Genomic DNA, 114,748 nt, shown 5'->3' with positions numbered 1-114,748 from the left:
CCGGGGATGACCTCTCGGGGCGGGCTTGTTGTTTGCAGTGGCGAGGAACAGGGCCTGGCCGCTAGTGATGATGCTGATGATCCACGATATTGGCGCGGGGAGCGAGCCATGGCAGCAGGGCTGCCAGCCCGAACACCACCGTGATGATGCCGAACATCTCCAAGGTGGAGAGCAGCACGCTCTGATGATAGATCGTGTAGCTGAGGCTGCCGACTGCGGCCTCGTGGGACATGCCGCCCTGCACCATGTCGGCGATGACCCGGTCGGTATTGGGCATCATGTTAACCAGCTCGTTCTGCTTGACGCGGGCGGTGTTCTGCCATTGGGTCTGCACCAGCGAGGTGGCAAAGGCACCGGCGAGGGTCCGCATGAAGTTGGAAAGACCAGCGGCGTTGGCCTGTTCGTGCGGCTCCACGGTTGCCAGCGCCAGGCCTGTGACGGGGACGAAGAACATCACCATGAACGGGCCGGTAAACAGCGTTGGCCATGCCATTTGCAGGAAGGTGACATCGCCGTTGAAGGTCATGCGCCAGGCCATCATGGCCCCGAGGCCGAGAAGTCCGGTCGAGAGGATGATGCGGGCATCGACCACTTCGACAACCTTGCCGACAATGGGGGCCGAGACCATCGCCAGAACGCCCATGATGCCGGTGGCATAGCCAGCCCAGGTGGCTGTGTAGCCCATGTTCTGCTGCAGCCATAGAGGCAGGATCACCACCGAAGCGAAGAAGGCGGCAAAGCCCCCTGCAAAGGTGATGGAGGCCGCCGTAAAGCCCCTGTGGCGGAAGATGCGCAGATCGACAATCGGGTTTTCGTCGGTCAGTTCCCAGATCAGGAAAGCCAGAAAGCCGATCAGCGCAACCGCCCCCAGAATGCAGATTTCCGGTGAGGAGAACCAGTCCTTGTCGCGACCTTCCTCGAGCATCACTTCCAGCGCACCAACCCAGACAATCAACAGTCCCAGACCAACCGCGTCGATCTTGGCCTTGGCTTTCGGATCGGGTTGATGGCGCAGGAAGGCCCAGACCACCAGACCACCGATGATGGCCACTGGCACCTTGATGTGAAAGATCCACTGCCAGCCGTAGCTGTCGCAGATGATACCACCCAGAATCGGCCCGGCAATCGGTCCGATCAGCGTCGTCATGGCCCACAGCACCGAGGCGGCAGTTGCCTTCTCTTTCGGGAAGATCCGCATCAGTAGCATCTGGGATAGTGGCATGATAGGGCCGCCGACCAGACCGAGCAGCACACGCCCGAGAATGAGCGAGTTGAGCGAATTGGCCATGCCGCAGTAAAGGGAGACAAGCGCAAAGGCGAAAAAGCAGAAAATGAAGGTGCGTGCGGCGCCGAATTTCATCGCCAGCCAGCCGGTCAGGGGAACTGTGATGGCCTCGGCCACCGCATAGGAGGTGATGACCCATGTACCCTGTGACATGGACACACCCAACGATCCGGCGATGGTGGGCACCGACACATTCGCAATCGTGCTGTCGAGCACGACCAGAAAGTTGCCGGTGCCGATGGCCAGCGCAGCAATGAGCAGGCTGGCCCCCGTCAGGGGCCGGCTTTTGCTGTCGTCGTTCATCATCTTTTCGTGTCCTCTATGTCCGTCTATTCAGCAACGCGAATGTCGGCTTCCATGGACAGCCCCACTTCCAGCGGGTGGTCTTTCAGCTGTTCCGGGTCGAGAGCGACGCGGACCGGCAGGCGCTGGACGACCTTGATCCAGTTGCCGGTAGCGTTCTGGGCGGGTACCGCGGAGAAGGCCGCGCCTGTACCACCGGAAAAGCCGACAACGGTGCCGTGGAACTCGACGTCGTCGCCATAGAGGTCCGAATGCAGGATCACCGGCTGTCCGGCCTTGACTTTTTCAAGCTGCACTTCCTTGAAGTTGGCATCGACATAGACTTCATTGAGTGGCACGACGACCATCAGGCGCATGCCCGGCTGAACCCGTTCACCAACCTGAACCCGGCGCATGGAGACAACGCCGTCAACTGGTGAGCGGATGATGGTGCGGTCAAGATTGACCTGAGCCTGATCACGTTGGGCTTTGGCGACGAGTACCTGCGGGTTTTCTTCCACGGTGGCACCTTCGATCATGGCGGCGTTGGCCATCTGCTGGCCCTGAGCGGCTTCAAGTCCTGCGCGGGCGGCTGCCAGAGAGGCTTCTGCTGCACCGAGATTGGCTTCGGCATTCTTGAAGGCGGTTTCGGCCATGGTCAGTTCGTCGCCAGAGACGGAGCCGTTTTCAACCAGGGTCTGGCGCCGTTCAAGGTCGATCTTGGCCTTGGCAAAGTTTGCCTCAGCCATTGTGTATTGAGCCTCGGCACGCTGCTGGTCGGCCTTGCGACCCTCGATCTGGGCCAGAAGCGTCTTGTCGGTTGCATTGAGTGCCTTTACGGCACGCAGGGCTTGCTGGTAGCCGGCTTCGGCCTGCTTGAGATGCAGCGCGGCGTCAGTGTCGTCCAGCACCACGAGGACGTCGCCCTTGGCAACATGCTGGGTATCGCTGACGTGCACTTCAGTGACCGGAGCGGCGATCAATGGCGTGATGTTGGCTATGTCGGCGCCGACATAGGCGTTGTCGGTGACCACGTGCTTGGAGCCATAGAGCGTATCATAGGCATAATAGGCGCCGGACACCGCAGCAACGGCGACGAACAGGCCCAGAAACATCGGCCAGCGTTTGCTCTTCTTCGGGGGCACGCTGTTTGGCTCGTCGAAGATCTTCTCGACATTGCTGTCGCGCTTGCTCTCTGCAGAAACTTTACTCATATCGTTCACTTGGTTTTCTCCATTTCGCGGAAGCCTCCACCAAGAGCTCGGACCAACTGTACATCAAGCGCAAAACTCCGCGCTTGCAACGCTGCCGCGGCACCGCGGGCGCCAATCATGGCGTCTTCGGCGGCTAGGACTTCAAGATAGGTTGCAAGGCCGCCTTCATAGCGGTTCTTGACAATGTCGTAGGCATTCTGGGCCGCCTTGACGGCTTTCTGTGTGGCATCGAGGCGTATGGAAAGCTGGCGTTTGCTGACCACCGCGTCGGCCACATCCTTGAGGGCTCTGACGAGAGTCTGGTCATAGGTCGCAACAGCCATTTCCTGGCTGGCTTTCGAGCGGGCGTAACCAGCTCTCAGTCGTCCGCCGTCGAGGATTGGCAGCGACACGGCAGGTCCGATCGAGCCAAGGGTTGCATCCTGCTTCTGCAGCAGATCGAGGCCCAGCGCCTGTCTGCCGATCATCGCCGTCAGGTTGACGTTTGGATAGAAGGTGGCCTTGGCTTCCTCGATCCGCTTGATCGAGGCTTCCGCCCTCAGACGCGCAGCCACTATGTCGGGGCGCCTGCCGAGAAGATCGAGCGGCAATTCTTTCGGCAAGCCATAATAGTGGCCGCCTCTGATCCGCGGGCGCTCGATGGCAAGGCCACGATCCGGCCCTTTGCCGAGAAGGGCAGCCATCTGGTTCTTTGCAAGGGCAATCGCCTCGTCAATTTCCGCAAGACCGGCGATGGTGTTCTGCTGGTTGGACTTGGCCCGCTCCAATGCGCTCTCGTTTTCGAGCTGCTGGTTGTAGCGCGATTGCATCAGCTTCAGGCTGTCATTGCGCACTCGCAGGGCACTTGAAGCGGCATCACGGCTAGCATAAAGCGAGGCGAGCTGGGCATAGGCACCGGCTATGCCGGAGGAGACGGCCAGACGGGCGGCGGCGGCTTCCGCTTCGGCGGCATGTTGTTCACCCTTAGTGGCCGCAAGCGCGGCGCGGTTCTTGCCCCAGAAGTCGATTTCCCAGTTGAAGTTGAGTGTGGCGATGCCGCCGTCGTTCCAGCCTTGTGGCACAAAGGCTTCGTCCATCAGATAGTGATAGCTCTGGCGTTCCTGATCCGCAGAGGCGTGGGCGCCAAGGGTGGGGAACAGGCTCGATCGGGACATGCTGGTCGCGGCTTGGGCCAGCTTGAGGCGGGCTTCGGCCAACCGGATGTCATTGGCCTCGGCCAACCCTTCCTGCATCAACTGATCGAGCTGTCTGTCCCTGTAGACTTCCCACCAGTGATCGGAGGGCCACTGGGCGGTTGAGGCGTGAAAGGACTTTCCAGTCTGATAGGCGCTGACGGGCTTGAGTTCGGAAAGCGGGGTGTCTTTTGGGGGGATGGCGCAGCCAGCCAGCAGGCAAAGAATGCCAACGGCCATAGGCGTGGAGCGTCGTTTCTTCAGATGGAAAAGCGGCATGGTTGGGAGGTCCAGTCTAAGTGAGGCGGTAAACCGTACAGTTCGTTTTAGTTATATTCTTGTCTTGCAACAGTCAAGCTAAAACTGTACTGTGGTGTTCACTTAAGGAGTGTGTCGCATGCGGGTCAAAACGGATGAGAAAAGGCAGGAGATTCTGCGGGTAGCCGCCAAAATCTTCGGCCAGAACGGCTATCACGGTGCCAGTATGGCCGCCATTTCGGCTGAGCTGGGCGGATCGAAAGCTACACTTTATAGTTACTTTAGCTCTAAGGAAGAGCTGTTTGCTGCTGTCCTGATGCAGTCTCTCGATGAGAGGGGGCAGGAGGTGTTTCTGGTCCTCGAAGAAAATGCGGATGCGGAACTGACCGAACTTCTGCGAAACTTTGGCCGCAACTATCTGGAGTTCATCACCAACGAGGAAGTGTTTGCGCTGTTTCGTAGTGCCGTCTCAGAGGAATTCTCAGGCAAGCTGTCGCAGGAGATCTACAAGAACGGTCAGGTTAGAGGGTGGGCTGAGGTGGAGGCCTATCTTGCCGACAAGATAAATCGGGGGTTGCTTGCCGGGCCATCTGCCAAGATCCTCAGTCTGCATCTCAAGGGGCTTCTTGAGTGTGGCATCGCCGAGCCGATCATGTATCGCTGTCCACCCTATCTGGAGTTTGACGAGGCCGTTGATACGGCCGTGGCGGCCTTCATGCGGGCCTATGGATGCGAGCCACAGGCACAGATCTGAGGCTTCTTGTCATTGAGTGCGAAGCCGTCTGAGTCAATCGGCTCACCAATGAAAATATTTCATGGCAGGCATGGGGTCCTTGGAACTTCCGGGCCTTTGAACCGTTGGTTCCAAGACCCCACATAAAGATCAACAAACGGTTCATCGCCCGTTACGAGTCGAATGGGCGTCGCTTATTGAGACTTTTTGAATTTCAGGAGAGTGCCATGAAAGACCAATATGATATTGCAGTGATTGTCGGCAGCTTGAGAAAGGCTTCCATCAACCGCAAGGTTGCCAACGCCATCGTCAATCTTGCGCCGGACAATCTGTCCTTCCGTTTCGTCGAGGTTGGCAATCTGCCCTTCTACAACACGGACCTTGATGACGAGAATGCACCGGAAGAATGGAAAGCTTTCCGCGCTTCCATGGCGCCAGCTGATGGTGTGCTCTTTGTAACCCCAGAGTTTAACCGGTCTGTTCCTGCGCCGATCAAGAATGCGCTTGATGTGGGCTCGCGTCCTTATGGCCAAAACGTCTGGGCTGGCAAGTCTGCCGGTGTGGTTTCCGGCTCGCTGGGTGGGATCGGCGGCTTCGGTGCCAACCATCACCTGCGCCAGTCACTGACGTTCCTCGATATGCCCACCATGCAGCAGCCCGAAGCCTACATCGGGACCTTTGGGGATCTGTTTGATGAAAACGACCAGATCACCAAGGACGGAACGCGCGACTTCCTTGCCAAGTTCGCGTCTGCTTTCGCCGACTGGGTGGCCCTGCATTCGAAGGATTGAGGCTTCGCATCCCTTTCTTGCTGATGGCTCAACAAAAAAGCCTGCCCGGGTCGACCGGGCAGGCTTTTTCATGTCGGTTGCGGGCAGGGCGCCTAGGTGTTGAATTTGAACAGCATGACGTCGCCGTCCTGCACGACATATTCCTTGCCTTCGTCGCGGGCCTTTCCGGCTTCCTTGGCTGCAGTTTCGCCGCCGAGCGTGACATAGTCGTTGTAGGCAATCGTCTGGGCGCGAATGAAGCCGCGCTCGAAGTCGGTGTGGATGACACCGGCAGCCTGTGGGGCCTTGCAGCCGCGGGTCACGGTCCAGGCGCGGGTTTCTTTCGGGCCTGCAGTGAAATAGGTGATCAGGTGCAAGAGGTCGTAGCCTGCACGGATCATGCGATCAAGGCCTGGCTCTTCAAGGCTGAGGGTTTCGAGAAACTCTGCCTGCTCGTCGGCGTCAAGCTGGGAGATTTCAGCCTCGATGGCGGCCGAGATCACGACAGCGCCCGCACCCTGCTTCTCAGCCATTTCTTCAACAGCCTTCGAGAATTTGTTGCCGGTGGCTGCGCTTTCCTCGTCGACGTTGCAGATGTAGAGAACCGGCTTGGTCGTCAGCAGGTTGAGGCCGTTGACAGCCTTGCGCTCCTCATCATCGGCAACCTCGAGCATCCGGCCGGGCTTGCCATCGTGCAGCAACTCCAACAGGCGGTCCATCAGGGCTGCCTGTAGCTTGGCATCCTTGTCACCGGTCTGGCCGCGCTTGCGCAGGTTGGCGACTCGGCGCTCAAGGCTTTCCATATCCGAGATCATCAATTCGGTTTCAACGGTTTCTGCATCGGTCACCGGATCGATCTTGCCTTCGACATGGGTGATGTCATCATCTTCAAAGCAGCGCAGCACATGCACGATGGCGTCCACTTCGCGAATGTTGGCCAGAAACTGGTTGCCCAGACCCTCGCCCTTGGAGGCGCCGCGCACCAGACCGGCGATGTCGACAAAGGTCAGGCGCGTCGGGATCAGTTCCTTGGAGCCGGCAATCTTGGCAATGGCATCCATGCGCGGATCCGGCACGGCAACGTCACCGGTGTTCGGCTCGATGGTGCAGAAGGGATAGTTGGCAGCCTGCGCTGCCGCGGTTTTTGTCAAGGCATTGAAAAGAGTGGATTTGCCGACGTTTGGCAGCCCCACGATCCCGCATTTGAAGCCCATTGCTATTCATCCTTGTTTCTGGTGACCAGACGCTTGAGCGCCTCGGCCATCGCATTCTTGGGGGTCTCCGGTGTTTCTCCGGAGTGGGCGCTGCTGCTGCCCCTGTTGCTGCTGTCCGAGCTGCCGGACGCGGCTTTCTCCCCGGGGCGGGGCGGTTTGCCGTCGGCGCTTGCGGACTGTGGTTTCGATTTCTTGTGACCGTTCACCGGCGGAGCGACATGCTGATTGAAGTCTGTCATGAAGCGGCCGAGATCGTGGTCGAGCATGCTTGGCACGGTGCGGGCGATGGCATCCAGAACCGGCTCAAGCCACTCCCTGTCGGCCTTGGCAAAGTCGCCCAAAACCCACTGGGTCACGCGGTCCCGGCCCGGATGGCCGATGCCCAGCCTGACGCGGTGGAAGTTGTTGCCGATATGAGCGCCCGTGGACCTCAGGCCATTGTGTCCGGCAACACCGCCGCCCAGCTTTGCCTTGACCTTGCCGGGGTTGAGGTCGAGTTCATCGTGATAGACAAACACATCCTCAGGCGGGATCTTGTAGAAGCGGCAAGCTTCCGAGATCGCGCGACCGGATTCGTTCATATAGGTGGCTGGCTTGAGCAGGAGGACCTTGTGCGGGCCGATCTGGCCTTCGCTGATTTCGCCCTGAAACTTGCGGCGCCAGGGGCCGAACTTATGCTGACGGGCAATCTCGTCGATCACCATGAAACCGATATTGTGGCGGTTGCCAGCATATTGGGGTCCGGGATTGCCAAGTCCGACAAGCAGATACATGGTGAAACCTCCCGAACCCCGAATTTGTGGGTCTGAACAATCAGGACCGATTATTCAGCGTCTGCTTCTGCTTCGCCTTCAACTGGCTCGTTGAAGCCTGCCGGTGCGGCGATGGTAGCAATGGTGAAGTCGCGATCGGTGATCGTCGGGGTAACGCCAGCCGGCAGGGTGATTGCCGAGATGTGGATGGAGTCGCCGAGATCTGCGTCCTTCAGGTCGAATACGAAGGATTCCGGAATAGCGGTTGCCGGGCATTCGACTTCGACTTCGCGACGTACGATGTTGAGGGCGCCACCGCGTTTCAGACCCGGGCAGCCTTCTTCGTTGATGAATTCAACAGGAACACCAACGGTGATCATGGTACTGCTGGAAACGCGCAGGAAGTCGACATGAAGCGGGAAGTCACGAACAACGTCGAGCTGGTAGTCGCGCGGGATCACCTGAATCTTTTCGCCGTCAACGTCAACGGTGATGATGTGGGTCAGAAAGCCGCCTTTCTGGATCTGCAGGGTTGTTTCCTTGTAGGGAATTGCCACAGAGATCGGGTCTTTCTTGTCGCCATAGATGACTGCAGGGATCTTGCCTTCGCGACGCAGGGCACGAGCGGACCCCTTACCGGCTCGGTCACGGCGTTCTGCTTTGAACTCAAAGTTAGCCATTGGATATACTCCTGAAAATAGAAAAAAGGCCGATCATTCGGCCCCGGTGCTGCAACTCCTCCAAGGGTGTAGAGGCAGCTGGAGGGCTTATAAGACATCAATTGGCCATTGGCAAGCGGGGGCAAGGCAGAAATCTGCGATTTTTCGCGACAGGCGCGGGCTTCCTTTCCGCTTTGGTTCGTCTGGTCTGGATTCCACGCATAATTTAGGTGGATTCCAGACTACGGAGGGGCTGTGTTGCGTCGAGAATGCGCGAATGGCTCATGCGTTGAGCTAGGTGCTCGCTAGGAGGCCAACTGATCGCCGATACGCAAGACCTCGTCTACCAGCAGGTCAAGGTCTTCATATCTTGTTCGGTGGTTGCAAATGGCAATCCGCAGGCAATGATGTCCCTCGACAGTTGTGTCGGAAAACGCTGCGATGCCACTTTCCTGCATTTGCAGCATGATTTCCATATTCAATTCACGTAGTTCAGCCTCTGTCCCTGCCGGACGGACATAACGAAAGCACACGATATTGATCGTGGTGGGGGCCATCAGGTGCAGTTGGTCCGTGTTGCCGATCAATCGACTGAGATAATGCGCCTGTGCAATGTTCTGATCGATCAGCCGGCCGAATTTCTCAACACCCTGCTCCTTGATGGCGAGCCACACTTTCAAGGCGCGGAAGGCCCGCGAAGTTTGCAGATTGTAGTCATGGAGATATTCGGCTGCCGCGATCCCTCGGGGCTTGTTCTCAAGATATTCTGGATGCAAGGCGAAGGTGTTGCGATGGGTGTTGGCGTCGCGGATAAGGGCGCAGCCTGCTTCAAATGGCACATGCAGCCATTTGTGGGGATCAAGGGCGAGGGAATCCGCCTTTTCAATGCCATTGACGAGCTGGTGGTTCTTCGGTGCTATGGCAACAAGCGCACCGATACAACCATCGACGTGAAACCAGAGCTGTTCGTCCTTGCAAAGGGCTGCTATGGAGGGCAGGTCATCAATGGCACCCGTGTTGACAGTTCCTGCCGTTGCAATCACGCAGGCCGGAAGGTGTCCGGCGGACCGGTCTTCTGAGATCATTTTCTTGAGTGCGCTGATATTGATAGTGAAATCCGGATATGATGGAACGCGCCTCAGGGCATTGTTGCCCATTCCCAGAAGTTCGACAGCCTGCTGATGACAACTGTGGACCTGATCCGATGCGTAAAACCGCAGCTGTTTCGGTAGCGCGGTAATCCCCTCCGCCCTAACATCGATGCCTGCCATCGCATTGCGTGCCGTGGTTAGGCCGATGATGTTGGCCATGGAGCCACCACTGACGAGTGTACCGCTGGCGCTCTCTGGGAAACCCATCATCTGCTTGAGCCAATTGACGACCTGTCGATCAATGAGTGCCGCGGAGGTATTGCCCGCTCCCAAGTTGGACCCGTCAACGGAGGCCAGAAACTCGGCTAACGCGCCGGTAAAGCTGCCGGAGCCCATAAACCACATCCAGAAGCGGGGATGAATGTTGCCCATGGAGTAGGGTAGCAGGGTTTCTTTCAGCTCGGCATAAATGTCTGAAAGGGGTTTGGGCTGCAAAGGGGCTGGTTGGGTGAAGGATACTCGAACGTCCGCAGGCATTTCCTGCCAGACCGGTCTGGTTCGAACGTCTTTGATATGAGCAACGGCGTCGTCGACAATATGATGTGCCAGGTCTTGAAGTGCTTTCCAGTCAAGCGGATCGAGGGTTTCTTCAAGTGTATCCATCTTCTGATTACTCATCGTTGTCTCCCTATGGTCGTTGCATCACTCCGTATTGGTAAATTTACTTAATTTTGCCCAGTATATGCATTTTGTGCGCAATGTCGATAGATCTACGGACGGGCAAGGAGCGGGGGTGCAGGCCGAGACCACGTTTCATGGCCGCCGGCGAAAGGGCTCGTTATAGCGGCAAAAGAAAACAAAAGCCCGCAGCGTTGGGGAACGTTGCGGGCTTGTTTTGTTTCGGGCTGTCGGTGGGGTGCCGGGCAAACCACCTGTGGCCCTTTGACTTGAGCGTCTTGCCTCTTCCGCAGATCTTTGCGGGGCAAAGGCCTTAGTCGAACAGGGATGAGACCGACTGTTCGTTGGCCGTGCGGGAGATGGCTTCGCCGAGCAGGTTGGCGACGCTCAGAACGCGGATGTTGTGGGCGTTCAGAACCGCTTCGGTCGGCTCGATGGAATCGGTGATCACCAGTTCACGCAGTTTGGAGGAGGTGATGCGGGCAACTGCGCCACCGGACAGAACGCCGTGGGTGATGTAGGCGGTCACGGATGCCGCGCCCTTGTTGATCAGTGCTTCGGCCGCGTTGCACAGGGTGCCGCCGGAATCGATGATGTCATCGACCAGCACGCAGTTGCGGCCCGATACGTCGCCGATGATGTTCATCACTTCGGATTCGCCTGCGCGTTCACGGCGCTTGTCGACGATGGAGAGCGGGGCGCCGATGCGTTTTGCCAATGCGCGGGCACGGACCACGCCGCCGACGTCGGGAGAGACGACCATGACGTCTTCGACTTCGTTGCGTTCGAGAATGTCACGCGAGAAGACGGGAGCGGCATAGAGGTTGTCCGTCGGGATGTCGAAGAAGCCCTGAATCTGGGCTGCATGCAGGTCGAGCGTCAGAACGCGATCGGCTCCGGCGTTGGAGATCAGGTTGGCAACCAGCTTGGCCGAAATCGGCGTTCTGGGACCCGGTTTGCGGTCCTGACGCGCATAACCGAAATAGGGGACCACTGCAGTGATGCGACGAGCCGAAGCACGGCGCAGAGCGTCGATCAGGATCAGCAGTTCCATCAGATGGTCGTTTGCGGGGTAGGAGGTGGGCTGAACCACGAAGACATCCTGACCACGTACATTTTCGTGGACCTCGATGAAGATTTCCTGATCCGCAAATCGTCTTACGGAAACGTCGCTGATTTCAATGCCGAGATAATCGGCAATGCGTTTTGTGAGAGTCGGATTGGAATTGCCGGCGAGAAGTTTCATGAACCTTGTGCCCTGTCGCTTCGCAAGATTGGGGGAGCCGTTGGTCGGGGGGTTGGCTCCTATGCGCCCCTATTGATCAATCTTCTTTTCAACGATTGAAAGCTTCAACGGTTGAAAAACTGATCGATAGAAATTGAATGGAGTGGATGCCGCGTTCCTGGAGGATGCGAAATAGTCTACGGGCCTTGTAAACAAGGAACCCCCATATTGTAAAGTTTATGTGACGTGCATCCGTGCATTTTTTTCAGAAAAGTCGCTCAAAAAAACACCACCCGGCCCTGATGGCGCCGGGTGCTATAGAAAAGTCTTAAGCCTTTCTGTTCGGAAGGGCTCTATACCTTGAATTCCGCGACCGACTGCACGAGGCTCTGCGACACGGTCTTGAGCGATTTTGCCCGGTCTCTTGTCTGGCTGGCATTGGTTTCGCCGCTTCTGGCCCGTTCGTTGAGGATCAGGCTGGTCTCCGACAGGCCGGACGATGCGGAGGACATGTCGGTGGCCGCCATCGAGATCTCGCCAATGCCCGTCGACAGGCCGGTGATCCGCTGCGCCATGGTCTCGGCCATGCTGCTGATGTGCGACGTACTCTGGGCAATGTTGGAGGTCGAAAGGCTCTGCTGGTGAGTCGTCTCGCGGATGGTTTCCACGCCTTCCCGAATGGCCAGAATGATCTTGGAAACCTCGTCGATGCCAGTCTGGGCACTGTTCGAGCCATTCTGGATGCGCGTGACCTTGGCCTGAATTTCCTCGACTGCCTTGGACGTCTGGACCGCCAGCTGTTTGACTTCATCGGCGACGACGGCAAAGCCCTTGCCAGCATCTCCGGCGCGTGAGGCCTCGATGGTGGCGTTGAGGGCCAGCAGGTTGGTCTGATTGGCCACGCTCATGATGAACTGGACGACGACGTCGATCTCTCTGGAGGCAGCAACCAGCGCCTCCATCGTCCGGTTGGCGTTTTCCGACAGGTTCGCTGCCTTCAGCGAGATTTCCGAGGCATTGTCGGCGTTGGAGGCAATGGCCTGAACGGAATGGGCAAGGTCGCCAACTGTCGTAGATACCTCGCGGATCTCGTCCGACATGTTTCTGGCAGAAGTGACGATCTCCTCACCGTAACGTGCCATCTGGCCGGAGATGTCCTTGGTCGAGCCGATGCGGGTTTCCACGCCGGAGACCACATTGTGCATGCTGCTGGAATGGCTGGCCAGCATCTGCGAGTTGCTGGTGAATTCCTGCGAGATCTCGACCAGATTCTGTGAGGTCTCATCGACGGCCACCGCCTGCTTCGAGATTTCGGAGACGAGGTGATGGACCTTGTTGACGAAAGGGTTGATCACCTGGGCCAGTTCGCCCATTTCATCCCCCGAGGTTTCGTCGAAGCGGCTGGTCAGGTCGCAGGTGCCTTCTGTCATCTCGATGAGCTTGCGCTGCAATTCGCCGGTGCCAAGGGATGCGCCATGTTCGGCGATGTTGAGGCCCTGCAGTTCGTCTTCGACGCTGACGCGCAGACCGACAACCAGATCGATGAGCTTGAACATGACGAAAGCCATGGAAAAGGCCCAGCAGAAGCAGATGAGAACGGCTTGGCCCTGCACGAGGAACTGATCAAGGCGCGAGCCTGCGGCCAGCTTGCTGTCGATCGCAAAGGGAGCCACGAGCAGGGTGCCGAGGGCACCGCCCACGCCATGAACCGAAACGGCGCCGACAACATCGTCCAGTCTCAGCCTGTGGGCGATGAAATCCTCGGCGACGCAGACGCTGATGCCAGCGATGATGCCGATGGCGACGGCGCCGTGGGGATTGACAGCGTCGCAGCCAGCGGTGATGGCGACCAGCGCGCCGAGCATGCCGTTGATGGAGCGGCTCGGCTCAAAGACGTCGTCCACGACCCAGCCAAACAGGAAGCCGACAGTGCCGCCGAAGACGGCTGCGAGCAGCGTATTGGCAACGATGCGGGCGAAATCCGGAGTGCCGGCCGTGGTGGAGCCGCCGTTGAAACCGATCCAGCCAAACAGCAGGATGATGGCACCGGCCGAGGCCAGCACGATGGAATAGCCCTGAATCTTGTTGACCGAACCGTCCTTGTTGAACCGTCCAAGGCGCGGCCCGATGATGATGATGCCAGCCAGCGCAACCCATGCGCCGACAGAGTGGACCACAGTCGATCCGGCAAAATCGATGAAGCCCTTGTCGGCCAGCCAGGCGGTATTGTCGCCTTCAAGCAGGTTGCCCCAGGCCCAGTGGCCAAAGACCGGATAGATGATCATGGAAATGAGCACGGAGCTGGCCAGATAGCCGGTAAAGGTCATGCGCTCGGCAACGGCCCCCGAAACGATGGTGGCCGAGGTGCCGACGAACACGGCCTGAAAGACGAAGAATGTGTAATTCCAGTCCGGGAAGGAGTCCCAGGCAAACAGGCTGGTTTCCCAACCGACCCAGCCGCCCAGGCTGGCGCCGAACATCAGTCCAAAGCCGATGAGATAGAACAGGGAGACCGAAATCAGAAGATCGAGGATGTTTTTCTGGGCAACGTTGATGGAGTTCTTGGATCGCACCATGCCGCCTTCCAGCAGCAGGAAGCCGACCTGCATCAGCAGCACCAGAGCCGCTGCTGTCATGGTCCAGATATGGTTTGAGTTGATCTGCTGGGCTTCAATGCCACGGGCGATCTGGTTCTCCAACTCGGCTATGCGTGCTTCAAGGGCGGGATCGGCAAAAGCGGAATTTGCTGAGAATAAACAAGTAACAAATAATAGCGTTATACTACTTACGTGAACAAGATTTATTAGACTGCGTTTGAATAGGAAGAAGTATTTCATTATTCCAGTCCCCTAGGAAATTTATCTATTTTGGGGAATGGTATTTTTGTTGTTTTGAATTGTAGTTAATAATTTTTATATCGACAATAACGAGGCGTTTTGTCGCATATTGTGAAGATAAAAATGAAAAATAAATTTGAAAAATTCTAAATTGTTGGATTGTTGTTTAGGTATATATGGCAATGTTGCCTATATATTGTTCAGTTTGCTGAAAAAATATGCAGAACTTCTTGCGTTACTTGAAGGAAAAAGCCGTGCTCTGCTTGTTGAGCAGACCACGGCTTTCATGTTCTATCATCCGTCTTGAGGACTAGATGCTGGCGTGCCAGCTTTTGAGCTTGGCGGCGGTGTCGACGGCCACCTGATCGAGAACCGGGCCGGTTACACTCTCCCATGGGTCGCTTGAAACCATTTGCGTCTTCTGGGTGCCGGTGATGCGGTTCACCCGTTTACCCTTGGCATCAAAAATATCCCAGACATAGGAGACGACACAGTCCGAACCGGACTTGCTGGCCGAGAAATATCCCTTGACGCGATGGGTGACCTTGGGGTCGGACCGGGTGACGACCGGCAGTGCCTGTTGCGCGACCCTGAGGCCGAGCGCCTTGGACAGCTCACGGGCGACCGTATTTGGCGCTCCGACCATCGGTTCGAATGTCAGCATCGCCTTGGAGGCCGGAGCCTGATACTGGGTTATCTGGCCAGCCGCAGGGGTGCCCGGAATGCTCGAGGCCGGCGGCAGGCCCGTGGTGTCGGACGTCGGCGGGAAGGCCGGGTCGGTCTGATCCGTGGTGCCAATGTCGCCATCTGCTGGCGGCAGGCTTTCCAGAATGGAGGGCGGCGTATCGCCGATCCTTCCGGGAGGCGTCGGCGCGCCTCCGCCGGCACAAGCTGCCAGAAGCATCGCCAGAGAAGCCATCGCGGAAAATCTGCCAACCAAAGCCATGTGCTTGTCTTGCATGTTTCATCACTCCGCATTTTTGTGCTCTCGTTGCCGCTCACGCCAAATGCTTCATTGACGAAACGACAACAAGTTGCTTTCGCGGCTGTCACCAGACACGCGAAAAGCTTTCCTGTTGCGTTGTGTTCCTATAAAACAGGATTTGTTTTAACTCTTCTTTAAGAAGAATAAAATGTTACCGAACGATCAGCTCAATGGGCAGGCTGGAGAGTGATTCCGGCTCTGCTTCTGTCGTCAGATAGGTCTGACCAAGTGTCATGGCGACATTCTGCTCGCTGTCCATGATGATCATGTGGGCAAACAGCGTCATGTGCGGGCAGATGGCAAATTCATTGCCCCGATAGATCAGCGGCCAGTCCATCCAGTTGGGAGCAAAGCGGGCTCCGACGCTGTAGCCACAGGCATTGAGGCGATGGGAGTGGGCCCCCATTTCATCGATCACCCGGGCGTGTTCGTCAAAAATGTCGCCAATGACATAGCCCGGTCGCATGACCTTCTCTACTGCCAGCAAGGCTTCTCGGGCAATCTCGAACAGTTCCTGATGACGGGCAGAGGGCTGGCCGATGACGAGGGTACGCATGGCCGGAGCGTGATAGTGGCGGAACGCACCGGACCATTCCAGCGTCAGCTGGTCCTGGGCATCGAGCGTGCGCCGCCCGGTCTTGTAGCGGCACAGCAGGGCAGATTCGGCAGAGCCGATGGTGAAATGATTGGCCGGATAGTCGCCGCCGTGCTCCAGAATGACGCCCTGCATGGTGGCCAGAATCTTGCCTTCGTCCGCACCGGCCTTGATCAGCGGCAGGGCCTCGTTGAAGGCGAGGTCCGTAAGCTCGGCGGCCCTGCGCACATAGGCGATTTCGGCACCGGACTTGATGGCGCGCAACGGCGGTATGATGCGCGAGGCGTCTTCGGTGTCGGCAAAGGACTTGAGGGAATCGTCAAGGGTCTTGGCGTCCTTGCCGGTCAGCCCGTGGGCGTCATATTCGATGCCGATACGGCAGCCCAGCAGGTCCAGCTCATCCAGTAGCCCGCGCAACTGCACGGCGGGGGAGGCTTTCTTCTTCTTGCGGTCCGCCCAGATGTGAATTTCGTCGATGTTGGAGGTCAGCTTGGCCTGACGCACATCGGCCGAGCGCGTCAACAGGTCCGTGCTGCCATCCTTGCGCAGCACCAGACACTGGAACAGGTTGAAGCCCGTGGTGTCGTAGCCGGTCAACCAATACATGGTTTCCTGCGCGAAGATCAGCATGGCATCCAGCTTGCGGTCCGCCATTTTCGCCAGAAGTGCGGCCTTGCGGCTTTTGAATTCATCCGTTGAAAAGTGTAGCGCCATCAGAAGCTCCTCAGTTGGCTGATTTTGTGCCCGGCAGACGAAAAAGGTCAAGCAAGTGCTATGGCCGAAATCAGGCGGCCATAGTCGGGTTCATTGCGATGGGTGGTGCGGCGATAGCTGAAGAACATCTCCTCTTCGCCATAGGTGCAGCGGTCAAGATTGATCGCAGTGCCAACGCCCCCCTCCTGCAATCTGGATAGAATGAAGGCTGGCAGATCAAACTGCACATGTCCATCCCTTTTGCCTGCGCTGAAAAAGCGCTGCCAGTCGGGATCCCGCTCAGTGAAGCGATCCATGAAGCCCTGATCGACTTCGTAATTGTCCCGCGAGATGGTTGGGCCAAGCACCGCCGTGATGGCTTCTCGCCGTGCGCCAAGGCTGCACATTTGTTCAAGCGTCGCCTCGACGACCCCCTCAAAGGCCCCGCGCCAGCCAGCATGGGCTGCCGCAATGACACCAGCTTCCCTGTCGGCAAACAGGATCGGGCCACAATCGGCGGTGAGAATGGCAACGGCGAGATTCGGGGTGTTCGTAACGAGGGCGTCCACTTTCGGCGCTTCCCCTTCGGCAAAGGGCGCGTCGATGATCAGGGCGGTCGGGGAATGCACCTGATAGGCGGTGACCAGCCTTGGAGCCGCCACTCCCAGCCTTTCGGCCACCAGCGCCCGGTTGTTGCGCACCTGCTCGCGGTCATCGCCGGACCCGAAGCCGCAGTTGAGGCTGTGGTAGGTCTTTTCCGAGGTGCCACCCTTGCGCGTGAAGAACCCGTGCTCTATCCCGTCCAGTGTTTGAAGTGACGGATGTTGAATGCGCATGCTGTCTCTCGTTTCAATGCCGGTTCTGTGCCTTCGGCACAAAGTCTGACCAAAGACTCTTTGGCTTTGCCTTTGAAGTCAACAGGAAAAAGGGGCGGGTGAGTCACCCTGTCACATGAAAATGGGACAGGGCTTCATGCGGTTGCATGGGGCGGCAGAGGAAGGCCTGCGGGCATCAGAGCGAGACATTTGAACAGCTTGCCCATGTGATCTGGACCGGCGAGGCGTTCAACGGCATCCTGCAATTGCCCCTGCATTTCCGGGCTTTGTCCCGCACCCAGTTGCCCGGCGCGCTGCAACAGGCCCATGACAAGGAGAAAGTCACCCTGTGTCATGATGGCAGGTACGGTGAGGCCATGTGCGGGCCGTTCGGCCAGTTCCGCAAGGGCGGTGCGGCGCAAGGCGTCGAAATTGACGTGGGCCGTCAGATCCTGCCTACCCGGAGCGCGGAGCGGATCGGCGTGGGCGTGGTGGCTCATGGCCTGAAAGGTGTCGCCATAACCGGGCGCGGCATGGCCGTAATCAAAGAACAGCGCTGCGCCGCCATGAGCGCCAAGATGACCGGCGATGAAGGCCATGATGGCTTCGCTGGCGGGGGAGTGCTCAAGGATCGCCCCCGGTTCAGGAACTGGGCCGTTGGTGGTCCGGGTTTCTCTGCCTTGCGATGGAGCAGACAGGGCGCGGACTGGTCCGATGCCGAAGGTCAGGGCGCCGCGCTCGTCAAGGCCGATGACCCGTTCATGCCAGCGCCCTTCGGAAAAGACCCACTGATGGATGGGCAGGCAGTCGAAAAACTCGTTACCGATCATGAACAGCGGTGCGGAAGGCAGGCTGTCCAGTGTTTCATGCCAGCTCTTTGTCTGTTGGAACCCTGCGATGGTTGCCTCCTGCTCGGCTCTGAGCGTGGGGCTGATGTCGACCAGATGGATGTGCAGTGCAGCCGCCGCTTCCGGATCCTGACAGACCACCCGCAGCATGTCGTTCATCAGGGTGCCACGACCGGGGCCCAGTTCCACAAGGTGGAAGGGCGTGGGGCGCCCTGACATCTGCCAGGCGGCACGCATCCAGATGCCGATCAGTTCGCCAAACAGCTGGCTGATTTCCGGGGCCGTGATGAAATCACCCTTGGCCCCGATTGGCCGGTGGGCGGTGTAATAGCCGTCCTGCGGATCGGCAAGACAAAGGCTCATATAGTCGGCGAGGCTCATCGGGCCGGTCGCCGCAATCATCTGGCGGATGCGTTCCTCAAGAGAAGGGCGGGTTAGGTCAACCATCGGCCTTCTTCACCTGAGCGTGGATGATCATTGCAAGGCCAGCAAGAATCATCGGCACCGAAAGCCACATGCCCATGGTTGTGCCAAGACTGAAATAGCCCAACTGGCTGTCGGGTACGCGCACCAGTTCGACCAGTGTGCGGAAGACGGCATAGAGAATGGCGAAGGTACCGGCGATGGTGCCCGGCTTCTTCAGCGCGCCCGTGGTGTGGCTGAGCAGTCGCAACAGGATGAATAGCACAAGGCCTTCCAGTGCGGCTTCATAAAGCTGGCTCGGGTGGCGTGGCTCGGGGCCGCCATTGGGAAAGACAACGCCCCAAGGCAGGCTGGTTGGAAGGCCCCAGAGCTCGGAATTGATGAAATTGGCAATGCGGCCGAAGAACAGGCCGATGGGCGCGGCCATTGCGACAAGGTCGAACATCGACAAAAGCGAAATGCTTCGGGCGCGGGCAAACAGGATCATTGCCACCGTCACCCCCAGAAAGCCGCCGTGGAAGGACATGCCGCCGGTCCATAGCGCCAGGATCTGCGCCGGATGCTGCAGATAGGCATCCAGATTGTAGAACAGCACATAGCCGAGGCGCCCGCCCAGAATGATGCCGATGGTGGCCCAGAAGACGAAATCATCAAGCTGGACTGCCGTCAGCGGGCTCTGAGCGCCGGGCCACAGGGCCTCCTTGCCAGCAAGGCGCTTGGTGTAGACCCATGCCAGCAGGATGCCGACGATGTAGGCGATGGCGTACCAGTGGATCTGCACTGGCCCGAGGGAAAGCAGCACAGGGTCTATCATGGGGAAGGGAATGGCCAGAAATGTCACTGTGCTACCTTTACGACTTGATCTCTCAGTCCCGATTTGTTGGTTTATCGACTGCCTGTCAAGGGAAACTGCAAATATTCATTGTGAAATGGGCGAAGGGCATTATATCTGGAGTTAAGACAGATCTAAGGCAGGAAGGTTGCAACTCCGCACCAGGTGGGGATTGCCGCGTCTAGCGAGGAAAAGTGGTATGACACAGACGAACAATCGGATTTTTGATGAATTCGCCAAATTGATGAATGATGCCGCTGGTGTCGCCCAAGGGGTGCGCGACGAGGCGGAGACCGCGATTCGTGCCCAGCTCGAACGCTTCATGGGCGATATGGATCTGGTGACCCGCGACGAGTTCGAGGCGGTCAAGGCAATGGCTGTGGCCGCTCGTGATGAGAATGACCGATTGTCCGCTCGCATTGCCGTTCTGGAAGAAAAGCTCGGTGTGCTGGATGATCTCGCTTCCATCGACGGGGCTGATGATATCGAATAGGCTCGCCCGAGCAACCGTGAGCAACACTGAGCTATCGCGGGTGACAGGCTTGCGAATTTTTCGGATCGTTGGGAAAGCCTGCCGATGAATCGGCAGGCTTTCTTTGTTTGTGCCCTGCTTTTGGCAACAGAAGGTTTGAAAATGTCGGCCACCTGTGGCACTCAGGAGCAATGAGGGGCCTGTGCGGTCAGGCTCGACTATGTATTTGATGGAATAGACACAATGAATAAGAGTGATTTGTCCTTGGTCCTGGTCGGGGCTGGCAAGATGGGTGGCGCGATGCTGACCGGCTGGCTGGGTATGGGGCTGGACCCCAAAAATGTGACGGTAATTGATCCGGGCCAGCCCGACGACATGAAAGAGCTGGCGAACAAGACCGGTTTTTCCTTCCTGACCTCGCCTGAAGGTGTGGCCAAGGCAGATATTCTGGTCATCGCCGTCAAGCCGCAGATGATGGACAAGGTGTTGCCCGGTCTCGTCGGTCTCGTTGGTGAAAAGACCGTACTGGTGTCGATTGCAGCCGGTACACCGATCGCCACCTTCCGTTCCTACCTCGGTGCCGACCTGCATGTTGTCCGGGCCATGCCGAACACACCGGCGCAGGTTGGCCGCGGGATGATTGCCGCCTTCGCGTGCGAAGGCATCGATGCCGACGTGCTCGGAACCATCGCTACGCTGCTGTCTTCTACGGGCAAGTTCACATGGGTCGGTTCGGAAGCGCTGATAGATGCAGTTACCGCTGTTTCCGGTTCCGGTCCGGCTTATGTCTTCTATATGGTGGAAGCGCTGGCCAAGGCCGGTGAAGCGCTGGGCCTTGATGCGGAAGCTGCCAGTCTTCTGGCCCGCCAGACCATTGTCGGGGCAGGGGAACTGCTCAACCAGTCGCCGCTTCCCGCTTCGACCCTGAGGGAGAATGTCACTTCGCCAGCAGGCACCACTGCGGCGGCCCTTGCCGTGCTGATGGCCGAAGAGGGCGGGCTTGGCGAGCTGATGGCAAAGGCAACCGTTGCCGCGCGCGACCGCTCCATCGAGCTGTCGAAATAGCCATATCTCTCCCCTGTGTGCGTCTGTGGCGTTGATCGCTGTAGAAGTGCGCAGGGGAAGCTCAAGTCACGGCTTGTTGAACATGCTTGAAATTTTCCTTTTTGAGCCACATTTGCAAGATATGGTATAATAATTGTGTCGGCAGATTGTGCATTCGATCGGCAATCAGTCAGGGCGCGGAAGCGCTTTTTGCCTTCGGGTTGATCTTCGACACTGCTTGCGACGTAGAACTGAGAGCAATCAGGTTTTGGGCTAATCGGAGGGAGAAGAGCATGGATCACAATCCGGAAATCAGACAGCGGCTGTTTGACCAGTTTTCTCAGACGGTGATCGCCGAGGGCTGGCGCAGCGTTTCCTGCGCAGAAATTGCGACAAGGGCCAATATCGATATCAAGTTGGCTTTTCTGGAATATCGCGACCGCTTTGCCTATGTCAGCGATCTCGTTCGGCGCATCGATACCGCCATGCTGGAAGCCTTTGATCCGGATATGGGCGAGGAACCGGCCCGTGAACGGTTGTTCGACGTCATCATGGCGCGTTTTGACGCCATGCAGGGTCACCGGGAGCTCATTCTGGCGCTCAACAAGGCAGCGCGGTATGATCCGATGCTGACCTTGCATCTGCTTGCGCTGTCTCGCCTGACCGGGGAATGGTTCCTCGATATCTCGCGGATTTCGCCTGCTGGCTTCTCCGGCATGGCGCGCAGCAAGGGCGCCCTTTTGGCCTATGCCAGAGCCTTCACCGTGTGGATGGAAGACGACAGCGCCGACCTTGCCAAGACAATGGCGACGCTCGACAAATTCCTCAAACGGGGCGAGACGGCACTGCGCCGGGCCGAGAAGATTGCTTGCATCCTGCCGCGAATCGGCAAACGCTGCCGCTCGGCCAGAGGCCGCGGCAAGGGATCAGACAAAACTGCTCCGGACAGCGCCGTTGTCAGCGAGGGGCCGTCTGTGGATGATGGTTCCATGGCTCCGATGCCGTCTTGATCTTGCTTGCTTCGTCTCCGATCATGCTCCTTCTTGAAAAAAGGATTGATGATGACGAAGAAAGCTGCCGAAATTGCATTTGATGATTTCATGAAAGTCGATATCCGGGTTGGTACGGTCATCGAGGCAGAGGTGTTTGCCCAGGCACGCAAACCTGCCTACAAGATGAAGATCGACTTTGGCGATGAGATCGGCATCAAGAAGAGTTCCGCCCAGATTACCGTCCATTACACGCCTGAAGAACTGATTGGGCGCAAGGTGATGGGCGTTGTGAATTTTCCTCCCCGACAGATTGGCCCGTTCATGTCCGAGGTTCTGACCCTTGGCTATGAAGACGAGAATGGCGCCATCGTACTGGCAGGCGTTGACAAGCCTTTGCCCAATGGTTCGCGCCTCTGCTGAGAGGTCGTCGCTTTGACAGAGGTCTCAGCCTCAGGTCGGGAGGCGTAATGTTGCTCTCAAGCCGCCAAGCGGGCTTCGGCTGAGCTTGAGGTCTCCGCCATGGGCCCGCGCAATGTCGCGGGCAATCGCCAGCCCCAGACCGGTGTTCGGGGTGTTCTGGTTGCGGGCGGTATCAAGTCGGTAGAAGGGACGGAAGACCGTCTCCAGTTCTTCCTCGGGGATGCCCGGTCCATTGTCATCGATCTGCACCAGCCACCAGTTGCCGAGTCGTTCAGATGACAGCTGCACCGTATTGGCGTAGCGGGTGGCGTTGCTGAGCAGGTTGTGCAGGCAGCGCTTGATGGTCTGCGGGCGGATTTCGACATTCCTGCCGCCCGTGTGTTCGATGGTCAGGGCATGGCCGGACCGTTCGACATCGAACTTCAATTCATCGAGCAACTGCGGGATCTCGACCATCTCAGCCTTTTCCGAAGCCGAGCCACGGGCAAAAGCCAGATAGTCTTCCAGCATCATCTGCATTTCATCGACATCCCGCTGCATTTCCGTCACTTCCGGACTGTCATCCAGAATGGCCAGTTGCAGTTTGAAGCGAGTGAGGATTGTGCGCAGATCATGGCTGACACCGGCCAGCATGATGGTGCGCTGTTCAATCTGACGCTCGATGCGGCGTTTCATCTCAAGAAAGGCATGGGCGGCCTGCCGCACTTCGCGGGCACCGGACGGGCGGAAATTGCTTGCTTCCTGCCCCTTGCCGAACCGTTCGGCGGCTCTTGCCAATCGCTGGATCGGGCGGATCTGATTGCGCAGGAAGAGGATGGCGACGATCAGCAGGACGAGCGATGTGCCTGCCATCCAGACCAGAAAGATATGGGAATTGGAGGCATAGGCCTGGGACCGGCGGGTAAAGACGCGCAGGACCTTGTTGTCCAGCTTTATGCGGATTTCGATGATATTCGACCGGCCCACCGTGTCGATCCAGAAGGGCTTGCCGATCTGGGTGGTGATATGCTGGGAGAGGGCATGGTCGAGCAGGTTGAAGAAGGGCTTCGGCCCCGGCGGCGGCAGGGGCGTATCGGGCAGCACCGAGATGTTGAGGCTAAGCTTGTCCTGCGCCAGCTTGATCAGTTTGCTATAGTCTTCATCCTGCGGGTAGGTTTCCAGAATGGCAATGATGGCGGCGATGTCCTGCGTGACGGCGGCCGAGAGCCGGTCTGTTACCGTCTGCCAGTGGCGCTCCATGAAGACGAAGGCCAGCACCGACTGCAGGATGACCATCGGGGCGACGATGATGATCAGCGAGCGGGCGAACAGCCCCTTGGGCATGGTGCGCGCCAGAAGGCGGGCACCCTTGCGATAGCCTGCATAGAGCAGCTTGAACGGCAGGATGATCTGCAGGATCACACGCAACCAGATCGGTTTCTCCCGACCATCCTGATTTAGCGGTTCATCCTGCGCATCCTGAAGCTCCGGCTCGTCCGATCGCTCCTGCGGCTGTTGCCCCTCGTTCATTGCTTGCTGGCCCTTGGCTTTCATCTGCTCGTTTTATCGCTCATCCACCTTGCGCTTGTAGCTCAATCCGTCAGCAGGCGATAGCCGATGCCGCGGATGGTTTGCAGGTAGATGGGATTGGAGGGGTCGGGTTCGATCTTGCGTCGCAGGCGGTTGATCTGGACATCGACTGTGCGTTCACCGGTGCCGTCTTCCCCGGCGAGGGCGAGGCGCGTTACCGTTGCACCAGGCTGGGCGGCAAACAGGCACAGAAGCTCGCGCTCGCGGTCGGTGAGGCGGATGACGTCTTCGCCGCACAGCAGCTCCTGACGTTCGAGCTTGAAGCGGAAGGGGCCGAAGGTGACCTCGTCGATCGGGCTTTGGGGCAGGCTCTCGTTGCGCTTGAGGATATTGCGGATGCGCAGCAGCAATTCTCGCGGCTCGAAGGGCTTGGAGACATAGTCGGCAACGCCGATCTCCAGCCCCTGAATGCGGCTTTCCGCTTCGGCTCGGGCTGTCAGCATCAGGATTGGGACAGGATTGGTCTTGCACAGGTCGGCGGCCAGCTCCATGCCGCTCTCGCCCGGCATCATGACGTCCAGAATGAGCAGATCGAAGGTGAGGCCGGAAATGGTGTTGCGTGCCTCCTGAGCATTCTGCGCCGTGGTGACTCGAAAGCCGTTTTTTGACAGATAACGCTGAAGGAGGCTGCGGATGCGGCTGTCGTCGTCGATCACCAGCAGATGTTGCGCATTGTCCGGCAGCGGTTGGGCGGCGCTTGTCATGGTGTTTTGTCTCTCACTTGCGTCGGCTTGACGGGGCCGGCTCGATCACATTCAGGGCTTCCAGTCCATGGTTGAGGCTTCGCACGATAGGGCGGCCTTGCGGCTCAATCATGGCATATAGAAAAGCCTTACTAGCCTGCTTTGTCTCCGGAGGCAAAGTCTGAAGTGCTTCCTCGATGCGGCGGGCCTGACATTTTGAGATTTCCAGCGCCAGCTCGCGGCCCTTGACTGTCGGATAGAGCATGCGCTGGCGGCGGTCCGAGTCGCCCTGTTGCTGCGTGATGAAGCCGTCTTCGATGAGTTGCTTGAGAACGCGCGCCAGACTCTGCTTGGTGATCGCCAGTATGTCGAGCAGGTTGGCGACCGTGATGCCGGGCCTGCGGTTGACAAAATGCAGCACCCGGTGGTGGGCGCGCCCGTAAGACAGGGAAGCGAGCATTGTGTCCGGGTCGGCGACGAAATCCCGGTAGGCGAAAAACAGCAATTCGATCAGCTCAAATGAGATGCCATCCTCTTCCGACATGGGAAAAGTGATTGCATCCGGGCTGTCCACCTCTTTTCTCGTCATTTTTTATTTTTCTCTTCTCGCTGTTGGCTGGCGATTATTGGTTCGGCGTCGCCGGGCTCAATGAGAAAATTCTTCTCACTATCCCTCAATATATGGTCAAAACCGTTTTGTCATCTGTTATCTGGCGGTGCGCAATATATGTCAGCATTGTTGACTTAATTTATTTCGTTTGTTACACATTGAACATGATCCGCGAAATGATTGTTCAAAGTTTGATGAAAAATCATCTCATTTCAATCTTTCGGCGGAATGAATGAAATGGAACTGGCCTGGGTGCAAGAGGAATTTTCAATTTCGAAACCGGGTTGGAGTTATCCATCGGCGAAGAACCGACGGAATTGTCAGGAGTGAAACGATGGCCGATTTAGCATTTGATCAGCGCGAAGGAAGTATCTGGTATAACGGTGAATATGTCGACTGGAAGAACGCGAAAGTTCACGTTCTCAGCCATGGTCTGCATTACGGTTCCACCGTGTTTGAAGGTGTGCGCGCTTATGGTGGCGAGATTTTCAAGCTCAAGGAACACACCGACCGCCTGATCGCTTCGGCCAAGGCTCTCGGTTTCGACCTGCCTTATACCCGCGAAGAGCTGATGCAGATCCAGAAGGACGTTCTGGTCAAGAACAATCTCACCGACGGGTATCTGCGTCCGGTCGCATGGCGCGGCGCTGAATCCATGGGTATCGGTGCGCATGACTGCAAGATCCATGTTGCTGTTGCTGCATGGGAATGGCCTTCCTACTTCTCTCTGGAAGAGCGCATGAAAGGCCTGCACCTGATGATCGCCGACTGGCGTCGTCCGGATCCGCGCACCATCCCGTGCAAGGCCAAGGCTGCCGGTCTCTACATGATCTGCACGCTGTCCAAGCATGCCGCCAACGACAAGGGCTTCACCGACGCCATCATGCTCGATCATGAAGGCTATGTTGCCGAAGCAACCGGCGCCAACGTCTTCTTCATCAAGGACGGCGTCATCCACACGCCGCGTCCGGACAGCTTCCTTGATGGCATCACCCGCCAGACCGTTATCGAGCTGGCAAAACGTCGCGGCATCGAGGTTCAGGAACGCAAGATCCTGCCAGAGGAAATGGCCGACATGGAAGAATGCTTCCTGACCGGTACCGCAGCTGAAATCACGCCAGTTGCCTCGATCAGCCAGTATACCTTCAAGCCCGGCGCACTGACCGAACGCCTGATGCATGACTACACCGACGAAGTCTCGCCAAAGGCCGTTGCAGCAGAGTAATAACAATCACCTTCCAAGACGGGCAAGCGCCGCATGCACAAACATGCGGCGCTTTCTTTTTGCCGGGGGGCGGTTGGTTGGCTGCTGTTGGTCTGGATTGAGCCCTTTCGAGACCTTCAAAATGAAAGAACATTGGCAGTCGCAATAAGGGGCTGCCGGAAGTCGCGATACACCACCATCATGCGAGTTTTGATGAGCTGCAGCTGTGTATTGCTCGGATGCGGACATTTGTATAGGACACCGCCTAGTTAGATTGCAAACTTCGTCGGCACTGCCTTTCTATGCTGTCTCGCAGAAAATACTCATCGAGATGCGTTCTTGTTGGCCATGGGTTCAAGCGCGCGCTCATAAGCCTCTACCCATGCTTCGCTGGGAACAGTTGGGCAGCGCTGATAAGCGTTTTCATAATCGGTAAATGTTGGAAACAAGGGAAAGTAGGACTCACCAGGAGGCGGGCCGTTCATAAATAGGTCTTTGTCCCCTACTGTCACCTCAATTAATCCATTGGCCGTCCGACCTGGACCGCTTTTTATGCGTGCTTCTGATCCAAGAAAGGCAATGAAAGACTTCTGATCAAATTTAAACATACGCAGTGGGAATAGGGCGTCGCTGAGTGTTGTAAATTCATATGAATATGCGAGCTTGTAGAAAGCATATCCCTCTTCGTAATAAGGTTTTAGCATCCAATCTCTTGAGTACTTGCCGTTTACAAGGGGCTTTCTTTCTCTTAAGCGCATGCCAGATGCTCGCATGACTGCATGAGCAATTGCGAGCTGTTCATAAAACCCTTCGGCTTCCTGGAGGGCACTATTAAGCCGATAGATCAAAGAACCCTTACGAGGAATTTGACCAGCGTAAACATCAACTTCTTCAGACAATGGAGGCCATTCCCATAAAGCTCGCCATTTCATTTCTGATAAATATTCGCGATATTTCTCGTTACTCACCGTTCCAAAGCTGCAAGTATCTTGCTCGGACTCTGTGTACATGTACGGCCAAGCGACACTTAGCAGATACCCAAAAAGGAGACAAAACAGCGGAACAAAAAAGGTGATTTTGAGGAAGAAAATCGCAAACCTGATCATGACCTGATTTCCCTTTTTGGTACGCCTGAAACCACAATCAGGATGGAATAAAAGCCGACTATAATTAACAGCTATTCCGAACTATTCAAATGAGGCAATTCGGTCCGAATAGGTACTTCTTATAACTATGCGCCAATAAGCCTATTCAAAGTTTGCTTTCGCTGGGGGCATCAGGGTTCGCACCTGCAGGATATTCCTGCTTCAGGCCAGTCTTGCATGCCCGCCATACAAGACTTTCATCGCCCAATGTTCCCTTCGTTCGCAGAGCCGTCACTTGCGCGATGGGGCGAGCGCGGGCTGTGTAGGCTTGACGCACGAGACGATCTCGACCTGTTCTTTGTTCCGGCTATTGCCAGCGCAGGCGGGCTTTGTCGTCTTCATCTTTTGCAGCAACCCAGCTGGCTTCGCCTTGCTCGGTGCGTTCCTTCTTCCAGAAGGGGGCGCGGCTTTTGAGGAAGTCCATGATGAATTCGGCCGCTTCGAAGGCGACCTGACGGTGGGAGGACAGGGTGATCACCAGAACGATCCGGTCGCCGGGCATCAAGGTTCCGAAACGATGGATGATGCGAGTGCCGGTGAGGGCAGGCCAGCGGCTGCGGGCCTGCTGTTCGATGCGCTCAAGCTCGTTTTGTGCCATCGCCGGATAGTGCTCAAGTGTCATGTCCAGAATGCGCTGGTCATGCACCATGTCACGGACAAGCCCGGTGAAGGTAACCGCAGCCCCAACCGAGGTGCGCCCGTCGACCAGACGATCGATTTCTGCCGAGATGTCGAAATCCTCACGTTGCAGCGAAACAGTCATGGCGGGTCCTAAGTAGGGTGGGCGGGTCCTGAGTAGGGTGTGAGGGCTGGATGGTCGGGATGCTTTGGTCTCAACCGCCGGTCATTGGCGGGAAGAAGGCGATTTCCTCGGCGGTGCCGACGGCTTCGTCATGCTCGGCGTGGAACTGGTCCAGTGCCACACGCACGGTTTCCGGGTCGGCAAAGGCACGGGCATAGCCTTCACCACGGGACTGCTGCCAGTTGATGAGGTCGCGGACATTCTTGACGCTGGCGGGCAGATCGATCCGCTCTTCATCCAGGCCGATATGCTCTCTTAGCCAGGCGAAATAGACAAGTTTCATGATGGACCTCCCGATGCGCGGTGTGAGTGGCGATCGCTGGCGACCGCCGGGCGGATGGTCGCGATTGCCCTCGTAAACTATCAGTCTTCGAGGAGATATTGCAAGCCTGCCCGGAAATAGTCATACCCGGTATAGAGGGTCAGCAGTGCAGAAATCCAGAGCAGCGTCAATCCGAGATCGGATACAAACGGCCAGACCTTGTCGCCCGCAGGGCCAGCCAGCAGAAAGCCGATGGCAACCAGCTGGGCGGTTGTTTTCCACTTCGCCAGCCGGGTCACGGGTACGCTGACCTGAAGGCCTGCAAGGAACTCGCGCAGGCCCGAGACGAGGATCTCACGGCAGAGGATGATCACGCCAGCCCAGATATGGAACGAGGACAGGGTATGGTCATTGGTGAGCATCAGGATGCTGACCGAGACCAGCAGCTTGTCGGCGATCGGGTCGAGCATGCGGCCAAGGGCGGACTGAAGGTTCCAGCGACGGGCCAGATAGCCATCGAAAAAATCGGTGATTGCCGCCGCGCTGAAAAGCGCCAGAGCTGTCCAGCGAGCCCAGTCATGGGTTGGCCAAAGCATGCACACGACAATCGCCGGAACAGCAACGATGCGGGCAATGGTCAGAATGTTTGGAATATTGAAGGTTTTTGAGCCGGTCATGGCGGGCAGCTCTCTTCTGGGACTGGGTTGGTGGAAACTATCACGCCCCTTCAAAGCACGTCCAGTGCATTCTCGTCAATGCGGCTAACCGGTCGGATGGCAAATCAGCCGTCATCATCGTGGAAATAGGCGTGGATCGAATTGGCCATCTGTTCGGATATGCCATCAACGGCCAGCAGGTCGGAGAGGGCGGCGCTGCGGACGGCCTTTGCCGTGCCGAAATGATGCAACAGGGCGCGTTTGCGGGCCGGTCCGATGCCTGGAATATCCTCAAGCCCGGTCTGGGAAATGGCCTTTGACCGCCGGGCCCTGTGGGTGCCGATGGCAAAGCGGTGGGCCTCGTCACGCAGGCGTTGGATGAAATAGAGCACCGGATCGCGCAAGGGTAGCATGAAGCTTTCCTTGCCGGGCACGAAGAAATGCTCGCGACCTGCATCCCGGTCCGGCCCCTTGGCAACACCAACCATCGGCAGATCGTGGATGCCGAGATCGGCAAGGATTTCGCGAACGGCATTCAACTGGCCAAGACCACCGTCTATCAGCAACAGGTCGGGCCAGGCCGGGTCGGGCATGTGGCCGTTCTTGCTCACATTGCTCTTTTCTTCCGCTTCGCTGGCCGACGGCCTCGGGCCGTTTTCCTTGAGCAGGCGGGAGAAGCGGCGCTGCAACACTTCGCGCATCATGCCGAAATCATCGCCGGGGGTGATGTCTGTCGACTTGATGTTGAACTTGCGATACTGGTTCTTCATGAAGCCTTCCGGCCCGGCCACGATCATGCCACCAACGGCATTGGTGCCCTGAATGTGGCTGTTGTCATAGACTTCGATGCGATTGGGGCGGGCTGGCAGGTCGAATACCTCGGCCACCCCGTCGAGCAGGCGGGTCTGGCTGGATGTTTCGGCAAGGCGGCGCCCCAGGGCTTCGCGGGCATTGGCCAGAGCGTGATCGACCAGCTCCTTCTTTTCGCCCCGCTGCGGCACCAGAATAGAAACCTTCTGCTCGGATTTGCTGGTCAGCGCTTCGGCCACGAGATCCTGTTCCTCAATGGCATGCGAGAGCAACACGAGACGCGGGCAGGGCTTGTTGTCATAGAACTGGGCGACGAAGGCACTGAGCACTTCGACCTCGTCCTGTGTCTTGTCGGCCTTGGGGAAATAGGCGCGGTTGCCCCAGTTCTGCCCGGTGCGGAAGAAGAAGACCTGAATGCAGGTCTGACCGCCGTCCTGATAGCAGGCGAAGACGTCCGCTTCTTCGGTGTTCTGCGGATTGATGCCCTGATGGGACTGGATGTGACTGAGCGCGGCGAGCCTGTCGCGATAGATGGCGGCGCGCTCGAAATCGAGCTGTTCGGAGGCTTCCTGCATGCGCTCGGAGATTTCCTTGCGCACGGTCTGGCTCTTGCCGGTCAGGAACAGGTGGGCTTCCTTGACCAGTTCGGCATAGCCTTCGGGCGAAATTTCCCCTGTGCAGGGCGCGGCGCAGCGCTTGATCTGGTGCAGCAGGCAGGGTCTGGTGCGGCTCTCATAGACGGAGTCGGTGCAAGTCCGCAACAGGAAGGCCTTTTGCAGTGCATTGATGGTGTCATTCACCGCGCTGGCCGAGGCAAACGGGCCGTAATATTTGGCCTTGCGCTTGCGAGCGCCGCGATGCTTGGCGATTTGCGGCGCTTCATGATCCTCACCGATGAGGATGTAGGGGAAGCTCTTGTCGTCGCGCAGCAGAACGTTGAAGCGGGGTCTGAGACGCTTGATCAGGTTTGCTTCCAGCAGCAGGGCCTCGGTCTCCGTCGCCGTGGTGACGAACTCCATGCTGGCCGTCAGCTGGATCATGCGCAGGATGCGGTTGGTCTGGTTGCCGAGGCGGGAATAGTTGGTGACGCGCTTCTTGAGATTCTTGGCCTTGCCGACATAGAGCACATCGCCGTTGGCATTGAGCATGCGATAGACACCGGGGCTACCCGGCAAGCGGCGCACGAAATCGGCGATGATGTCAAAGCCCGTGCGCCGTTTCTCCGGTTCGCCAGCCGTCTGCGGCCCTTCAGGCACAAGAGAATCCTCTGACGTCAGTGCCTCGTCGGCCATCTGGTCGGCTTGCTCCGCTTCCAGAAGCGGGGCATCCGGAGTATCGGTCTGGGAAGTGATGGTCTCGTCGCTCATTGTCTCTGAAGGGGCGTTCCATGATCTGCTCGGGCAGTCTACAGGCTATGACTCGGAACGAAAAGTCAATTCTCCGGGCGCAGGTCTTGTGAGCTGCTGCCCGCAAATGTGGTCAGTGGCTGGCAAAGGCGAGGGCGACATAGCCTGCGTAGGCGGCAACCATGATGGCGCCGCGCGTTCGTGTCAGGGGCATCCTGAAGACGGTGAATAACAGCATCAGCAATGCGGTTGCCACCATCACCAAGAGGTCCATGCCGATCACACGTTCCGGCACATGGATGGGGATGATGGTCGACGTCAGGCCCATGATGGCGAGGATGTTGAAGATGTTCGAACCGATGACGTTGCCGAAGGCCATGGCACCCTGATTGCGGATCGCAGCAACGAGGGTCGTTGCCAGCTCTGGCAACGAGGTACCAAGGGCGACCACGGTGAGACCGATGACTGCTTCGGAGACCCCCCAGGTGCGGGCGATGCCAGTGGCGCCCTCAATGGTGAGATGTCCGCCGAGCGGCAGCCCGATCAGGCCGATGACGATGAACAGGATGGCGACGCCGAGATTTGACGGGGCTTCTTCAAGGAGCTCCTCGTCAACCAGATCGCACGGCTCGCCGCGTTGTTTGCGTGACGTCCAGACCGTCCAGGTAAGAAAGAAGGTCAGCAACGCCAGAAGCACGATGCCGGAAGAAAGGTCAAGAACGCCCTGCAGGCAAAGGGCAGAGAAGACAATGGAAACCGCGATCATGAAAACGGTGCTTGAGCGCGTACCGCTTTCACTGCACTGGGTGGGGCGGATAAGCGCGGGCAGGCCAAGGACAAGCAGGACGTTGGTGATGTTGGAGCCAACCACGTTCCCGATCGAGATGCCGCCAAGTCCCTTGAATGCGGCATCAAGGGAGATGATAAGCTCCGGCGCTGATGTACCAAACGAGACGATCGTCAAGCCGATGATCAAAGGAGGAATGCTCAGGCGTGTTGCGAGGGTAATCGCTCCGCGTACAAGCAGGTCGCCTGCAACCAAGAGCAAGACGAGACCTCCAATGAGGTACAGATACATCATCATGAGTGGGACTTGATCCGTTTAATATTCTGTATTGAGCCGCTGACTTACCTGCCGGGTGGTAAGTTGTCAGATCTATATAAGAATGTTGCAGCTTTATTTAAAGATTTGATGTTTATTTATTTTTGCAAAAATATTTGATAGCTTCGAAAATAATTGCCCCGGTTCGGGGGGCTCCGGTGTGGTGCCCTGTCGCCGTGTCTCGTTGCCCTGCTTGCACGCTTGCTGCTGTCCCTCTATGATCCGGCCAAGACCTCGTGTGGAGATCTTTGCATGATCAGGCACGGAGACAGGGCTGCATATGCCCGGGCTGCCCCGCTTCCCTATTGGCCGCGTTCTTTCATTTCCCTTCCTGCCTCTTCCTCAAATGTTTATCCCAGTTTCAAAGGATGCCAGATATATGATGATACTTCGCTCATCTTCAACATCTCCTTTTGTTCGCAAGGTAATCATTGCTGCCAAACTGCTGGGGCTGTTCGATCAGATCAGCCTGCAGGAGGCCAAGCTGATTGACCCGACCGACAGTCTGAGCCAGCAGAATCCTCTGGGCAAGATACCGGCGCTCATTCTGGATGGGGGAGAGGTCGTGTTCGATTCATCGGTCATCGTTGATACGCTCGACCAGATGGCCGGTGGTGGCAAACTCATTCCAGCCGATCCGGCGCGCCGCAGGCAGGTGTTGACCCTGCAGGCCCTGTGCGACGGCATGCTTGATGCAAGCGTTCTGCTGGTTGCCGAGCAGCGGTTTCGTCTGGAAGCGCAGCGCAGTGCCAAATGGGTGGCCCATCAGACGGCAAAGGTGGACAGGGCATTTGGTGCGCTGGAGGCCATGGTGCCGCAATTGCAGGGGGAACCGGATGTGGGGCAGATCGCTCTTGCCTGCGCATTGAGCTATCGTGATCTCCGTTTCCCCGATCAGGACTGGCGGGCAAACTATCCGCAGCTTGGCCTTTGGCTGGTCGCATTTGAAAAGGCCGTTCCGGCTTTTGCCGAAACGGCCTTCAAGCAATAGCACACATTAATCCGGCGATCTGCGTCGCGCTGGCTATCATCCCATTTGGCCCGCAGCAATGGCGCGGGCCATCGGGGTGTTCATGCTGCCTGCCTGATGCTAGCGCAAGGAACGGCAATAGGCGCCATAGATGCGCCACGGGTCACGGCCCAGAATGCAGGCTTCGACGTTGTAGCCGTAGCCTGCGAAGCCTGCCTTGGCCTCGATCAGATAGTAGATCGTTGTCTTGTGTCCAAGGTCGGTATAGCCGGTGGCGCGACAATAGCGACGGGCGAAAAAGGGCTCGCTCATCTCCTGGGTTCGAGCATGGCGGATGCGGTCGATGGAAACGACCGGATCGCCGGATTTGACGACGTTGGCTTCCGCGATCGACAGCTTGGTGGCAACGCGCGAGAGCACGCCGGCGCCATCGCATTCGGGCAGAATGGCGGCCGACGCAGCGCCAGTCCAGATGGAAAACAGCAGGGCGCCTGCCAGTTTCATCAGTTGGTATTTCATGGTGTCAGCTCCTTTTGACCGGATTTCCTGTGTTGTCTCAAGAGGGCCGGCTGAATGGGGTCAAGGGTAATCGGAACAACGCACGGCAACAACTCAAAGCGCATCTGCCTGTTGCCAGCAAATAACAGACTCTATCAATGGAATAACGTGATCAATGTTCCTGTTTCGCCTCGGGTTCGTCAAGGCTGAATGGGGTGGCTTTCTGCATTTGATGACATGAATAATGCCGCATCGCGATCTAATTGCGACCTATCAGGCCCACAAGGGCAGAAAACGCCGGTCCTTCAGGCTACCGCACAGCGAGAATGCGCAATTTGTCACGCGATCCGCATCGAGCCCGGATAGCCGAAGGACTGCATTGGCGCGGCTTGCCCTTCTTGTCGAGACACAGGCGCACCTCGCTCAGCTTCTGGCGTTTGCAGGTGACAAACAGACTGTCTTCGGGTAGTCCCGGGTTGGCGTCATGGAAGGCGCTTTCGATCTGGGGGACGGTCATCAGCAGCGGCCTATCGAGATCGGCGAGTTTGTCCGGGCGTTTGAGGGCCTTGAAACTCCTGACAGCCAGACGGAAGTAATCCAGCGGGAGGAGCCCCGAACAACTGCCGTGCTTGTCCCATTCGTGACGGATGAGGCTCTCGCTGGGCGAAAATTTCAGCATCTGTTCGACAAGATTGTCGGACGGGTCACGAAAGCGGGTGCGGCAGCGTTCCGGATAGCCTCTTTCATATTGCGGCCACAGACCATGAATGACAAAGCCGTAGGAGCGCTCGGAAAAACACTGCAACTGGTCGCGGTTGCGCCGAGCTTCGTCTGCACAATAGGTCGGCGACCAGGACAGGGTGAGGATATAATAGTCAAAATCGCCCGCTTCATCGGCGGAGGCTTGCCGCACGGGGTCGGCCAGTGACAGGAGAAGCAGGATCGTCAGGGCCAAAAAGACTGCATGGTTCACACTGGTCATCAGGGGCTGAAGGGTCGGGCGGGGCCTGCTTGCGATCTTCATGGGAGTTCCTGCTTGCATCTTGATCGGGAGCCTGTCGGTGGCCCCATCTTGGCGATATCTTGTGTGGGCTTATTGGGGCGGATTGATCCATTCAACCATGGACCGGCGTGCGGTCTGGCCGAAGGTGTCTGCGAGCAGTGGCAACAGGGCCTTCAACTCGTCATGCAGGGTATAGGGCGGATTGATGATGAACAGCCCGGTGCCGTTCAGTCGTTTGGCTGTGTCGAGCTTCTGAATGACCAGCTCCGCACGCAGGATATTGTCGATGCCGGAATCGGCAAGGATCTGGGCGGCGTCATCGACATCCCGACGGGCCTTGATCGGGTACCACAGGCAGTAGATCCCGGTTGCCCATCGCCGATAGCCCTGCAGGAAGGCGTCGACCATGCGGATATATTCGTCCTTTTCCTCAAATGGCGGATCAACCAGCACCATGCCGCGGCGTTCCGCGGGGGGCAGGTCGGCGCGCAGGGCAACCCAGCCATCATCTTCCCTGACGTGGAGCTGGTGGTTCCGGCCCATGGCCCGCTGGAGTGTATCTGCATCCAAGGGGTGCTTCTCGATGAAGGTGGCGCGATCCACCGGCCGGGCCATCATGGCGACCAGTTTGGGGGAACCGGGATAGAGCGTCAGCTCTCCATCCGGATTTAGGCGCTCGATGATATCGAGATAGGGCGCCATGATCCCGGCGACTGCGGGAGGCATGGCCTTGCGATCCAGTGCCAGCAGGCGACCAATGCCGTCCTGCCATTCGCCGGTCTTGCGGGCCTCTTCGCTCGACAGGTCATACTGGCCGATCCCGGCGTGGGTATCGAGCACGAAATATCCCTTGTCCTTCTTTTGCAGATAATGAAGGATCCGCGTCAGGACAATGTGCTTGAGGCAGTCTGCAAAATTGCCTGCGTGATAGATATGTCGATAGTTCATGAAAAGGCACAACCGGGTTGTTAAAAGACTCTGTGCTGCTATGGCTGAGCAACGCCATCCTGTCAAATGCTGGCTTCAGGATTTGAACCGGGGATTGCCCGGTTCCGGGTGATGCTGGGGCTATTTGGCCTTCTTGCCTGCGTCCTTTGCCTCATCCTTCGCCCCGTCCTTGGCTGCATCTGTCGCAGGTTTGTCCGCTGCCGGTGCGCCGGTTGCCACGCCTGCTGCTTCTCCCTTGGCGACTTCATCGACAAACGGGAAGATGATCAGGTCCTTGTCGCTTTCCTTTTCCTCGCAATCGCCGGACAGGCCGACCTGGGCGATGTAGAAGCGGCCGTTCTGCCAGGAATAGATGCTGTATTGGCGACAGGAACTGGCGCTGCCCTGCTTGGGGAACTCCGAGCGCAGAAGCTTCTTGCCCTCGTCCCAGGTCGGTTTCTGCAACTCGGTCGAGGCATACCAGCCCAGCTTGGAATCAAGCTGCGGGAAGGTGATCAGATTGGCCCATTCATCGCGGCCGTCTTCAACCTGATAGATGCGGTAACTGTTGCCATCAAGGCTGGTGGAGCAGATGAGGCCGTAGAAGGTCTGCACGTCCAGATGAATGATCAGGGCCTTTTCGGCCAATTCGGAATCGTCAAATTCAGCCAGCCAGCACCCCATGGTTGCCCGGTGATTGTCAAGAATCCGCTGGGGGATGGCATCGGACTGCGCCTGAGCAGTGGAGGCACAGACAAGGCCTGCCAGCAAAGACAGCGGCAAGAGCAACCGGCTCGGCCATTTCGCGGTAGTCGTTGCCCAACCGGTGGTTCCAACCGGGTCATTTTGTCCAGTGTGCATTTCCGATTCTCCCCTCAGAAGGCAGTTTCAGAATAGCTGACTCGCTGCCAATGGCCAATTGTTGCTGGTCACTTTCATTCCCCATCCCTGCAATATAGCCAGTTTTCTCAAGATTATTTGACATTTGTGTTCAATATTCCTGGTTGCTTTTGTCGATAAGTGGGGTATGGATGGGGCACTCACTTCACTCTGTATCTGCTGTCTGTGACAGCATCATCAAGGCAAACAGGATTCGGTCATATGAAGGTTGCAATCGTCCCCGTGACTCCATTTCAGCAGAATTGTACGCTCATTTGGGATGAGGAAACCGGCAAGGGCGTCGTGATCGACCCGGGCGGAGAGGTCGAGAAGATCCTTCAGGTGCTGGAGAATGAAAAGATCGAAGTGGAGCGTATCCTCATCACCCACGGACATATCGACCATATCGGTGGTGCCGCAGAATTGCGCGATGCACTGGATGTCGATGTGGAGGGGCCGCACGAAGCGGACCGCATGCTGATCGAACGGGTGGCCGAGCAGGCAATCCAGTTCGGTGTGCCTGCTGCCAAGCCATGCGAGCCGGATCGCTGGCTGCAGGATGGTGACGAGGTTGATATTGCGGGGATGACCTTCTCGGTGCTGCATTGCCCGGGCCATGCGCCCGGCCACGTGGTCTACTATAACGAGGACGCCCGCTTCGCCATCATGGGCGATGTGCTGTTCAATGGCTCGATCGGGCGCACCGATCTGCCGGGGGGCAATCATGAAACCCTGATGGCTTCCATCCGCGACAAGATCCTGCCGCTGGGTGATGATGTTGCCTTTGTCTGCGGGCATGGCAATCACTCGACCATTGGTGAGGAACGGCGGAGCAATCCCTTTCTTAAAGGTCTTTGAGGCTAAAAAGGGCGGTCTGGATCGTCATTCTGATCGCCGACAGACCGCTGGCAGGCATTGAAATGAGTGATATCTCGTTTTCCAAAGAAGAAAAACAGCAACTGGTCCAGCTGCTGCAAGATTATTTCAGCGAAAATCTTGAACAGGAAGTGGGCCGTTTCGAAATAGAGTTTCTTCTCGATTACATGATCAAGCAGCTTGGCCCTGTTTTCTACAACAAGGGGCTGCTTGATGCCCGCGCCATGCTGGAAAAACATCTCGAGAGCTATGGGGATGATCTCTATGGTCTGGAGAAAAGCGTATAAATTAAGGGTTTCAGCGCGCTTCTTGAGCGTATGTTGCAAAAATACACTACGTAATGGCGGAAATAACTGATAGGTTCCCTGAAAATTTTTCTCTTAGTTTGATTCCTTTGGAACGTTGGGCAACGAAATGAAATTCATATTTCCAGTGTGTCTTGCATTTCTGGCAGGTACGCTTGCATTCTCTGATATCGAGGCGAACGCCAAGTCGGTTCAGGTTGTGCCTGCAGGCAACCGTTCCAAAGTGCAGCCTGCCATTCCAAACGGCTCTCATCTGCGCACGAATGCCCAGAAGACCTCGTTCGACAAGAAATACGAGAAGGTCCGGGATCTGCTGCAAAAAGACAAGCGTCTGATGGCCAAGATCAAGCAGGCTGCGGACGCCTATGGCATTGAGCCGATCCACATGATTGGTGCCATTGTTGGAGAACATACCTACAATATCAACGTCTTCGACTATCTGCAGACCTATTATACCAAGGCTGCGATCTATTCCGGCATGGACATCAAGTTTGCCTATGACGGGGAAGACATTGATGTATTCCTGAAGCGTCCACAGTTCGAGGCTTGTGACGAGGCCAAGGGATCCTATGAGGTCTGGTCTTGCCGTCAGGCAGTCTGGAAGGACAAGTTTCAGGGCAAGACGGTGGATGGCAAGACGTTCCCGAAGGATCGTTTCAGCAAGGTTTTCTTCCAGCCGATATATGCCGGGCAGACTTTCGGGCTGGGCCAGATCAGCCCTCTGACGGCGCTCAAGCTGACCGATCTCGTGCACGAGAAATCCGGGCTGCCCAAACTTGACGAGACCCATGCCGCCGGCGTCTACAATGCCATCATGAAGCCGGACATTTCGCTTGCCTTCATGGCTGCGATGATCCGCCGGGCCATTGATGACTACAAGACCATCGCCGGGGTCGACATCTCACAGAACCCGGGCATCACCGCAACGCTTTACAATATCGGCGACACCGATATCCATGCCGAGGAACTGCGCGTCAAGATGAAGCGTTCCGGTGGTGTGGTCTGGCCGCGCGAAAACTATTACGGCTGGCTTGTCAATGACAAGGCCGAGGAGCTCGCCGAGATTCTTGACGACCCCTCTGATCACGACAAGACGCGCATTCGTCAGGCCGACGCGCGCTAGCTCAGCCGTTTGAAGCAGACCTTTGTCGTTCCCGCATCCTTGAAGCCAAGCTCCGATGCGGCCGCCCGGGTCACATCCAGAATGCGCCCCTTGATGAAGGGGCCGCGATCATTCACCCGCACAATGACCTTCTTGCCGTTGCGCATGTTGGTGACTTCAATTTTCTGACCCAGCTCAAGGCTCTTGTGGGCTGCGGTCATCTTCTTGGGATTGGCCATTTCGCCCGATGCTGTTCTCGAGGTCAATTGATACCAGGATGCGGTACCGCAATGCTTCATGTCGGCGGCGTGGCTGACATCCTTCAGTACCATCATGAATAAGACGGCTGCGACGAGCCCGATACCGGTTGCTGCTATTCTGTTCAAAAGCTCTTCTCTCACTTTCGTTGTCAATTTTTGCTTAACCCAGTTGTCTGGGGGCAAAGGGGCGAGAGTATGATGACAATGTGATCAATTCGGAATGCTGCATGTTTCTGGGTCTCGGAAGGGCGAAAAAGCGGCTTCTGTTGCATTTGGGCAACGAAAATCCGGCATTTTGCTTGCGAATTGCGGTCTATTCGGCGATAGTCGTGGATAGTCTTTTTGATTACGTAGAAAACCGGCTGGTAAAATTCACGAAAGTCCGCTTAAAGCGGCGCGGACCAAACTCCAAAGTCCACGGATTTTGGCCAATCTTGACTTTTTTGCCGCTGGTTGTCGCGCCGAGCTTCTCCTCGACAGAAAGACCCGGCGCATTCAGCTCGCGGCCTTGCCGCCTAAAGGAGCCCGCTAGATGCTCTATCTCGAATTCGTGTTTCTGTTGGTCATGCTCTATATCGGGTCCCGTTTTGGCGGGATCGGTCTGGGCGTGGTGTCCGGCATTGGTCTGGTCATCGAAGTGTTCATCTTCCAGATGCCTCCAACCTCTCCCCCCATCACCGTGATGCTGATCATTCTGGCGGTTGTCACCTGTGCCTCCATTCTTGAAGCTGCCGGCGGTTTGAAATACATGCTGCAGGTGGCCGAGCGCATGCTGCGTTCCAACCCCAAGCGCGTGACGCTGATCGCACCGTTCGTTACCTATTTCATGACCTTCCTGCTGGGAACCGGTCATGCTGTCTATTCCATCATGCCGATCATCGGTGATGTGGCCCTCAAGAATGGCATCCGGCCGGAACGTCCGATGGCAGCGGCCTCGGTGGCCTCGCAGGTCGGCATCACGGCATCGCCGATTTCTGCGGCCGTCGTCTATTATCTGGCACAGCTGTCCGATCTCAACTCGAACATCACGCTGCTGTCCATCCTGATGGTCACCGTGCCGGCGACTCTGTGTGGGACTCTGGCCATGGCGCTTTACAGCATGCGTCGCGGCAAGGAGCTGTCTGACGATTCCGAGTATCAGAAACGTCTCGAAGATCCGGCATGGTCCGAAAAGATCCGCTCGACCACAGCGACGTCGCTGAACGAAAAGCTGCCAGCCAAGGCCCGCAATGCGGTGCTTCTGTTCGTTGCGGCCATTTTCATCATCGTTGTCATCGCCATGGTGCCGGAAATAAGAACCGTTGCCGGTGCTGAAAAGCCGATCAGCATGGCGGTCGTCATCCAGATGATGATGCTGTGCTTTGGCGGTATCATCCTGCTGGCAACCAAGACCCAGCCACGCGATGTGCCGGACGGGGTGGTCTTCAAGTCAGGCATGGTGGCTGCGATCGCCATCTTCGGTATCGCTTGGATGTCGGACACCTATTTCCAGTATGCCTTGCCGCAGTTCAAGACCGGCATCGTGGAAATGGTCACCAACTATCCATGGACCTTTGCTTTGGCGTTGTTCATCGTGTCGGTGGTGGTCAACTCGCAGGCCGTGGTGGCGCGCATGATGCTGCCGGTCGGTCTCGGGCTTGGTCTGGAACCGGCGCTGCTGATCGGTCTGATGCCTGCTCTCTATGGCTATTTCTTCATTCCGAACTACCCGTCCGATATCGCCACGGTGAACTTCGACGTGTCGGGAACCACCAAGATCGGCAAATGGTATTTCAACCATTCCTTCATGACGGTCGGTCTTATTGCTGTCATTACCGGATCTGTGGTCGGCTATCTGCTGGCCAAGATCATCATCGGCTAGGGTGACCTTGCCGTCGATCACCTGAAAGACCATTGGGCCTCCCGCAGTGTTGCGGGGGGCTTTTTTGTGCAAATGCGCATGCGGGGAGCCGCGGTTCCGGCTGCCTGCAATTTGGGCTTTGAATGCAGTTGATCATTTGCTACGGACAGGCAGGCCCGTACCGGGCCGATCCCCCCGGGAGGCCCTGACATGGTCCTGTTGCTGTTCGTTGTTGTCGGATTCCTGAGCGCGCTGGCCTCGGCAGTGTTCGGCTTCGGTACTGCGTTGTTTTTCCTTGCCATCGGATCGCACCTGCTGGACGTCAAGGACACCATTGTGCTGGCGACGGTTCTGTTCGCCGCTTCGACCATCACGAAATCCATTCTGTACCGGCGGCATGTCGACTGGCGCATCGTCGGGGTGATGGCCATCTCCTGCCTTCCGTTTGCCTTTGGCGGATCACTGCTGCTGGCGCAGGTGCCCGGTGATCTGGTCAAACGCCTGCTCGGGAGCATGGTGCTCTGCTACGTGATCCTCAAGCATATCGGTCGCCTGCCTGCCGTCCGTATAGGCTGGGGCGGTCTTGTTGTGGGATCTGCCCTCTACGGTTTCTTTTCAGGGCTGGTGGGCAGCGGCAATCTGATCAAGGTGATCCTGTTTCGCGAGATGCAGATCTCGCGGCAGGCCTTTGTCGGGGCGATGGCCGCCACATCGGTGATGTCGAATCTAGCCAAGCTGTCGGGATATTGGCAGAGCGGATTGCTGACCGCACACATGTTCGCACCCTCCGTGGCTCTGGCTTTCTCAGCCATTGCCGCGGCTCTGCTTGGCCGGTTCGTGCTCAACCGGATATCTGCCCGCAACTTCGAGACAGGGCTGCAGATCCTGATGGTGATCGCTGCCCTGGCTCTGCTCTTCTAGCTTTCAGCTCTTGCGGCGCTTCGGTCGCGGGGTGCTGCTTGCCCCCTTCGGTCGCGGCATGTCGGTGCCGGGGCCCATGTCATCGAGATCCGGCTTCTTGATGCGGCTGCCCTTGGCCGAGGCGGACTTGGGCATGTTGGCCGAAGAGCCATATTTGCGTTCTCCGCGATAGCCGCCGGTTTTCTCGTCGACCGCCGACTGGCGGGCCAGCGGGTCGTCGGCAATGGCCAGTTCGGTTGCACGCAGGCGCTTGACCTCGTCGCGCAGGCGGGCTGCTTCCTCGAATTCGAGGTTGGCAGCAGCCTCTTTCATGCGGTTTTCCAGATCCTCGATATGGGCTTCCAGATTGTGGCCGATGCCCGGATCGGCAATGTCGGCGAGCCCCTTGTCGACGGTGACATGGTCGCTTTCATAGACCGAGCCGAGAATGTCGCCGATGTTCTTCTTGACCGTCTGCGGCGTGATGCCGTGTTCCTCGTTGTAGGCCATCTGCTTTTCGCGGCGACGGTTGGTCTCGGTGATCGCACGGTCCATGGAGCCGGTCATCTTGTCGGCATAGAGAATGACCTTGCCGTCGGCGTTACGGGCGGCACGGCCAATGGTCTGGATGAGAGAGGTTTCCGAGCGCAGGAACCCTTCCTTGTCTGCGTCGAGAATGGCAACGAGGGCACATTCGGGAATGTCGAGGCCCTCGCGCAGCAGGTTGATGCCGACCAGCACATCGAAGGCGCCGAGACGCAGATCGCGGATGATCTCGATCCGCTCGATGGTGTCGACGTCCGAATGCATGTAGCGCACCCGCACACCTTGTTCGTGTAGATATTCGGTGAGGTCTTCGGCCATGCGCTTGGTCAGGGTGGTGACCAGTGTGCGGTAGCCTTGGGCTGCCTTTTCCTTGACCTCGCCAAGAAGGTCGTCCACCTGGGTCTTGGCCGGGCGGATTTCGATGATCGGGTCGGTCAGGCCCGTCGGGCGAATGACCTGCTCGGCGAAGACGCCGCCGGCTTCTTCCATTTCCCAACTGCCCGGAGTTGCCGATACGGCGACGGTCTGCGGGCGCATGGCGTCCCATTCCTCAAAGCGCAAGGGGCGGTTGTCCATGCAGCTGGGCAGGCGGAAGCCATATTCGGCAAGAGTCGCCTTGCGGCGGAAGTCACCCCGATACATGGCGCCGAGCTGGCCGATGGTCACATGGCTCTCGTCGACGAAAATCAGGGCGTTGTCTGGCAGATACTCGAATAGGGTCGGCGGCGGCTCGCCAGGTAGACGGCCGGTGAGATAGCGCGAATAGTTCTCGATGCCCTGACAGGCGCCGGTGGCTTCCATCATTTCCAGATCGAAGCGGGTGCGCTGTTCCAGTCGCTGTGCCTCGAGCAGGCGACCATGGGCCTCCAACTCCTCAAGTCGTTCGGCGAGCTCCTTCTTGATACTCTTGATGGCCTGATTGAGGGTTGGGCGCGGGGTGACATAGTGGGAGTTGGCGTAGAGCTTGACCATTTCCAGATCGCCCATCTTCTGGCCGGTCAGGGGGTCGAATTCCTTGATCTCCTCGACCTCGTCGCCGAAGAAGGAAATGCGCCAGGCGCGGTCTTCATAGTGGGCCGGAAAGATCTCGACGACATCGCCGCTGACGCGGAACGAGCCGCGCTGGAAGTCCATGTTGTTGCGCTTGTATTGCAGCGCCACCAGATCGGCGATGAGCTGGTTCTGGTCGATGACGTCGCCGGTCTCGATCTTGAAGCTCATCTCGGTGTAGGTCTCGACCGAGCCGATACCGTAGATGCAGGACACCGAGGCGATGATGATCACGTCGTCGCGCTCAAGCACGGCGCGGGTGGCGGAGTGGCGCATCCGGTCGATCTGCTCGTTGATCGTGCTTTCCTTCTCGATGAAGGTATCGGTGCGCGGTACATAGGCTTCCGGCTGGTAGTAGTCGTAGTAGGAGACGAAATACTCGACCGCGTTGTTGGGGAAGAAGTTCTTGAACTCGCCGTAGAGCTGTGCGGCCAGGGTCTTGTTGGGGGCGAGGATGAGGGCAGGACGGTTGGTCTGGGCGATAACCTGGGCCATGGTGAAGGTCTTGCCGGACCCGGTGACGCCGAGCAGAACCTGCGTTGCTTCGCCATCACTGATGCCTTCAAGCAGATCAGCAATCGCCGTTGGCTGGTCGCCCGCCGGTTCATATTCGGTCTTCAGCTCGAAGGAGACGCCGCCTTCCGACTTCTCGGGACGTTCCGGGCGGTGGGGCGTCCAAGGCTCGGAATCCATGAATTCGGGGCGGCCATGCTCGATCAGGGATTCCAGCGCCCGAACAGTCTCGGTGACACCGGAGCGATCATCGCTCTTGCCCTTTTTCTTCTGGGCCTTCTTGCGCTCGCGGGTTACCCGCTCCAGCTCTTCAGCCTTTTCAAGCGAAATGTCGAGGCCTGCAATGGGGTTCATGCCGCCTGCGGCCTTTTCTCGCGCTGAAACGGGGGTGTCCTTGGACTTTCTTGTGCGTTTCGCTGTTGGCTTTTTGGCGCTATCCTTGGGCTTGGGTTCAAGTCTGGCTGCCTGGGCGATTTCATCGGCCCAGTCGGCTATCGAATCAGAAAGCGGGACTCCTTCAAAGGAGGCTTGTGGTGCTTCACCCAAACCGCCTTGTTTTTCAGCCTCTTCCTGTTTTCTGGATGCCATGTGCCTGCCTCATGCTGCTGTTTGAGCCCAATGTAAGGGAACAAAGCGAGAATATGAAGGGGGGTAGAAAAATAATTAAACGGACGGCTCGTGCAGGGATTGTATCAGCCGAATGGCCAATTTTCTGTTTTATTAAATAGTCCTAATATTCGAAAATACTAAATTAAAAGGACGTCGCACTATGCACAGGGCACCTTTCGCCGGGGAGGGGCGGTGCTTCAAAGGAGAGAAAATGACGCACGTAGTTGTTATGGGGGGAGGTCTTGGCGGTCTTTCGGCAGCTTATGAAATCCGCCAGAAATTGTCCAAGACGGACAAGGTAACCGTGGTTTCCAACAAGCCATTCTTCCAGTTCACCCCGTCCAACCCGTGGGTTGCTGTCGGGTGGCGCAAGAAAAAGGACATCACACTGGATCTGGCGACGGTTCTGCCGAAGAACAAGGTGGATTTCATCTGCTCTGCAGTCACCAGCGTTGATCCGGAGCATAATTCGATCGGTCTGGCTGACGGATCGACTGTTGCCTATGATTATCTGGTGATCGCGACCGGTCCGGAACTGGCCTTTGACGAGATCGAGGGACTGGGGCCGGAAGGCAACACGATCTCGGTGTGCGACGTCGATCATGCCACTGCTGGCTATGAGAAGTGGGAAGCCTTCTGCAAGGATCCGGGACCGATCGTGGTTGGTGCGGTTCAGGGCGCCTCCTGTTATGGTCCGGCCTATGAAACGGCGATGATCTTTGATACGGACCTGCGCAAGCGCAAGATCCGCGACAAGGTGCCGATGACCTTCGTGACCTCCGAACCCTATGTCGGGCATCTCGGTCTCGGCGGGGTGGGCGACACCAAGGGCATGCTGGAATCGGCCATGCGTGACCGCACGGTGAAATGGATCACCAATGCCAAGGTCGACAGGATTGAAGCCGGTGTCATGTATGTCACCGAAGTCAACGAAGACGGATCGGAAAAGCAGAAGCACGAGCTGCCGTTCAAGCATTCGATGATGCTGCCGGCCTTCCGCGGCATTCCTGCCCTTCAGGGTATCGAGGGGCTGGTCAATCCGCGTGGCTTCGTCATCGTCGATAAGCACCAGCGCAACCCGAAATATCCCAACATCTTCGGCATTGGCGTCTGCATCGCCATTCCTCCTTACGAAAAGACGCCGGTGCCGGTGGGGGTTCCCAAGACAGGTTACATGATCGAGTCTATGGTGACCGCATCTGCCAAGAATCTGAAGGAAATTCTGGCCGGTGAGGAGCCGACCCACCAAGCAACGTGGAACGCGATCTGTCTTGCCGACTTTGGCGATTCCGGGCTGGCCTTTGTTGCCATGCCGCAGATCCCGCCACGCAACACCAACTATTCGGGGCAGGGCAAGTGGGTTCACCTGGCCAAGATTGCCTTCGAAAAATACTTCCTGCGCAAGATCCGCATCGGTGAAACCGAGCCATATTACGAGAAGGCCGTTCTGAGCCTGCTGGATATTGCCAAGATCAAGAAATGACCGGGCAACGATAATCGATTTGGAAGCTCATCCTGCCGCTGTTCTTCGGAGCAGCGGCCTTTTTATGCGCACTTATATGGCTCTAAGCCCTTGGTTTTGGGCAAGCAAGCCCTTGGCTTTTGGCAAGTGCAGGGGACCTAGTGTCTTGAGGACAGCATTCAGGCCGGGATGTCGGCCGATGCTTCGGCGGGCTTCTTGGACTTGCGCAGGCGCTTCTGGATCTGCGGCAGCAATTCCACCAGCAGGATGCAGGAGAAGATCAGGAAGCAGCCGAAATACTGGCTCGGTGTCAGGCGCTCACCCAGCAGGATTGCGCCGAAGATGGCCGCAAACAGGCTTTCGCCGGAGAGGATGATTGCCGCGTCTGCCGGTGGCGTGTAGCGTTGGCCGATGGCCTGCAGACCAAAGGCCAGAGCGCCGGAGAAGACGCCGGTATAGATGATCTCGAACCATGCGCCCTGCAGACTTGCAATGTCGAGGCTCTCAAAGGGCAGACCAAACAGCAGGCCGAGCACGCCTGCCGTTGCGAACTGGAGCAGCGCAAAAGCCAGCGGGTTGCCATATTTGCCGACCATGCGGCCAACCAGAATGATCTGGAACGTCCAGCACAGTGCGCTGAACATCATCAGGATATCGCCCTGCTTCATGGCTTCGAGGCTGCCAGCCAGAAGATAGGCGCCCATGATGGACAGAGCCACAAGCGGCCAGATCATCGGAGATGGCCAGCTACGGAAGACCAGCACGCCGATGACTGGGGTCAGCGGCACATACATTGCGGTAAGGAAGCCTGCGTTGGTAACGGACGTCGTGGCGAACCCCATTTGCTGAAAGCCGATGCCTGCAAAGAAGATAGCCCCGATCAGAATGCCCTTGATGATGACAGGCATGGGAATGGGATTGCTCACCCGCCGCCGTTCGAAATAGGCGAAGGGCGCAACTGCCAATGTTGCCAGAATGAAGCGCACGCCGGTGAAGTTCATCGGGCCGATGGAGTCCATGGCCGTGGACTGGGCTACAAAGGCGGCCCCCCAGACGATGGCGGCAATCAGCAACAACAGGTTGGCGGTCATTCTTGGCATTGGAGCAGCTTTCAGAACGGTAAGGGAGAGCTCCGGCGCACTGTTTGTCCGGATCACCGACTTCTAAGGCAAACAGCCCCATGACTGCAACTGAATTCTATTCATCAATCCAACAAGGAATTTGATGAATCAGGGGCGTTGTGACGCAGCCTCAGTGAAGGCTGCCAACTGGTGCTGGATCACGGTGGAGGTGGCGTTTGCCAGCCGGCGGGCAGTCGCCTCGGTGGGGCTGGCGAAGGCGAGATAGCGCAAGGGGCCACCGACCATGCCATTAAACGGCCAACAAGACGAGAGCACCAGCAACGGGCTCTGGCTGTCCTTCTGCAGACCCGACTGATCCCAGCGGACGATCTTGCTGCCGTCGATGCGATAGGTGAGCGTGGGGCCGGTCATCTGTTCGACCTCCACCAGAGCGCCGGTCTGAAGATGCTGGAGGGGTTGGAAATGGGTGTCCCGGTGTGCTGCGATGATGCTGGTGCCTGCCGTGCCCAGTGGCGCTCCCTGTGCGAGCAGAACGGGACCGAAGGCGAGCCCTTCGCCACCAGCCTCCTTTAGGATGATGGTGTGCAGATCTAGGGACGGGATGGTCAGGCGGGCGACCGGCCAACTGTCGGCCCATGGCCATGCCTTGTGCGGCTTACCATCGGTTCTGCTCTGTTGCCAAGCGCGTTCCAGAAGGACCTGCGCCAGTTGCGCCTTGATGGGGATCCAACTGCCCCAGAGCAGCAACCCCAGCCCCAGCAGTCCAAGAGCCACGGCACCAAGGGTGCCTAATTTATACTGCGTGGGGCGGGGGTATCTCATGGTGTTCCTGTTATGAATGGTGGTTCAGGTCGCGCACGGGGTGGTCTCGTGCGCGGGTTTTCCTTTGTGCGTCAGCGCAGTTCCGGTGTGATCTTGCGCCATTGCAGCCAGGCGAGCAGGGCGCCTGCCAATGTCAGCAGGGCAATGCCTGCGAGGATCAACAGGCTGGCCGGGGTTGCCGTTTTCGGCAGCAGGATCTGGTTGCCGCCGGTTGGTACCAGTGCTGCCACCTTGGCGTTGCTGGTGGGGGCAGGGCTTGTGGCCATTGCGTCCATCGCCGGAGCGCTGAGGCCGAAGCTGCGTTTGAGTGCTCGCATCGGAGCGGCAGACCCGGTTGGAGCATTGGGGGCCATGGATGGCTGAACCTGGGGCTCGTCACCGAAGACAGCATCCATGTTCCAGCCGTCTGGCAGGTTGAGCGGCACCTTGCGGCTGTCAATGGCCTCGCCTTCCGGTCGAACCGGGGTTACATCCACGGCGACAAGGCTGGTGAGGCGCGTAACCAGATGGTGGCGGAGGCCGAGGGTTTCAATGGCTTTGTCGATACCGGCGCTGTCGGTTGACAGCAGACGCTCATTCTCCAACTGGCGGATTTTGCCTCGAGCCCACAGCTTGTCGACGGCGGCGGACGGTGCTGCCTTGGTGATGTCCACGGTCATTGACCAGGGTTGATTGTCAAAGCGGCCGCTGAGGGTCAGCTCGTTGCCCAGATCCTTGCCCTTGAAGGCGACGATGACCGGCTCTCCCTTGTAGAGGTCGGGCAGTTCGCTCGGGGATGCCTCGATGTCCTTGTCGTTGGCAAAGGAAATGCTGAGATCGGTGGCGACCGGGGTTGTCAGTTGGGTGAACAGCTCGGCCATCTTGCTTTTGACTTCCGTGATGTTGCCAATCTGGGTGAAGGTGCCACGGCCAACTTCGGCAGCGCGGGACATGAAGAAGCTGTTGGGGGCCGAGCCGATACCGACCGTGAAGATGCGGGAGCGGCCCTTCTGCGCCTTGACGGTTTCGAACAGTTCACGTTCGTTGCCGATGGCGCCGTCGGTGAGGAAGATCACTTGCCGCAGGGTCGGGGCATTCGGGTTCGCATCCTTCAATGCCGCCTGCATGGCAGGGAGCATCTCGGTGCCACCTCCGGCCTGAATTGCGGCAACCCAGTAGCGGGCCGTTGACAGGTTTTCCTTGTCGGCAGGCTGGGGCGCCGGGAACAGCTGCGCCATTTCGTTGTTGAAGCGGATAATCTGGAATTTGTCCTCCGGCCTCAACTGACCGAGGGCTTCGATCAGGCTTTCTCTGGCCTGACGGATGGATGGGCCATCCATCGAGCCAGACTGGTCAATGACGAAGACGACCTCGCGTGGCGGCGTCTGCAGATCCTTGGCCAGCTTGTAAGGGGGCGTGATATAGGCGAGCAGATACTGGTTGGTGTCACCCTCCGAGAGGGTTTCCTCTTCCCGTTCCTCGCCGTTGGCTTCCTTCTTCTGGCCATCCCCGGTCTGGCGCCCGGCGGGATCGTCCTTGAGGGTCTGGCTGAAGAGGCCGAGGTTCGGGGTTTCGGTCGGTTTGCCAGTCCAGGTCAGGAGGAAATCCTTGTCGGCCGGAACGACTTCGTTCTTGAGGCTGAGGGATATTTCCTTGCTGCCCGCCGGCTTGATGACCACGTCATGATAGTGGCTGACGACCTTGTCGAGGGGGAAGCCGGCTTTCAGATCGACGCTGAGGCTAACCGGATTGCTCTTGCCATCCTTCTCCGGGTCGAGCACGGGTGCGGTGATGGTGTCGCGATCCGGCACCGGGTCTGTGCTGGACCAGCCGTTGCCACCATCGGACTGGTTGGCCTTGAGGTCGATGACCGGTTGCAGTGGCTTGGCGAGCGGATTGTAGCGTGGTGCGACGACCAGCGGCACGCGCAGGGAGAATTCCTCGTCCTTGCGCGGAATGGTCTGCTGGTATTCGATCTGGATAGTGATCGAGTCCTTGGGGCCGATATTGGCCACGGCGTTGGTGAACAGATTGGGGCGCTGCTGTTCCAGGAGGCTCGCCTTCTTGCCTTCCTGTTTGGCGGCTTCATAGATCTGGCGTGCTTCTTCGCGAGGCTTGATCTTGCCTTCGATGATGCGGTCGCCGATCTTCATTTTCAACTGGTCGACAGCGGCGGTGTCCGGCAGCGGGAAGACATAGATCCCTTCTACCCAGGCATCGCTCGGATTGAGAAATTTCTGCGTCACGATGGTGCGCGCAACCGGTCCGGTGACGTCGACCTTGATGTCGGTGGCTACTTTCGGGGCTTCAATATATTTGCCCGCCTCCTTGGCCTTGAACAGAAGGCCACCCGATTGCATGTCATCAGGTGTAACGAGGAGCGGGGAGGCAATGGGAGCCGCTTGCGGGCTGACAGTTGTGGCCGGGCTGGAATGAGCCTGGGAGCCAAAGGTTACAGTCAGGGCTGCGGCGACAATCAGCGCATAGGCGCCAATCCAGATCTTGAAGGCTTTGGAAAAGGAATGCTCGAGATCGGCTTTTGGGTGCAGTGCAATGCTATGGCGCTTTCTTTTCCGATCTTTGATCCGGTCATTAAAAAAAGTCTCTGGCAATTTCATTGTTCTGAGTTCCCGAAAAAGGGTTGGTCCATGATCACTGTCTCACGGGATTAAGGCCCAGATTTGCGGTAAAATGGGCGCAAGCTGATCAATATTGTGACGATTTCGGGGCAGCTGCTACAAATGTATGTGATGGGCGGAAAATGCCTAAAGTCCGCGACAGCTTGCCTCAGCATGAATCCTGATCTTTGGACTTTACCTTGCGAAAATCATTTGTTATGTATATTCGCAAGTTCTAATTTAACGAGGTGCTAAAATGTCTCTGGATCGCTCCATTCTCGCATTTGCAGGCTTCATGGTCCTGCTTTCTGTCGTGCTTACGGTTTACGTTCATCCGCTGTTTATCTGGCTAACGGTTTTCATTGGTGCCAACATGCTGCAGTCTGCCTTCACCGGCTTCTGCCCGGCTGCGATGATCCTGAAAAAGTTCGGCGTCAAACCTGGTACGGCTTTCGAATAATTGCCAGTAAGGGGCCGCGTTGCCCTTTCAGTCTGGTCGTGTCGCAAAAAGAACAAGCCGCAGCCTGTGCTGCGGCTTCTTTTTTGAAACAGGTCATTCGAGCTATTCGTTCGCCTTCAGCATGTCCGGTTGCTGCTCTTCCAGATAGGCCTCTTCTGCGGGCGTCAGTTCGATCTTTTCATAGCCGGTGATCATCGTCCTGATGTAGTGGAACACCGTCTTGCCGGTGGTCGTCATGTAGACATGGATCACGACGAAGGTGATCATGGCAAAGGCGGCAGCCGTATGCACGAAGGCGACCAGCGAAAAGATCTGCTGGCTGTTCTGCATTGTTTCCCAAAGGCCATAGAGCAGATAGGCGATGCCCGAGAGCCAGAGGGCCGGGCCGATGATGACCATGAAGGTCAGATAGGCCAGTGACTGCAGGGCATTCTGCTTGCGGGCAAGGCTTTTCGAATAGGGGTGCGGCGCGCCCATGATGATGCCGTAGGCATAGAATTTGATCACGGCGAACAACCCCTTGTTCTGCGGCAGATAGTGGCGCCACTGTCCGGTGGTGAAATTCCAGAAGGTGGTAAAGAGCCAGAGGACCAGTAGCAGGATGGCGGCGTAGGTGTGGACCATGACCGCCAGCGGGAAGGGCACGAGGGAAAGCGTGCCGTGCAGATTGAAGCCGGAGAAGGCCAGAATGAAGATCAGCAGCGCCTGTGACCAGTGCCAGAAGCGTTCGTAGCGGGTGTAGATCTTCACCGCCCGCTTTTTGACATCTGGCCGGATGGTCAGTTCTTCAGATCGGCCAGAAGACGGGCCAGAAGACGAGGTGGAAGACGGTATGTCAGTCATGATTGGTCTCCTCAGGCCTGTTTCTTGCGATTGCGGAAGATGATGCGCAGCAAGGCGTGGAACAGGACGCCCAGCACGGTAAGGCCGAAGGCGGCGTAGCCGATCCAGTCCAGCCATTTGAACGTGTCACGCCCCGGCATGTAGATGCCGGTGATGCCATCAAGGCGGCCCTGTTTGGCGTGGCACTCAGTGCAGCGCACGGCCTGATCTTTTGGCGCGACCATGTGGGTGATCGGCCAATACATGTGGGTGTCGACAAAGCCGAGTTTGCCGGAGAAGTCCTTGCCGATGAAGTCCATCGCCGCGGGCACGGATTTGCTCCAGTCGAAATTGGTCCAGAGGGCCGTGTCGTCCTTGCCGAAGACATGATTGTAGACCAACTGGTTGGTTTCCATGTCATAAGGTTGGCGCGACAGCATCTGCTTGAAGGGCCAGATGCGGGATTTGCCATCGCTTGGAGAGCCACCAAGGGCGTTGATCTCGACGACCTTGGTGGGATCGATCTTGTCGTCCAGCAGGGTCCATGTGGTCTCGCCGTTGAACCAGGCATAGAAAGGCTTGATATTCTCGCCATATTCGAAATTGCCCTTTTCAGACATGTAGCTGGGGTGACCGTGCTCATCCATGTCCTTGTAGGGTTTGCCGTCTTTCAGCTTGCCAGCGGTTGACCAGTCCCAGAGGGTTTTTGTTGCAACGCCGCCGCGGGCAAATTCGGGGATGTGGCAGGTCTGGCAGGCAACCGTATCGGTGTGGTCGTTGAGCTTGATGCCCATCAGGTCGCTGCCGTCATGGGGGCGGTTCGAGTGGCAGCTTTCGCAGGTTGCCGATGGTTCCATCAGGCTGGCCAACTGATCGAGCTTGCGGATCTTGGCAGTCTTTGTTTCCTCGCCATCTCTGGCGACGGTTGTCGGCTTGGCCTCCATACTGTAACGCGAGCCGGGCCATTGATGGCCGGAGCCTGCGTGACAGGCGGTGCAGGCCATGTTGAGACCGTCCTTGTTCATATGCACGTCGAGCGTCTTGTCCGGCTGGTTCAGAGAGCTGTCCAGATCGCCGTGTTTGACGCCATCGCCGCCGCCACCGTAATAGTGGCAGGAGCCACAGTTCTGACGTTGCGGATTGGTGACCGACCGGGCTGCCTTGCCAAGGTCGGGGGGCATCTCCGTCTTGCCATTGACCGTGATCGGCTCATAAAGCGGATGTCCGGCCTTGGTCGGGTATTTGCTGTAGAGAGCAGTGTCCGCATGGCAGACAAGGCAGTCGACCGCTTCCGGCTCAGACGGTGGATCCTTGCGCATGTCCTCCCAGCCATACCCGGCGTGACAGGAGGTGCAGCGTGGCTCATTGGAAGCGACGTTGCCGCAGAAGGCGTTGATCACCGTCCGCTTGCCAAGGGTCTGTCCGGTTGCCTCGTTGGTGGTCTGCCATTTCCAGTGCAAGGTATGCTGCACCTGATCTGCCGCCTCGGTGTGGCAGGAAAGGCAGGCCTTGGTAACCTCGGGGCCGGACTTGAAATCCTGTTGCAGGATCTCGAACCTGGAGTGATCGGCCGTGCCGCCAGCTGGCTTGCCAGAAAGCTGCAAGCTGGCTTTTGCCTCCGGGCTGAGCGGCGAATGGGGCAGGGCGTCGCCCGATGCGGCTGATGCTGCACCAATCGGCAGCAACAACAGGGACAAAACAACAAGGGCAGATGTCGCCAGACCAGGCCTCATGCTGGTCTTGTCGAGTGGCCATCTGCCTTCAAATGCAAAGTTCGCCATGTGGTCCTCCGAACAAATGCAAAAAGGAAGGAAGATCAATTTTCCGGCAGAAACTGATCTTGCTGCATGAAAAGCTGAACCGGCTCCGGACCGAGTCAGTGGATTGATTAAACAAGACTATAAAATGCCTGTTTTTGATATTCGAATTTAGTTGGTGAGGCGGGTTGTCACACGTCGTTGGTCGTAGGCCGCGTTCCGTCCTTGGCTCAGGGCGAAGGATCGGCCTTCAGGCATGGGCAAAGAAAAAGGCCGCAACGGGGTTGCGGCCTTGGCAGGTTGGCTCGGTGCAGTTGTCGTTATTTGATGCGGTCTGGTTCGTGGGTTTCGAGGTAGGTGACCTCGGCTTCCGTCAGTTCCATGTCCTCAAAGCCGGTGATCATGGCCTTGGTGTAATGGATCAGCGTCTTGCCTGTGGTGACCATATAGATATGGCCGATCACGAAGGCGACCATCAGGAAAGCTCCGATGAGGTGCAGCAGCACGACCAGACTGAAGATGTCGTTGTTGCCCGAGTTGCCTTCCCAGAAGCTGTAGAACATGTAGGCCAGCCCGGAGAGCCAGAGCAGCGGACCTACCACAGTCATGATGGAGAAATAGGCAAAGGACTGCAGCGGGTTCTGCTTGCGGCTGAGCGTGCGCTTGTAGGGATGGGGCTGACCACGCATCATGCCGACGAGATAATGCATGATGACGTCCCAGAGTCCGGCGTTGGTGGGCACGAAATGACGCCATTGCCCGGTGGTGAAGGTCCAGAAGGCCGTGAACAGCCACAGGAAGATCAGCACGAAGGCGGCGATATCGTGGATCATTACCGCCGTGGCGAACGGGATGAAGCGGATCGTCCCGTGCACCGTGAAGCCGGAGAAGGCCAGAGTGAAGATCAGGATTGCCTGAGACCAGTGCCAGAAGCGCTCATAGCGACTGTAGTTCTTGACCTTGCGATGAAAGGTTTTGGCCTTGCTGCTTTCTGCCTTGCCAGTGGCAGGGCTTGAGGCAGATGTCATGTCGGTCATGTGTCTGTCCTCCCTAGTGTTGACGCTGTTTGCGGGTGGCAATGCGGAAGATCGTGTGGATTGCCACGCCCAGTATCGTCAGGATGATCAGGCCATAGCCCAGCCAGTTGATGAGGGGCATGTCGTCCCGTCCGGGAATGTAGACCCCTTCGATGCCTTCGAGGCGGCCGCCCTTACTATGGCATTCTTCGCACTGCACGGCCTTGTCCGACGGGGCAACCATGTGGGTGATGGGCCACCACATGCGGGTTTCGATGAACTCGAACTTGCCCGAATAGTCCTTGCCCATATATTCCTGTCCGGCCTTGATGGCGTTCGGCCAGTCAAAGCTTTTCCAGAAGGCGTCGGAGTCCTTGCCGAACAAATGCATATAGACAAGCTTCTTGCTTTCCGCATCGATCGGCTGCTTGGTGTGCATCAGCTTGAACGGCCAGATGCGGGCGGTCTCGTCGTTTGCACTGCCGCCCAGAGCATTGAGAATGACTGGTTTGGACGTATCAACCGGATCGTTGTCGGTGACATAGGTGAACTGCCCGTTGAACCAGCTGTAGGTTGGCTTGACATTCTCTTCATAGATGAAGTCACCCTTCTTGGAATCGTAGCTGGGATGCCCCTTGTCATCCTTGAGCGCGAAGGGCTTGCCATCCTTCAGCTTGCCAGCGGTCGACCAGTCCCAGAGCATCTTGGTGGCAACGCCGCCGCGAGCGAATTCCGGGATGTGGCAGGTCTGGCAGGCAACCGTGTCGGTGTGGTTGTTGAGCTTGATGGCTTCCAGTGTCTTGCCCTGGTGGGGGGCGTCCGTGTGGCAGCTCTCGCAGGAGGCGGTTTCGTTCATGCGACGCATGGCAAAGGAAGGCAGCTTCTTGCCTTCATCGTCGCGTGCCTGCGGCTTGGCTTCCATGTCGTAGCGTGACCCTGGCCAGACATGGCCCGACCCGGAATGGCAGGCCGAGCAGGCCATGTTGCCACCGTCGGCGGCCATGTGCACGTCGAGGTCCTTGGAGGGCTTGTTGAGCGAGCTGTCGATGTCGCCGTGTTTGACGCCATCGCCGCCGCCGCCATAATAGTGACAGGCACCGCAGTTGTCGCGCTGTGGCAAGCTAACGGACTGGGCCGCTTCGATCAGGTTGGAAACCTTGAAGGGCTTGCCGTTGAAGTCCATCGGTTCGGTGATGGGCAACCCGGCCTTGGCCGGGAATTTCTTGTAATATTGTGTGTCAGCGTGGCAGACGAGGCAATCAACCGCTTCTGGAGCGGCTGGCGGGTCCTTGCGCATGTCCGTCCAGCCGTAACCGGCGTGGCAGGATGTGCAGCGGGCTTCGTTGGATGCGACGTTGCCGCAGAAGGCGTTGATCACATAGCGCTTGCCAAGCTTCTGGCCGGTTTTCTCGTTGTCATATTCCCATTTCCAGTGAATGGAATCATGCACCTGAGTGGCCGCTTCGGTGTGGCAGGAGAGGCAGGCCTTGGTGACTTCCGGTCCGCTCTTGAAATCCTGTTGCAGGATTTCAAACTTGCTGTGGTCGGCCGTCTCGCCGGGCTTCTTGCCCGTAATCTGCTTTTCAGTGGATGGTTTATCAGCTGTGGCGGTGGGGGAAGCATAGGCTTTGCTCCATCCAATCACCGGTCCTGATATGGATGTCAGTGCAGTCAGCAGGACGGCCGCAGACGCAAGTCTGAAGGCCTGTCCCAAGCCCCTAAAGGCTGCATGGTCCGTCATTTGGTCCTCCCAACGGATTGCAGTATGGCCGATCGGGGGTAGTCGGAGGGCTGTCTCCGATCGGTTTCGAGTCTGTGTGCGGCCTCAAAGGGTTGAGGGCTGCACGATCTGGGTTTTGGGGCGCCAGACTCGCCCGGTCCGTATTTCAGTATATTGCAAAGTTCAAAAATTACAGTTTAGTAATGTTGGACAGAATGTCGCATCTGTGGCTTATTTGCAGGCTGGACAAGGATCTGCCTAATCGAGTTAGGTTTTGTAAATTGCCGAATTCATCCTTGGACTTACGGGAATATCGGTAAGTCTGAAACATTTGTAGGCAAGGGCTTGTTGGTTGGGTACGTTTGTGCGCAAGAAACTTTCATTCCGGGCTGCAAAAACGGCCAATTATGGCGTGCTTTGCCTTGAATTGTGCATGGGGCTGCACTAGGGTGCGCGGGCGGGCGGCTTGGCAAATTTGCCCAGCCATCATGTCCGTTTGTCTTTTTTCTAGCTGAAAATTTGGAGGGCTCAATGAGCTTTATCGCCGAGCAGCTTTCGCGCGTGAAACCGTCCGCTACCATTGCGGTCACCAACAAGGCTCGGGAATTGAAGGCCGCTGGACGTGACGTCATCGGTCTGGGTGCCGGGGAGCCGGACTTCGATACACCGGATAATATCAAGGCTGCTGCGATCAAGGCCATCAATGAAGGCAAGACCAAATATACCGCTGTTGACGGTCTGCCAGAGTTGAAAGAGGCCATTTGCGCCAAGTTCAAACGCGAGAACGGTCTTGACTACAAGCCCAACCAGGTCACCGTTGGTACGGGTGGCAAGCAGGTGCTGTATAATGCACTGGTCTGCACCCTGAACCCGGGCGACGAAGTGCTTATCCCGACGCCTTACTGGGTATCCTACCCGGACATGGTTCTGCTCGCCGGTGGTGAGCCGGTGATCGTGGAAGCCGACAAGGAAACCTTCAAGCTGACGCCGGAAGCTCTGGACGCTGCGATCACGCCAAAGACCAAGTGGCTGATCTTCAACTCACCATCCAACCCGTCTGGCGCAGCCTACAGCGAAGCCGAACTGAAGGCTCTGACCGACGTGCTGGTCAAGCATCCCCGTGTCTGGGTGATGAGCGACGACATGTATGAGCATCTGGTCTATGACAACTTCAAGTTCACCACGCCTGCTCAGATCGAGCCGAAACTCTATGATCGCACGTTGACGGTCAACGGTGTTTCCAAGGCCTATGCCATGACCGGCTGGCGTATCGGTTATGCTGCCGGTCCTGTCGAGCTGATCAAGGCTATGGCGAAGCTGCAGTCCCAGTCGACCTCCAACCCTTGCTCGATTGCCCAGTATGCATCGGTCGAGGCTCTGAACGGTCCGCAGGACTTCATCGCCGAGCGTGCTGAAGTGTTCAAGCAGCGCCGCGACCTGGTGGTCAAGGCTCTCAACGAGTGCGAAGGCCTGACCTGCCCGATGCCGGAAGGGGCATTCTATGTTTATCCCTCCTGTGCTGGCACGATCGGCAAGACCGCTCCGTCTGGCAAGGTGATCGAAACCGACGAGGATTTCGTCACCGAGCTTCTGGAAGCAGAAGGCGTTGCCGTTGTTCAGGGCTCCGCTTTCGGCCTCGGCCCGAACTTCCGCATCTCCTATGCGACCTCCACCGAGGCGCTGACCGAGGCATGTGCACGCATCAAGAAATTCTGTGCTGCCCTGAAATAGGATCGGCACCGACATTCCTGCCCCTTTTCGGGGCGGAGTGAAGAATGAGTAAAGGGACGCCATCGGCGTCCCTTTTCTTTTGGCTCTGGTGCTGTTCGGGGCAAAGCGCCAATTGTCCTTTTACTTCAATTAGATAATTCGTCTTATAGACGAAAGGTGGTTGTTAGACGAAGGGCTGTCGCCAAACCGTCAAATTGCGGTGAGTCCCTTCTGCAATCGCCGGATTCTTTGCGTTTGATCAAACGGGGTGACCAAATCTCCGCTAAGCTGAGGGGGTATTGTCCGCGCTTTTGACAGTTTGGCGCGTTAATCAAACAGGAGGGGTGCAGTCAAACTTGCAATCTACACCAGGAGGAGGATGTGCTGATCCGTGTGGAACAGCATGTCAGGCTGGTGACGGACATCATGCAGAAACAGAAAAGGAGGATTTGCCATGGGACAAGAAGGCAGAAGAGTCGAGGGTCCACGTTGCGTAGCCATCGTCGGACCCTTTGGTAGCGGTAAGACAACTCTCCTTGAAGCCTTATTGGCGCGAACCGGTGCAATCAACAAATTCGGATCAGTCGACAGCGGAGGGTCTGTTGGCGATGCATCCGAAGAGGCCCGCGCCCACCACATGTCTGTGGAAGCCAATATTGCCGAAACGGAGTTTCTGGGAGATCCCTATATCTTTATTGATTGCCCCGGCTCGGTCGAATTTCAGTTTGAAAGCCTTCCTGCTCTCTCCGCTGTTGATCTGGCGATTGTTGTCTGCGAACCGGATGAGAAGAAAATCCCTGCCTTGCAGGTCATTCTCAAACAGCTTGAAGAGCGCAATATTCCCCGCATTCTCTTTATCAATAAAATGGACAAATGCACGACGCGCGTGCGCTCCATCGTGGAAGCCCTGCAGCATGCGTCGAACACGCCGCTGCTTCTGCGGCAGATTCCCATCTGGAAGGGCGAGCAGGCCATCGGCTACATCGATCTGGCTCTGGAACGTGCCTTTCTTTACAACGAGCATGCGCCAAGCGAACTGGTGGATATGAGCGCAGATGATCAGGAGCGGGAATGGGAAGCCCGCTATTCCATGCTGGAAACCCTGTCCGATCATGACGACAAGCTGATGGAAATGCTGCTGGAGGACATGGAACCCTCCAAGGAGCAGATCTTTACCGATCTGGTGCAGGAAATGCGCACCGGTCAGGTCATGCCGGTATTGATTGGCGCTGCCGAGCAGGAAAATGGTGTCATGCGTCTGCTCAAGGCGCTGCGCCACGAAGGGCTCGGCATAACCTACACCGCCGAGCGTCTTGGCTGCCCGGACATGCCAAACGGTGAGCCGGTGCTTCAGGTCATGAAGAGCATTCACACCTCGCACGGTGGCAAACTGTCCATCTCGCGCGTGCTCAAGGGGGCGGTCAAGGATGGTGATGTCTTCTATGGGCCACAAGGGGAAGAAATCGGGCGGGTCTCCGGTCTGTTCCATGTTCAGGGCCAGAAAACTATAAAGGACAATGCCGCCAATGCCGGTGACGTGATCGCCCTTGGCAAGCTTGATAACGCCCACACGGGCATGACGCTGACAACGGCCAAGGACGGGATCGATGCTCTGGATGTCTTTGAGGCGCCTCCGCCGGTCTTTGCCATCGCCGTAAAGCCGAAGGAGCATCGCGACGAGGTCAAGCTGCACGCCACCTTGCAGAAGCTGTATGAGGAAGATCCCTCGCTGATGGTCGAGCAAAATCAGGACAGCAGCGAGACCATCCTGCGCGGACAGGGCGAAATGCACTTGCGTGTTGCCGTTGAAAGGCTGGTTGGCAAATACGCGATCAACATCGACAGCCATGCGCCTGCGGTTCCCTACAAGGAGACCATCCGCAAGGGGATTTCGGTTCGTGGCAGGCACAAGAAACAGTCCGGCGGCCACGGTCAATTTGGTGATGTCGTCATCGATATCAAGCCTCTGGAGCGTGGTGAAGGCTTCCGGTTCAGCGAGAGCATTACCGGCGGTGTCGTGCCGAAACAGTATTTCGGCTCGGTCGAAAATGGCGTCAAGGATGCGCTCGGCAAGGGGCCGCTGGGGTTCGAGGTTGTCGATCTGGCGGTCAACCTGAGCGATGGTTCCTTCCACACGGTGGATAGCTCTGATCAGGCCTTCCGTTCGGCTGGCACGCTGGCCATGCGGGAAGGGTTGCCACAGTGCAGCCCCGTCCTGCTGGAGCCGATCATGAATGTGAAGATCGCGGTGCCCAACGACGTAACGGCCAAGGTCAACACCATTGTTGCCGGACGTCGGGGGCAGTTGATGGGCTATGATGCCCGGCCCGGCTGGGAAGGCTGGGATGTGGTCGAAAGCCTGATGCCGCAATCGGAGATCGGTGATCTGATCATCGAACTGCGGTCCATCTCGGCTGGCGTGGCATCTTTCGTCGCGACCTTCGATCACATGCAGGAACTGACCGGTCGTCAGGCCGATCTTGTGCTTGAAGGGGCCAAGGCCGCCGAATAACGCAGTGTAAAGAGGTTATATCAAGAGAAAAGCGGGGTTTCGGCTCCGCTTTTCGTGTTATGCGGCGGACAATCCGGCCTTCTGACAGACCCACAGGCCGGTGGGTGAGGGTTTGATCTCCGTACGCGACAGAGGTGGCAGATTTGTCAATTTTTCTGTTGCCTTTTTCATCGGCAGGATCGATAGTGGGCCAGCTTCTCTCCCAGTTTCCTATTCCTGCCCGGAGATGCAAGGGGTATCTCCTTGTTGGGCCCGGTCGCTATGACCGCCGATAGGACTGGCAGCTTCTCATATGCATTTTCAGCATCGGATCTCAGGAATCTCATGACACACGGGTTTCTCATAACATTCTTTACCCAGCGCAGTCGCGAATTTGACGATCGGCCATTGGCTCGCTGGATCATCGATCAGGCCATGGCGCTCGGTATTCGTGGTGCGACCCTTTCCACGGCTCAGGAAGGGTTTGGCCATGATGGGCGCTACCATTCCAACGGCTATTTTGATATGCAGGATCCACCGCAGAAACTGGCCATGGCTGTGACGGCCGAGGAATACGGCCAGTTGATGGCGGTTCTGAAGGCCAACAATCTCAAGGTCTTTCATACCAAGGCCGAAATCGAATTCGGCTTTTCGGCGGAAGACTGATGGCGCTGGTCTGACGCCGAAGAGATGGCGTTGAAGGTTTGGTGGGCTGGCCATTGTGCCGCTTCAGCAGGATGCCGGAGTGAAGGCCTTGGCAAACCCTATTGGCGAACCTTTGGGTGACGCTCTGAACCAGTACCATGCACGAACCTTGGGGGAGGACAGCGGGTTCGGTCGTGGCAGGGCGTCAAACAACAAGAACAAACGGCGATGACACGCCATAGACAATGGCGACATAAGCCATAACAGGAATAACTATGATTGGTCCTCTCATCAACGGCGCTGCCATTGTGGTCGGCAGCGTGGCAGGAGCCTTTGTTGGCTCCAAAATCAGCGACAATGTGAAACAGAACATGCCGATGGTGTTCGGCATTGCCTCCATGGGGCTCGGTGTTGCCATGGCCAGCAAGGTCGTGGCGCTTGCGCCGGTGGTGCTGGCGCTGATTGTCGGCTCTCTGTTCGGCGAAATTGTCGAGCTTGAAAATGCCATTCACAAGATGTCTTCGAAAACCAAGACCATGCTCTCCAGACTGACCCCTTCGGACGGAGCCATGGCTCCAGACGAGTTCATTGGCCGCTTCGTCGCGCTATTGGTTCTGTTCAGCATGAGCGCCACGGGGATCTATGGCGCGATGGTGGAAGGCATGACCGGCGATACCACGCTGTTGATTGTCAAGGCCATTCTGGACCTGTTCACGGCGATGATCTTCGCCGCCACGATGGGCTATATCATTGCAGTTCTGGCTATTCCGCAGCTGGTCATTCAGGGTCTGTTCTTCTTTGCGGCGGTGCTGATCATCCCGTTGACCACGCCTGCCATGCTGGCTGACTTTTCCGCCTGTGGTGGCTGCATCATGCTGGCGGTTGGCATGCGTATTTGCGGTATCAAGCAGTTTCCCGTGGCCAACATGATCCCGGCTCTCTGGATCGTGATGCCGATTTCTTGGGGCTGGTCGGTGCTGTTTGCCTGATAAGGCCTTGTGCCAGACGTCTGCCAGAACCCGCTCCAGCGCTCTCTTGTGCTCTCGTATGGACACATGATGTTGAATTGCATGTGTCGTCGTCTCTCGCTAGGCTTTCTGCCAAGGAACTGTGGCATCGAGCAACAAGTGTGAGGGAGAGGCATGTTTATCAAGCGACAGAAGTCCTGGGCCATAAGGGAAAGCCTTGTGACCGACGAGCAGCATTATCTCAATCGGCGCAAGTTCCTTGGCGGATCGTCCCTGCTGATCGGTGGGGCGGCGCTCGGGCTTGCTGGCTGCGACAACGGACTTGAGAGCAAGGGCGGCGGGCGTTCAGGCCGGGATCCCATCAGCCAGACCACCGGCACATCCGACTTCAAGGACCCGACGATGGACCTTTATCCGGCCAAGCTGAATGACAGCTATCAGGTCGAACGCGCCATCACGTCGGAAGACTATACCGGCCGCTACAACAATTTCTATGAATTCGGCTCGCACAAACAGATTGCAGGGGCGGCCCAGCGGATCGAGACACGCCCCTGGACCGTGACCATAGATGGTATGGTCGAGCAGGAGCAGGTGATCGACATCGACAAGCTCATCCGCTCCGTGGCGCTGGAAGAGCGTATCTATCGGCATCGCTGCGTCGAGGCATGGGCAATGACCGTGCCCTGGACCGGTTTTGCCATGGCCGAGCTTGTTCGCCTTGCCAAGCCGCTGTCTGGTGCCAAATACATCCGGATGGAGACATTCAAGAATGCGGACTGGGCGAGCGGCCAGAAGCAGAGCTGGTATCCGTGGCCCTATGTGGAAGGGGTAACGCTCGAGGAGGCGACCAACGAACTGGCCTTTCTGGTGACCGGGGTCTATGGCAAGCCCGCAGCCAAGCAGTTTGGCGCGCCGCTGCGGCTGGCATTGCCGTGGAAATATGGCTTCAAGTCGATCAAGTCCATTGTCCGCTTTACCTTCACCGATGAACGGCCAGTCAGCTTCTGGGAACAGCTTGCTGCCGAGGAATATGGCTTCTGGGCGAATGTCAATCCGGAGGTGCCGCATCCGCGCTGGAGTCAGTCAACGGAGCAGTTGTTGGGCACAAAAGAGACTGTTCAAACGCGCATCTTCAATGGCTACGGGGAACAGGTTGCGCACCTCTACAAGGATCTGGGCGCAAAAGAGATACTCTACCGCTAGAGATTGGTCTTCAGATACGGAACACGCATGAGGGGGCTTGATTGGCCCCCTTTTCATATCCTGTCACGGGAAGCCTGTAGGTATTTCCTCAAATCTCATGAATCAAAATGCAGGTGCTGCACTTTCCAATTCTGCATGACACAAAATGCCGAATTAATGAGCTTGCACAACAATTGTGCAGATCTGGTCGTGTTGGTGGAGATTTGAAGAGGGAAGAAAAAAAGCCGGACCTAAGTCCGGCTTATAAAGTTTTTTCCGCACAAAAGTGCGGAGCAATCACCTTCCAGAGGGGAACAGCTGGCTACAAACATCGTCGCAGGGAGGAGGTTAGCAACGATTATTGCCTTCAGCTGAGGCATATATGCCTATTAATTAGTCTGCTTTCAATGCGTTCAGGTGCAAATCTGCTATGCAGATGCCGCATGGCTTTACGGGTAAATACTAAAACACCCATGAGCAAATACTCATGGGTGCAAGATATCTTCTAAAATGACTCCGGATGGAGGTTAATAATGCCAGCTGGCTGCCTTTGACAGCAGAAAATCGCGGACGGCATTAATGCGCATGGAGTTTCTCAACTCGGCTGCGTACACAAAATATGTCTCAAAGCTCGGCATTTCCACACTTGGAAGCAGCTGGATCAGCTCATCACGGGGGTGAACGACGTAATCAGGAAGAATCGCTATGCCTGCACCGCGCATGACGGCATGGCGAATGCCCAGCAGGTTGTTCACCTTCAGTGCCATCTGGCGTTTCTTGCCCGGAGGCATCTGGGCGGTTTCCAGCCAGTTGACGTCCTTGAGATAGTTGGGGTGGTTGTCACCAAAGCAGATCAGCCGATGCTGTTCCAGTTCATCCATCGAGCGGGGCTGGCTGAATTTCTTCAGGTAGCTCGCCGAGGCATACAGATGGAAGTGCACGGTGAAAAGCTTGCGCTGGATGAGGTCTGGCTGGGTCGGCTGGTGCAGGCGAATGGCCACGTCGGCCTGACGCATGCCCAGATCGAGGTCCTCGTTCTCCAGCAGCAGCGTCAAGGCGATGCCGGGGTAGAGTTCCATGAACTCGGCCAGATGCGACGTCAGCCATGCGGAGCCGAGGCCAACCGTCGTCGTGACACGCAACTCGCCGGTCGGCTTTTCCTTGGAGTCCGTAAGGTGCGTGCGAACCGTTTCGAGCTTCATCAGCACGTCGTGAGCGGTGCGATATAGCAACTCGCCCTGTTCGGTGAGGATGAGGCCACGCGCGTGACGGTGGAACAGCGTCACGCCAAGGTCTGACTCCAGTGCACTGACCTGTCGGGAAATTGCGGATTGGCTCATATGCAATTTGTCGCCGGCATGTGTGAAGCTGCCAGCGTCAGCGGCCGCATGAAAAATGCGTAGTTTGTCCCAATCCATAGTTTCCTCCGGCTGAACTGCGGCAGGCGCAATTCGAGCTATTGTCTGTTCCTTTTAAAGCCCGGATCGGCTGTGATTGGCCCGCCCCATCGATATGCGTTTGGGCTACGCCAGATATGCGGATTAAAGCGTAGCCCTTAGTCTAAGACGTTTCAAATGCAAAACAAGCTAGTCGGAGGTCTTAGGTCGTAATTTCTGGGCAAAACCCGTTATTATTCAGCGTCTTCTTGTTCTGCAAGGAAGCGTTCGGCTTCCAGAGCGGCCATGCAGCCCATCCCGGCTGCCGTTACGGCCTGCCGATACTTGTCGTCGGTGACGTCTCCGGCGGCAAAAACGCCCGGAATCGATGTTGCTGTCGAATCAGGAGCCGTCCAGAGATAACCGTTTTCCTTCATTTTCAGACTGTCACGGAACAGTTCGACAGCCGGGGCATGGCCGATGGCCACGAAGATGCCGTCGGTCATCCGCTCGGATACTTCGCCGGTCTTGACGTTGCGCAGCCTGACGCCGGTCACGCTCGGTGGGAAGCCCTCCTTGCCGGTGAAGTCTTCGACGACGGTGTCCCAGATGACGTCGATCTTGGGGTTCTTCTCGAGACGGTTCTGCAGGATCTTCTCGGCGCGGAATTCATTGCGGCGGTGAATGACGGTCACCTTGCTGGCATGGTGGGTCAGATAAAGAGCTTCTTCGACGGCCGTGTTGCCGCCGCCGATTACCAGCACTTCCTTGCCGCGATAGAAAAAGCCATCACAGGTGGCGCAGGCGGAAATGCCGAAGCCCTTGAATTTGTTTTCGCTTTCAAGCCCCAGCCAGCGTGCCTGGGCGCCGGTGGCGATAATCACGCTGTCGGCGGTGTATTCGGTGCCGGAGTCGCCCCTGGCCTTGAAGGGGCGGGAGGAGAAATCGACCTCGGTGATGATGTCGGAGATCAGATTGGTGCCGACATTTCTGGCCTGCGCCTTCATCTGTTCCATCAGCCATGGGCCCTGAATTTCCTCGGCAAATCCGGGATAGTTTTCCAGCTCGGTGGTAATGGTCAGCTGACCACCTTCCTGCATGCCGGCGACGAGCGTTGGCTCAAGCATGGCGCGGGCAGCGTAAATGGCGGCTGTGTAGCCGGCCGGTCCAGAACCAATGATCAAGACTTTGCTATGCATCGGAGTATCTTTCTTTGGGGAGAGCAAGCAAACCGGGGTGTTCGGCTTTCTCGCGCTCAATCAGGTAGGGTTTAGCAGCGCCCGGATTTCGTCTGCTATCAGTTCAGTTGAATCTATGGCGGGCCGGGTGCCCGTTTCAAGGGGGGCGGGCAGAAGTTGGACGAATGGGTGTTGAAGCAGTTGATGGATTGTGCGTTTCAGCTTCTTTGGATAGGCGTCCGGCTCAAAGATGTAAACCGGCGCCTGTGTCGCAAGGACATCTGACAGCATGGAATGAGAATCGGCGGTGGTGATGATGGCATCGGCAAGGCCGAGCATCGAGAAGTAGGGATTGTCCCCCGTCTCGTCCCAGATCCAGTGAGGCCGGTTCTGCAGGGCCTTGCGAACGGCTGTCGTCAGATGGGTCGGTGTCCGGCGCGATGGCGTAACCATGACAGACATATCCGGCGGCAGATCGTGGGCCAGATAATGGGCAAGGCGACGGGAAGCCTTCTCGCCGAATTTCTCTTTGGCCGTGTCGCCGCCAAGGATAAGCGCTATCCGCGGGGTTGGCAGATGCAGCAGGGTCTGCGGTGCCTTGATGCGGGCCTCTCTGAGGCGTGCGCTGGTCAGCCGCGTCGGGCCAGTGAGGGTCACGATTGTCTTGGCGTCGCGGCGCTTGTCATGGAAAGGTACCCAGACAAGGTCGGCATTGAGGCTGGCAGAGCGCGGGTCCTTGAGGAACACCGTGAGGGTCGTCGGACTCACCTGCTTGAGCTTGCGCAGATAGGCCACGGTTCTGCGGCCCGAGGCGATGGCCACGTCGGGAAAAGGGCCGTGCAGCGGCGAGGCGGGGTTTGATGGTCTGTCACCGGGCGGGATGGGGCCGTGCGGCATCATCCAGACCCAGGGCGCCTTGGGGGCAACGCGCCGGATCTCGATCGAGCCGCCCAGTCGCTCGGCGACGCTCAGGCACTGATTCTCGTCGCCCGCTTTTCCATCGCTAAAAATCCAGAGTCTCATGCCAGAAGCGACTACCACTCTTTGCTCTCCTGAGTCTGTGCGCTTTTCAAATAATTCACCGAAACGTTAATCTATGTCCGAAATGGGCACAGAAATGTGTCTAAACTTTCCAGATAGATCCATTTTGCGCTATCATAGAGTGTCGTCGCACGCTATACCATGTTACAAATATTGCGCTCCAATTCCCGTGAGCTTCTCGAAAATAAGAGACCTTTTGCCTTGAAAGCAAGACTAGATCCCATCGACTGGAAGATCCTGAAAGAGCTTCAGGATGACGGTCGTATCACAAACGTAGAACTGGCGCGTCGCGTTGGTATTTCTGCGCCTCCTTGCCTGCGTCGCGTGCGCGCTCTGGAAGAGGCCGGGATTATCAAGGGCTATCGCGCCATCGTTGATGAAAAGCAAATCGGTTTTGATGTGACCGCGATCGCCATGGTTGGGCTGCACAGTCAGGCCGAGGCCGATCTGGTTGCCTTTGAAGAGCGGGTTCGTGGCTGGTCCCAGGTTCGGGAATGCTACATGCTGTCTGGGGATATCGATTTTGTCCTGCGCTGCGTTGCTCCGGATCTTCAGGCGTTCCAGTCTTTCGTCATCAATGAACTGACGTCGGCGCCCAACGTGGACAGCGTCCGGACTTCGCTCACCATCCGTCTGAGCAAGAATGCTCCGAATGTACCGATCAATCTGGGTGACTGATTTTACGTCCTGAACTGTCAGGATCTCAAAGTGCCCATCCGGGTTTCAAAGCGCATTGTGTGAGCTTCACCAATGCGCTTTTTTGTTGCGCCCGTCCTTGTGGCGACTCCGTTTGCGCGCTTTTGTGAAGCGCGCGCCCCGAAGCGACAGGCCAGTGGCCTGTCGGGACTTGTCTTGATCAGATATATTTGATGGCAAGAATTTCGTAGGACTTGGCACCACCCGGAGCCATGACCTCGACGGAGTCTTCCACCTGCTTGCCGATAAGCGCGCGGGCAATCGGGGACGACAGGGAGATCTTGCCCTTTTTCAGGTCGGCCTCGACGTCACCCACGATCTGGTAGGTCTTTTCCTCGTCGGTGTCTTCATCCACCAGCGTAACCGTTGCTCCAAACTTGATGGTGTCGCCACTCATCTTGGATACATCGATGACTTCTGCGCGCGAGAGCTTGTCTTCCAGTTCAGAAATGCGGCCTTCATTGAGGCTCTGCTGTTCCTTGGCTGCGTGATACTCGGCATTCTCGGAGAGGTCGCCATGGGCGCGGGCCTCGGAGATTGCGGCAATGATCCGCGGGCGTTCTTCGCCGCTACGCTGTCTCAATTCTTCAGTCAGAGCCTGATATCCAGCAGGCGTCATAGGGATTTTTTCCATAGCCTTGGGAAAGCCTCCTGCTTCAAACGGGGCACCTGTCCCCACAAAAAAGTTAAGCGTCTCGAAGGCTTCGTGCCTTCGAGACGCGCATGAATAACTGACGTGAGATCTGTCTCACTTACGAGGAGAAATAGTCCTGCAAAGGTCGGACTTCAATATCTCCCTTTTTATAAGCCTCGATCCCTTGCGCAGCCGCTAGGGCACCTGCAACAGTCGTATAATAGGGTACCTTATGCAAAAGTGCTGCGCGGCGCAAATCCCGGCTGTCGGAAATTGCCTTGGCGCCCTTTGTGGTGTTGAACACAAGGTGCACTTCGCCATTCTTTAGAGCATCAACGATATGAGGCCGACCCTCAAGCATTTTATTTATTTTTTCGCACTCAATTCCGTTTTCGGCCAGATAGCGCTGGGTGCCACCGGTCGCGATGATGCGGAAGCCGACATTCTTGAGGCGGCGAACCGCTGGCAGAATGACAGGTTTGTCATCATCCTTGACGGAAATGAAGGCGGTGCCTTCGCTCGGGACCTTGGTGCCACCGCCAAGCTGTGACTTGGCAAAGGCAATCGGGAACTCCTTGTCGAGGCCCATGACTTCGCCGGTGGAGCGCATTTCCGGTCCGAGGATCGTGTCGACACCCGGGAAGCGGGCGAACGGGAAGACGGCCTCCTTGACGGCGATGTGGCCGAGGTTTTCGTGCTCGATGTCGAAGTCGGTCAGCGGCTCGCCGGTCATCACACGGGATGCGATGCTGGCGATCGGCTTGCCGATGGTCTTGGCGACAAACGGAACGGTACGGGATGCGCGCGGGTTCACCTCGATGACATAGATGTCACCTTCCTTGACGGCGAACTGGACGTTCATCAGGCCGACCACATTGAGGGCCAGAGCCATTTCCTTGGTCTGGCGGGCAAGCTCTTCCTGGATTTCCCGGGACAGCGAATAAGGTGGCAGAGAACAGGCGGAGTCACCGGAGTGAATGCCCGCCTCCTCGATATGCTCCATGATACCGGCGATTTCGACGTTGGTGCCGTCACACAAGCAGTCGACGTCCACTTCGATGGCGCCGGACAGATAACTGTCAAACAGCAGCGCGTTTTGGGCCAGAACCGCGTTGATCTGGCCGGTCTTGTCGTTCGGATATTTCAGGCGCACATCCGGCGGCACCAGCTCGGCCAGCGTCATCTGGATGTATTTCTCGAAAGCTTCAGGCGTGCGGACAATTTCCATGGCGCGGCCACCCAGCACGTAGGACGGGCGGACGACAACCGGGAAGCCGATCTGGTCGGCAACGATGCGGGCCTGTTCGATGGAATAGGCAATGCCGTTGCGCGGCTGCATCAGGTCGAGCTTGTGCAGCAGCTTCTGGAAACGGTCGCGGTCTTCGGCCAGGTCGATGGCATCCGGAGAGGTGCCAAGGATCGGAATGTCGGCATTCTGCAGGGCCTGAGCCAGTTTCAGCGGCGTCTGGCCGCCAAACTGCACGATCACGCCAACGAGTTCGCCGTTTTCCTGCTCCTTGCGCAGGATCTCGATCACGTCCTCGGCGGTCAGCGGCTCGAAATAGAGGCGGTCGGAAGTGTCGTAGTCAGTCGAGACGGTTTCCGGGTTGCAGTTGATCATGATGGTCTCATACCCGGCTTCGCTCATGGCAAAGCAGGCATGACAGCAGCAATAGTCGAACTCGATGCCCTGACCGATCCGGTTCGGGCCACCGCCCAGAATGGCGACTTTCTTGCGATCCGACGGGTTGGCTTCGCAGGCTACGGTGCCATTGAACGGCAGCTCGTAGGTGGAATACATGTAGGCGGTTGGCGAGGCGAACTCGGCCGCGCAGGTGTCGATGCGCTTGTAGGCAGGGCGCACGGAGAGGGCGTTGCGGTGCTGGGCGACCTTCTTGGCGGTGGTGCCTGACAGCTCGGCAAGGCGAGCGTCGGAGAAGCCCATGCTCTTCAGTTTCCGCAGGTTGTGCGCATCCTGCGGCAAGCCATGCGCGCGGACGCGCTCTTCCATGTCGATGATGCCTTGCAACTGTTCAAGGAACCAGCGGTCGTATTTGCAGGTTTCGAAGATCTGGTCATGGCTGACGCCAAGGCGGATGGCCTGGGCGATCTTGAGCAGACGGTCCGGAGTTGCCTTGGCAAGGGCGGCACGGATGGCGTTCTTGTCGTCGCCCTGTCCAAGCCCTTCTATTTCAACCTCGTTGAGCCCGGTGAGGCCGGTTTCGAGGCCACGCAGGGCTTTCTGCAGCGATTCCTGGAAGGTACGGCCAATGGCCATGACCTCGCCAACCGACTTCATGGCGGTGGTCAGATAGGGCTCTGCGCCCGGGAATTTCTCGAAGGCAAAGCGCGGCACCTTGGTGACCACATAGTCGATGGACGGTTCGAAGGATGCCGGTGTTGCGCCGCCGGTGATGTCGTTGGCCAGCTCATCGAGCGTGTAGCCGACGGCCAGCTTGGCAGCGACCTTGGCGATCGGGAAGCCGGTGGCCTTGGAGGCAAGGGCCGAGGAGCGGGAAACGCGCGGGTTCATTTCGATGACGATCAGGCGGCCGTTGGCCGGGTTGATCGAGAACTGCACGTTGGAACCGCCGGTTTCGACGCCGATCTCGCGCAGAACCGCCAGCGAGGCGTCGCGCATGATCTGATATTCCTTGTCGGTCAGCGTCAAAGCTGGCGCGATGGTGATCGAGTCGCCGGTATGCACGCCCATCGGATCAAGGTTTTCGATCGAGCAGATGATGATGCAGTTGTCGTTCTTGTCGCGAACGACCTCCATCTCGAATTCCTTCCAGCCGATGATGCTCTCTTCAACCAGCACTTCGGTGGTGGGAGAGGCGTCGAGGCCGGTTTCGATGATATCGAGATATTCTTCCCTGTTGTAGGCGACGCCGCCACCGGTGCCGCCCATGGTGAAGGACGGACGAATGATGGCCGGCAGTCCGACCACTTCCAGCGCTGCAAGGGCTTCGGGAATGTCATGGGCCAAGCGGGACACTGGCGTATCGAGGCCGATTTTCGTCATGGCTTCCTTGAAGAGTTCGCGGTCTTCAGCCTTGTCGATGGCCTCGGCGGTAGCGCCGATCATTTCCACATTATACTTGTCGAGGACCCCCATCTTGCGCAGCGACAGCGCGCAGTTCAGAGCCGTCTGTCCGCCCATGGTGGGCAGAAGGGCATCCGGGCGTTCCTTCTCGATGATCTTGGCAACGATTTCCGGTGTGATCGGCTCGATGTAGGTCGCATCAGCCATGTCCGGATCGGTCATGATCGTGGCCGGGTTCGAGTTGACCAGAATAATGCGGTAGCCTTCTTCTCGGAGGGCCTTGCAGGCCTGCGTTCCGGAATAGTCAAATTCGCAAGCCTGACCGATGATGATAGGTCCGGCACCGATAATGAGGATGGATTTTATGTCTGTCCGCTTTGGCATCGTTCTTCGCGCTCACGTCGAGGCACCGCTCACCCTTTTCTTAAGAGGAGCCTGGCCGTTGCTGGTCGGGGTGTGCAGATGAGATTTGGATCGCTATAGCGAAATATTGCTCACATTGCCATAGGCAAGGGACGTTTTTTTGTCTCTAACCTGCACTTTTTTGGATGATTGTTTGGCTTGAGGTAAAGGAAAGCCAATTTATTGTCGAGATTGGGGCTTTTTGATGGGTGTTTGGGGAAAATACGTATCGCTTTCAGGCCTGTCAGGGCTCTTTCTTCAGAGCCCGGACTCAGACAGATTCTTCCTCGGCAGAGTTAGGCTCCTCGGCCTCGGGCAGCAGCTCTTCGGGGAGCTCCGGCTTCTCCTCTTCCTTGTATTTGGACGGATCGTATTTGCTGAAGACCTTGCCGTCAAAATCGGAAATGCCAATCGTCAACGCATAGCAGGCCAGACGCACGGATTTCGGGATCGAAACTGCCTTGCCGTCCCGATTGCCCTTTTCGTAATACTGGATCATGCGCTTCTTCAGGCCCAGCAAGTCGGCTGCGTCTTTCTGTTTGAGGCCCATGCTGCGTCGCCAGGCGCGAAACTGGTCGGCCGACATATGGTCACGGGGCTCACGGCCTTGTTTTTCTTCAGATTTTGGCACGGCTTCTATCTATTTGCGCAAAATGTGCGCTTCCCTGTTGACAATTGTGCACATAGTGCGCATATTTTATCGTGTAAGCGCACTGAGTGCAGTTTGGTTGGGTCTATTTAAAGCCTACCTTGAAGGATAGGTCAATGGTGGATCATGCATAAGGGTGCGATGAAAACCGGGATTCTTTAACGATCCCATTAATGGTCCCATGAACGGAGTATCCCAATGTTGGTTGATCTTATGGTAAGTCGCGAAACACTGGGCGTTCGTCGCCGGTGTGACGTTCACAAATTCGCTCAGTTTCGCTGCTTTCTTGCACGCCTGTTCAAATAGACGCTCGTCTATGTGAACTTTGGTGAATGCGGGGGCTTGGTGTGAACAGCCTCTATGCCTCCAATTAAGAATTATGTCTCCCAATGAAGAGGCTCGTCGCAGGACGGGCCTCTTCTTTTTTGCCGGTTATCTTGTGTCGTTGCATGCGCCAAGTTGTGACAGGGGGTTTCACAGGCGGCATCACGACAGTTTGTCGTTGCAAAGTCTTTCACCTCCGGTTCATTGTGGGTCTGGTAAGGCCATGACCAGAGCCTGATCCTGTCGGTTGAGAGTGGAGAGACCCATGCAGTGGCGCGGACGAAGAGAGAGCGATAATGTCGAGGATCGACGGGGACAATCCGGAGGCGGGTTTTCGCGGTCCGGGGTGCGGCTGCCGATCGGTCGCGGCGGCGGGCGACCAAGCCTGATCGTTCTGGTGGTGATTGGTGGCGTGCTCTGGATGATGGGTGTCAGCCCGTCGACCATTCTGTCCCTGCTGCTCGGGGGCGGCGATAACTACACCCGGCAGACCCAGACCTCGCAACAGGCATCGCCCCAGCGCAGTGCTGCCGAAGAGGAAATGGCCTCCTTCGTCAAGGTCGTGCTGGCCGAGACGGAAGATGTCTGGGGAACGATCTTCCAGAAGGCCGGGCAGACCTATCCGCAGCCGAAGCTGGTGCTGTTTTCCAACCAGATCCGCTCGGCCTGCGGGGCGGCATCTGCCGCAACGGGCCCCTTCTACTGTCCAGGCGACCAGAAGGTCTATATCGATCTGAGCTTCTATCAGGAGCTGAAGACCCGCTTCGAGGCGCCGGGGGATTTCGCGCAGGCCTATGTCATCGCCCATGAGGTTGGCCATCACATTCAGAATGTCACCGGCATTCTGCCCAAATTCAACGAAATGCGTCGTTCGATGAGTGAAGTCGAGGCCAACAAGATGTCGATCCGGGTGGAGCTTCAGGCCGATTGCTATGCCGGGGTCTGGGGGCACTATACCAACCAGAAGGGGCTGCTCGACAATGGCGACCTCGATGAGGCCCTCAATGCCGCGACGCAGATCGGGGATGATGCCTTGCAGAAACGGACGCAGGGCTATGTTGTGCCCGACAGCTTCAACCACGGCACCTCGGCTCAGCGTAAACGGTGGTTCGCCAAGGGCTATGAAAGTGGCAGTGTCGGGGCTTGCGATACCTTTTCGGTCGCCAATCCCTGATTTCTGGTTGTTGAAATGAGAAAACCCGCGAGACAGGTGTCGTCGCGGGTTTTTTGTCTTTGACCGGATTGGCGGCCGTATGGCCTGGCGGGCCTATTCGGCGACCAGGTCCATGCCCTTTTCAGCGCGCATCAGGTTGGTGAAGCGGGTGAAAAGATAGTGGCTGTCCTTCGGCCCCGGAGAGGCTTCCGGGTGGAACTGGACCGAGAAGATCGGCTTGCCCTTGACTGCGAGGCCGCAGTTGGAGCCGTCGAACAGGGAAACGTGGGTTTCCTCGATGCCTTCCGGCAGGCTGTCACCATCCACTGCGAAGCCGTGGTTCATGGATGTGATTTCCACCTTGCCGGTGGTCTTGTCCTGAACCGGGTGGTTGGCGCCATGATGACCCTGATGCATCTTGGTGGTCTTGCCGCCGAGGGCCAGAGCCAACATCTGGTGACCAAGGCAGATGCCGAACAGCGGGATGCCTGCAGCAATGACGGCCTTGATGGCATCGACGGAATAGACGCCGGTTGCAGCCGGATCGCCCGGACCGTTGGACAGGAAAACCCCGTCCGGCTTCAGCGCCAGAATGTCTTCGCCCGTTGCCGTTGCAGGCAGCACCGTCAGCTTGCAACCCTGTTCGGCGAGCAGACGCAAAATGTTGCGCTTGATGCCGAAGTCGATGGCGACAACGTGGAAATCAGGTTCGGTGAGCTTGCCATAGCCTTCGTTCCAGACCCACGGGGTCTGATCCCACTCGAAGGATGCTTCGGTGGTGACGTCCTTGGCAAGGTCGGCGCCGACAAGGCCATTCCAGCCTGCGGCTTCCTTTTTCAGGGCCTCGACATCAAACTTGCCGTCCGGCGCATGGGCGATCACGGCGTTGGCAAGGCCCTTCTCGCGGATCAGGGCCGTCAGCGCGCGGGTATCAACCCCGGCAATGCCGACAATGCCGCGGGATTTCAGCCAGGCATCGAAATGGCGGGTGGCGCGGTAGTTCGACGGCTCGGTGATGTCGGTCTTGATGACTGCGCCGCGCACGCCGGAATTGGTATCGAGGTCGATGGTTTCGACATCTTCCTCGTTGGTGCCAACGTTGCCGATGTGCGGGAAGGTGAAGGTCACGATCTGGCCTGCATAGGACGGATCGGTGAGGATTTCTTCGTAGCCGGTGATCGCGGTGTTGAAGCAGACTTCTGCGACGGCCGAACCGGGCGCGCCGATGCCCTGACCTTCAATGACAGTTCCATCTGCCAGAACAAGGAGAGCGGTCGGTTTGAAGTCTTCCCAAGGGGCCGGTGTCGTTGCAGCCGGTGAAGAAGCGGGGTTAGCCATGCCGTGGGTGTCCTGAAAATGCGGTTTGTCTGTTCTCCGTGCCCGATCCTGACAGCTGAGGCCATGGAGGCGCTCAGTCTCGACTGGCAAGGATGGTTACGGGGAATGCGTGTTCTCAGAGGTGATGATCTATGACAAAAGTGCGCGAGCGTCAATGAGGGAGGGTGAAATAATTCGAAAATAAATTTTTCATATGCGATATTTTTCAGCATTTAATGCTGTTTTGTGTGTTCCTTGTTGGCCACGGAGCTTTGACGCTCGTCATGTATCCGCATAAACCCTTGCCGCGTGGCTTTGGTGGCCCGAATCTGGCTGGCTCATCCGGGGTGAGTGAGGGCTGTCAGGAGGGCTTGGATAGCATTTTTTAAACATCTGTTAAGCTTTATCCAGAGTGTTGCTGCCGCCGTTCGGAAATCCGGCGATGTGCTTGGATTTCCATTGCTTTCTCGGTCGTTTCTGGAAGGTGTCAAGGGCGTGGCGGAAGGGGTGTGGCTCAGACGTAAGTGCAATGCCGACTTGCCTAATATTGAAAGTCCCTGTATCAAACATTAAGTCTTTTCGGTGGCGAAGCCAGTTTCAATTGGCTGAAACCTGCCGATTTCGTGGCAGAATTCTGCCACAATACAGGAATTATGCTCTTGGCTCCTCATTGGGAAATCGCTTTCTTGCCGAGAGCGAGATGTGATTCCTGATGATGAAGGCCAACAGAGATGAGAGGCCAACACTATGCGTGAGCAGATTACTGAAAGCCTGACAGGGGCAATCAAGGCTCAGGACAAACGCCGTATGGCGACCCTGCGTCTGGTAACAGCCGCTATCAAGGACCGAGACGTTGAGGCTCGCGGACAAGGCAGAGAACGGGTGTCGGAAGAAGAGGTGCTGCAGATTCTCGCCAAGATGATCAAACAGCGCGAAGAATCCATCCGCATCTATGACGAAGCCGGTCGCCACGAGCTTGCCCAGCAGGAGCGGGAAGAAGCCGATATCATTCGCGAGTTCCTGCCCCAGCAGATGGACGAGGAAGAAGTGACGGAAACCTGCGCCAAGGCGGTCGAGGAACTCGAAGCCGACGGCCTGCGGGACATGGGCAAGGTGATGAACCACCTCAAGGCCACCTATCCCGGCCAGATGGATTTTGGCAAGGCAAGCTGCATCGTCAAGAGCATGCTGCTCTAGCGCCTGCCGGACGAGGGCGAAGAGGGCCTCCGGCCCGATCTGCCCTCCATCATGCCCAGCCAGCATGAGCCAGCCAGCATGAGACTATGATCAATGGTACAATGGCCTCTCTGTGAGAGGTCATTTGCTTTTGTGACATCTCGCTATATCATCTGCCATCCGGGTCTTGATTTCAGACCGGGTTGGAGGCAAACAAGGCGACGCCCACAAGATCGAGTTTGAGTTTCTGTCGATGAAATTTCCGCAAAGCCTGCTTGAAGAAATCAGAGAACGCATTCCGGTGTCCGATGTTGTCGGACGCAAGGTCAAGCTGCGTCGTCAGGGGCGGGAATATGCCGGGCTGTCACCTTTCAACAAGGAAAAGACCCCCAGTTTCTTCGTCAATGACCAGAAGCAGTTCTATCACTGCTTCTCTTCGGGCAAGCATGGCGACATTTTCAAGTTCTTGATGGAAACCGAGGGGCTGAGCTTTCCCGAGGCTGTGGAGCTGCTGGCCAATCAGGCAGGCGTGCCCATGCCGGATCCCGACCCCCAGGTGCAGCGTCAGGAGAAGGCACGAGCCAGCCTCTACGATGTCATGGATATGGCAGCCAAATATTTCCAGTTGCAGTTCCGCTCCGATCTGGGGCGGGAAGCGCGGATCTATGCCGAGGGGCGACGACTGAGCGAGGAAACGATCCGGACTTTCCGGATCGGCTATTCGCCCAACAGCCGTGATCATCTCAAGAGCTATCTGTTGGAGCATGGGGTCAGTGAACAGGACATGCTGGAAACGGGCCTGATCATCAAGCCCGATGATGGCCGCCCGACCTATGACCGGTTTCGCAATCGCCTGATGATCCCGATCGAGGATGAACGGGGGCGGGTGGTGGCTTTCGGTGGCCGTATTCTCGACAAGGAGGGCAAGCCGAAATATCTCAACTCGCCGGAAACGCGTCTGTTCTTCAAGGGCAACATGGTGTTCAACGCCCACCGAGCGCGGCAGGCGGCCTATGAGGCCGGGGCTGCGATCGTGGTGGAAGGCTACATGGACGCCATTGCGCTCTATCAGGCCGGTGTTCGCCATGTGGTTGCCTCGCTGGGCACGGCCTTCACGGAGCAGCAGATTGCCCGCATGTGGCGCTTTTCCAACGAGCCCTTCATCTGCTTTGACGGCGACCGGGCCGGACGCCAGGCCGCGCATCGTTCCATCGAGCGCATTCTGCCCAACCTGAAAGCCGGCTATTCCTTCCAGTTCGTGTTTCTGCCCAATGGCAAGGACCCGGATGATCTGGTGCGCGAAGGGGGCTCCGATGCCTTCCGGGCCGTGCTGGGCGAGGCGCACAGCCTGTTTGACGTGATCTGGGAGCGGGAGCTGGAAGCACAACCGGCCGACACACCCGAACGCAAGGCGGCGCTTGAAAAGCGGATCGAGGATCTGGTGCGGCTCATCAAGGATGAGCGTGTGCAGCGCCAGTATCAGATGAGCTTCAAGTCCGCGCTGTCGAATTTCTTCTGGCAGCAGGAGAGGGAGCGGCGCGACCAGAATCGCAACCGCTTCTTCACCGGTGGCGGTGCCAAGGCTGGCAAGGGGGCGGGTCCATCGAGTGCGCTGCAGGCGTCGGGCAATATTTCCCGCGCACCGGAAGAGGGGCAGTCGACGGAATATGAGTATTGCCTCATCGGGCTGTCGATCCACATGCCTTATCTGTTTGAGCAGTTCGCCGAGCAGATTCTCTCCGTGCCGTTTCAGAAGGAAAGTCTTGAGGCCTTCAAATATGTGCTCTCGCACATTATTTTCGATCAGCGGGCGCGCACCTATCAGGACATCTATTCCCAGTGTCCCGCGAATCTGAAGGACCTGCTGGATGATCTGCATGGGGTCGAGGTGCGCGACGAGACGGGCAAGATCCTGCATCCGTGGGGCTGGCGGCTTGCCGGGCGGCGGCGTGTGCACCAGCTGGTCTATCAGCCGAGCCGTCTGTTCCTTGAACGGCTGTTCCAGTCCTATCTCAATGTTCTGGAAGTGCGGGAAACCGAGAAGGATCTGGCGCGGGAGATGGCCAACCTGTCGCACGGGGTGGATGAGGGGGCGTTTGCCCGGATCCAGTCCCTGACCAACGAGGTACACCGGCGCCGGGAAGAGAACCTGCGCGAGGAGCAGGAACTGAGTGAACTTTACGACCAGATGAAAAGCGCAGGCAACCGGGTGGCGCTGGCCGATGTGCTGGAGCAACTGGCGCAACCGAATCCGGAAAATTCCTGATCTTGCGGTCATTCATCGCTGATTCGATCGGCGAATCGGACGGTTGCGGTGGTGATGGCTGCCTTTTTTTGTCAAAAACCGTAAAAATGATTCGGAAAATCCGAGAAATCGGAATTTTTCTTGCGCTGGGGGGTTGCCGAATCGAATCGCTGCGCTAAATATCTAGGTCCGGCAGCCCCATGCGCCAAATGTCAAGTTGGCGACGAAATGATTTTTGCTGCGGATAATCGAACGAGATCTGAAGCCGGGGACTTTGCCGTCTAACCGGCCTGTTTTTGTGGATATATGTGCAGGGGACTGTGGTGACTGCACCGGACAGGCTTGGGTTAAGAGGCGTTTAACGAACCCATCTATATGAATGTACTAGAATCCTGAACAGCATGCGGTTGCTGCGAGCACCGGCAGAATTGCATGACTAACCGTTCGTACGAGTGGATGCCAGAGCAGACGCCCACCTCACCGGGGTGTCTTTGGAGACAGGAATGGCAACAAAGGCAATGCAAAACGACGACAAGACCAACAGCGAAAGCACCAGCTCGGATGCGCCACTGTTGGACATGACGGACACTGCTGTCAAGCAGATGATCAAGACCGCAAAGAAACGCGGTTACGTCACATATGATGAATTGAACGAAGTTTTGCCGTCGGAAGAAGTTTCCTCTGAACAGATCGAAGACACGATGTCCATGCTTTCCGACATGGGGATCAATGTCATCGAGGCTGAAGAGGCTGATGATAACGATTCGGATACGGATTCGGAAAGCGAGTCGACGGATCTTGTGGAAGCCAAGTCCTCGACAGCGATTGCCAAGACCTCGACCAGCAAGGAGCCGACTGATCGGACCGATGACCCTGTGCGGATGTATCTGCGCGAAATGGGATCCGTCGAGCTGTTGTCTCGCGAAGGCGAAATTGCGATCGCCAAGCGCATCGAAGCCGGGCGCGAGGCCATGATCGCCGGGCTGTGCGAAAGCCCGCTGACCTTCCAGGCCATCATCATTTGGCGCGACGAACTGCTCGATGGCAACATCCTGCTGCGCGACATCATTGACCTTGAAGCGACCTATGCCGGACCGGGCAACGAAGACGACGACAGCGATGATGACAGTGAAGGCGACGAGGATGAGCACGACAGTGCAGCACCTGCCGCTCCGGTTGCCGAGGCGGCTGCAGCCAAACCGGCGCCTGCTGCTGTCAGCAAGCCTTCGTCCGATGATGAAGATGACGAGGAACGCGAAGGCGAGGGTGAAGGCGAAGGTGACGACGAGGACGATGAGGATGATCTGGAAAACAACCTCTCGCTCGCTGCGATGGAAGCTGAGCTGAAGCCGAAGGTTCTGGCCATTTTCGACCAGATCGCCGAAGACTACAAGAAGCTGCGTCGTCTGCAGGATCAGCTGGTTGAACAGCGCATGGCCAACAAGGCCCTGTCGCCGAGCCATGAGCGCCGCTACGACAAACTCAAGGAAGACATCATCGTTGAAGTGAAGAGCCTGTCGCTCAACCAGAACCGTATCGACGCACTGGTTTCGCAGCTCTATGAAATCAACAAGCAGCTGGTTGGCCGTGAAGGGCGTCTTCTGCGACTGGCCGAGGCTTATGGTGTCAACCGCACCGAGTTCCTGAACAACTATCAGGGCAAGGAGCTTGACACCAGCTGGATGGCACGCGTGGCCCAGTTGCCTTCGCGTGGCTGGAAGGAATTTGTCCATCACGAAGGCGACCGGATTCAGGATCTGCGGGAAGACATCCAGGTGCTGTCCACCGAGACCGGCCTTGAAATCAGCGAATTCCGCCGCATCGTTTCCTCCGTGCAGAAAGGCGAGCGTGAAGCCCGTCAGGCCAAGAAGGAAATGGTTGAGGCCAACCTGCGTCTCGTTATCTCGATTGCCAAGAAATACACCAACCGCGGTTTGCAGTTCCTCGATCTCATTCAGGAAGGCAACATTGGTCTGATGAAGGCGGTCGACAAGTTCGAATATCGGCGCGGCTACAAGTTCTCGACCTATGCCACATGGTGGATCAGACAGGCGATCACCCGCTCGATCGCGGATCAGGCCCGGACGATCCGAATCCCTGTGCACATGATCGAGACGATCAACAAGATCGTTCGTACCTCGCGCCAGATGCTGCACGAGATCGGCCGTGAGCCGACGCCGGAAGAGCTTTCCGACAAGTTGCAGATGCCGCTTGAAAAGGTGCGCAAGGTTCTGAAGATTGCCAAGGAGCCGATCTCTCTGGAAACGCCGATCGGCGACGAGGAAGACAGCCATCTGGGTGATTTCATCGAGGACAAGAATGCCATTCTGCCAATCGATGCTGCCATTCAGGCCAACCTTCGCGAGACCACAACGCGCGTTCTTGCTTCGCTCACTCCGCGTGAAGAACGCGTGCTGCGCATGCGCTTCGGTATCGGCATGAACACCGACCACACGCTTGAGGAAGTCGGTCAGCAGTTCTCGGTGACCCGTGAACGTATTCGTCAGATCGAAGCCAAGGCCCTGCGCAAGCTCAAGCATCCGAGCCGCTCGCGCAAGCTTCGCAGCTTTCTTGACAGCTAGAATCAAGTCGCTGTCAGATTGAATCACAAAGCCCGGACAAGTGATTGTTCGGGCTTTGTTTTTTGTCCTTCGCAAAGGTGGGTCGGGCTGCTGTCCAGCTTCACTCGGTTACAGTTCCTGTAGAGAGTCCGGTTGTTCAGAAAGTGAATCTGGTCGTTGAAGCGATCCTTCAACTCTATGGCCTACTTATCCTTCAGGAACCAGTTTGCGTTGACTGTGATGGAGACTTCCATCTCACCCTCTGCGACAGGGACATCGGAGGCGACGGCTTCCAGTTTGGCGGCGCGCATCATCATCGGCTGCGGCGGGATGAAGCCACCGGACTCCGACAGGCTCTGCAGCTTGTCGACGCTGCTGCCAAGCTCGGTTGCGTAGAGTTCTGCCTTGTGTCGGGCGTCGGCCAGAGCGGCCTTGCGGGCTTCATCCAAAAGCTCCTTTTTGTTGGAGATGTCGAAGCTCAAGCCGGAGATATCGTTCGATCCGGCATTGACCAGTGCCGTGAGGACCGAGCCGACCGAACCCAGATCGTGAATGCGGACGGTTGCCCGGTTGCTGACCACATAACCGACGACTTCCGGCGCACGGGCTTCACTGGCGCTGTTCGGATAGACCAGCTGCGGATGGATGTTGAAGTTTGTGGTCTGGATGTCTTTCTTCTCGATGCCTGCCTTTTCCAGCTCGGCCATCAGGGCTGCCATCTTGGCATTGTTGTCCGCGAGCGCGTCCTTGGCATTCTTGGCCATGGATTCAACGCCTGCCGACAGGATTGCCATGTCGGGGGCGGCGCGCAGGCTACCGGTTCCCGTTACCGCGATCGTGCTTTTCAGATCGCTCCCACCGGTCTTGTCGCCATCGGCCAGAGCCGGCAGTGCGGACAGGGAAAGAAGGGTGGTCAATATGATCAGGCTTTTCTTCATCGGTTTTTCTCCGCAGTGGCAGTGTCTGTCAAAAATTCTATCTGTCCAGCGTGTAGAATGGCACGAGCAGATCTTTTCGTTCGGGAATTCAGTTCCTCGATCAGGATCATTACAGAGCTTTGTGGCCGGAGTTGGATCGGGTCATTCGGCAGCCACAGGTAGTGGTGGTTACAAAGCTGAGGGCTATCCACCGATACCGCTACGAGGGCTTGCCTGAAAGCCCAATTCAGTATAGTTCAGATGCACCTGAAATTCAGGGCCTGTAGCTCAATTGGTTAGAGCCGACCGCTCATAACGGTCTGGTTGGGGGTTCGAGTCCCTCCGGGCCCACCAATAATTTCCACGACTTTGAGAATGGTTGCGGTCCTCCCCGGGGGGGGATGGGCCTTGTTCTATTCTGGCGATTTCAAGGCTGCTGGATTCTTCCCGCAAATGATCCGGCGCATATCGGGCATAAACGGGCTCTGTAACCATTGTGTTCGAGTGCCCTAGATATTGCGCGGTGAAACTGTGTGTTCCTCTGAAATGGAACTTCAGCTGCCGCCAAATACACAGCTGCTCCAGCCTTCATTGAAAAGTTGCAATTGAGGCGGATGTGTCCTTGGTGTATGAGGGAAAGTGCGGATATGTCTCGGTGGGAGGCAAGGCCGCAGTTACCGGGGATACGCCATGCCGACGATTTCCATTTGCTCGAAGGACTATGATGTTTCTTGCCGGGTCGAGGAATTCCGGGATGTTGTGTCAAACATCACGAAGGTCGATTTTCTGCCCGATGATCCGGTGTCCTTCCAGTCGGAGACATCCATCGGCATATTGCAGGACCTGATCATCGGCCACGGCCAGCATTCTGCGTCCACCGCTTTGCGGTCTGCGGCCCATGCCGCCGAGGGTGGCGACAATGTGATGTTCCATATTCCGCTGTCCGGTGGCTGTTCCATAGAGCAGAAGGGCGGCGAGCGGGTCGATCTGAAGCCCGGGACGATCTATGCGGATCCCTGCGATGTGGCGGGCACGCTGCGCTTTCATGGGGAATCCACCGAAGGTTTCTATGTCTCGGTGCCGCGCGTTCATCTCGCAGCCGCGGGCGCTGGCCTTGAAGCCATGCTGCGCAATGCCATGCCGCTGACCCCGCAATGGCGACTGTTTTTTACCTATGCCCACGGCTTACATCAGGAAATGGCCCATCTCTGGCCCGAAGACATTGTGCACTATACGACCCACGTGCAGGATCTGGCGCTGATTGCGCTTGGAGCAACGCGTGAGGCTGCCGAAATCGCGCAAGGGCGCGGTGTTCGGGCGGCACGCCTGAGGGAGGTGAAGGCCGACATCGAGCGGCATCTGGTCCATCCCTATCTTTCAGCGCAGTCGGTTGCCGCGCGCAGCGGTCTGTCGCCGCGCTATTTGCGCGCCCTGTTCGAAGGGGAAGGCACCTCCTTTGGCGATTATGTCGCGACCAGACGGCTGGCCCATGCCCATCGGATGCTGAGCGATGCACGCTTCGCCAACCGCAATATCAGCCAGATTGCGATGGATTGCGGCTTTGGTGATCTCTCCTGGTTCAATGCGCGCTTCCGCCGGGCTTATGGCATGTCACCCAAGGATGTGCGTGCGCGGTCTCGATCGACCGACTAGACGTCCAAACTACCTCTCCCCCCGCATTTGAGTGCCGCAGTCCCCAAGACGCGGCAAAGGCTCGCCTCTATCCTGCGCCTTCTGTGAGAATCCATCGAAGGCAGGGTGTTTCCGACGCCCCAACAAGAGAGGCCCCATGTCAAACGCGATATCGAAGCTGGTCTGCCTGATGTTTGCCGCTTTGCTCTTTGCAGGGATGTCGGCAAAGGCGCAAGAGAGCGACCGGGCGACCATTGTCATCCTCGATGCATCCGGGTCCATGTGGGGCCAGCTCCCTGAAGGACGCACCAAGATCGAGGTTGCCCGTGACGTGCTGGCGGGCTTCCTCGGCTCACGTGACCTTTCTGTTCCGCTCGGTGTTGTGGTCTTTGGGCATCATCGCAAGGGGGATTGTTCCGATATCGAGGTGGTGGCTCCGGTTGGTGGGCAAAGCGCCGCCGAATTGTCCGCCCGCCTCAACCGTATCAGCCCGAAAGGCAAGACGCCGCTTGGCCAGTCTCTGCGGATTGCTGCGGCAGAAATTCCCCGTACGGCGGAAGCGGCAGACATCGTGCTGGTCACGGACGGTCTTGAAACCTGTGACGTTGATCCCTGCGCGGTTGCGGAGGCGCTTGCGTCCGAGGGAGTGAAGATCCGGGCCCACGTGGTCGGCTTTGGGCTCAGCGAGGTAGAAGCGGAAGCGCTTGCCTGCGTTCCCGAAAAGACCGGTGGGCTGTTGATGCGGCCCCAGACGGGGGCCGAGCTGGCCGAGGCACTGGCGCTGACAACAGCAGATGCACCAGCCGAAAGAGCCACTGGCGTTCGTCTCATCTTCTCCTATCCCGGTACCATGCCGGATGTCTATGAATGGGCACTGCGCAACGACGAGACGGGCAAGGAACTCGTGCTTGGCAAGGTGTCCGGCGACGCGCGCTACAAACCCTTTGCGGTTGAACTGGCACCGGGGCCTTACACGGCCATCGTCACAGCCTCCGGAGGTCGGGGGGAGACGAAATTTGCCGCAGGTGCTGATGCTAAGGATGTGGTCGTCACCATGCAGGGCATTCTGCCTGTCACCGTGATGCAGGACCGGGGGCCCTATGCGGCGCGCGGGGAAACCGTGGCGATTGACCTCAGCATCACCCAGGCCGGTCAGGAGCAAGGCGGGGCAGCCCTCGCGCTGCGGCTTTACTCTGAGGACGGTGGCGATGCCATCACCTATTCCACCATCGAGGGTCAGGCCGGTGCCAAGCAGGCCGGGATCAATCTTCCCGCCTCGCCGGGCCGATATCTGCTGCGGCTCGAAAGCTGGGGGGGTGATCTGGTCGAGGAGATGATGCTGCTCGCAGAAACTGACCCGGAGGTGATCCTTTCTGCGCCGCCAACTGTCGCGCCGGGGGAAGTGATTGTCATCGAGAGCACCGGCAGTCAGCTCTGGAATGATGGCATTGAAATCTGGCAGGGTGACCGTCAGGTCGACTGGGGGCTGACGCTCGGCGATCTTGCCTATGGCAATCAGCTCCACGCTCCCACTGAGCCGGGCACCTATGATCTGGTCTACAGGAGTTATGACGCGGCGGGTGAGCGCATCGAGAAGGCCCGTCAGCAGATCGACGTTGGGACGGTGGTTGATGACGCTACCGGAGCTGGGCAGGCGGAGAATGGCTCTGCGCCAGGCGGTGATGATGGGCACGGGCCAGATGGTGGCGTGTCACCGATCACAGGGCAGGAAGCTGGCAAGGCGTGGGCGGACTATCCCCACCGCTGCCTGCCCGGCGACAGGACCGTCGAGAATTGCGACATGCGTGACGCAGCCACCAGTCTCTCCTTCCATCTGCCCGAGAACTGGGTCGCAGACGTGACACCGTCAACCCCCTATCCAAGTGCCGAATTTGCACAAAAGGCAGGAGCGGCCCATTCGATCTGGCTGAACCCGGTTGATTGGCCAATGGGAGAGCGTGGATGCCGCCTCACGCGGGTCGGGCAGCTTTGTGCCGACCCGGACCGGTCGGACAAGGAGCTGGAGCGGACAATGCGGACCCTGCAATTCACGCTGACAACCGGCAAGGTCCTCAGGAGATGTGGCGACGAGCCTTGCGAATTCGGTTTCAAGGGGTCGCCGGTCAATGGCCGTCTACCGGCGCGCTGGTCCTCTGAATTCGGCGAGACCGGCACTGACGGTCGGGTACGCAGTTGGTTCTGGGATCTTGATCCGGCGGGCAATTTCAAACTCGTCGGCCTCAATCAGGAGGGGGGCGATGACTGCCTCGAAGTCGAGCCCGGATCGCAGCTCTGCGCATTCACCCCCTATATCTCCTCTCAGGAATTCGACCTCATCCGCAACACTCTCAGGCTTGGTGCAGAGCCGCAAAAGGCAGGCAATGGCAGTACCGCCAAGCAGCTTCTCGATCTGCTTGCCCCTTCGCGACGCCCAGCACCGTGATGGACAGCACCGTAATGGACAGCACCGTAACGGACAGGAAAGGACGCACCCCATGAAACACACTCTGACCTTCGCCGCCCTTTTGCTTCTGGGCACAAACCTCGCAGCGCCGGCACGCGCAGAGAATGTCATCATTGCCGAATGTCACGGCAATGGAGCGGATTTCTATCTTTCAAACTTTGATCGCGAGAATATTGTCGCCGCTGGCGAAAGTGTCGGGCTTCCCCCGCCGCCATCTGCTGAAGCAATTCTCGTTGTTGATCGCAAGACCGGCGCCTATCACTGGGACAGTCGATCCCGGTCGGCTATCGCCAAGGAATGCGGTGGGGAAGAGGATGACCTCGCTCTGTTTGAAGGCATTCAGCCCAAACCCGGCCTGTGGCAGGCTCGCCTTGGGGCGACACGCCTTGATGGCTGTCCGCCGATCATGGAACAGGTCTTCCCCAAATCGCCCGGCGCTCTACCGCCGGAATGGCAGCAGCCCCGTCCGCTGACCTATCAGGCGCCATTTCATCCGGACAAACTGGAATTGACCCGGACACTTGAGGCGCAGGGCAAGAGCAAGATCACATGGCGCACCGCGGGCAATGATGCCTGGGAAGCGGAGATCTTCTCGGAATTGTTCGACCAGATGCCCGCCGGAGAAGGGCTCGGCAGCAAGATGACATGGAACCTCACGGTCAAGAGCCCGACCGAGATCGAGCACATCTCGACCGTTCACATGGTCTTGCCAGCCGAAGCTGCGGCGGTGATGGGGGGCAAGGATTGCAAGATGGTCAGCACCAATGCGTGGATACGGGTGGGGGATTAGGCGCGGCTCTCCATCATTCCAGCAAGCATCATGCATTCTGACAATTGTCATCGCGCTGCATTCGACCGGTTTGAGGCCATATGGGACGTTGAAATCGTGCCAAGGACACGCATTAGGAACGTAGAGCAAGCATTAGTTTTTAAAGTTCTTGGCCAATCAAAGCAGTGCCTGCAGCTAGAGCTGGGTCAATGCGCAAATTTGACCAAGCCATCGGCTTATCCCCTATTCATCCACGATCCGGCATTTTGTAAGCCGCCAATCAATTTTTGGTTTAATCTTTGCGTCCCGTAAGGCCACCGCCAAGCCGTCGCTCATGAACAGCTTGCCTGGCACTGTGGGCTCTATCCAAATGTCTGGTCCTTCCTCAGCTTTTTCCGTTACGGCGACATCACCATCCGCTTCCGGATAGACATCCCAAGGCTGAAGGTTCCGCTCCTTGTTGAAATAGGACGGGAAGACTTTTTGGCTTTGCTCGGGAACGAAAGTGTTTTTTTGGTTGCCAAAATGCAGAAAATAGTAGCTGCTTGGATAGAGTATCTTTTCATCGGCCCGATAGATTGGGAATTGCACCAATCCGCCTGCTCCCATATCAAAGAGGGAGAATATGTCCGCCAAATCTTGCTTAACAACTAGGAAGCCCGCGGCCCAAAAAAGAGATTTCATTTTCTTGAAGCGACTTTCGTCGTAAACAGCAAAAGATTCAGGAAAATCTTCTCTGTTCAGAACTTCTCCCTCAATACAGTTATTCATTGAAGTTATTATTTTTTTTGGCCTAGTAGGGCCTATGTATCGCTCGTATGGTTGTTCCCAGGGCTCGCCATAAAACTTTGCACGCAGTCCCGGCCGGTCGCCCAACTGTTGATCGCTTGTCACATTGCAGAACCAAACCATTTCTTTCTCCCGATCTTTCTCGTCTTGGCATTTGAGCAGAAAGGGTGGGTTTTGCAAAGGCAGCTTCGTCCGCGATTGCTGTTTCCGAAGCAGGATAGTCATTTTCAGCTGTTGACCCGACCGCAGCAAAGCCTCTTGGGGACATTTGCCATTCGCTACCGATCCGGTGTCAGTTTTGAGCAATTGGCCTTGCCATATCCCTATGGCATCAGGGAATTAGAGGATGGCAGGAATTGCGATGGGGGAGGGCGGGGCTCCAGCTTGGCTCGTTCCATCAGAGTCTTTTTGACACCCTGACGCGAGTTTTCAGAAGACGACAATATATATTTCGCGAGACTAAATTAATCAATACATACACTTAAAAATTGTATACTTAAATTAGGCTTGTCTAATATCTCTTTTCTTGCTGATTTTATTTGGTTTAATAAATAATTAACTTTTTAAACTCACAATATTGCCCAAGTTTGCAATTAAACCCCTCAAACTTGTAAACAGAATCAGATAAAGTTCAACTCTTGTGAATGCGTAGCGTCGAGCTTCAACGGAGCGCGCGCAAGGTGAGTTGTCGTTCTCTCTTCTGATGAAAGGTTGATCTGGAGCAATTATGCATCTTTTGAAGACGCTTATCGCAAAATCCTCGAACTCAGGTGGTGCCAAAACGCCCGAAATTCTGGTTGGTATGGCTTGTTTGTTGCTGGTGGCCTGCCAAAGCACACCCGGAGACAAAAGTGTTTCAGTTTCAACATATTCTCCGAAACTGAGCTATGTATCTCAGACTGCAAGTGTTCGGTCGAAAACAACCGGATTCTCGAGCGGCACCTATGCTGCAGCAAAGCCAGTACGCAAGGCCAGTTACACGCCGATTCAACTTGCCTCTAATCAAAATACCAGGCCTGAAAAGCTGTATCTTGGTTCGGCAAACTATATCTGTTCCGCAAGCGGCTTTGGTTCACGAGCAAGCTGTCGAGCACGATAAAAGCAAGAAATTTACCTGTTAAGATGGGTCCGGATTGCGGGCCCTTTTTTTATGCTCCGTATGTGCAATTACCCGTTCAAATGAGAGTTTGAAAGAACTTGAGTTGGAATGGTTATGATTCTACCTTAGGTGGAATTTTTCTTTTTTCTTACATTATTGGTAAAATTGTGTTAAAATAGTTCCCTTAATCGATAAGTGATCTCGCAATTTGCGCTTGGGGGAAAATAATTCCTAACACCCGGACGGAATCTGCGAGCTCGATAAAAATCAAACCAGCAGGCACCGCAGCTTTGAAAGAAGCCCGAATTGGAGATCGGTAACAAACAGAAACGTCCGGACAGGCATTGCCGGGCACCATAACAGCTGCCGATTCAATCCAGCCACGTCAGAAAGACTTCAAATTAAAAGCGGCGGTGCATTAGGCCTTCACGGAGGAGCCAATATGCATAATTTGAAGCACTCGGGTGCGTATTCACGCCTCGAGAACGGGAAAGTGCGCCGCAAATTCAGCAAAACAATTCTGGTGGCTGGGGGAGCCGGATTCGTAGGAACGCATCTTTGCAAAAGACTGCTGGATGCGGGGAACAAGGTCATTTGCGTGGATAGTCTGATGACAGGCAGGCAATCCAACATCCAGTCTTTTGTTGGCGACGAGAACTTCCGTTTTGTTCTTCATGACATCATCAAGCCTTTGAAGATTTCGAAGCCCATTGACGAGATCTATAATCTCGCGTGCCCGGCCTCGCCTCCACACTATCAGGCAGATCCGGTCCATACCATGCAGACCTGTATTCTGGGGTCGATCAATCTGTTGCGCCTCGCCCGGAAGAAGGGGGCAAAGATCCTTCTGGCTTCAACATCCGAGGTCTATGGCGATCCCAAAGTTCATCCGCAGCCGGAGAATTACTGGGGCAACGTCAATACGGTTGGCCCGCGGTCCTGTTATGACGAAGGCAAGCGGTGTGCCGAAACGCTGTTTCATGACTATGCCGAGCGGGATGGCATTGAAGTGAAGATCGCGCGCATCTTCAACACCTATGGTCCGTTGATGAGACCGGACGATGGTCGTGTCGTATCAAACTTCATCTGCCAGGCTTTGCAAGGGTTACCTCTAACGGTTTATGGCGATGGCCAGCAGACGAGATCCTTCTGTTATGTTGACGATCTTGTATCCGGGCTGGTGGCGTTGATGGCGATCGGCAAGGAGGTTTGTGACCCGGTGAACCTTGGCAATCCCGGAGAATTCACTGTTATGGAACTGGCCTGTCTGGTCAGGGAAATGACATCTTCCAGATCCCGTATCGAGCACCTGCCTTTGCCAAAAGACGATCCGGTCGTTCGGCGCCCGTCCATTACGCGCGCCAATCGCCTGCTCGGATGGCAGCCAACCATCCCGCTCCGAGAAGGGCTGGAGAAGACTGTCGCCTATTTCGCCGCCGAGATCTTTGCCAATGAGCCAATTGTCGAGGTGGCCGAATGACCGGGCAATCCATACTGGTTACCGGGGGGGCTGGTTTTATCGGGAGCCATACCTGCAAGCTTTTGGCTTCAGATGGCTTTATCCCGGTAACATATGACAATCTGAGCACGGGCAATTTGTCCGATGTGAGATACGGACCTTTCGTGCAGGGGGAACTCGGCGATGTCGGGAAACTGGTCGATACCATCAATAAATATCGACCCGTCGCTGTCATGCATTTTGCCGCGCTTGCCTATGTGGGGGAGTCTGTTGAACATCCCGCCCGGTATTATGGGACCAACGTAGGAGGGACACTGAGCCTTTTGGGAGCCTGTCATGCCATGCAGCTTGACAAGATCGTGTTTTCAAGCAGTTGCGCAACATATGGCGTTCCTGACAGGTTGCCCATAACGGAACAGACACCGCAGATGCCAATCAACCCCTATGGGGTCACGAAGTTGATTGTCGAGCGCATATTGCAGGACTATCGCGCAGCCTATGGCCTGCAGTCGGTCATTCTTCGATATTTCAACGCGTGCGGGGCTGATCCTGATGGCGAGTTGTCTGAGAAGCACTCTCCGGAAACCCATATCATTCCGCTCGCGCTCATGGCGGCAAGTGGTCGGGCCGAAAGGCTCAGGATTTTCGGCACCGACTATGAAACGAAGGATGGGACCTGCGTTCGGGATTATATCCACGTGAGCGATCTTGCGAGGGCCCATGTGCTGGCAGTCAGGCACCTCTTGCAGGGCAAGGGAAGCATGATTGTCAATCTTGGGTCCGGCATCGGGATCTCGATACTGGAAATTCTCGACACGGTCCGCCAGCAGACCGGGCATGACGTGCCGGTGCAAATCGCTCCGCGCAGGCCCGGTGATCCTCCGGCCCTTTATGCCGATCCGGCCTTTGCCGAGAAAGCTTTGGGGTTCAGAACGGAGATGTCGGATATCGGTTCAATCATAAAGACCGCAGCGCCGACCTTTGGCCTGGAGGTGAGGTCATGACAAACACAGACCGGACTCATGTTGCTCCTTTGGGGGCAATTGACAGATCGGAGTCTGGGCTGCTCGTCCCGGTATTCACCCATCGTCAAAAATGGGTCAATGACGGCGGCCTTGTGCTCTGGTTTGCCAGTCTGGTCTGGTTCTGGAACTGGTGGCTGACGAGAGAACATGTCATCGGGGTTGCCTGGTATGCAGCCCTGTCGGTTACGCTCCTGTGGGTCACCCTGCTGCCTTTGTATTTTCTGCTGATTTTTCGCGGTGCGTGCAAGCCGAGATCAGGCTTGACCCCACCTGAGGGCGTGCGGATTGCCATGGTTGTGACCCAGGCGCCGTCAGAACCGTTTGCCGTTTTGGTGAAGACACTCGCAGCCATGCTCAATCAACGGCTTCCGGATGGGGTTTCTTACGATGTCTGGCTCGCATCTGAAAAACCGGATGCAGAGACCAAACATTGGTGCGCAGAGCACGGGGTTCATCTTTCGACAAGGCAGGATGATGCAGCCTACCATCGCGCGACCTGGCCAAGAAGAACCCGCTGCAAGGAAGGCAATCTGGCCTATTTCTACGATCATTTTGGCTACAGAAATTATGATGTTGTCAGTCAGCTGGATGCAGATCACGTGCCGGAAGAGGATTATCTCTGGCATATGCTGGTTCCTTTCAACGATCCGCAGGTGGGGTATGTCTCGGCCCCGTCCATCTGCGACGCAAACGCGGCGACCAGTTGGTCGGCCCGCAGCCGCCTCTATGCAGAGGGATCTCTGCATGGGGCTTTGCAGGCCGGTTACAACAATGGGTGGGCGCCATTGTGCATTGGTTCACATTACGCTGTGCGAACAAAAGCTTTGCAGGCAATTGGCGGTCTGGGGCCTGAACTGGCTGAAGATCATTCCACTACATTGCTGATGAATGCTGGTGGCTGGAAAGGTGTACATGCGCTGGATGCCACTGCGCATGGAGACGGGCCGGCAACCTTCGCCGATCTCGCAACGCAGGAATTTCAATGGTCGCGCAGTCTTGTGACAATCCTGCTGCGCCACTCGTCCGAGTATGTGCCGCATTTGAATGGGCGGCTCAAATTTCAGTTCCTGTTCTCGCAGTTGTGGTATCCGCTTTTCTCGGTGTTCATGGGCTTCATGTTCCTGCTTCCCGGTATCGCCTTGTTGCGGAACGAACCATTTGTCGGGGTAACCTACCCGGAATTCCTGCTGCATTTCGTGCCAATGTCAGTGATTCTTGTCGCGCTCGCCATTTTCTGGAAACGTGGTGGCTGGCTACGCCCCATGTCGGCAAAAATCATCAGCTGGGAAGCATCGCTTTTCCTGCTTGCGCGCTGGCCGTGGGCCTTGATGGGCAGTCTGGCTGCGGTCTGGGACCGCTTCAGCCATGGATTTGTCGATTTCAAGGTCACGCCGAAAGGAGCGCACGGCAAGCAGTTGGTGGCATGGAAAATCATAGCACCATATCTGCTGCTGTCTGCTGTTTCTGCCGCCCCGATTGTCGGGATAGACAACGAGAGCGAAGCAAGAGGGTTCATCCTTTTTGCTGCAGTCAATGCAGGTGCCTATGCGTTCATTGCCGCGTTGATCATTCTTCAGCACTACCGTGAGACTGAAGGAAACTTCTATTGGGCGATCCTCAGACAGCCGATTCATGCTGCTGTGGTGGGCATGATGCTTCTCTTGCCAATGCAATTGTTGACAGACAAGGGAGCCAGCGCAATCGAGGCATTGTCCTATGGAGCAGACCCGCTGCGACTGACCAGAACCTCCTACATAGTCGCCGGGGCAGGGATGGGACGAAGTGGAACGCGGCATGTTTCACTCTCATTCAGGTGGATGTCGGAATAAATAAAAACGGAGAGCAAGAGACCCAAGGCAGCAGAATAAAGCTGACCGGGTCGGGAGGGGAAAGCTATGAAGGCAACACTATTTGCAATGCAAACCGGAACGTCGACGAAGCTGATCATGACGGTAAGCGCACTTTCTTTGCTGGCACTATGTTTTACCACGGTAAAGCTCTCGGCGACGGAAACGCCAACCGCAAAAGGCAAGGGCCCCGTGGTGAACACGGGAACGCCAATCGAATTGGGCAGCTACGATCCATACGGAACGTTCAAAGACGACCGTGTTGTGAAAATTGAACATCTTTTCCTGCCATGGGAAGATGTCGAGCTCAGCAGCATGTTTCAGGCCGATGCCTATGCTCGAGAACGGGGGCGGGATCTCTTGATCACGGTTGAACCCTGGTCCTGGTCACAGGACTGGCGCCTGATGCCTGTCGATCTGCGCAATGCCATTCTGAACGGCTCCTATGACCCGAACATGCGAGCTATCTGTAAAATCGCAGGTGAGCTGAAAAGCAATGTCACCATTCGCTGGGGCCAGGAAATGGAAGACCAGGACGGGCGATTCACATGGTCTGGCTGGCGCCCTGATGACTATATCAGGGCCTATCGCAGAATGGTCGATCTCTGCCGCAAGGAGGCGCCCAAAGCCAAATACATGTGGTCTCCGAAAGGGTTGGAGGGATTGCAGGCCTACTATCCCGGCGACAACTATGCCGACAGTATCGGCCTGTCGGTCTTTGGCTTGCAAAAATATGACAATGACAAATTTGGTCGTGACAGAACGTTTGCAGAGCTTCTGAAACCCGGATACGACCTTACGGTGCCGTTCAACAAGTCGATCGTCGTTGCCGAATTGGGCTATGTCGGAAAACAGGCATATGTCGACAATTGGAAACAGACTGTCACGGAAGTGGAAGGCGACTTCCCCGAACTGAATGCTGTTGTCTACTTCAATGACAAGGAAGTCCATCCTTGGCCGGAAGGTTACGGACGGCCCGACTGGCGCATTGAATATCAAGTTCTGGAGTAGGAGGGAACCATGAAACGCCATGAGCAACTCGTCACGATGATCGCTTCCGGTGTGCTGCTACTTGGTTGCCTGTCTGCTTTCGCGGATCAGGACAAGCCTGAATTTGACGATCCCCAAACTCAGGCGCTCTTTGAAGCTTCAAAACCGATGACTGGCGACCATCTCTGGGCGGTCTTTACCAATCACACCTGGAAATGGCAGGCTGGAGGTGGATTTTTTGCAGCGCGCAAGCAGGCCTTTACGGCCTGGTCGAGAGAAGGGGGGAACCCGAGCGTTGGCGATGGACGATGGTTCACCTTGACCAGCAAGGGCAGCCTCTGTTTCCGCGCTACTTGGAGGGCCATGGACGGCAGCGCCCCTGCCGTAACCTGTTTCCGCCATCGTATTGTCGGCAACACCATCTTTCAGAAAAAGGATCCTGATGGCGAGTGGTATGTCTTCAAGCATGCCAAGCGTACATACGGAGACGAATTCCTGAAACTCCTTGAAGGCGATTATGTTTACCACCCCAAGAAGCGGGTGGAAGTGGAATTGGACAACTAGGGCTTCGTTCCGGCTTCCTTTGAATGCCTTCCATTCTGACGGATCGAATGTGGAGCAATCGGGCAGACAGGTCATGGCAGTCACCCGTCGACCGAGGCGGCCAGTAACCAAACGGGCCAAATGAGCTTATGCATTCCTGCCCCAGCTCCTGGTTTGCTCCGCCTCTCGGTGATCGCCGAACAATCTCCGAGAGGAGGGGCCGAATGAGCCGAGGCCTTGCGAAGAAACGCATTGACCAGCCTCAGTCCCCTTCCTGCACAGCTGTGGCCAACATGCGGTTCACAGTCGTCAACCCTGCCATCGCCAAGCGTCTGCCGGAACGCGGCTGACCTGTGGGGGGCGGGGCACAGACATTTGCCCATTGCCATACTCCCGTGACAATGGCAGCCTATCCCTCTTGAAACCGACGCGCAGTGTCTGCATGCTAAATGAACAGGCAGGGGTCATCATGACAGGGCAAAAGGGAACACAGAGGCAACTGAAGGCAACACTTGCCCTGCTCAACGAGGTGGCCAAGGCACTCGATGCCGACATCACCATTGAACTCTGGGACGGAACCAGAGTGTCACTGGGCAGCAACCCGGCACCCGATCTCACCATACGGGTGGCCGATCCCGGCGTCATCGCCTCGCTGTTGCGCCGCCCCGGCCTTGATCGCATCATCCGCCCCTATATCAAGGGTCTCATCGAGATCAAGGGCGGCACGCTCTATGATGTCGGTCTGCTCTTCGCCTTCAGCCCTTCGCGCAAGCGACTGAGGAAGATACCCAAGGGCACCATCCTGTCTTTTCTCTCCTCCTTCCTGTTTGCGCCCGGTGTTAGCCTCGACGCCAGTCGGACCTTTTCCGGCGATGAGAGCGACCATGGCAAACGCCGGCCCAAAAGCGATGAGACCGAATTCATCCAGTTCCACTATGATGTCGGCAACGATTTCTACGAGCTGTTCCTTGATGAGCGTTGCCTCTATAGCTGCGCCTATTTTACCGACTGGAACAATTCGCTGGATCAGGCCCAACATGACAAGCTCGAGATGATCTGCCGCAAGCTGCGCCTCAAACCCGGCGAGCGTTTTCTCGATATCGGTTGCGGCTGGGGTGCCCTCATCTTCCATGCCGCCGCAAATTATGGCGTGAAGGCCCATGGCGTTACCCTGTCCGAAGCCCAGCTAACCCATGTTCGAGAACAGATCAAGGCAAAGGGGCTTGAAGACCGCGTCAGTGTGGAGCTCAAGAATTATGTTGATCTTGAAGGCCCCTTCGACAAGATCGCCTCTGTTGGCATGATGGAGCATGTCGGGGAGGACAATCTCGACGTCTATTGCGCCACCATCAACCGCCTGCTCGTCGACAAGGGGCTGTTTCTCAACCACGCGATATCCCGCAAGGCCAAGAAGCGGAAGAGCCGCTTCTCCTCCCGCCCGGAGCAGCGCGCCCTGCAGAAATACATCTTCCCAGGCGGGGAACTGATTGATCTGGGCCGGACCATTGCCAGCCTTGAGCAGAACAAGTTCGAGGTGATGGATGTGGAAGGCTGGCGCGAGCATTATCAACGGACCACGAAACTCTGGCTTGATCGGCTTGAGGCCAACCGCGACAGGGCGGTGGCGTTGGTGGGGGAGGACATCTACCGCATCTGGATCGCCTATCTGGCCGGATCGTCCCTTGCTTTCTTGCGCGGCTCGGCTCGCCTCTATCAGGTGCTTGTCAGCAAGAATCCCAAGGGACCGACAAAGCTGCCGCCTAGCCGGTCCGATCTCTACCGCTGAGCCGTGACTGTCAACGGGTAAGTCATTTTGATCCCGCCAAGCCCCGTCCTTCCAGGTGTGCGATGTGGCTGGTAAGTGTCAGCGGATCTGCCGAGAATTGCGGATTGGGCAAAGAAAAACCCGGCGCGGGGTGTCCGGGGTTTGCAAGTCGTTTGGGGATTGGAAAATCCCGCTCGGTGCTGGGCGTAGCGTTCACTACGATTGTCCGGGTCGTTGCCCGGTTGGCCTTTGTGGCTTGTTCGAAGAGCTTTACGGTTGATCCCGATTCTTGTCTATATGCGGTTGTACGAATGTTTAAAACTTGCCAGAGATCAAAGCGACCATCCGTCACCTGAGACCTGCGCGGACAGCGGAATAGCACCCAGAGGTTTGACCTGCGCCCAATCTCCTGATGGTGTGAGGGCGCAGGGTCGTTGTTGCCTGGTCAAGGAAGTCAGAGCGGCTTTTTCAACTCTGCCGTCAGGTCATCAAGGAAGCTCAGGCACTGTTCTATCTGTTCGATATCAATGAACTCATTGGGCTTGTGCGCCTGCTTGATGGAGCCCGGGCCGATGATGATGGCAGGAATTTTACCCATCGTTTCAAAGACGCCACCTTCCGATCCGTAGGAGACTTTGCCGCCCCATTCGGTCATCAGGTGGGCGTAGCGTTCGAAGCCGGCAGTGCCACGGGCGTCTCCCATGGCGGGGTAGGCGAAGATGCGCTCCCATGTCACGCCACAGGTTTCCGATCGGGCCGTCATCTTCGCAGTGATGTCGGTGTCAATGGCATCAAGCAGGGCCTGCATGTCTCCTTCGGCATCCATGCCGCTGATCGAGCGCAATTCGAAGGTGAAGCTGCAGCTGCCCGGGGTGACGTTGGTGGCAACACCGCCGCTGATCATGGTGGTCAACATGGTGGCGTGCGGGACGGTGAAGTCCTTATCGAACGGGCCTTCCTGCTGGTAGCGCTCGGCACGCTCGGCGATGGTGCTGATGATCCGGGCAGCATATTCCACCGCGTTGACATGCTCAGGCGCGAAGGAGGAGTGGCCCGAGGTTCCCTTCACACGGGCCCGCATGGCAATCTTGCCCTTCTGGCCAGTGATCAGTTCCATCTCGGAAGGCTCGCCGATGATGGCCAGCTCTGGTGGAACATCGAGCTCTGCCAGCCAGCGGGCAACCGCAGGAGCCCCCAGACATCCCACTTCCTCATCGTAGGAGAAGCAGATATAGACCGGACGCTTGAGGTCGGCCTTGGCGAAAGCATCGGCCGCAGTGAGGACACAGGCGTCAAAGCCCTTCATGTCGCAAGCGCCGCGGCCATAGATCCGACCATCCCTTTCGTCTGCACTGAAGGGGGGCGTTACCCATGTTTCTTCGTTGGCCGGGACAACGTCGGTGTGCCCGGACAGAACCACGCCCGGAACGTCGGCTGGCCCAAAGCGTGCAATCAGGTTGGCTTTGGTGCCTTCTTCGTTGGGCAGGATGGTAATCTCTGCGCCCAGTTTAGCGAGAGTTTCGGCTGCATAGTCGATAAGCGCTCTGTTTGAACGACTGGATACGGAATCATATCCAATCAAAGCCCCCAGATGCGCCTTTGCCCTTTCAAGAGCAGGATGTTGGAGCGTGGGGGCTTCGATGGTGAGGCTCATTGGTCTCAAGCCTTTCTATTTCTGGATTTGAGGAACTCTCGTCGGACGGTGAGCCCGACGACAAGGACGATCAGCACTGCAAAGATCATCGTTATGGGCGATGAGATCAGCACAGACGGATCGCCACGGGAAATGGCGAGTGCGCGGCGCAGGTTCTCCTCGATCATCGGCCCGATGATGAAGGCGATGAGGAAGGGTGCCGCAGGAATGTTGAGCAGGAACATGATGAAACCGGTGACGCCCATGATCAGCAACACGGCCACATCGAACATGCTAGAGGCAATCGAGTAGATGCCGAATAGGCAGAGCAACAGGACCAGCGGAGCCAGCAGGGACTGAGGGATACGGGCAACATGGGAGAAGGCCCGCATGATGACCTTGCCTGCAAAGAACAACAGAACCGAGGAGAAGAGCATACCGATGAACAGCATGTAGACCTCGTGGATGTTGGTCTGGAACAGCAGTGGTCCCGGGGTCAGGCCTTGGATCATGAAGGCGCCGAGCATGACGCCGGTGATGACGTCGCCGGGGACACCAAGCGCCAGCAGCGGGATCATGGTCGCTCCACAGGCGCCGTTGTTGGCCGATTCCGATGCGGCGATGCCTTCCAGCTCGCCATTGCCGAAATTGCTGCCATTCTTGGAGGTGCGCTGTGCTTCACCATAGGAGAAGAAGGCAGCCGCAGAAGGCCCGATGCCGGGGATGGCACCAAGGACGGCCCCAATGGCAGAACCGCGCAAAATGGATTTGAGCGATGCCATGAACTCGCTACGGGTCACCTTCTGGTCGCCCAGCTTGGCGGCTTCGTTCTTGTGGGCCGCGCGGAAGACGATAAGCTTTAACAGCTCCGGCAGGGCAAACAGACCGATAAGCACTGGCGCGACCGACAGGCCAGCCTGCATGTCTTCGGTAAAGGCAAAGCGGAAGGAACCATAAAGGTCTTCGCCAGCCGTTGCCAGCAACAGGCCGAAGAGAGCAGAAATCAGCCCCAAAAGCAGGGAGTTGCCTGAAACGCCAGCCACGGTGGTGAGGGCAAACAGCATCAGCATGAAATATTCCGGTGGTCCCACGCGCAGGGCGAGGACGGCCAGCGGTGCGGCAAGGAAGATCAGCGACAGGTTCGAGATGAAGTCGCCAATCACCGAGGAATAAAGCGCCATGTTGAGCGCCTTGCCAGCCTTGCCCTGACGGGCAAGCGGATAGCCGTCAAGGGCCGTACAGGCCGCAGAAGCGGTGCCGGGGGTCTTGATCAGAATGGCCGATACCGAGCCGCCATAGGTCGAGCCCTTGTAAAGGGCGACCAGCAGCAGAATGGACGGAACCGGTTCCATGTAGAAGGTGAAGGGCAGGGCAAGGGTAACAGCCATCGTACCGGTCATGCCGGGAATGGCTCCGATGATCACACCGCCCCAGATGCCAGCGGCCATGATCAGGAGATTCTGCCAGGTTGCTACAGCCTGCAGGGCATAAAGAATGTCGTGCGCCATGAAAGTCTCCGATCAGAAGCCGAATTGTTTGGTCAGGATCCCAACGGGGAACTGGGTTCCCAGCGCCGAATGAAAGATCAACTGGAGCAGGATCGGACCGAACAGGGACAGTCCAAGGATCCAGAAGCGGTAGTTGCGCTCGCCGGTCAAAAGGACCATCGCGCCGGTCAGGGCCATGGAGGCAACGAGAAAGCCGACATAGGGCATCAGCCAGACGTAAGCCGTAAAGGCGACCAGAGCGCCAATGAACCGGGTGATCTGGACTGTTCTTGGTGCGCCATCGCTTTCGATCACTTCGCTTTCTCCCATGCGGCCGAGCAGGGCCAGAATGAAGAGAAGGATGCCAAGGCCTGCGCCAATGATGGAGATGGTGCGCGGCCACATGTCGGGCGGTGGTGCAAAGCCGGGAATGAAGGCCGGGCGAGGCACATAGACCGGAATCAGGGCAAAGATGACGAAGGCGAAAAACGCAATAATCATTAGCCCGCAAAACCAGGGGCTACGGAGAATGGAATTGTGCATGTCGGGAGGTTCCCAGCAAATGGCGTGGCCCGGAAGGGGCCACGCTTCCTGTCAGATGATGTTGTTCTTTGCTATTTTCAGTTTGCTGGCAGGTAGCCGAACTTCTTTGCCAGGCCATTGAACAGCTCATACTGCTCTTTTGCGTAGGCGGTCATGTCAACCTTGCCAACGGTAGAGATGGAGCCACGACGGCCAGCCAGTTCCAGCCAGGTCTTGTCGGTTGCGACTTTGCCCAGAACTTCGTTCCACTTGGCAATAACGTTTTCAGGCAGACCCTTCGGAGCATAGAGTGCACTCCAGCCAGTGACCTGACCTGCCTGTTTGTAGCCGAGTTCGGCAGCGGTCGGGACGTTCGGCAACTTGTCCATGCGTTCCGGTGCGAAGACCATCAGCGCTTTCATGTCGCCGCTTTCGATATGTGGAATGAGAGAGCCGGCAGAGACGGCGAGGAAGTCAACATGGCCGCCGAGCAGGGCGGTAGCCAGTGCGCCGCCGCCTTTGTAAGGCACCAGAGTTGCTGCGGTGAGCGGGTCAAGACCGGCATCAGACAGCAGTGCCTGAGAGGTGAAGCCGTCAATTGCGGTTGCGCCGGATGCGGCATAGGTCATGGCGCCATTGCTGTCTTTGACAGCCTTCAGCAGCTCTTCAACGCTGTTGTAAGGCGAATCGCCCTTCACGGCGAGGATCATCGGTGTTGCTTCCAGCGCGGCAAGGAAGGTGTAGGCATCCCAGTTGGGGGTGGCTTGCGGGGTGACAGCCGGGGTCAGAGCCATGCCAACACGGGCCAGCAGCAGGGTGTAGCCATCCGCTTCGCCTTCCGCAACGGAACGGGCACCGTTCATGCCGCCTGCGCCGGGCTTGTTGACGACGGTGATCGGCTGACCAAGATAGGTTTTGGCAGTTTCAGCAAGGGCACGACCGGCAAGGTCGGATGCTCCACCCGGGCCATAAGGAATGACAAGGGTAACGGCTTGGGTCGGGTAGCTGTCTTCAGCCATAGCCGCGCCAGTGAAAAGAGCTGTCGCCATCGCGAGGGCGGAAATGATTTTTCTCATGTTCTAATGAACCTCTTAGGCTGCGGTCCGAAAAAGACCTATGGAAGGTGTTGGGATAATCCACAAAACTTATCTTTCACAGTATTCCATTTTTTGCAAGAAAATATGATAGTATGCAATTTTGTAATACTGAGGCAGAGAAAAATGATGAAAATCCGCGAATTAGAAGCATTCGATGCTTACATCCGCCTGGGTGGAATGCGCAGCGCAGCAGACGAATTGGGCCTTAGCCAGCCGATGATCAGTCGCCTGCTGATCGCGCTTGAAACGCGGGTCGGATTTGCCCTCTTTTTTCGTAAGCGAAACAAGCTGATACCGACGCCGGAGGCCTTCCAGTTTCACCAGACGGTGGTGCGGGGGCTGGAAAGCATCCGGTCTCTCTCTGAGGAAGCCCGGGCGATTGCCAACAACCAGCGCGGTCATCTGGTCATCGCTGCTCAACCTATTTTCTGCGACACCTTCCTGATTGATGCCATCGCCGAGTTTCAGAAGACCCATCCACATGTGTCGGTCAGGCTGCGCGATACGGGCATGAGTGAGATCATGCGCATGGTCGCGGAGCGAAGCTGCGACATGGCTTTGGGAATCACTCTTGATGCCGACCCCTATGGTGCAGACGTAACATCTCTGGCGATCTGTGAAGCACGTTGCCTCATGCCGAGGAACCACCCTCTGAGCGGGTTGAAAGAGGTGACGCTGCAGCAATTGAAGCGGGAGACCTTTGTAGATCTCGCCCCGGGCAGTCCACTCAGGACGCGCATTGACTTTATGATGCAGCACATTGAGGTGGAGCGTTCCATCGTTGCCGAGACGCGCACGCTGCACGGTATTGTCAGTCTGGTTGAAATGGGCGTCGGGCTGGCCATTGTCGATCCGGTTGCCTGTCTCCTGCTTGATGACGAGAAAGTGGTTCATTGTCCTCTGAGGCCTGCCATTCGATGGGATATCGCCCAGTTCGTCCCATCAGACCGGCCTCTGAGTGGCGTTGGCAAGGCCTTCTCGGATGTCGTTGCGAGCAGGGTCGAGATCCTCAAGACGGCCGGTGTCATCGACTAGGCTCCTCAAGGGGTGGTGAGGCGTGCTGACCATGCTGAACCAATTCAGAGGCGACCGGTTTCTTCGTTCACCTGTAGCATGGCAAAGGCCCGGGTTTGGGCGGATAATGGAGCAGGGGAATTATCGGAACAGGGAGGGAAGACATGAAGATTTTCCGTTTCTCCAGTATCCCGTCAAACCTTGCTTCTCTGATGAGTGTTGCTGTCAGTGTGCTCATTCTGCTGACCGGTGCCGGTCTGGCCTATGATGGGCCTGTGTATTCGCCGTTGCCACTGACGATGCCCAAACTTGGCATGAACAAGGATCTTTATGTTCGGCATACTTCCATTTCGATCAGCCGGGAGCTTGTCTCCTATGAGATGAAGATCGAGAATTATGCTGGTGCGGATACCGTTTCCACGCTCTATCTGCCCTTGCCATTCATTTCAGGCCATTGGGACACTGTGAATAATCGTCCTGATTTGTTTGGCGATCGCCCGTTGGGCGTGCGGGTTTTTGTCGAGGGTGCGGAAATCATCCCGAGCGTTCAGCTTCGTGCTCTTTATCATCAACTGGATGTTTCCGATCTGGTCAAGGCCGCAGGTTTGCCTCTGCATCCGGTATCGGAGAAGACGCTGCAGCTCCTGGAGTCAGCGCCTCCTGACGCCGTTCAGGCTCTCAAGGACAAGGGCATGGTTCCCGGTCGATGGAACGGCTGGGGTATCGAGGCGACCTATTATTGGCGTCAGTCCTTTGAGGCGAAGTCCTTCACGCATATCCGCATTGAACTGCTTCCTGCATATGGCGAGTTGGTCGATTACCTGATGAAAATCGGGGAGGACATCGGACTGGGTATCGATATGTCCGATCGCAAGCAGTTGTGCCTGAACGAGGAAGAGGATGCAAAAGCTGTCTCGCTGTTCAAAAACGAAAAGTTCGTGCCAAATCGCATTTTCGAACTCCCGGTTCTGAGGCGGCCCTTTGCGCATTGGGGCTCCGCCAATGGGACGTGGGACATCGAAGTCATATTGTCTGATGGCGATCTGATGGCTGGCATTTGTGGTGTCGGCAGGTTTGAAAAGGACCAGACCGGTCACTATCGGTTCAGCGATGACGATGTGGCCTATTCGTCCGGGCTTATCAAGGATCCGCCAAAAGAGCTTCAGATTTACTGGCTGACGCTTGAGTGATCTTGAGCACCGAGTATGGGGGCGTCGAGATCTCGGGATTGGCGTTCAACGAATTTCGCGTTGCAATGCCCGAGCAAAAGTCCACAGGCATTCCTCTGCTTCAGAGCGATGAAGCGGAGCATTTCGGGCTGGATGGGGCAATGTTACAGCCATTTGAGAGCAAGCCACACACCATGGATTGATACAAGGACGGGCATGCGACTGTGGGTTTCCGTTAGGTACTGGTTGGCTGTGTTTCAATTGTAACTAACTGAAATGTTTGCGGGAATAGATTCAATTAATATTACAAAACCAATCGAAAACGTGATTGTAGGCGTCTTGAACGGGGAGGTCGGGGAGCCCATTTGATCGGTATAGCAGTGAACAAGGTGTCGCATCCAAAACAAAGAAAATATGAGGAAAAAACGATGAGAAAACTGACTACTGCTCTTTCCGTGCTTGCCATTAGTGCATTTGCATTTGGTGCGTCCGCTTCGGCCTCCCAGCGGGTGGATTCACACTCTCTGACCGATGTACAGGCCAAACAGCTTGTTCAGGAAAACGGTAGCGTACTGCTGTCCACTGGTCCTGATCTGTATGATCGCTATGTAGCCAACGGGGCTTATTGTTTCTTCGGTGAACAGCCGGAACCCGCCTATGTCCCGACTGCCAACTCCAGTTCGGCATTTGTCGGCTACACCTGTGCTCCTGACTTCGATCAGAACTAAACCAGAGCCATAGATCTTTGCCCAAAACGGGCGAAATGAATTGATCTTGCTTTTCGTCACGGCACTGCATCTTCTGATGCATCTGCCGTGACGCTATTTTGCCCGATGGTGACGGATCAGGTTCCCTGAAAACCACCATCGCCTTCAAACGTCTTCCGCTTCAAAACTTCTATTGCATCAGATCTGGCAGCCCGGTTGCCAGAGCCGGGAAGACGCAGACCAGCCCCAGAACCATCAACGGCGGAACCAGCCAGGGCAGTATGGCCTTGGCAAGCTTGTGGTAGGGTATTTCGCCCACCTGAGCGACGACGAATAGTGCCATCCCCATGGGCGGTGTGAGGGTGGAGATCATCAGATTGAGCACCACGATGATACCGAAGTGCACCGGATCGATGCCGAAGCTCAGGGCCAGCGGGATCAGGATCGGAACAACCACCAACAGGATGGCAAGGCTCTCGATAAAAGCACCCAGAACGAAAATCATCAGATTGACCGCGATCAGGAAGCTGAGCTTTGAATCAACAAAGGCCAGAAAGAAATTGGCGATCTGCTGCGGCGCCTGTTCCCTTGCCAGCACAAATCCAAGCACGGAGACACCGGCGATGATCGTGCCGATGGTTGCCGAGGTGACTGCTGTCTCATAGACCGCGCGGAAAAAGCGTGGCCAGGTCAGATTGTGGTAGATCAGCAAATCGATCAGGATTGCATAGAGAACCGTAACGGCAGCAGCTTCGGTTGGTGAAAAGAAGCCGCTGAAAATGCCGCCGATGATGACAAACGGGGTCAGCAGCGCCGGGAAGCTCCGCAGGAACAGCTCGCCGACCTGTCGGCATGAGTAATGGTCGTCCTTGGGGTAGTGGCGCAATTTGGCGATGACATAGACCATGACCATCAGCGCGACCGCACACAGCACCCCGGGGACAACGCCGCCAAGAAACAGCTTGCCGATGGAGGTGTTGGAAATTACGCCATACAGCACCATGGTAATCGATGGCGGCACAATCGGACCGATCATCGAAGAGGCGGCGGTCACCGAACCGGAGAAGGAATCATCATAGCCGGCGTCGCGCATGGCCTTGATTTCCATCTTGCCCAGACCACCGGCATCGGCAACCGCAGAGCCTGACATGCCGGAGAAAAACAGCGAGGCCAGCACATTGACATGTCCGAGGCCACCGGTGAAACGCCCGACAAGGGCGCGGGCAAAACCGAAAAGGTGATTGGTGATCCCGGCCGAGTTGAGGATGGCTGCGGCAAGCAGGAACAGCGGAATGGCCAGCATGGGAAAGCTGTTGAGCCCGTCCACCATGCGCTGGACCGAAAAGGCCATGCCCATCCCGGTGTGATAGAAATAGCCGATGGACACAAGGATCATCGAAATGCCGATTGGCACTCCGGCGAAGACAAGAAACAGCCAGCTTGTGCAGATGATGATGAGTATCATGCTTCTTTGCCTCCTTTGATTTTCGGTTGCCAGCCGGTCGAGAGCTGCGACCAGATGCGATTGCTCACCCGCCAGATGATGAAGAGTGCGGCAACGGGGTATGAGGCATAAAGCACGGCGTCGGAGAACGGCAGTGTGACCGCTTCATTGTGCCATGTGCGAATGACTGTCTTGTAGCCGATCCAGAGCAGGTTGATGGTGACGGCCAGATAGACGAGGTCGATCAACGTGAAGAGAACAAGACGGAATTTTGGAAAAAAGGCGTCAATCACGATGCTCATTCTGAGCTGTACATTCTGCCGCTCAGCCTCGCCGATGGCGATCATCGCCATCCAGACCCAGATCCATCTGGCCATTTCTTCAGTCCAGACCGGGGCGACAAACAGCCCGAAACGCCCAAAAACCTGCAGAAGAACGACGAAGATCAATCCCAGAAACAGGATGGTTGCGGCTATTCCTTCTATTGAATATTTTCTTTTCGTCACCACCAGGCCTCCCACAAAGTATGACGTTGCCGTCCGTCAAGCGGCGGCATCATGGCGTGATCGCCGCAGCGACCACGCCATGGCTGACTATTTCTTCATGAGCGAGGTGACGCTGCTTTCACCGAATTCGGCTTCCAGCTCCTTGTAATATGGCTCCATGGCTGCCTGGAACGGGGCGGTGTCGGGTTTGGTGATGGTGATGCCGAGGCCCTTGAACTTGTCGATCAATTCTGCTTCGGCCTTGTAGGTCAGGTCATTGTTGACCTTGCGCCCGGCTTCACTTGCCTTGAGGAGCCAGCCCTGTTCTTTCTCGGAGAGCGAGTTCCATGTCTTGAGAGAAACTTGCACAGCTTCGGACGCGACGAAATGGTTGGTCAGGGCGATATATTTCTGCACTTCGTAGAATTTCATTTCCTCGATCGTGTTCAGCGGGTTTTCCTCGCCATCCACCTGATTGGTCTGCAGCGCCAGATACACTTCCTGGAATGCGACAGGTGATGGAGACGCGCCGGTGTTCTTGGCGTAGGCGATGAGGAAGGGGACGTTCGGGGTGCGCAGACGCAGCCCCTTCATGTCTTCCAGCGAGTTGATTGGCCGGTTGGATGTCGTCTGGCGGGTGCCGTAATACCAGACGTCGATGACCTTGACATCATTCATGAGGAAGGCATCATCCATCTTCTGGCCGAACGGGCCATGGATCAGGTCCATCAGATGATCATAGTCGGAAACGACATAGGGTGCCCCGATCAGTTTCAGTTCCGGGATGATGTAGCTCATGTCCGGATAGCCGGTCAGCGCCATGTCCAGTTCCCCCGCCTGGAGCTGCGCAACCATCGCTTTGAAGTCACCAAGCTGTGACCCCGGGAAGACCTTGAGTTCAAGCTCGCCGCCGGACACTTCCTTCAGTGTTTCGTTGAGCTGCATCACCCCTTTGTAGAGGTTGGATGCCTCGTTGTTCTGCATGCCGAATGTAATGGTCCGCGCTGCATAGGCGCTGGAAATCATCATGCATGTGGCGACTGTGCCCAAAAATAGTTTCTTTAACACCTTTATTCCTCCATTAAGGTTGTCATTTCAGGCAGCCCCACGGCAAATTCAGGGTTGCCTGTTTGCTTTGGCTCCTATCGTGATCGATTTCGCGCTTTTCAATCGTTCACGATAGGAACGGGTCAAGTGCTGATCCATCATGTCCGTGGCAGCGATGACGTCGCCGTCGATGATGTACTGACAGATCAGGCGGTGTTCTTCATAGCTTGTGTGGTTCTGTTCGAAAGGGTCGTCCTCCGGCGTTCTCTTTTCGAACAGGCCACTGACAAACATGTCATGCAGCTGAAGAATGATGGGATTGCCCAGAATGCAGACAATGCAGCGGTGAAAGGCGATATCTGTCGCTGCAAAATCCTTGGTTCCGATGGCCTTGAAATTCTGCTCCAGCGCCCTGGCGATGGTTGTGACCTGAAGATTGGATGCCCGCTGGACAGCGTGGCGGACGGCACCGATTTCAATGAACTGTCGCATCTGTTCCAGATGGGCTCCGCTTTCGGCGTCACCCAGCAGCCCCCGGATATGTTCGGCAGCCATTTGCAGGATGCCTTCAAGCGAGGGTTTGGTCACACGAGGGCGTTGACCCGCCGCAGCGCTGAGAAATCCCTGAAGTCGCATCTGTTTGAGCGCTTCCCGCACCGTGGGGCGGGATGTCTCGAACTGTTCGCACAACTCCCGTTCGGTTGGCAGAATATCGCCTTCTACCAGCTGGCCGAGCCGGATCTTCTCGATGAATTCCTCCGCGATCTGGTCGGCCATCCGTTTGGAAACAATGGTTGCAATCGTGTCTTCAGCCATTTCAAGCGATACTCCCGGTTCTCGTGGCTATTGATGAGCCCTATCGGTCTAACAGAAAACCGAAAAAAGAGAAATTGAACCGTGCTGATAAATATATTTGGTAATATCATAACTAATTATTGTCAAACCAAAAAGACGTGATATCCTATTTTGAACAAACCAAATAGACGAATGGATAATCCGGTCCCGGTTTTCGAGGAGGCGGGCTGGAACAGCAATGTGGGAGGAACTTTCGGTGACAAAAGCATTTAGCGGCACATATGCGGCGCTCCTGACAGGATTCGCAGACAATGGCGAACTTGATCGGGGGCGGCAGGACAATATTGTCGACCATGTCCTGAAGCAGGCGCTGACGGGGCTCTATGTCGGTGGCAGCAGCGGAGAGTCCGGTCTTATGTCGACCGACGAGTTGCTGGCGCAGCAGGGGATGGTTGCTGACAGGGCCAAGGGGCGGGATACGGTTTTGATTGCCCATGTCGGGCAACCCAGTCTTGCCGATTCCATGCAACTGGCCCGTCAGGCCAAGGCTTTGGGATATCGGGGTCTTTCAGCCTTGCCGCCGCATTCCTATCCCTTCTCGGACGAGGAAATCCTCGACTATTACACGGGGCTGGCCAGCGCGACCGATCTGCCGTTGATCGTCTATGAGATCCCGTCTCGCACCGGTCGGGCATTGCCGTTTGAGCTGCTCAGTGCGCTTTTGCAGCTGCCCAATGTGATCGGTATGAAATATACCAGCGCCGACATGTTCAAGCTGTGTCTTTTGCGTCGGCATCATCCGGACAAGACCTTCTTCTACGGCTTTGATGAGGTCATGGGGGCGGCGGTCTTTCTTGGCGCTGATGGCGGTATCGGCACGACCTATAATGTTCTGGGCAATCTCTATACTGCTCTCGATGCCGCCGTGCGGGCGGGCGATGTTGAAAAAGGCCGTGAGCTGCAGGGCATTTCGCAGGATTATGTCGAGAAGATCATTGCTACCGGCGTCATGCCTGGTGTGAAGTTCACCTTGCAATGCCTCGGCGTCGACTGTGGCCCGTGTCGCAAGCCGATGAAGCTGCGCAACGAGCAGGCGCAGCAGGATCTGAAAGCCTTTGTGACCAACGACGTACCGTTCCGCCACTGGCTGGCGCTGTAGACAGATCGTTTGGGGGCGGTCAGCAAGGGGGCACTGCAATCCTGACCTTGAAAGAGGACTGCAGTGCTGTCTGGTAAGGCCGCGTCAATGCGCCCGGATTTCGTCGATCACCGCCCGACCAATGTCAGAAATGGCTTCATTGCGCAAGGTGATGTCGGCATCGGTCGCGGTGACATAAATGGCGGTCACATAGGCCTCGCCATCCGGTTTCTTCAGAAAGGCAACGATGCCGCGCGTGCCATTGCCGCCGGTGCCGGTCTTGTCGCCGATGATCCAGCCTTCGGGCAGATGGGGGCGGATCAGCGCGCCAGCCACTTTGTCATCGATCATCCATTGTCTTAGCTGGCCAGCAGATGCCGGTTGCAGGGTTTCGCCGAACAGGAGCCGCGACAGGGACAAAGTCATGGCATCGGGCGTGGTGGTATCACGCGGATCGCCATCAATGCCTTCATTGAGATCAGGTTCCCAGCGATCCAGACGGGTCGTTTCATCACCGATGGTACGCAGAAACGTGGTCAGGCCAGCGGGACCATCCACCTTTTCCAGCATCAGGTTGGCTGCGGTGTTATCGCTGAGCGTGATGGCAGCTTCGCACAGGTCTGCAACATCCATTCCGCTCTCCACATGGTCCTTGGTGATGGGGGAATAGGATTGTAGCTGGTCTGCCTGATAGGTCACCCGGTCGGAAAGACTGACACTGCCAGCATCCACTCGGGCCAACACGGCGCCGCACATCAGGGATTTGAAGGTGCTGGCCATTGGAAAGCGCTGATCGGCCTTGTAGGCAAATAGGCTATCGGATGGTGTTGCGCGCAATGTGACGCCGATGCGGGCTCCGAGACGGGTTTCCCAGCTTGTGATGGTTTGTTTGAGATCCTGCGCGATGGCGCCGCCCGATGCGGTGATGCAAAGCGCGACAGCCAGCAGGGCGCCGTTGAGAGACGACAGACGTGTCTTTTTCATGTCTTTCCTCCATGGTTTGATTAAAGGGGCGGCCTGTCTGGCCTGAACTGTGTGACCGGGTGGCCCGGTGACCGGATTCTTCTTTTTTGACCCCATGACATCAGGAAATGTCATTTTGGGCACTATGCCCCGATGGGAATATGCTATCAAACGACTAATTCTCGTGTTTGATATTAGATTGAGTCATGTAATGGATCGCCCTGATATTCCCCTCAATGCTCTGCGAACCTTCGAGGCGACGGCCCGGCAGGGCAGCTTTACAAGTGCCGCCATAGAGCTGCGTGTCACCCAGGCGGCGGTCAGCCACCAGATTGCGCGGCTGGAAGACCTGCTCGGTTTTCAGCTGTTTCACCGCACGCGGGGCGGGCTTTCCCTGACGTCCGAAGCGGAAATGCTGCTGCCTGTTCTCACCGGCAGCCTTGACCGGATCGGCGGAATGCTGGATCGGTTTCAAGGCAAGCGCTTTGAGGAAACGCTGAATGTTGGCGTTGTGACCACCTTTGCCGTTGGCTGGCTTCTGGGGCAGTTGGAGGCATTCGAGTGTGCCCATCCGGGGATCCGTATCCGGGTGTTCACCAACAACAACCGCGTCAATATCGCGCAGGAGGGACTGGACGCGGCCATCCGCTTCGGGGATGGCCGATGGCCGGGGCTGGAGGCAACGCCATTGATGACGACGCCACTGACCCCCCTTTGTGCACCGTTCGTTGCGGCCAAATTGGCAGGCCCGGAAAGCCTCTATGACCAGACCTTGCTGCGGACCTATCGTTCCGATGAATGGCCGCTGTGGTTCAGCAAGGTCGGGCTGGTTCCGCCGCTTATCGAGGGGCCGGTTTTCGACTCGTCCGTGGCCATGGCGGATCTGGTTGCCAGCGGCTATGGCATTGCCTTGCTGCCAATCCGGATGTTCGAGGGGCGGCTGGCTGCGGGGGATCTGGTGCGGTGCTTTGACGAGGAAATCATCACGGGCAGTTATTGGCTGACCCGGTTGTCACAGAAAGATCCAAGCCCGGCCTACAGCGAATTCGAGGCATGGCTGGTCAAGGCCACAAAGGCGACCTCAGCACTCCGGTCGGGGCAGGCCGAGCACAACGGCGTTGACAAATGACGCCGAGTTTCATGCCTTCGCAATTTGTCGGAGGCAGCGGTCTGTCGTTCGTTTTTGTCGATGCTGTGTGGCGTGAGTGATGATCCGGCTCGAAGTTCACCTATGTGCTGGCGTCGAGCGGCAGGATCGTTTCGCTGATCCCTGTCTGCCAGAGAAAGCGCGGCCTCAGATCAAGGAGTGTCGAGCCGCTTTGGCAGTCGATGCATCCCCGAACGTGGATAAGGTTCTTTTCTATGCGGATGATGGTGGCGGTGCCCAAGCCAATCGGGTTGGGGCGATCCTCCGAGAGCGAGGCAAAAATTCCGATGCTGTCGCCACCGTCGGGCGGATTGCTCTTGAGAACGGACCGGTCAGCATCTCGCAGCCAGTAGAGGACCGTAAGATGGCTGATCGTGTCGAGCCCGAAGCAGCCTTCGTAGAAGACGGCGTCCAGTTCGAGCGTGTACTCCCGGTCGTGGTCTGGATAGGCGGGTGAGGCCGATGGCATTGGCTTTCTTTCTGCCGCCCAGATCTTGCCGATCGGGGTCAGTTCGAAGGGGTATGGTCTGAAATATGGCATTGGTTAATCCTGTTGTTGTTGGTATTTCACGGGTGTCAGCGCTATCTGCCGCTGGCGGGGCGCCGCTGATGCCACCCTTGTTGGCAAATCCGTCGGTTGGATGACGCGCGGCTCCTGCGATCGCTTCGTCAGGAAGCGCCACGATCCGAGCTGTTCAGAGAAAGGGGACCTCCTTTTGCCGTCCGATCAAGACGCGGTCTCTGTTGGCGGGTCTACCGCTTCCACGGTCAGGTGCTGGGTGCGCCCGTCGCGCGTGATCCAGTCCATGGATTGCCCGGCGGAAAGTCCGATCAGGGCCACGCCGATGGGCGTCAGAATGGATATTCTGCCCTTGTCAATATCGGCCTGCCCGGGAAAGACCAGCGATATCTGGCGGGTTTCTTCCAGATCACTCGAAAAGCAGACGCCGGATCCCATCCTGATGGTGTTCTCGGCTATCTTCCTGTCTGGAACGACGCGGGCGCGATCCAGTTCGACAAACAACGCATCGGTGACGGATGCCATGCGGTCGGCGTTTTCCTCTGCCAGCAATGTCAGGCGCTTGTGGTCGGTTTGGGTGAGGGTAATTCGGGGTTTTGCAAGTTTGCTCTTGCCATGAGCCATAGCAGCATCTCCTTGACGCGAAGGCGTGCAAGTCAATGTTTCATCTTGAAACGGAACGATAGGTAATGGTTGATTGTCGCACTGCCCGTTGCGTGGTCCACGCCCTGTGGCTGTTTGCCGCTTCCCCGCGGCAAGGCGCGACGCGACCAAGCCGGGGGGCTACCCGCCTGCGATAAGGCACATCCGTTTGAGAACAAGATTGAAGCTTGATAGGGTCATGGAACCACTGTCGCCCTGATGTCAGGGCAAGTCAAGGAACGAAAATGTGACCGGGCTTTTGGTCGAGGTCCTTGCGATCCTCCCTTTGTCTCTCCAGGGATTCCCGGTGGCTTGACAGAACTCTTATCAAAAAAAATGCGCCCTTCAATGGGGTGAGATGAAGGGCGCAGTTATCGTCTTGGGGTCTTCCGGGGTGGCCTTCTATGTGGGCCTTTGGAGGTCGCAGTACCTTGAGGCTGTTCGGGATCTGCCGTTTTCTAGCTGTGCTTTTCCTTGATGGACTGCGCTGTGATGAAATTGTCCTTCAGATCTTCATAGAGCTTTTCGTAAAGGACAAAATAGTCGTCATAGATGGCAGATGCCTGTTTGTCCGGGTGGATGATTTCGCAGTGCTGGGTCGTGTAGCCTGTCATCTCGTCGAGGCTGTCGATAAGGCCGACGCCCTTGGCGGCCAGAATGGCAGCGCCCAGTGTTTCGGTTTCGTTGACGCGCAGGCGGACGATCGGCTCGTTGAGTATGTCGGCAAAGATCTGGCACCAGATCCGGCTGTTGGCGATACCCCCGCCCAAGGACAGGGACTTGGGCTTGTCATTGTGCTTGAGAACGATCTTCATGCCCTGACGGATGGAATAGGCAACACCCTCCATGATCGCCCGGACCATGTCGCCATAACTGGTGCCAAAGCTGAGGCCGAACATCACGCCGCGGGCGTTTGGATCCCAGATCGGGCAGCGCTCGCCGGAGAGATAGGGCAGATAGAGAACGCCATTGGACCCGGCGCTGGCTTCCTCGGCCACCTTGTCGAGCATCTCATAGATGGAGCTTCCCTCTTTCTGGCAGCGCTCGGCGAGGGCTTCGCCGAACTGGTCGCGGAACCAGCGGAGCGAGGCACCGGCCGCGTTGGTGGCTTCAACGCTCAGCCACTGGCCGTCCACGGCGTGGCGGCAATTCATCAGGCGGTCGTCAAAAGCCGGGGTTTCTGTGGTGAAGCAGGCCCGTCCGCAGGTGCCGATGGCAAGGAAACTGTCGCCGGGCAGGATGGCTCCCGCGCCGATGGCTGCCGCTACCGTGTCCATGGACCCGGCAACAACCGGCGTGCCTTCCCTGAGGCCGCATTGTTCGGCCGCAACAGCGGTGACATGGCCGACAATATCCGTTGCATTATAGGGCTTTGGCAGCTTGTCGATCGGCACGCCCGTGTCTCTCGCCAGTCCCTCGTCCCACGTGCCGGTGCGAATGTTGGAGAGCAGCGTGAAGCCCATGCGGGAGGTATTGATCGAGAATTCCCCGGTCAGCTTGTTGATGATGAAGCCGCTCGGGACCACGAACTTGTGGGTCTTCTCGATGATATCGGGGCGGTTCTTGATATACCAGAGCAGGGTTGGCAGGGCAAAGGTGCCGCGGGCGATGCGGTTACCGGTCACTTCATAGATGCGGTCGCGGCCGATGGTGTCTTCCAGCCACTGGACTTCGCTCGCCGAACGCTGGTCAAGCTGGAGGATGGCGTTATAGAGATTGTTGCCCTGCCGGTCGAGAGGGATGAAGGAATTGGTGCAGCTTACCCCGATACCTGCGACCCGGGCCGGGTCGACCTCGCCGCGATCAATGCAGAGCTTGACGTTGCGAACGACACTGGCCCACCAGACATTGGGGTCTTCCTCGACCCAGCCTTCGCGGGGGTGGATCATTGGATATTCCTGATACTCGCTGGCGACGAGATTGCATTCCAGATCATAGAAACTGCATTTGGTTCCCGTGGTTCCTATGTCGATGCCGAGGACAATGGAGTGGTTCTTTTGCGTGACCATCTTATTGTTCTTTCCTGTTGATTTTGGTGTCACAGATGATCAGTATTTGCCGTTCAGATCGTCTTGCTGTTGCCTGCTGAGCGGCTTGCCCCGGCCATTCAGGGTGAAATGCAAATGGGCGTTTTCCTCGATTTCCTCAACCAGGTTGAAGGCCTGATCGATGGTCGCGCCAACGGTCAGGACGCCGTGGTTTTCCAGCAGCAGGGAGTTGCGATCGGCCATGATCGAGATGATGCTGTTGGCCAGTTCGGTCGAGCCTGCGCGATAGTAGGGCACAACGGGCAAGGCTCCGACTCGCACAGAATAGCCGGGGGTATAGACCGGCATTGCGCAGGAGTGGTC

Annotated in this window: 99 protein-coding genes and 1 tRNA gene (1 of these 100 only partly in view); 42 read left to right on the top strand and 58 right to left on the bottom strand. The window is 57.0% G+C overall.

The window, feature by feature from the left end:
- Positions 1-61 precede the first annotated feature (61 nt).
- The 3 genes from DSL70_RS12910 to DSL70_RS12900 are packed head-to-tail and all read right to left on the bottom strand — an operon-like array spanning position 62 to position 4,232.
- On the bottom strand, positions 62-1,591 hold the full coding sequence (locus DSL70_RS12910; RefSeq protein ID WP_119308316.1) for a DHA2 family efflux MFS transporter permease subunit: 1,530 nt from the start codon (positions 1,589-1,591) through the stop codon (positions 62-64).
- Between the two features lie 23 nt (positions 1,592-1,614).
- A complete protein-coding gene (locus DSL70_RS12905) occupies positions 1,615-2,781 on the bottom strand; it encodes an HlyD family secretion protein (RefSeq protein ID WP_119308315.1) in 1,167 nt (388 codons plus the stop codon).
- Positions 2,782-2,786: 5 nt separating this feature from the next.
- A complete protein-coding gene (locus DSL70_RS12900; protein ID WP_119308314.1) occupies positions 2,787-4,232 on the bottom strand; it encodes an efflux transporter outer membrane subunit in 1,446 nt (481 codons plus the stop codon).
- A gap of 118 nt (positions 4,233-4,350) precedes the next feature.
- Here DSL70_RS12900 and DSL70_RS12895 point away from each other — a divergent pair, with 118 nt between their 5' ends.
- Positions 4,351-4,965 carry a TetR/AcrR family transcriptional regulator gene (locus tag DSL70_RS12895; RefSeq protein ID WP_119308313.1) on the top strand — a complete coding sequence of 205 codons (615 nt, stop codon included), beginning with the start codon at positions 4,351-4,353 and terminating at the stop codon, positions 4,963-4,965.
- A gap of 206 nt (positions 4,966-5,171) precedes the next feature.
- On the top strand, positions 5,172-5,735 hold the full coding sequence (locus DSL70_RS12890; protein ID WP_119308312.1) for an NADPH-dependent FMN reductase: 564 nt from the start codon (positions 5,172-5,174) through the stop codon (positions 5,733-5,735).
- 92 nt (positions 5,736-5,827) lie between these two features.
- On the opposite strand, the gene ychF is transcribed toward DSL70_RS12890, so the two are convergent.
- The 11 genes from ychF to lgt form a co-directional block, all read right to left on the bottom strand.
- Positions 5,828-6,928 carry a redox-regulated ATPase YchF gene (gene ychF / locus DSL70_RS12885; protein ID WP_119308311.1) on the bottom strand — a complete coding sequence of 367 codons (1,101 nt, stop codon included), beginning with the start codon at positions 6,926-6,928 and terminating at the stop codon, positions 5,828-5,830.
- 2 nt (positions 6,929-6,930) lie between these two features.
- Entirely contained in the window at positions 6,931-7,701 is a 771-nt protein-coding gene (gene pth / locus DSL70_RS12880) for an aminoacyl-tRNA hydrolase (protein ID WP_119308310.1), read from the bottom strand.
- Positions 7,702-7,751: 50 nt separating this feature from the next.
- A complete protein-coding gene (locus tag DSL70_RS12875) occupies positions 7,752-8,360 on the bottom strand; it encodes a 50S ribosomal protein L25/general stress protein Ctc (RefSeq protein WP_119308309.1) in 609 nt (202 codons plus the stop codon).
- A gap of 284 nt (positions 8,361-8,644) precedes the next feature.
- Positions 8,645-10,108, bottom strand: coding sequence for a pyridoxal phosphate-dependent decarboxylase family protein (locus DSL70_RS12870; protein ID WP_119308308.1), 1,464 nt, complete (start codon positions 10,106-10,108; stop codon positions 8,645-8,647).
- Between the two features lie 313 nt (positions 10,109-10,421).
- Positions 10,422-11,354, bottom strand: a complete 933-nt coding sequence (locus DSL70_RS12865) for a ribose-phosphate pyrophosphokinase (protein ID WP_119308307.1) — start codon at positions 11,352-11,354, stop codon at positions 10,422-10,424.
- 332 nt (positions 11,355-11,686) lie between these two features.
- Positions 11,687-14,032, bottom strand: a complete 2,346-nt coding sequence (amt, locus tag DSL70_RS12860; RefSeq protein ID WP_162916664.1) for an ammonium transporter — start codon at positions 14,030-14,032, stop codon at positions 11,687-11,689.
- A 448-nt stretch (positions 14,033-14,480) separates the two neighbouring features.
- Entirely contained in the window at positions 14,481-15,131 is a 651-nt protein-coding gene (locus DSL70_RS12855; protein ID WP_119308305.1) for a hypothetical protein, read from the bottom strand.
- A gap of 175 nt (positions 15,132-15,306) precedes the next feature.
- Complete coding sequence (locus tag DSL70_RS12850) at positions 15,307-16,464, bottom strand: M24 family metallopeptidase (protein ID WP_119308304.1); 1,158 nt, start codon at positions 16,462-16,464, stop codon at positions 15,307-15,309.
- A gap of 47 nt (positions 16,465-16,511) precedes the next feature.
- Positions 16,512-17,279 (bottom strand): peptidoglycan editing factor PgeF, encoded by a 768-nt coding sequence (gene pgeF / locus DSL70_RS12845; protein ID WP_119308303.1) that lies wholly within the window; start codon positions 17,277-17,279, stop codon positions 16,512-16,514.
- Positions 17,280-17,413: 134 nt separating this feature from the next.
- Positions 17,414-18,553 (bottom strand): class I SAM-dependent methyltransferase, encoded by a 1,140-nt coding sequence (locus DSL70_RS12840; protein ID WP_119308302.1) that lies wholly within the window; start codon positions 18,551-18,553, stop codon positions 17,414-17,416.
- Positions 18,546-19,370: a prolipoprotein diacylglyceryl transferase gene (lgt, locus tag DSL70_RS12835; RefSeq protein ID WP_245418205.1), complete on the bottom strand. Its 825-nt coding sequence runs from the start codon at positions 19,368-19,370 to the stop codon at positions 18,546-18,548. Before lgt ends, DSL70_RS12840 begins: the two co-directional genes overlap by 8 nt.
- A 190-nt stretch (positions 19,371-19,560) precedes the next feature.
- Between lgt and DSL70_RS12830 the strand changes: the two genes are divergently transcribed.
- The 4 genes from DSL70_RS12830 to DSL70_RS12815 all read left to right on the top strand — a co-directional run bounded on the left by DSL70_RS12830 (position 19,561) and on the right by DSL70_RS12815 (position 22,289).
- Positions 19,561-19,854 (top strand): accessory factor UbiK family protein, encoded by a 294-nt coding sequence (locus tag DSL70_RS12830; RefSeq protein ID WP_119308301.1) that lies wholly within the window; start codon positions 19,561-19,563, stop codon positions 19,852-19,854.
- A gap of 222 nt (positions 19,855-20,076) precedes the next feature.
- Positions 20,077-20,898, top strand: a complete 822-nt coding sequence (gene proC, locus DSL70_RS12825; protein ID WP_119308300.1) for a pyrroline-5-carboxylate reductase — start codon at positions 20,077-20,079, stop codon at positions 20,896-20,898.
- Positions 20,899-21,170: 272 nt separating this feature from the next.
- A complete protein-coding gene (locus DSL70_RS12820; protein ID WP_119308299.1) occupies positions 21,171-21,887 on the top strand; it encodes a hypothetical protein in 717 nt (238 codons plus the stop codon).
- Positions 21,888-21,935: 48 nt separating this feature from the next.
- Positions 21,936-22,289: a tRNA-binding protein gene (locus DSL70_RS12815; RefSeq protein WP_119308298.1), complete on the top strand. Its 354-nt coding sequence runs from the start codon at positions 21,936-21,938 to the stop codon at positions 22,287-22,289.
- Between the two features lie 30 nt (positions 22,290-22,319).
- Here the strand turns inward: DSL70_RS12815 and DSL70_RS12810 are convergent, their stop codons facing one another.
- The 3 genes from DSL70_RS12810 to DSL70_RS12800 are packed head-to-tail and all read right to left on the bottom strand — an operon-like array spanning position 22,320 to position 25,130.
- On the bottom strand, positions 22,320-23,822 hold the full coding sequence (locus DSL70_RS12810) for an ATP-binding protein (RefSeq protein WP_245418204.1): 1,503 nt from the start codon (positions 23,820-23,822) through the stop codon (positions 22,320-22,322).
- Positions 23,823-23,860: 38 nt separating this feature from the next.
- The gene (locus tag DSL70_RS12805; RefSeq protein WP_119308297.1) at positions 23,861-24,562 is read right to left on the bottom strand and encodes a response regulator; all 702 of its coding nucleotides are present in this window, start codon (positions 24,560-24,562) and stop codon (positions 23,861-23,863) included.
- Positions 24,563-24,575: 13 nt separating this feature from the next.
- Positions 24,576-25,130: a MarR family winged helix-turn-helix transcriptional regulator gene (locus tag DSL70_RS12800; protein ID WP_119308296.1), complete on the bottom strand. Its 555-nt coding sequence runs from the start codon at positions 25,128-25,130 to the stop codon at positions 24,576-24,578.
- 355 nt (positions 25,131-25,485) lie between these two features.
- Between DSL70_RS12800 and DSL70_RS12795 the strand changes: the two genes are divergently transcribed.
- On the top strand, positions 25,486-26,376 hold the full coding sequence (locus DSL70_RS12795) for a branched-chain amino acid aminotransferase (protein WP_119308295.1): 891 nt from the start codon (positions 25,486-25,488) through the stop codon (positions 26,374-26,376).
- A gap of 302 nt (positions 26,377-26,678) precedes the next feature.
- Here the strand turns inward: DSL70_RS12795 and DSL70_RS12790 are convergent, their stop codons facing one another.
- The 6 genes from DSL70_RS12790 to DSL70_RS12765 form a co-directional block, all read right to left on the bottom strand.
- On the bottom strand, positions 26,679-27,461 hold the full coding sequence (locus tag DSL70_RS12790) for a hypothetical protein (protein ID WP_119308294.1): 783 nt from the start codon (positions 27,459-27,461) through the stop codon (positions 26,679-26,681).
- 346 nt (positions 27,462-27,807) lie between these two features.
- Positions 27,808-28,263 carry a molybdenum cofactor biosynthesis protein MoaE gene (locus DSL70_RS12785; RefSeq protein ID WP_119308293.1) on the bottom strand — a complete coding sequence of 152 codons (456 nt, stop codon included), beginning with the start codon at positions 28,261-28,263 and terminating at the stop codon, positions 27,808-27,810.
- A 70-nt stretch (positions 28,264-28,333) separates the two neighbouring features.
- Complete coding sequence (moaD, locus tag DSL70_RS12780; RefSeq protein WP_119308292.1) at positions 28,334-28,585, bottom strand: molybdopterin converting factor subunit 1; 252 nt, start codon at positions 28,583-28,585, stop codon at positions 28,334-28,336.
- Positions 28,586-28,665: 80 nt separating this feature from the next.
- Entirely contained in the window at positions 28,666-29,241 is a 576-nt protein-coding gene (pgsA, locus tag DSL70_RS12775) for a CDP-diacylglycerol--glycerol-3-phosphate 3-phosphatidyltransferase (RefSeq protein ID WP_119308291.1), read from the bottom strand.
- Between the two features lie 104 nt (positions 29,242-29,345).
- On the bottom strand, positions 29,346-31,397 hold the full coding sequence (uvrC, locus tag DSL70_RS12770; RefSeq protein ID WP_119308290.1) for an excinuclease ABC subunit UvrC: 2,052 nt from the start codon (positions 31,395-31,397) through the stop codon (positions 29,346-29,348).
- A 112-nt stretch (positions 31,398-31,509) separates the two neighbouring features.
- Positions 31,510-32,424 carry a calcium/sodium antiporter gene (locus tag DSL70_RS12765; RefSeq protein ID WP_205563246.1) on the bottom strand — a complete coding sequence of 305 codons (915 nt, stop codon included), beginning with the start codon at positions 32,422-32,424 and terminating at the stop codon, positions 31,510-31,512.
- A gap of 433 nt (positions 32,425-32,857) precedes the next feature.
- Between DSL70_RS12765 and DSL70_RS12760 the strand changes: the two genes are divergently transcribed.
- Positions 32,858-33,469: a glutathione S-transferase gene (locus tag DSL70_RS12760; RefSeq protein WP_119308289.1), complete on the top strand. Its 612-nt coding sequence runs from the start codon at positions 32,858-32,860 to the stop codon at positions 33,467-33,469.
- Positions 33,470-33,568: 99 nt separating this feature from the next.
- Here DSL70_RS12760 and DSL70_RS12755 read toward each other — a convergent pair whose 3' ends face one another.
- The 4 genes from DSL70_RS12755 to DSL70_RS12740 all read right to left on the bottom strand — a co-directional run bounded on the left by DSL70_RS12755 (position 33,569) and on the right by DSL70_RS12740 (position 36,737).
- The gene (locus DSL70_RS12755; protein ID WP_162916662.1) at positions 33,569-33,967 is read right to left on the bottom strand and encodes a hypothetical protein; all 399 of its coding nucleotides are present in this window, start codon (positions 33,965-33,967) and stop codon (positions 33,569-33,571) included.
- A 289-nt stretch (positions 33,968-34,256) separates the two neighbouring features.
- Positions 34,257-34,970, bottom strand: a complete 714-nt coding sequence (locus DSL70_RS12750; RefSeq protein WP_162916660.1) for a ribonuclease T2 family protein — start codon at positions 34,968-34,970, stop codon at positions 34,257-34,259.
- A gap of 69 nt (positions 34,971-35,039) precedes the next feature.
- The gene (locus DSL70_RS12745) at positions 35,040-35,897 is read right to left on the bottom strand and encodes a 23S rRNA (adenine(2030)-N(6))-methyltransferase RlmJ (RefSeq protein WP_119308286.1); all 858 of its coding nucleotides are present in this window, start codon (positions 35,895-35,897) and stop codon (positions 35,040-35,042) included.
- A gap of 120 nt (positions 35,898-36,017) precedes the next feature.
- Positions 36,018-36,737 (bottom strand): hypothetical protein, encoded by a 720-nt coding sequence (locus DSL70_RS12740; RefSeq protein ID WP_119308285.1) that lies wholly within the window; start codon positions 36,735-36,737, stop codon positions 36,018-36,020.
- Between the two features lie 240 nt (positions 36,738-36,977).
- On the opposite strand from DSL70_RS12740, the gene DSL70_RS12735 reads away from it, so the two are divergent.
- The 3 genes from DSL70_RS12735 to DSL70_RS12725 all read left to right on the top strand — a co-directional run bounded on the left by DSL70_RS12735 (position 36,978) and on the right by DSL70_RS12725 (position 39,059).
- Entirely contained in the window at positions 36,978-37,613 is a 636-nt protein-coding gene (locus DSL70_RS12735; protein WP_119308284.1) for an MBL fold metallo-hydrolase, read from the top strand.
- 62 nt (positions 37,614-37,675) lie between these two features.
- On the top strand, positions 37,676-37,918 hold the full coding sequence (locus DSL70_RS12730) for a DUF2164 domain-containing protein (protein WP_119308397.1): 243 nt from the start codon (positions 37,676-37,678) through the stop codon (positions 37,916-37,918).
- Between the two features lie 127 nt (positions 37,919-38,045).
- A complete protein-coding gene (locus tag DSL70_RS12725) occupies positions 38,046-39,059 on the top strand; it encodes a DUF1402 family protein (RefSeq protein WP_119308396.1) in 1,014 nt (337 codons plus the stop codon).
- Here DSL70_RS12725 and DSL70_RS12720 read toward each other — a convergent pair.
- Complete coding sequence (locus tag DSL70_RS12720; RefSeq protein ID WP_425359359.1) at positions 39,056-39,451, bottom strand: septal ring lytic transglycosylase RlpA family protein; 396 nt, start codon at positions 39,449-39,451, stop codon at positions 39,056-39,058. The two genes, DSL70_RS12725 and DSL70_RS12720, sit on opposite strands and share 4 nt — an antisense overlap.
- A gap of 379 nt (positions 39,452-39,830) precedes the next feature.
- Here DSL70_RS12720 and DSL70_RS12715 point away from each other — a divergent pair, with 379 nt between their 5' ends.
- Together DSL70_RS12715 and DSL70_RS12710 are read left to right on the top strand one after the other, a co-directional pair.
- Positions 39,831-41,159, top strand: coding sequence for an anaerobic C4-dicarboxylate transporter (locus DSL70_RS12715; RefSeq protein WP_119308283.1), 1,329 nt, complete (start codon positions 39,831-39,833; stop codon positions 41,157-41,159).
- A gap of 189 nt (positions 41,160-41,348) precedes the next feature.
- On the top strand, positions 41,349-42,059 hold the full coding sequence (locus DSL70_RS12710) for a sulfite exporter TauE/SafE family protein (protein WP_119308282.1): 711 nt from the start codon (positions 41,349-41,351) through the stop codon (positions 42,057-42,059).
- A gap of 3 nt (positions 42,060-42,062) precedes the next feature.
- Here the strand turns inward: DSL70_RS12710 and uvrB are convergent, their stop codons facing one another.
- The gene (gene uvrB, locus DSL70_RS12705) at positions 42,063-44,735 is read right to left on the bottom strand and encodes an excinuclease ABC subunit UvrB (RefSeq protein ID WP_119308281.1); all 2,673 of its coding nucleotides are present in this window, start codon (positions 44,733-44,735) and stop codon (positions 42,063-42,065) included.
- 232 nt (positions 44,736-44,967) lie between these two features.
- Between uvrB and DSL70_RS12700 the strand changes: the two genes are divergently transcribed.
- Positions 44,968-46,239, top strand: a complete 1,272-nt coding sequence (locus DSL70_RS12700) for an NAD(P)/FAD-dependent oxidoreductase (protein WP_119308280.1) — start codon at positions 44,968-44,970, stop codon at positions 46,237-46,239.
- 158 nt (positions 46,240-46,397) lie between these two features.
- Here the strand turns inward: DSL70_RS12700 and DSL70_RS12695 are convergent, their stop codons facing one another.
- From DSL70_RS12695 to DSL70_RS12685, 3 genes are all read right to left on the bottom strand, one after another.
- Complete coding sequence (locus DSL70_RS12695; RefSeq protein WP_119308279.1) at positions 46,398-47,318, bottom strand: DMT family transporter; 921 nt, start codon at positions 47,316-47,318, stop codon at positions 46,398-46,400.
- A 129-nt stretch (positions 47,319-47,447) separates the two neighbouring features.
- Positions 47,448-48,122 (bottom strand): class GN sortase, encoded by a 675-nt coding sequence (locus DSL70_RS12690; protein ID WP_119308278.1) that lies wholly within the window; start codon positions 48,120-48,122, stop codon positions 47,448-47,450.
- 71 nt (positions 48,123-48,193) lie between these two features.
- Complete coding sequence (locus DSL70_RS12685) at positions 48,194-50,719, bottom strand: marine proteobacterial sortase target protein (RefSeq protein WP_119308277.1); 2,526 nt, start codon at positions 50,717-50,719, stop codon at positions 48,194-48,196.
- Positions 50,720-50,975: 256 nt separating this feature from the next.
- On the opposite strand from DSL70_RS12685, the gene DSL70_RS12680 reads away from it, so the two are divergent.
- Complete coding sequence (locus tag DSL70_RS12680) at positions 50,976-51,179, top strand: YgaP family membrane protein (protein WP_119308276.1); 204 nt, start codon at positions 50,976-50,978, stop codon at positions 51,177-51,179.
- Positions 51,180-51,281: 102 nt separating this feature from the next.
- Here the strand turns inward: DSL70_RS12680 and DSL70_RS12675 are convergent, their stop codons facing one another.
- The 4 genes from DSL70_RS12675 to DSL70_RS12660 all read right to left on the bottom strand — a co-directional run bounded on the left by DSL70_RS12675 (position 51,282) and on the right by DSL70_RS12660 (position 56,515).
- Entirely contained in the window at positions 51,282-52,022 is a 741-nt protein-coding gene (locus tag DSL70_RS12675; RefSeq protein ID WP_119308275.1) for a cytochrome b/b6 domain-containing protein, read from the bottom strand.
- 11 nt (positions 52,023-52,033) lie between these two features.
- Complete coding sequence (locus DSL70_RS12670) at positions 52,034-53,782, bottom strand: tetrathionate reductase family octaheme c-type cytochrome (RefSeq protein ID WP_205563245.1); 1,749 nt, start codon at positions 53,780-53,782, stop codon at positions 52,034-52,036.
- A 296-nt stretch (positions 53,783-54,078) separates the two neighbouring features.
- A complete protein-coding gene (locus DSL70_RS12665; protein ID WP_119308274.1) occupies positions 54,079-54,795 on the bottom strand; it encodes a cytochrome b/b6 domain-containing protein in 717 nt (238 codons plus the stop codon).
- A gap of 13 nt (positions 54,796-54,808) precedes the next feature.
- The gene (locus DSL70_RS12660; protein WP_119308273.1) at positions 54,809-56,515 is read right to left on the bottom strand and encodes a tetrathionate reductase family octaheme c-type cytochrome; all 1,707 of its coding nucleotides are present in this window, start codon (positions 56,513-56,515) and stop codon (positions 54,809-54,811) included.
- A 510-nt stretch (positions 56,516-57,025) separates the two neighbouring features.
- On the opposite strand from DSL70_RS12660, the gene DSL70_RS12655 reads away from it, so the two are divergent.
- From DSL70_RS12655 to msrP, 5 genes are all read left to right on the top strand, one after another.
- Positions 57,026-58,225, top strand: coding sequence for a pyridoxal phosphate-dependent aminotransferase (locus DSL70_RS12655; protein ID WP_119308272.1), 1,200 nt, complete (start codon positions 57,026-57,028; stop codon positions 58,223-58,225).
- 433 nt (positions 58,226-58,658) lie between these two features.
- Positions 58,659-60,716, top strand: a complete 2,058-nt coding sequence (locus DSL70_RS12650) for an elongation factor G (protein WP_119308271.1) — start codon at positions 58,659-58,661, stop codon at positions 60,714-60,716.
- Positions 60,717-61,040: 324 nt separating this feature from the next.
- Positions 61,041-61,361: a DUF190 domain-containing protein gene (locus DSL70_RS12645; RefSeq protein WP_119308393.1), complete on the top strand. Its 321-nt coding sequence runs from the start codon at positions 61,041-61,043 to the stop codon at positions 61,359-61,361.
- A 254-nt stretch (positions 61,362-61,615) separates the two neighbouring features.
- Complete coding sequence (locus tag DSL70_RS12640) at positions 61,616-62,329, top strand: DUF554 domain-containing protein (RefSeq protein WP_119308270.1); 714 nt, start codon at positions 61,616-61,618, stop codon at positions 62,327-62,329.
- Between the two features lie 153 nt (positions 62,330-62,482).
- Positions 62,483-63,511: a protein-methionine-sulfoxide reductase catalytic subunit MsrP gene (msrP, locus tag DSL70_RS12635; RefSeq protein ID WP_119308269.1), complete on the top strand. Its 1,029-nt coding sequence runs from the start codon at positions 62,483-62,485 to the stop codon at positions 63,509-63,511.
- Positions 63,512-64,017: 506 nt separating this feature from the next.
- Here msrP and DSL70_RS12630 read toward each other — a convergent pair.
- From DSL70_RS12630 to DSL70_RS12620, 3 genes are all read right to left on the bottom strand, one after another.
- Positions 64,018-64,908, bottom strand: coding sequence for a LysR family transcriptional regulator (locus DSL70_RS12630; protein ID WP_119308268.1), 891 nt, complete (start codon positions 64,906-64,908; stop codon positions 64,018-64,020).
- Positions 64,909-65,120: 212 nt separating this feature from the next.
- Positions 65,121-66,065 carry a thioredoxin-disulfide reductase gene (gene trxB / locus DSL70_RS12625; protein ID WP_119308267.1) on the bottom strand — a complete coding sequence of 315 codons (945 nt, stop codon included), beginning with the start codon at positions 66,063-66,065 and terminating at the stop codon, positions 65,121-65,123.
- 60 nt (positions 66,066-66,125) lie between these two features.
- On the bottom strand, positions 66,126-67,085 hold the full coding sequence (locus tag DSL70_RS12620; protein WP_162916658.1) for a mitochondrial fission ELM1 family protein: 960 nt from the start codon (positions 67,083-67,085) through the stop codon (positions 66,126-66,128).
- A gap of 201 nt (positions 67,086-67,286) precedes the next feature.
- Between DSL70_RS12620 and DSL70_RS12615 the strand changes: the two genes are divergently transcribed.
- Positions 67,287-67,763, top strand: coding sequence for an Lrp/AsnC family transcriptional regulator (locus DSL70_RS12615; protein WP_119308392.1), 477 nt, complete (start codon positions 67,287-67,289; stop codon positions 67,761-67,763).
- Positions 67,764-67,941: 178 nt separating this feature from the next.
- Here the strand turns inward: DSL70_RS12615 and greA are convergent, their stop codons facing one another.
- From greA to DSL70_RS12600, 3 genes are all read right to left on the bottom strand, one after another.
- Positions 67,942-68,415: a transcription elongation factor GreA gene (gene greA / locus DSL70_RS12610; protein ID WP_119308265.1), complete on the bottom strand. Its 474-nt coding sequence runs from the start codon at positions 68,413-68,415 to the stop codon at positions 67,942-67,944.
- A 118-nt stretch (positions 68,416-68,533) separates the two neighbouring features.
- Complete coding sequence (gene carB / locus DSL70_RS12605; RefSeq protein WP_119308264.1) at positions 68,534-71,845, bottom strand: carbamoyl-phosphate synthase large subunit; 3,312 nt, start codon at positions 71,843-71,845, stop codon at positions 68,534-68,536.
- Positions 71,846-72,134: 289 nt separating this feature from the next.
- On the bottom strand, positions 72,135-72,494 hold the full coding sequence (locus DSL70_RS12600) for a helix-turn-helix domain-containing protein (protein ID WP_245418203.1): 360 nt from the start codon (positions 72,492-72,494) through the stop codon (positions 72,135-72,137).
- Positions 72,495-73,101: 607 nt separating this feature from the next.
- On the opposite strand from DSL70_RS12600, the gene ypfJ reads away from it, so the two are divergent.
- Complete coding sequence (gene ypfJ / locus DSL70_RS12595) at positions 73,102-74,010, top strand: KPN_02809 family neutral zinc metallopeptidase (RefSeq protein ID WP_119308262.1); 909 nt, start codon at positions 73,102-73,104, stop codon at positions 74,008-74,010.
- Between the two features lie 93 nt (positions 74,011-74,103).
- Here the strand turns inward: ypfJ and carA are convergent, their stop codons facing one another.
- Positions 74,104-75,327: a glutamine-hydrolyzing carbamoyl-phosphate synthase small subunit gene (gene carA, locus DSL70_RS12590; RefSeq protein ID WP_119308261.1), complete on the bottom strand. Its 1,224-nt coding sequence runs from the start codon at positions 75,325-75,327 to the stop codon at positions 74,104-74,106.
- A gap of 726 nt (positions 75,328-76,053) precedes the next feature.
- Between carA and DSL70_RS12585 the strand changes: the two genes are divergently transcribed.
- The 3 genes from DSL70_RS12585 to rpoD all read left to right on the top strand — a co-directional run bounded on the left by DSL70_RS12585 (position 76,054) and on the right by rpoD (position 81,309).
- Positions 76,054-76,503, top strand: coding sequence for a GatB/YqeY domain-containing protein (locus DSL70_RS12585; protein WP_119308260.1), 450 nt, complete (start codon positions 76,054-76,056; stop codon positions 76,501-76,503).
- Between the two features lie 232 nt (positions 76,504-76,735).
- A complete protein-coding gene (gene dnaG, locus DSL70_RS12580; protein ID WP_162916656.1) occupies positions 76,736-78,748 on the top strand; it encodes a DNA primase in 2,013 nt (670 codons plus the stop codon).
- A gap of 482 nt (positions 78,749-79,230) precedes the next feature.
- Positions 79,231-81,309: an RNA polymerase sigma factor RpoD gene (gene rpoD, locus DSL70_RS12575; protein ID WP_119308258.1), complete on the top strand. Its 2,079-nt coding sequence runs from the start codon at positions 79,231-79,233 to the stop codon at positions 81,307-81,309.
- A gap of 182 nt (positions 81,310-81,491) precedes the next feature.
- Here the strand turns inward: rpoD and DSL70_RS12570 are convergent, their stop codons facing one another.
- Positions 81,492-82,226: an SIMPL domain-containing protein gene (locus tag DSL70_RS12570; protein ID WP_119308257.1), complete on the bottom strand. Its 735-nt coding sequence runs from the start codon at positions 82,224-82,226 to the stop codon at positions 81,492-81,494.
- Positions 82,227-82,482: 256 nt separating this feature from the next.
- Between DSL70_RS12570 and DSL70_RS12565 the strand changes: the two genes are divergently transcribed.
- From DSL70_RS12565 to DSL70_RS12550, 4 genes are all read left to right on the top strand, one after another.
- A tRNA-Ile gene (locus DSL70_RS12565) sits at positions 82,483-82,559 on the top strand.
- 336 nt (positions 82,560-82,895) lie between these two features.
- Positions 82,896-83,858 (top strand): helix-turn-helix transcriptional regulator, encoded by a 963-nt coding sequence (locus DSL70_RS22600; RefSeq protein WP_245418202.1) that lies wholly within the window; start codon positions 82,896-82,898, stop codon positions 83,856-83,858.
- A 136-nt stretch (positions 83,859-83,994) separates the two neighbouring features.
- Positions 83,995-86,280 (top strand): vWA domain-containing protein, encoded by a 2,286-nt coding sequence (locus DSL70_RS12555; RefSeq protein ID WP_119308256.1) that lies wholly within the window; start codon positions 83,995-83,997, stop codon positions 86,278-86,280.
- A 52-nt stretch (positions 86,281-86,332) separates the two neighbouring features.
- On the top strand, positions 86,333-87,091 hold the full coding sequence (locus DSL70_RS12550; protein ID WP_119308255.1) for a hypothetical protein: 759 nt from the start codon (positions 86,333-86,335) through the stop codon (positions 87,089-87,091).
- Between the two features lie 222 nt (positions 87,092-87,313).
- Here DSL70_RS12550 and DSL70_RS12545 read toward each other — a convergent pair whose 3' ends face one another.
- Positions 87,314-88,084, bottom strand: coding sequence for a hypothetical protein (locus DSL70_RS12545; protein ID WP_162916654.1), 771 nt, complete (start codon positions 88,082-88,084; stop codon positions 87,314-87,316).
- Between the two features lie 502 nt (positions 88,085-88,586).
- On the opposite strand from DSL70_RS12545, the gene DSL70_RS22260 reads away from it, so the two are divergent.
- From DSL70_RS22260 to DSL70_RS12515, 8 genes are all read left to right on the top strand, one after another.
- On the top strand, positions 88,587-88,958 hold the full coding sequence (locus tag DSL70_RS22260) for a hypothetical protein (protein WP_162916652.1): 372 nt from the start codon (positions 88,587-88,589) through the stop codon (positions 88,956-88,958).
- Positions 88,959-89,400: 442 nt separating this feature from the next.
- A complete protein-coding gene (locus DSL70_RS12540; RefSeq protein WP_119308253.1) occupies positions 89,401-90,438 on the top strand; it encodes a UDP-glucuronic acid decarboxylase family protein in 1,038 nt (345 codons plus the stop codon).
- Positions 90,435-91,421 (top strand): UDP-glucose 4-epimerase GalE, encoded by a 987-nt coding sequence (galE, locus tag DSL70_RS12535; protein ID WP_119308252.1) that lies wholly within the window; start codon positions 90,435-90,437, stop codon positions 91,419-91,421. Before DSL70_RS12540 ends, galE begins: the two co-directional genes overlap by 4 nt.
- Positions 91,418-93,271, top strand: a complete 1,854-nt coding sequence (locus DSL70_RS12530; protein WP_119308251.1) for a glycosyltransferase — start codon at positions 91,418-91,420, stop codon at positions 93,269-93,271. Before galE ends, DSL70_RS12530 begins: the two co-directional genes overlap by 4 nt.
- Before the next feature lie 66 nt (positions 93,272-93,337).
- Positions 93,338-94,300: a glycoside hydrolase family 26 protein gene (locus DSL70_RS12525; protein ID WP_162916650.1), complete on the top strand. Its 963-nt coding sequence runs from the start codon at positions 93,338-93,340 to the stop codon at positions 94,298-94,300.
- A gap of 9 nt (positions 94,301-94,309) precedes the next feature.
- Positions 94,310-94,843, top strand: a complete 534-nt coding sequence (locus DSL70_RS12520) for a DUF995 domain-containing protein (protein WP_119308249.1) — start codon at positions 94,310-94,312, stop codon at positions 94,841-94,843.
- Between the two features lie 203 nt (positions 94,844-95,046).
- On the top strand, positions 95,047-95,172 hold the full coding sequence (locus tag DSL70_RS22755) for a hypothetical protein (RefSeq protein WP_280955352.1): 126 nt from the start codon (positions 95,047-95,049) through the stop codon (positions 95,170-95,172).
- 119 nt (positions 95,173-95,291) lie between these two features.
- The gene (locus DSL70_RS12515; protein WP_119308390.1) at positions 95,292-96,608 is read left to right on the top strand and encodes a class I SAM-dependent methyltransferase; all 1,317 of its coding nucleotides are present in this window, start codon (positions 95,292-95,294) and stop codon (positions 96,606-96,608) included.
- A gap of 433 nt (positions 96,609-97,041) precedes the next feature.
- On the opposite strand, the gene argE is transcribed toward DSL70_RS12515, so the two are convergent.
- From argE to DSL70_RS12495, 4 genes are all read right to left on the bottom strand, one after another.
- Positions 97,042-98,241 carry an acetylornithine deacetylase gene (gene argE / locus DSL70_RS12510; RefSeq protein WP_119308248.1) on the bottom strand — a complete coding sequence of 400 codons (1,200 nt, stop codon included), beginning with the start codon at positions 98,239-98,241 and terminating at the stop codon, positions 97,042-97,044.
- Positions 98,242-98,246: 5 nt separating this feature from the next.
- Complete coding sequence (locus DSL70_RS12505; RefSeq protein WP_119308247.1) at positions 98,247-99,728, bottom strand: tripartite tricarboxylate transporter permease; 1,482 nt, start codon at positions 99,726-99,728, stop codon at positions 98,247-98,249.
- A gap of 12 nt (positions 99,729-99,740) precedes the next feature.
- Positions 99,741-100,208: a tripartite tricarboxylate transporter TctB family protein gene (locus tag DSL70_RS12500; RefSeq protein ID WP_205563244.1), complete on the bottom strand. Its 468-nt coding sequence runs from the start codon at positions 100,206-100,208 to the stop codon at positions 99,741-99,743.
- 119 nt (positions 100,209-100,327) lie between these two features.
- A complete protein-coding gene (locus DSL70_RS12495) occupies positions 100,328-101,305 on the bottom strand; it encodes a Bug family tripartite tricarboxylate transporter substrate binding protein (protein ID WP_119308245.1) in 978 nt (325 codons plus the stop codon).
- Positions 101,306-101,449: 144 nt separating this feature from the next.
- On the opposite strand from DSL70_RS12495, the gene DSL70_RS12490 reads away from it, so the two are divergent.
- The 3 genes from DSL70_RS12490 (at position 101,450) to DSL70_RS12475 (ending at position 104,237) form a co-directional block, all read left to right on the top strand.
- Positions 101,450-102,361: a LysR family transcriptional regulator gene (locus DSL70_RS12490; RefSeq protein WP_119308244.1), complete on the top strand. Its 912-nt coding sequence runs from the start codon at positions 101,450-101,452 to the stop codon at positions 102,359-102,361.
- Positions 102,362-102,504: 143 nt separating this feature from the next.
- On the top strand, positions 102,505-103,530 hold the full coding sequence (locus DSL70_RS12485) for a DUF4424 family protein (protein WP_119308243.1): 1,026 nt from the start codon (positions 102,505-102,507) through the stop codon (positions 103,528-103,530).
- 407 nt (positions 103,531-103,937) lie between these two features.
- The gene (locus DSL70_RS12475) at positions 103,938-104,237 is read left to right on the top strand and encodes a hypothetical protein (protein WP_119308241.1); all 300 of its coding nucleotides are present in this window, start codon (positions 103,938-103,940) and stop codon (positions 104,235-104,237) included.
- Positions 104,238-104,406: 169 nt separating this feature from the next.
- On the opposite strand, the gene DSL70_RS12470 is transcribed toward DSL70_RS12475, so the two are convergent.
- The 4 genes from DSL70_RS12470 to DSL70_RS12455 all read right to left on the bottom strand — a co-directional run bounded on the left by DSL70_RS12470 (position 104,407) and on the right by DSL70_RS12455 (position 108,008).
- Complete coding sequence (locus DSL70_RS12470) at positions 104,407-105,681, bottom strand: TRAP transporter large permease (protein WP_119308240.1); 1,275 nt, start codon at positions 105,679-105,681, stop codon at positions 104,407-104,409.
- On the bottom strand, positions 105,678-106,166 hold the full coding sequence (locus DSL70_RS12465; RefSeq protein ID WP_245418201.1) for a TRAP transporter small permease: 489 nt from the start codon (positions 106,164-106,166) through the stop codon (positions 105,678-105,680). Before DSL70_RS12465 ends, DSL70_RS12470 begins: the two co-directional genes overlap by 4 nt.
- Positions 106,167-106,253: 87 nt before the next feature.
- The gene (locus tag DSL70_RS12460; RefSeq protein ID WP_245418200.1) at positions 106,254-107,213 is read right to left on the bottom strand and encodes a DctP family TRAP transporter solute-binding subunit; all 960 of its coding nucleotides are present in this window, start codon (positions 107,211-107,213) and stop codon (positions 106,254-106,256) included.
- 48 nt (positions 107,214-107,261) lie between these two features.
- On the bottom strand, positions 107,262-108,008 hold the full coding sequence (locus DSL70_RS12455; protein WP_119308238.1) for an FCD domain-containing protein: 747 nt from the start codon (positions 108,006-108,008) through the stop codon (positions 107,262-107,264).
- 235 nt (positions 108,009-108,243) lie between these two features.
- On the opposite strand from DSL70_RS12455, the gene DSL70_RS12450 reads away from it, so the two are divergent.
- Positions 108,244-109,146 carry a dihydrodipicolinate synthase family protein gene (locus tag DSL70_RS12450; RefSeq protein ID WP_245418199.1) on the top strand — a complete coding sequence of 301 codons (903 nt, stop codon included), beginning with the start codon at positions 108,244-108,246 and terminating at the stop codon, positions 109,144-109,146.
- A gap of 84 nt (positions 109,147-109,230) precedes the next feature.
- On the opposite strand, the gene bla is transcribed toward DSL70_RS12450, so the two are convergent.
- Positions 109,231-110,109: a class A beta-lactamase gene (gene bla, locus DSL70_RS12445; RefSeq protein ID WP_119308236.1), complete on the bottom strand. Its 879-nt coding sequence runs from the start codon at positions 110,107-110,109 to the stop codon at positions 109,231-109,233.
- A 190-nt stretch (positions 110,110-110,299) separates the two neighbouring features.
- Between bla and DSL70_RS12440 the strand changes: the two genes are divergently transcribed.
- Entirely contained in the window at positions 110,300-111,217 is a 918-nt protein-coding gene (locus DSL70_RS12440) for a LysR family transcriptional regulator (protein WP_119308235.1), read from the top strand.
- Between the two features lie 100 nt (positions 111,218-111,317).
- On the opposite strand, the gene DSL70_RS12435 is transcribed toward DSL70_RS12440, so the two are convergent.
- The 4 genes from DSL70_RS12435 to DSL70_RS12420 form a co-directional block, all read right to left on the bottom strand.
- Entirely contained in the window at positions 111,318-111,776 is a 459-nt protein-coding gene (locus DSL70_RS12435) for a TrmO family methyltransferase domain-containing protein (protein ID WP_119308234.1), read from the bottom strand.
- Positions 111,777-111,962: 186 nt separating this feature from the next.
- On the bottom strand, positions 111,963-112,379 hold the full coding sequence (gene rnk, locus DSL70_RS12430) for a nucleoside diphosphate kinase regulator (protein WP_119308233.1): 417 nt from the start codon (positions 112,377-112,379) through the stop codon (positions 111,963-111,965).
- A gap of 476 nt (positions 112,380-112,855) precedes the next feature.
- Positions 112,856-114,406 (bottom strand): xylulokinase, encoded by a 1,551-nt coding sequence (locus tag DSL70_RS12425; protein ID WP_119308232.1) that lies wholly within the window; start codon positions 114,404-114,406, stop codon positions 112,856-112,858.
- A gap of 39 nt (positions 114,407-114,445) precedes the next feature.
- Positions 114,446-114,748, bottom strand: partial view of a class II aldolase/adducin family protein gene (locus DSL70_RS12420; protein ID WP_119308231.1) — the final stretch only. It continues 318 nt past the right edge of the window; 303 of the gene's 621 nt are visible here — the last part of the coding sequence; its start codon lies beyond the right edge, outside the window — the gene reads right to left on this strand; the stop codon is at positions 114,446-114,448.

This window comes from Cohaesibacter haloalkalitolerans (assembly GCF_003574655.1).
Taxonomy (GTDB): Bacteria; Pseudomonadota; Alphaproteobacteria; order Rhizobiales; family Cohaesibacteraceae; genus Cohaesibacter; species Cohaesibacter haloalkalitolerans.
Note: the sequence above shows the minus strand (reverse complement) of the source record. Positions and strands in the feature narration are given on the sequence as shown.

Bases quoted from the DNA above. Each gene is read 5' to 3' on its own strand.
- DSL70_RS12905 (WP_119308315.1), bottom strand. From the start codon at position 2,781: ATGAGTAAAGTTTCTGCAGAGAGCAAGCGCGACAGCAATGTCGAGAAG.
- DSL70_RS12540 (WP_119308253.1), top strand. From the start codon at position 89,401: ATGCATAATTTGAAGCACTCGGGTGCGTATTCACGCCTCGAGAACGGG.
- pgsA (WP_119308291.1), bottom strand. From the start codon at position 29,241: ATGACCGGCTCAAAAACCTTCAATATTCCAAACATTCTGACCATTGCC.
- DSL70_RS12790 (WP_119308294.1), bottom strand. From the start codon at position 27,461: ATGATCAGGTTTGCGATTTTCTTCCTCAAAATCACCTTTTTTGTTCCG.
- DSL70_RS12830 (WP_119308301.1), top strand. From the start codon at position 19,561: ATGACACAGACGAACAATCGGATTTTTGATGAATTCGCCAAATTGATG.
- DSL70_RS12555 (WP_119308256.1), top strand. From the start codon at position 83,995: ATGTCAAACGCGATATCGAAGCTGGTCTGCCTGATGTTTGCCGCTTTG.
- DSL70_RS12655 (WP_119308272.1), top strand. From the start codon at position 57,026: ATGAGCTTTATCGCCGAGCAGCTTTCGCGCGTGAAACCGTCCGCTACC.
- DSL70_RS12890 (WP_119308312.1), top strand. From the start codon at position 5,172: ATGAAAGACCAATATGATATTGCAGTGATTGTCGGCAGCTTGAGAAAG.
- DSL70_RS12525 (WP_162916650.1), top strand. From the start codon at position 93,338: ATGAAGGCAACACTATTTGCAATGCAAACCGGAACGTCGACGAAGCTG.
- DSL70_RS12500 (WP_205563244.1), bottom strand. From the start codon at position 100,208: ATGATTATTGCGTTTTTCGCCTTCGTCATCTTTGCCCTGATTCCGGTC.
- DSL70_RS12785 (WP_119308293.1), bottom strand. From the start codon at position 28,263: ATGACTGTTTCGCTGCAACGTGAGGATTTCGACATCTCGGCAGAAATC.
- DSL70_RS12815 (WP_119308298.1), top strand. From the start codon at position 21,936: ATGATGACGAAGAAAGCTGCCGAAATTGCATTTGATGATTTCATGAAA.
- DSL70_RS12515 (WP_119308390.1), top strand. From the start codon at position 95,292: ATGACAGGGCAAAAGGGAACACAGAGGCAACTGAAGGCAACACTTGCC.
- DSL70_RS12870 (WP_119308308.1), bottom strand. From the start codon at position 10,108: ATGAGTAATCAGAAGATGGATACACTTGAAGAAACCCTCGATCCGCTT.
- DSL70_RS12710 (WP_119308282.1), top strand. From the start codon at position 41,349: ATGGTCCTGTTGCTGTTCGTTGTTGTCGGATTCCTGAGCGCGCTGGCC.
- DSL70_RS12760 (WP_119308289.1), top strand. From the start codon at position 32,858: ATGATGATACTTCGCTCATCTTCAACATCTCCTTTTGTTCGCAAGGTA.
- DSL70_RS12840 (WP_119308302.1), bottom strand. From the start codon at position 18,553: ATGGTTGACCTAACCCGCCCTTCTCTTGAGGAACGCATCCGCCAGATG.
- DSL70_RS12665 (WP_119308274.1), bottom strand. From the start codon at position 54,795: ATGACCGACATGACATCTGCCTCAAGCCCTGCCACTGGCAAGGCAGAA.
- DSL70_RS12660 (WP_119308273.1), bottom strand. From the start codon at position 56,515: ATGACGGACCATGCAGCCTTTAGGGGCTTGGGACAGGCCTTCAGACTT.
- ychF (WP_119308311.1), bottom strand. From the start codon at position 6,928: ATGGGCTTCAAATGCGGGATCGTGGGGCTGCCAAACGTCGGCAAATCC.
- DSL70_RS12735 (WP_119308284.1), top strand. From the start codon at position 36,978: ATGAAGGTTGCAATCGTCCCCGTGACTCCATTTCAGCAGAATTGTACG.
- carB (WP_119308264.1), bottom strand. From the start codon at position 71,845: ATGCCAAAGCGGACAGACATAAAATCCATCCTCATTATCGGTGCCGGA.
- rnk (WP_119308233.1), bottom strand. From the start codon at position 112,379: ATGGCTCATGGCAAGAGCAAACTTGCAAAACCCCGAATTACCCTCACC.
- argE (WP_119308248.1), bottom strand. From the start codon at position 98,241: ATGAGCCTCACCATCGAAGCCCCCACGCTCCAACATCCTGCTCTTGAA.
- DSL70_RS12490 (WP_119308244.1), top strand. From the start codon at position 101,450: ATGATGAAAATCCGCGAATTAGAAGCATTCGATGCTTACATCCGCCTG.
- DSL70_RS12850 (WP_119308304.1), bottom strand. From the start codon at position 16,464: ATGGCGCTACACTTTTCAACGGATGAATTCAAAAGCCGCAAGGCCGCA.
- DSL70_RS12650 (WP_119308271.1), top strand. From the start codon at position 58,659: ATGGGACAAGAAGGCAGAAGAGTCGAGGGTCCACGTTGCGTAGCCATC.
- DSL70_RS12645 (WP_119308393.1), top strand. From the start codon at position 61,041: ATGACACACGGGTTTCTCATAACATTCTTTACCCAGCGCAGTCGCGAA.
- rpoD (WP_119308258.1), top strand. From the start codon at position 79,231: ATGGCAACAAAGGCAATGCAAAACGACGACAAGACCAACAGCGAAAGC.
- DSL70_RS12690 (WP_119308278.1), bottom strand. From the start codon at position 48,122: ATGAGATACCCCCGCCCCACGCAGTATAAATTAGGCACCCTTGGTGCC.
- DSL70_RS12630 (WP_119308268.1), bottom strand. From the start codon at position 64,908: ATGGATTGGGACAAACTACGCATTTTTCATGCGGCCGCTGACGCTGGC.
- DSL70_RS22755 (WP_280955352.1), top strand. From the start codon at position 95,047: ATGAGCCGAGGCCTTGCGAAGAAACGCATTGACCAGCCTCAGTCCCCT.
- DSL70_RS22260 (WP_162916652.1), top strand. From the start codon at position 88,587: ATGCATCTTTTGAAGACGCTTATCGCAAAATCCTCGAACTCAGGTGGT.
- DSL70_RS12700 (WP_119308280.1), top strand. From the start codon at position 44,968: ATGACGCACGTAGTTGTTATGGGGGGAGGTCTTGGCGGTCTTTCGGCA.
- DSL70_RS12455 (WP_119308238.1), bottom strand. From the start codon at position 108,008: ATGGCTGAAGACACGATTGCAACCATTGTTTCCAAACGGATGGCCGAC.
- uvrB (WP_119308281.1), bottom strand. From the start codon at position 44,735: ATGGCATCCAGAAAACAGGAAGAGGCTGAAAAACAAGGCGGTTTGGGT.
- DSL70_RS12550 (WP_119308255.1), top strand. From the start codon at position 86,333: ATGAAACACACTCTGACCTTCGCCGCCCTTTTGCTTCTGGGCACAAAC.
- pgeF (WP_119308303.1), bottom strand. From the start codon at position 17,279: ATGCGCATTCAACATCCGTCACTTCAAACACTGGACGGGATAGAGCAC.
- DSL70_RS12545 (WP_162916654.1), bottom strand. From the start codon at position 88,084: ATGACTATCCTGCTTCGGAAACAGCAATCGCGGACGAAGCTGCCTTTG.
- uvrC (WP_119308290.1), bottom strand. From the start codon at position 31,397: ATGAGCGACGAGACCATCACTTCCCAGACCGATACTCCGGATGCCCCG.
- greA (WP_119308265.1), bottom strand. From the start codon at position 68,415: ATGGAAAAAATCCCTATGACGCCTGCTGGATATCAGGCTCTGACTGAA.
- carA (WP_119308261.1), bottom strand. From the start codon at position 75,327: ATGGCTAACCCCGCTTCTTCACCGGCTGCAACGACACCGGCCCCTTGG.
- DSL70_RS12810 (WP_245418204.1), bottom strand. From the start codon at position 23,822: ATGAAAGCCAAGGGCCAGCAAGCAATGAACGAGGGGCAACAGCCGCAG.
- DSL70_RS12695 (WP_119308279.1), bottom strand. From the start codon at position 47,318: ATGCCAAGAATGACCGCCAACCTGTTGTTGCTGATTGCCGCCATCGTC.
- DSL70_RS12795 (WP_119308295.1), top strand. From the start codon at position 25,486: ATGGCCGATTTAGCATTTGATCAGCGCGAAGGAAGTATCTGGTATAAC.
- pth (WP_119308310.1), bottom strand. From the start codon at position 7,701: ATGTATCTGCTTGTCGGACTTGGCAATCCCGGACCCCAATATGCTGGC.
- DSL70_RS12730 (WP_119308397.1), top strand. From the start codon at position 37,676: ATGAGTGATATCTCGTTTTCCAAAGAAGAAAAACAGCAACTGGTCCAG.
- moaD (WP_119308292.1), bottom strand. From the start codon at position 28,585: ATGAAACTTGTCTATTTCGCCTGGCTAAGAGAGCATATCGGCCTGGAT.
- DSL70_RS12745 (WP_119308286.1), bottom strand. From the start codon at position 35,897: ATGAACTATCGACATATCTATCACGCAGGCAATTTTGCAGACTGCCTC.
- DSL70_RS12470 (WP_119308240.1), bottom strand. From the start codon at position 105,681: ATGATACTCATCATCATCTGCACAAGCTGGCTGTTTCTTGTCTTCGCC.
- DSL70_RS12740 (WP_119308285.1), bottom strand. From the start codon at position 36,737: ATGCACACTGGACAAAATGACCCGGTTGGAACCACCGGTTGGGCAACG.
- DSL70_RS12570 (WP_119308257.1), bottom strand. From the start codon at position 82,226: ATGAAGAAAAGCCTGATCATATTGACCACCCTTCTTTCCCTGTCCGCA.
- DSL70_RS12910 (WP_119308316.1), bottom strand. From the start codon at position 1,591: ATGATGAACGACGACAGCAAAAGCCGGCCCCTGACGGGGGCCAGCCTG.
- DSL70_RS12520 (WP_119308249.1), top strand. From the start codon at position 94,310: ATGAAACGCCATGAGCAACTCGTCACGATGATCGCTTCCGGTGTGCTG.
- DSL70_RS12435 (WP_119308234.1), bottom strand. From the start codon at position 111,776: ATGCCATATTTCAGACCATACCCCTTCGAACTGACCCCGATCGGCAAG.
- DSL70_RS12640 (WP_119308270.1), top strand. From the start codon at position 61,616: ATGATTGGTCCTCTCATCAACGGCGCTGCCATTGTGGTCGGCAGCGTG.
- DSL70_RS12725 (WP_119308396.1), top strand. From the start codon at position 38,046: ATGAAATTCATATTTCCAGTGTGTCTTGCATTTCTGGCAGGTACGCTT.
- proC (WP_119308300.1), top strand. From the start codon at position 20,077: ATGAATAAGAGTGATTTGTCCTTGGTCCTGGTCGGGGCTGGCAAGATG.
- DSL70_RS12440 (WP_119308235.1), top strand. From the start codon at position 110,300: ATGGATCGCCCTGATATTCCCCTCAATGCTCTGCGAACCTTCGAGGCG.
- DSL70_RS12585 (WP_119308260.1), top strand. From the start codon at position 76,054: ATGCGTGAGCAGATTACTGAAAGCCTGACAGGGGCAATCAAGGCTCAG.
- dnaG (WP_162916656.1), top strand. From the start codon at position 76,736: ATGAAATTTCCGCAAAGCCTGCTTGAAGAAATCAGAGAACGCATTCCG.
- DSL70_RS12875 (WP_119308309.1), bottom strand. From the start codon at position 8,360: ATGGCTAACTTTGAGTTCAAAGCAGAACGCCGTGACCGAGCCGGTAAG.
- msrP (WP_119308269.1), top strand. From the start codon at position 62,483: ATGTTTATCAAGCGACAGAAGTCCTGGGCCATAAGGGAAAGCCTTGTG.
- DSL70_RS12895 (WP_119308313.1), top strand. From the start codon at position 4,351: ATGCGGGTCAAAACGGATGAGAAAAGGCAGGAGATTCTGCGGGTAGCC.
- DSL70_RS12685 (WP_119308277.1), bottom strand. From the start codon at position 50,719: ATGAAATTGCCAGAGACTTTTTTTAATGACCGGATCAAAGATCGGAAA.
- DSL70_RS12900 (WP_119308314.1), bottom strand. From the start codon at position 4,232: ATGCCGCTTTTCCATCTGAAGAAACGACGCTCCACGCCTATGGCCGTT.
- DSL70_RS12800 (WP_119308296.1), bottom strand. From the start codon at position 25,130: ATGACGAGAAAAGAGGTGGACAGCCCGGATGCAATCACTTTTCCCATG.
- ypfJ (WP_119308262.1), top strand. From the start codon at position 73,102: ATGCAGTGGCGCGGACGAAGAGAGAGCGATAATGTCGAGGATCGACGG.
- DSL70_RS22600 (WP_245418202.1), top strand. From the start codon at position 82,896: ATGCCGACGATTTCCATTTGCTCGAAGGACTATGATGTTTCTTGCCGG.
- DSL70_RS12530 (WP_119308251.1), top strand. From the start codon at position 91,418: ATGACAAACACAGACCGGACTCATGTTGCTCCTTTGGGGGCAATTGAC.
- DSL70_RS12425 (WP_119308232.1), bottom strand. From the start codon at position 114,406: ATGGTCACGCAAAAGAACCACTCCATTGTCCTCGGCATCGACATAGGA.
- DSL70_RS12495 (WP_119308245.1), bottom strand. From the start codon at position 101,305: ATGAGAAAAATCATTTCCGCCCTCGCGATGGCGACAGCTCTTTTCACT.
- DSL70_RS12805 (WP_119308297.1), bottom strand. From the start codon at position 24,562: ATGACAAGCGCCGCCCAACCGCTGCCGGACAATGCGCAACATCTGCTG.
- DSL70_RS12475 (WP_119308241.1), top strand. From the start codon at position 103,938: ATGAGAAAACTGACTACTGCTCTTTCCGTGCTTGCCATTAGTGCATTT.
- DSL70_RS12755 (WP_162916662.1), bottom strand. From the start codon at position 33,967: ATGAAATACCAACTGATGAAACTGGCAGGCGCCCTGCTGTTTTCCATC.
- DSL70_RS12670 (WP_205563245.1), bottom strand. From the start codon at position 53,782: ATGGCGAACTTTGCATTTGAAGGCAGATGGCCACTCGACAAGACCAGC.
- DSL70_RS12505 (WP_119308247.1), bottom strand. From the start codon at position 99,728: ATGGCGCACGACATTCTTTATGCCCTGCAGGCTGTAGCAACCTGGCAG.
- galE (WP_119308252.1), top strand. From the start codon at position 90,435: ATGACCGGGCAATCCATACTGGTTACCGGGGGGGCTGGTTTTATCGGG.
- DSL70_RS12750 (WP_162916660.1), bottom strand. From the start codon at position 34,970: ATGAAGATCGCAAGCAGGCCCCGCCCGACCCTTCAGCCCCTGATGACC.
- DSL70_RS12715 (WP_119308283.1), top strand. From the start codon at position 39,831: ATGCTCTATCTCGAATTCGTGTTTCTGTTGGTCATGCTCTATATCGGG.
- DSL70_RS12865 (WP_119308307.1), bottom strand. From the start codon at position 11,354: ATGAAACTTCTCGCCGGCAATTCCAATCCGACTCTCACAAAACGCATT.
- DSL70_RS12855 (WP_119308305.1), bottom strand. From the start codon at position 15,131: ATGCAAGACAAGCACATGGCTTTGGTTGGCAGATTTTCCGCGATGGCT.
- bla (WP_119308236.1), bottom strand. From the start codon at position 110,109: ATGAAAAAGACACGTCTGTCGTCTCTCAACGGCGCCCTGCTGGCTGTC.
- DSL70_RS12675 (WP_119308275.1), bottom strand. From the start codon at position 52,022: ATGACTGACATACCGTCTTCCACCTCGTCTTCTGGCCCGTCTTCTGGC.
- trxB (WP_119308267.1), bottom strand. From the start codon at position 66,065: ATGCATAGCAAAGTCTTGATCATTGGTTCTGGACCGGCCGGCTACACA.
- DSL70_RS12485 (WP_119308243.1), top strand. From the start codon at position 102,505: ATGAAGATTTTCCGTTTCTCCAGTATCCCGTCAAACCTTGCTTCTCTG.
- DSL70_RS12680 (WP_119308276.1), top strand. From the start codon at position 50,976: ATGTCTCTGGATCGCTCCATTCTCGCATTTGCAGGCTTCATGGTCCTG.
- DSL70_RS12820 (WP_119308299.1), top strand. From the start codon at position 21,171: ATGGATCACAATCCGGAAATCAGACAGCGGCTGTTTGACCAGTTTTCT.